The organism is Proteus genomosp. 4 str. ATCC 51469 (genome assembly GCF_003144375.1).
GTDB lineage: Bacteria > Pseudomonadota > Gammaproteobacteria > Enterobacterales > Enterobacteriaceae > Proteus.
The window spans coordinates 57,672-173,014 of record NZ_PENV01000005.1 but is presented as its reverse complement, the minus strand read 5'-3'; the positions used below and the strand labels follow the sequence as shown (position 1 = coordinate 173,014).

Annotated in this window: 101 protein-coding genes and 1 pseudogene; 67 read left to right on the top strand and 35 right to left on the bottom strand. The window is 36.8% G+C overall.

All coding sequences use genetic code 11. The features are described 5' to 3' along the window. Nucleotides 1-132 precede the first annotated feature (132 nt). Entirely contained in the window at nucleotides 133-1,464 is a 1,332-nt protein-coding gene (locus DK866_RS07760) for an amino acid permease (protein ID WP_088494419.1), read from the top strand. A gap of 64 nt (nucleotides 1,465-1,528) precedes the next feature. After that, a complete protein-coding gene (locus DK866_RS07755) occupies nucleotides 1,529-2,878 on the top strand; it encodes a serine dehydratase subunit alpha family protein (RefSeq protein ID WP_109408443.1) in 1,350 nt (449 codons plus the stop codon). A 104-nt stretch (nucleotides 2,879-2,982) separates the two neighbouring features. Here DK866_RS07755 and DK866_RS07750 read toward each other — a convergent pair whose 3' ends face one another. Genes DK866_RS07750 through dnaB form a run of 3 tightly spaced genes read right to left on the bottom strand, consistent with a single transcriptional unit; the run spans nucleotide 2,983 to nucleotide 6,774 of the window. Beyond that, on the bottom strand, nucleotides 2,983-4,179 hold the full coding sequence (locus tag DK866_RS07750; RefSeq protein WP_109408442.1) for an aromatic amino acid transaminase: 1,197 nt from the start codon (nucleotides 4,177-4,179) through the stop codon (nucleotides 2,983-2,985). 53 nt (nucleotides 4,180-4,232) lie between these two features. Continuing rightward, nucleotides 4,233-5,324 carry an alanine racemase gene (alr, locus tag DK866_RS07745; protein WP_109408441.1) on the bottom strand — a complete coding sequence of 364 codons (1,092 nt, stop codon included), beginning with the start codon at nucleotides 5,322-5,324 and terminating at the stop codon, nucleotides 4,233-4,235. Nucleotides 5,325-5,364: 40 nt separating this feature from the next. Next, nucleotides 5,365-6,774, bottom strand: coding sequence for a replicative DNA helicase (gene dnaB / locus DK866_RS07740; protein ID WP_036934568.1), 1,410 nt, complete (start codon nucleotides 6,772-6,774; stop codon nucleotides 5,365-5,367). A gap of 210 nt (nucleotides 6,775-6,984) precedes the next feature. Here dnaB and DK866_RS07735 point away from each other — a divergent pair, with 210 nt between their 5' ends. Continuing rightward, nucleotides 6,985-7,968, top strand: a complete 984-nt coding sequence (locus tag DK866_RS07735; protein ID WP_109408440.1) for a quinone oxidoreductase — start codon at nucleotides 6,985-6,987, stop codon at nucleotides 7,966-7,968. 67 nt (nucleotides 7,969-8,035) lie between these two features. Here the strand turns inward: DK866_RS07735 and dusA are convergent, their stop codons facing one another. Next, nucleotides 8,036-9,061 carry a tRNA dihydrouridine(20/20a) synthase DusA gene (dusA, locus tag DK866_RS07730; RefSeq protein ID WP_109408439.1) on the bottom strand — a complete coding sequence of 342 codons (1,026 nt, stop codon included), beginning with the start codon at nucleotides 9,059-9,061 and terminating at the stop codon, nucleotides 8,036-8,038. 579 nt (nucleotides 9,062-9,640) lie between these two features. Next, the gene (locus DK866_RS07720) at nucleotides 9,641-9,823 is read right to left on the bottom strand and encodes a hypothetical protein (protein WP_109408437.1); all 183 of its coding nucleotides are present in this window, start codon (nucleotides 9,821-9,823) and stop codon (nucleotides 9,641-9,643) included. A 291-nt stretch (nucleotides 9,824-10,114) separates the two neighbouring features. Here DK866_RS07720 and cbrC point away from each other — a divergent pair, with 291 nt between their 5' ends. From cbrC to DK866_RS07590, 26 genes are all read left to right on the top strand, one after another. Beyond that, the gene (cbrC, locus tag DK866_RS07715; protein ID WP_109408436.1) at nucleotides 10,115-10,705 is read left to right on the top strand and encodes a PF03691 family colicin E2 tolerance protein CbrC; all 591 of its coding nucleotides are present in this window, start codon (nucleotides 10,115-10,117) and stop codon (nucleotides 10,703-10,705) included. Between the two features lie 159 nt (nucleotides 10,706-10,864). Beyond that, nucleotides 10,865-12,151 (top strand): S8 family serine peptidase, encoded by a 1,287-nt coding sequence (locus tag DK866_RS07710; RefSeq protein WP_109408435.1) that lies wholly within the window; start codon nucleotides 10,865-10,867, stop codon nucleotides 12,149-12,151. A gap of 519 nt (nucleotides 12,152-12,670) precedes the next feature. After that, nucleotides 12,671-13,786: a spermidine/putrescine ABC transporter ATP-binding protein PotA gene (gene potA / locus DK866_RS07705; RefSeq protein WP_109408434.1), complete on the top strand. Its 1,116-nt coding sequence runs from the start codon at nucleotides 12,671-12,673 to the stop codon at nucleotides 13,784-13,786. Beyond that, nucleotides 13,770-14,630, top strand: coding sequence for a spermidine/putrescine ABC transporter permease PotB (gene potB / locus DK866_RS07700; protein WP_109408433.1), 861 nt, complete (start codon nucleotides 13,770-13,772; stop codon nucleotides 14,628-14,630). Before potA ends, potB begins: the two co-directional genes overlap by 17 nt. Continuing rightward, nucleotides 14,627-15,406, top strand: coding sequence for a spermidine/putrescine ABC transporter permease PotC (gene potC / locus DK866_RS07695; RefSeq protein ID WP_036934543.1), 780 nt, complete (start codon nucleotides 14,627-14,629; stop codon nucleotides 15,404-15,406). The genes potB and potC overlap by 4 nt, the downstream gene beginning before the upstream one ends. A gap of 114 nt (nucleotides 15,407-15,520) precedes the next feature. Further along, the gene (potD, locus tag DK866_RS07690) at nucleotides 15,521-16,564 is read left to right on the top strand and encodes a spermidine/putrescine ABC transporter substrate-binding protein PotD (RefSeq protein ID WP_075673054.1); all 1,044 of its coding nucleotides are present in this window, start codon (nucleotides 15,521-15,523) and stop codon (nucleotides 16,562-16,564) included. A 161-nt stretch (nucleotides 16,565-16,725) separates the two neighbouring features. Continuing rightward, nucleotides 16,726-17,640, top strand: coding sequence for an aromatic amino acid DMT transporter YddG (yddG, locus tag DK866_RS07685; RefSeq protein WP_109408432.1), 915 nt, complete (start codon nucleotides 16,726-16,728; stop codon nucleotides 17,638-17,640). A 229-nt stretch (nucleotides 17,641-17,869) separates the two neighbouring features. Then, nucleotides 17,870-19,144 (top strand): bifunctional O-acetylhomoserine aminocarboxypropyltransferase/cysteine synthase, encoded by a 1,275-nt coding sequence (locus DK866_RS07680; protein ID WP_109408466.1) that lies wholly within the window; start codon nucleotides 17,870-17,872, stop codon nucleotides 19,142-19,144. Between the two features lie 121 nt (nucleotides 19,145-19,265). Further along, a complete protein-coding gene (locus DK866_RS07675) occupies nucleotides 19,266-19,703 on the top strand; it encodes a hypothetical protein (RefSeq protein WP_109408431.1) in 438 nt (145 codons plus the stop codon). A gap of 354 nt (nucleotides 19,704-20,057) precedes the next feature. After that, the gene (locus DK866_RS07670) at nucleotides 20,058-20,645 is read left to right on the top strand and encodes a TetR/AcrR family transcriptional regulator (protein WP_088494441.1); all 588 of its coding nucleotides are present in this window, start codon (nucleotides 20,058-20,060) and stop codon (nucleotides 20,643-20,645) included. A 26-nt stretch (nucleotides 20,646-20,671) separates the two neighbouring features. Next, nucleotides 20,672-21,529, top strand: coding sequence for a transcriptional regulator (locus DK866_RS07665; protein WP_109408430.1), 858 nt, complete (start codon nucleotides 20,672-20,674; stop codon nucleotides 21,527-21,529). Beyond that, entirely contained in the window at nucleotides 21,529-22,047 is a 519-nt protein-coding gene (locus DK866_RS07660) for a FidL-like protein (protein ID WP_109408429.1), read from the top strand. The genes DK866_RS07665 and DK866_RS07660 overlap by 1 nt, the downstream gene beginning before the upstream one ends. 760 nt (nucleotides 22,048-22,807) lie before the next feature. Continuing rightward, nucleotides 22,808-23,086: a BMC domain-containing protein gene (locus DK866_RS07655; protein WP_004249182.1), complete on the top strand. Its 279-nt coding sequence runs from the start codon at nucleotides 22,808-22,810 to the stop codon at nucleotides 23,084-23,086. Between the two features lie 20 nt (nucleotides 23,087-23,106). Beyond that, entirely contained in the window at nucleotides 23,107-23,391 is a 285-nt protein-coding gene (locus tag DK866_RS07650) for a BMC domain-containing protein (RefSeq protein ID WP_006536329.1), read from the top strand. Nucleotides 23,392-23,405: 14 nt separating this feature from the next. After that, a complete protein-coding gene (locus tag DK866_RS07645; RefSeq protein WP_006536328.1) occupies nucleotides 23,406-23,684 on the top strand; it encodes a BMC domain-containing protein in 279 nt (92 codons plus the stop codon). 73 nt (nucleotides 23,685-23,757) lie between these two features. Continuing rightward, nucleotides 23,758-25,425 (top strand): acetaldehyde dehydrogenase (acetylating), encoded by a 1,668-nt coding sequence (locus tag DK866_RS07640; protein ID WP_109408428.1) that lies wholly within the window; start codon nucleotides 23,758-23,760, stop codon nucleotides 25,423-25,425. Nucleotides 25,426-25,451: 26 nt separating this feature from the next. Next, a complete protein-coding gene (locus tag DK866_RS07635; protein ID WP_036934514.1) occupies nucleotides 25,452-25,715 on the top strand; it encodes a EutN/CcmL family microcompartment protein in 264 nt (87 codons plus the stop codon). Between the two features lie 7 nt (nucleotides 25,716-25,722). Continuing rightward, nucleotides 25,723-26,871, top strand: coding sequence for a 1-propanol dehydrogenase PduQ (locus DK866_RS07630; protein ID WP_109408427.1), 1,149 nt, complete (start codon nucleotides 25,723-25,725; stop codon nucleotides 26,869-26,871). Between the two features lie 56 nt (nucleotides 26,872-26,927). Beyond that, nucleotides 26,928-30,356: a choline trimethylamine-lyase gene (gene cutC, locus DK866_RS07625; protein ID WP_109408426.1), complete on the top strand. Its 3,429-nt coding sequence runs from the start codon at nucleotides 26,928-26,930 to the stop codon at nucleotides 30,354-30,356. Between the two features lie 100 nt (nucleotides 30,357-30,456). Further along, nucleotides 30,457-31,407, top strand: coding sequence for a choline TMA-lyase-activating enzyme (gene cutD, locus DK866_RS07620; protein WP_109408425.1), 951 nt, complete (start codon nucleotides 30,457-30,459; stop codon nucleotides 31,405-31,407). A 13-nt stretch (nucleotides 31,408-31,420) separates the two neighbouring features. After that, on the top strand, nucleotides 31,421-31,912 hold the full coding sequence (locus DK866_RS07615; protein ID WP_109408424.1) for a BMC domain-containing protein: 492 nt from the start codon (nucleotides 31,421-31,423) through the stop codon (nucleotides 31,910-31,912). Then, nucleotides 31,912-32,556 carry a phosphate propanoyltransferase gene (locus DK866_RS07610; RefSeq protein WP_109408423.1) on the top strand — a complete coding sequence of 215 codons (645 nt, stop codon included), beginning with the start codon at nucleotides 31,912-31,914 and terminating at the stop codon, nucleotides 32,554-32,556. Before DK866_RS07615 ends, DK866_RS07610 begins: the two co-directional genes overlap by 1 nt. Before the next feature lie 17 nt (nucleotides 32,557-32,573). Next, entirely contained in the window at nucleotides 32,574-33,272 is a 699-nt protein-coding gene (locus DK866_RS07605; RefSeq protein WP_109408422.1) for a hypothetical protein, read from the top strand. Nucleotides 33,273-33,307: 35 nt separating this feature from the next. Continuing rightward, entirely contained in the window at nucleotides 33,308-33,724 is a 417-nt protein-coding gene (locus tag DK866_RS07600; RefSeq protein WP_109408421.1) for a DMT family transporter, read from the top strand. An 83-nt stretch (nucleotides 33,725-33,807) separates the two neighbouring features. Continuing rightward, the gene (locus DK866_RS07595) at nucleotides 33,808-34,134 is read left to right on the top strand and encodes a DMT family transporter (protein ID WP_109408420.1); all 327 of its coding nucleotides are present in this window, start codon (nucleotides 33,808-33,810) and stop codon (nucleotides 34,132-34,134) included. Nucleotides 34,135-34,337: 203 nt separating this feature from the next. Continuing rightward, entirely contained in the window at nucleotides 34,338-35,627 is a 1,290-nt protein-coding gene (locus DK866_RS07590; RefSeq protein WP_109408419.1) for a protein-tyrosine phosphatase family protein, read from the top strand. A gap of 69 nt (nucleotides 35,628-35,696) precedes the next feature. On the opposite strand, the gene DK866_RS07585 is transcribed toward DK866_RS07590, so the two are convergent. From DK866_RS07585 to DK866_RS07575, 3 genes are read right to left on the bottom strand one after another with little or no spacing between them, the layout of a single operon-like run. Then, on the bottom strand, nucleotides 35,697-38,774 hold the full coding sequence (locus DK866_RS07585; protein WP_109408418.1) for a MexW/MexI family multidrug efflux RND transporter permease subunit: 3,078 nt from the start codon (nucleotides 38,772-38,774) through the stop codon (nucleotides 35,697-35,699). Nucleotides 38,775-38,786: 12 nt separating this feature from the next. After that, nucleotides 38,787-39,893 (bottom strand): efflux RND transporter periplasmic adaptor subunit, encoded by a 1,107-nt coding sequence (locus tag DK866_RS07580; protein WP_109408417.1) that lies wholly within the window; start codon nucleotides 39,891-39,893, stop codon nucleotides 38,787-38,789. Between the two features lie 45 nt (nucleotides 39,894-39,938). Further along, nucleotides 39,939-40,361 (bottom strand): DoxX family protein, encoded by a 423-nt coding sequence (locus DK866_RS07575; protein ID WP_109408416.1) that lies wholly within the window; start codon nucleotides 40,359-40,361, stop codon nucleotides 39,939-39,941. Nucleotides 40,362-40,472: 111 nt separating this feature from the next. Between DK866_RS07575 and soxR the strand changes: the two genes are divergently transcribed. After that, nucleotides 40,473-40,922 carry a redox-sensitive transcriptional activator SoxR gene (gene soxR, locus DK866_RS07570; protein ID WP_088494455.1) on the top strand — a complete coding sequence of 150 codons (450 nt, stop codon included), beginning with the start codon at nucleotides 40,473-40,475 and terminating at the stop codon, nucleotides 40,920-40,922. Here the strand turns inward: soxR and DK866_RS07565 are convergent, their stop codons facing one another. The 7 genes from DK866_RS07565 to DK866_RS07535 are packed head-to-tail and all read right to left on the bottom strand — an operon-like array spanning nucleotide 40,923 to nucleotide 45,020. Continuing rightward, nucleotides 40,923-41,360, bottom strand: a complete 438-nt coding sequence (locus DK866_RS07565; RefSeq protein ID WP_109408415.1) for a hypothetical protein — start codon at nucleotides 41,358-41,360, stop codon at nucleotides 40,923-40,925. After that, entirely contained in the window at nucleotides 41,350-42,021 is a 672-nt protein-coding gene (locus DK866_RS07560) for a type III secretion protein (RefSeq protein ID WP_162556991.1), read from the bottom strand. The genes DK866_RS07565 and DK866_RS07560 overlap by 11 nt, the downstream gene beginning before the upstream one ends. Beyond that, on the bottom strand, nucleotides 42,002-42,559 hold the full coding sequence (locus tag DK866_RS07555) for a type III secretion protein (RefSeq protein ID WP_109408413.1): 558 nt from the start codon (nucleotides 42,557-42,559) through the stop codon (nucleotides 42,002-42,004). The genes DK866_RS07560 and DK866_RS07555 overlap by 20 nt, the downstream gene beginning before the upstream one ends. After that, nucleotides 42,537-43,310 (bottom strand): type III secretion system inner membrane ring lipoprotein SctJ, encoded by a 774-nt coding sequence (sctJ, locus tag DK866_RS07550; RefSeq protein WP_109408412.1) that lies wholly within the window; start codon nucleotides 43,308-43,310, stop codon nucleotides 42,537-42,539. Before sctJ ends, DK866_RS07555 begins: the two co-directional genes overlap by 23 nt. Before the next feature lie 2 nt (nucleotides 43,311-43,312). After that, nucleotides 43,313-43,600, bottom strand: coding sequence for a type III secretion system inner rod subunit SctI (gene sctI / locus DK866_RS07545; protein ID WP_109408411.1), 288 nt, complete (start codon nucleotides 43,598-43,600; stop codon nucleotides 43,313-43,315). Nucleotides 43,601-43,621: 21 nt separating this feature from the next. Next, entirely contained in the window at nucleotides 43,622-43,888 is a 267-nt protein-coding gene (sctF, locus tag DK866_RS07540; protein ID WP_109408410.1) for a type III secretion system needle filament subunit SctF, read from the bottom strand. 49 nt (nucleotides 43,889-43,937) lie between these two features. Beyond that, the gene (locus DK866_RS07535; protein ID WP_109408409.1) at nucleotides 43,938-45,020 is read right to left on the bottom strand and encodes a hypothetical protein; all 1,083 of its coding nucleotides are present in this window, start codon (nucleotides 45,018-45,020) and stop codon (nucleotides 43,938-43,940) included. Nucleotides 45,021-45,299: 279 nt separating this feature from the next. Between DK866_RS07535 and DK866_RS07530 the strand changes: the two genes are divergently transcribed. The 17 genes and pseudogenes from DK866_RS07530 (at nucleotide 45,300) to DK866_RS07455 (ending at nucleotide 62,335) form a co-directional block, all read left to right on the top strand. Next, nucleotides 45,300-46,055: a helix-turn-helix domain-containing protein gene (locus DK866_RS07530; protein WP_109408408.1), complete on the top strand. Its 756-nt coding sequence runs from the start codon at nucleotides 45,300-45,302 to the stop codon at nucleotides 46,053-46,055. Next, nucleotides 46,039-47,757: a type III secretion system outer membrane ring subunit SctC gene (gene sctC / locus DK866_RS07525; RefSeq protein ID WP_109408407.1), complete on the top strand. Its 1,719-nt coding sequence runs from the start codon at nucleotides 46,039-46,041 to the stop codon at nucleotides 47,755-47,757. Before DK866_RS07530 ends, sctC begins: the two co-directional genes overlap by 17 nt. 4 nt (nucleotides 47,758-47,761) lie before the next feature. Next, nucleotides 47,762-48,508, top strand: a pseudogene (sctW, locus tag DK866_RS20115) (type III secretion system gatekeeper subunit SctW); the annotation flags it as partial. A gap of 363 nt (nucleotides 48,509-48,871) precedes the next feature. Next, nucleotides 48,872-50,965: an EscV/YscV/HrcV family type III secretion system export apparatus protein gene (locus tag DK866_RS07520; RefSeq protein WP_167395479.1), complete on the top strand. Its 2,094-nt coding sequence runs from the start codon at nucleotides 48,872-48,874 to the stop codon at nucleotides 50,963-50,965. Nucleotides 50,966-50,974: 9 nt separating this feature from the next. Beyond that, complete coding sequence (locus DK866_RS07515) at nucleotides 50,975-51,388, top strand: type III secretion protein (RefSeq protein WP_109408405.1); 414 nt, start codon at nucleotides 50,975-50,977, stop codon at nucleotides 51,386-51,388. Nucleotides 51,389-51,390: 2 nt separating this feature from the next. Then, nucleotides 51,391-52,692: a type III secretion system ATPase SctN gene (gene sctN, locus DK866_RS07510; protein ID WP_109408404.1), complete on the top strand. Its 1,302-nt coding sequence runs from the start codon at nucleotides 51,391-51,393 to the stop codon at nucleotides 52,690-52,692. Continuing rightward, nucleotides 52,676-53,137, top strand: a complete 462-nt coding sequence (locus DK866_RS07505) for a type III secretion protein (RefSeq protein ID WP_109408403.1) — start codon at nucleotides 52,676-52,678, stop codon at nucleotides 53,135-53,137. The genes sctN and DK866_RS07505 overlap by 17 nt, the downstream gene beginning before the upstream one ends. Then, nucleotides 53,118-53,993 (top strand): hypothetical protein, encoded by an 876-nt coding sequence (locus DK866_RS07500; RefSeq protein WP_109408402.1) that lies wholly within the window; start codon nucleotides 53,118-53,120, stop codon nucleotides 53,991-53,993. The genes DK866_RS07505 and DK866_RS07500 overlap by 20 nt, the downstream gene beginning before the upstream one ends. Further along, nucleotides 53,990-54,919, top strand: coding sequence for a FliM/FliN family flagellar motor switch protein (locus DK866_RS07495; protein ID WP_109408401.1), 930 nt, complete (start codon nucleotides 53,990-53,992; stop codon nucleotides 54,917-54,919). Before DK866_RS07500 ends, DK866_RS07495 begins: the two co-directional genes overlap by 4 nt. Nucleotides 54,920-54,922: 3 nt before the next feature. Next, nucleotides 54,923-55,582, top strand: a complete 660-nt coding sequence (locus tag DK866_RS07490; protein WP_109408400.1) for an EscR/YscR/HrcR family type III secretion system export apparatus protein — start codon at nucleotides 54,923-54,925, stop codon at nucleotides 55,580-55,582. Continuing rightward, the gene (sctS, locus tag DK866_RS07485; RefSeq protein ID WP_109408399.1) at nucleotides 55,582-55,836 is read left to right on the top strand and encodes a type III secretion system export apparatus subunit SctS; all 255 of its coding nucleotides are present in this window, start codon (nucleotides 55,582-55,584) and stop codon (nucleotides 55,834-55,836) included. The genes DK866_RS07490 and sctS overlap by 1 nt, the downstream gene beginning before the upstream one ends. A gap of 3 nt (nucleotides 55,837-55,839) precedes the next feature. Next, nucleotides 55,840-56,613 (top strand): type III secretion system export apparatus subunit SctT, encoded by a 774-nt coding sequence (sctT, locus tag DK866_RS07480; protein ID WP_109408398.1) that lies wholly within the window; start codon nucleotides 55,840-55,842, stop codon nucleotides 56,611-56,613. Continuing rightward, complete coding sequence (locus DK866_RS07475; RefSeq protein WP_109408397.1) at nucleotides 56,606-57,661, top strand: EscU/YscU/HrcU family type III secretion system export apparatus switch protein; 1,056 nt, start codon at nucleotides 56,606-56,608, stop codon at nucleotides 57,659-57,661. Before sctT ends, DK866_RS07475 begins: the two co-directional genes overlap by 8 nt. A 134-nt stretch (nucleotides 57,662-57,795) precedes the next feature. Beyond that, nucleotides 57,796-58,311, top strand: a complete 516-nt coding sequence (locus tag DK866_RS07470) for a SycD/LcrH family type III secretion system chaperone (RefSeq protein WP_109408396.1) — start codon at nucleotides 57,796-57,798, stop codon at nucleotides 58,309-58,311. Beyond that, nucleotides 58,304-60,409 carry a type III secretion system translocon subunit SctE gene (sctE, locus tag DK866_RS07465; RefSeq protein WP_162556990.1) on the top strand — a complete coding sequence of 702 codons (2,106 nt, stop codon included), beginning with the start codon at nucleotides 58,304-58,306 and terminating at the stop codon, nucleotides 60,407-60,409. Before DK866_RS07470 ends, sctE begins: the two co-directional genes overlap by 8 nt. A gap of 16 nt (nucleotides 60,410-60,425) precedes the next feature. After that, nucleotides 60,426-61,274: a type III secretion protein gene (locus DK866_RS07460; protein WP_109408394.1), complete on the top strand. Its 849-nt coding sequence runs from the start codon at nucleotides 60,426-60,428 to the stop codon at nucleotides 61,272-61,274. Between the two features lie 2 nt (nucleotides 61,275-61,276). Further along, nucleotides 61,277-62,335 (top strand): IpaD/SipD/SspD family type III secretion system needle tip protein, encoded by a 1,059-nt coding sequence (locus tag DK866_RS07455; protein WP_109408393.1) that lies wholly within the window; start codon nucleotides 61,277-61,279, stop codon nucleotides 62,333-62,335. 102 nt (nucleotides 62,336-62,437) lie between these two features. On the opposite strand, the gene DK866_RS07450 is transcribed toward DK866_RS07455, so the two are convergent. The 6 genes from DK866_RS07450 to DK866_RS07425 all read right to left on the bottom strand — a co-directional run bounded on the left by DK866_RS07450 (nucleotide 62,438) and on the right by DK866_RS07425 (nucleotide 69,132). After that, the gene (locus DK866_RS07450) at nucleotides 62,438-64,384 is read right to left on the bottom strand and encodes a TonB-dependent receptor plug domain-containing protein (protein WP_109408465.1); all 1,947 of its coding nucleotides are present in this window, start codon (nucleotides 64,382-64,384) and stop codon (nucleotides 62,438-62,440) included. A gap of 268 nt (nucleotides 64,385-64,652) precedes the next feature. Beyond that, nucleotides 64,653-65,507: a ModD protein gene (modD, locus tag DK866_RS07445; protein WP_109408392.1), complete on the bottom strand. Its 855-nt coding sequence runs from the start codon at nucleotides 65,505-65,507 to the stop codon at nucleotides 64,653-64,655. Beyond that, on the bottom strand, nucleotides 65,504-66,328 hold the full coding sequence (locus DK866_RS07440; RefSeq protein WP_109408391.1) for a class I SAM-dependent methyltransferase: 825 nt from the start codon (nucleotides 66,326-66,328) through the stop codon (nucleotides 65,504-65,506). The genes modD and DK866_RS07440 overlap by 4 nt, the downstream gene beginning before the upstream one ends. Next, nucleotides 66,315-67,109, bottom strand: coding sequence for an ABC transporter ATP-binding protein (locus DK866_RS07435; protein WP_109408390.1), 795 nt, complete (start codon nucleotides 67,107-67,109; stop codon nucleotides 66,315-66,317). The genes DK866_RS07440 and DK866_RS07435 overlap by 14 nt, the downstream gene beginning before the upstream one ends. Continuing rightward, nucleotides 67,109-68,104 (bottom strand): FecCD family ABC transporter permease, encoded by a 996-nt coding sequence (locus tag DK866_RS07430; RefSeq protein WP_109408389.1) that lies wholly within the window; start codon nucleotides 68,102-68,104, stop codon nucleotides 67,109-67,111. The genes DK866_RS07435 and DK866_RS07430 overlap by 1 nt, the downstream gene beginning before the upstream one ends. Further along, a complete protein-coding gene (locus DK866_RS07425) occupies nucleotides 68,101-69,132 on the bottom strand; it encodes an iron ABC transporter substrate-binding protein (protein ID WP_109408388.1) in 1,032 nt (343 codons plus the stop codon). The genes DK866_RS07430 and DK866_RS07425 overlap by 4 nt, the downstream gene beginning before the upstream one ends. Before the next feature lie 231 nt (nucleotides 69,133-69,363). Between DK866_RS07425 and gntR the strand changes: the two genes are divergently transcribed. The 4 genes from gntR to DK866_RS07405 all read left to right on the top strand — a co-directional run bounded on the left by gntR (nucleotide 69,364) and on the right by DK866_RS07405 (nucleotide 73,628). Further along, a complete protein-coding gene (gene gntR / locus DK866_RS07420) occupies nucleotides 69,364-70,359 on the top strand; it encodes a gluconate operon transcriptional repressor GntR (protein ID WP_109408387.1) in 996 nt (331 codons plus the stop codon). A gap of 289 nt (nucleotides 70,360-70,648) precedes the next feature. Then, nucleotides 70,649-71,203 (top strand): gluconokinase, encoded by a 555-nt coding sequence (gntK, locus tag DK866_RS07415; RefSeq protein ID WP_109408386.1) that lies wholly within the window; start codon nucleotides 70,649-70,651, stop codon nucleotides 71,201-71,203. Then, nucleotides 71,200-72,537, top strand: coding sequence for a gluconate transporter (gene gntU, locus DK866_RS07410; RefSeq protein ID WP_072069100.1), 1,338 nt, complete (start codon nucleotides 71,200-71,202; stop codon nucleotides 72,535-72,537). The genes gntK and gntU overlap by 4 nt, the downstream gene beginning before the upstream one ends. Nucleotides 72,538-72,689: 152 nt before the next feature. Beyond that, entirely contained in the window at nucleotides 72,690-73,628 is a 939-nt protein-coding gene (locus DK866_RS07405; protein WP_109408385.1) for a methyl-accepting chemotaxis protein, read from the top strand. A 66-nt stretch (nucleotides 73,629-73,694) separates the two neighbouring features. On the opposite strand, the gene DK866_RS07400 is transcribed toward DK866_RS07405, so the two are convergent. The 7 genes from DK866_RS07400 to DK866_RS07370 all read right to left on the bottom strand — a co-directional run bounded on the left by DK866_RS07400 (nucleotide 73,695) and on the right by DK866_RS07370 (nucleotide 82,025). Further along, nucleotides 73,695-74,927 (bottom strand): SGNH/GDSL hydrolase family protein, encoded by a 1,233-nt coding sequence (locus tag DK866_RS07400; protein WP_109408384.1) that lies wholly within the window; start codon nucleotides 74,925-74,927, stop codon nucleotides 73,695-73,697. Further along, nucleotides 74,902-76,104, bottom strand: a complete 1,203-nt coding sequence (locus DK866_RS07395) for an SGNH/GDSL hydrolase family protein (RefSeq protein ID WP_109408383.1) — start codon at nucleotides 76,102-76,104, stop codon at nucleotides 74,902-74,904. The genes DK866_RS07400 and DK866_RS07395 overlap by 26 nt, the downstream gene beginning before the upstream one ends. Continuing rightward, nucleotides 76,091-77,509, bottom strand: a complete 1,419-nt coding sequence (locus tag DK866_RS07390) for an MBOAT family O-acyltransferase (protein ID WP_109408382.1) — start codon at nucleotides 77,507-77,509, stop codon at nucleotides 76,091-76,093. The genes DK866_RS07395 and DK866_RS07390 overlap by 14 nt, the downstream gene beginning before the upstream one ends. A gap of 163 nt (nucleotides 77,510-77,672) precedes the next feature. After that, complete coding sequence (locus DK866_RS07385) at nucleotides 77,673-78,467, bottom strand: protein bax (RefSeq protein ID WP_109408381.1); 795 nt, start codon at nucleotides 78,465-78,467, stop codon at nucleotides 77,673-77,675. Nucleotides 78,468-78,742: 275 nt separating this feature from the next. Beyond that, on the bottom strand, nucleotides 78,743-79,897 hold the full coding sequence (locus DK866_RS07380; protein ID WP_109408380.1) for a DUF4056 domain-containing protein: 1,155 nt from the start codon (nucleotides 79,895-79,897) through the stop codon (nucleotides 78,743-78,745). Next, a complete protein-coding gene (locus DK866_RS07375) occupies nucleotides 79,897-81,039 on the bottom strand; it encodes a BamA/TamA family outer membrane protein (RefSeq protein WP_109408379.1) in 1,143 nt (380 codons plus the stop codon). Before DK866_RS07375 ends, DK866_RS07380 begins: the two co-directional genes overlap by 1 nt. Then, nucleotides 81,039-82,025, bottom strand: coding sequence for a hypothetical protein (locus tag DK866_RS07370; RefSeq protein WP_109408378.1), 987 nt, complete (start codon nucleotides 82,023-82,025; stop codon nucleotides 81,039-81,041). The genes DK866_RS07375 and DK866_RS07370 overlap by 1 nt, the downstream gene beginning before the upstream one ends. A gap of 356 nt (nucleotides 82,026-82,381) precedes the next feature. Between DK866_RS07370 and DK866_RS07365 the strand changes: the two genes are divergently transcribed. Further along, complete coding sequence (locus tag DK866_RS07365) at nucleotides 82,382-82,837, top strand: regulatory protein RecX (protein WP_109408377.1); 456 nt, start codon at nucleotides 82,382-82,384, stop codon at nucleotides 82,835-82,837. 4 nt (nucleotides 82,838-82,841) lie between these two features. Here the strand turns inward: DK866_RS07365 and DK866_RS07360 are convergent, their stop codons facing one another. Further along, the gene (locus tag DK866_RS07360; RefSeq protein WP_109408376.1) at nucleotides 82,842-83,714 is read right to left on the bottom strand and encodes a LysR family transcriptional regulator; all 873 of its coding nucleotides are present in this window, start codon (nucleotides 83,712-83,714) and stop codon (nucleotides 82,842-82,844) included. A gap of 418 nt (nucleotides 83,715-84,132) precedes the next feature. Here DK866_RS07360 and DK866_RS07355 point away from each other — a divergent pair, with 418 nt between their 5' ends. From DK866_RS07355 to caiF, 10 genes are all read left to right on the top strand, one after another. After that, nucleotides 84,133-90,993 carry a neuraminidase-like domain-containing protein gene (locus DK866_RS07355; protein ID WP_109408375.1) on the top strand — a complete coding sequence of 2,287 codons (6,861 nt, stop codon included), beginning with the start codon at nucleotides 84,133-84,135 and terminating at the stop codon, nucleotides 90,991-90,993. A 55-nt stretch (nucleotides 90,994-91,048) separates the two neighbouring features. Further along, complete coding sequence (locus tag DK866_RS07350) at nucleotides 91,049-95,374, top strand: SpvB/TcaC N-terminal domain-containing protein (RefSeq protein WP_109408374.1); 4,326 nt, start codon at nucleotides 91,049-91,051, stop codon at nucleotides 95,372-95,374. A gap of 69 nt (nucleotides 95,375-95,443) precedes the next feature. Further along, the gene (locus DK866_RS07345) at nucleotides 95,444-95,761 is read left to right on the top strand and encodes a phage holin family protein (protein WP_109408373.1); all 318 of its coding nucleotides are present in this window, start codon (nucleotides 95,444-95,446) and stop codon (nucleotides 95,759-95,761) included. Continuing rightward, a complete protein-coding gene (locus DK866_RS07340) occupies nucleotides 95,758-96,147 on the top strand; it encodes a M15 family metallopeptidase (protein WP_109408372.1) in 390 nt (129 codons plus the stop codon). Before DK866_RS07345 ends, DK866_RS07340 begins: the two co-directional genes overlap by 4 nt. Then, nucleotides 96,144-96,500, top strand: a complete 357-nt coding sequence (locus DK866_RS07335; RefSeq protein WP_109408371.1) for a DUF2570 family protein — start codon at nucleotides 96,144-96,146, stop codon at nucleotides 96,498-96,500. The genes DK866_RS07340 and DK866_RS07335 overlap by 4 nt, the downstream gene beginning before the upstream one ends. Further along, nucleotides 96,457-96,714: an Rz1-like lysis system protein LysC gene (lysC, locus tag DK866_RS07330; RefSeq protein ID WP_109408370.1), complete on the top strand. Its 258-nt coding sequence runs from the start codon at nucleotides 96,457-96,459 to the stop codon at nucleotides 96,712-96,714. The genes DK866_RS07335 and lysC overlap by 44 nt, the downstream gene beginning before the upstream one ends. 14 nt (nucleotides 96,715-96,728) lie before the next feature. Continuing rightward, the gene (locus DK866_RS07325) at nucleotides 96,729-99,551 is read left to right on the top strand and encodes an RHS repeat domain-containing protein (protein ID WP_109408369.1); all 2,823 of its coding nucleotides are present in this window, start codon (nucleotides 96,729-96,731) and stop codon (nucleotides 99,549-99,551) included. Nucleotides 99,552-100,011: 460 nt separating this feature from the next. After that, nucleotides 100,012-100,623, top strand: coding sequence for a lytic polysaccharide monooxygenase (locus DK866_RS07320; RefSeq protein ID WP_109408368.1), 612 nt, complete (start codon nucleotides 100,012-100,014; stop codon nucleotides 100,621-100,623). Between the two features lie 277 nt (nucleotides 100,624-100,900). Further along, on the top strand, nucleotides 100,901-101,563 hold the full coding sequence (gene fsa / locus DK866_RS07315) for a fructose-6-phosphate aldolase (protein WP_109408367.1): 663 nt from the start codon (nucleotides 100,901-100,903) through the stop codon (nucleotides 101,561-101,563). A gap of 573 nt (nucleotides 101,564-102,136) precedes the next feature. Beyond that, nucleotides 102,137-102,529: a carnitine metabolism transcriptional regulator CaiF gene (gene caiF, locus DK866_RS07310; RefSeq protein ID WP_109408366.1), complete on the top strand. Its 393-nt coding sequence runs from the start codon at nucleotides 102,137-102,139 to the stop codon at nucleotides 102,527-102,529. Between the two features lie 71 nt (nucleotides 102,530-102,600). On the opposite strand, the gene caiE is transcribed toward caiF, so the two are convergent. The 6 genes from caiE to caiT form a co-directional block, all read right to left on the bottom strand. Further along, nucleotides 102,601-103,194 (bottom strand): carnitine operon protein CaiE, encoded by a 594-nt coding sequence (gene caiE, locus DK866_RS07305; protein ID WP_109408365.1) that lies wholly within the window; start codon nucleotides 103,192-103,194, stop codon nucleotides 102,601-102,603. Between the two features lie 39 nt (nucleotides 103,195-103,233). Next, complete coding sequence (gene caiD / locus DK866_RS07300) at nucleotides 103,234-104,019, bottom strand: crotonobetainyl-CoA hydratase (RefSeq protein WP_109408364.1); 786 nt, start codon at nucleotides 104,017-104,019, stop codon at nucleotides 103,234-103,236. A gap of 76 nt (nucleotides 104,020-104,095) precedes the next feature. Further along, nucleotides 104,096-105,652: a crotonobetaine/carnitine-CoA ligase gene (caiC, locus tag DK866_RS07295; protein WP_109408363.1), complete on the bottom strand. Its 1,557-nt coding sequence runs from the start codon at nucleotides 105,650-105,652 to the stop codon at nucleotides 104,096-104,098. Between the two features lie 74 nt (nucleotides 105,653-105,726). Next, nucleotides 105,727-106,947 (bottom strand): L-carnitine CoA-transferase, encoded by a 1,221-nt coding sequence (caiB, locus tag DK866_RS07290; protein ID WP_109408362.1) that lies wholly within the window; start codon nucleotides 106,945-106,947, stop codon nucleotides 105,727-105,729. Nucleotides 106,948-107,014: 67 nt separating this feature from the next. Beyond that, entirely contained in the window at nucleotides 107,015-108,157 is a 1,143-nt protein-coding gene (gene caiA, locus DK866_RS07285) for a crotonobetainyl-CoA dehydrogenase (RefSeq protein ID WP_023582983.1), read from the bottom strand. Nucleotides 108,158-108,198: 41 nt separating this feature from the next. Then, a complete protein-coding gene (gene caiT, locus DK866_RS07280; protein WP_072069078.1) occupies nucleotides 108,199-109,713 on the bottom strand; it encodes an L-carnitine/gamma-butyrobetaine antiporter in 1,515 nt (504 codons plus the stop codon). Nucleotides 109,714-110,313: 600 nt separating this feature from the next. Between caiT and fixA the strand changes: the two genes are divergently transcribed. The 5 genes from fixA to DK866_RS07255 all read left to right on the top strand — a co-directional run bounded on the left by fixA (nucleotide 110,314) and on the right by DK866_RS07255 (nucleotide 115,078). Further along, nucleotides 110,314-111,087 (top strand): putative electron transfer flavoprotein FixA, encoded by a 774-nt coding sequence (gene fixA, locus DK866_RS07275; RefSeq protein WP_109408361.1) that lies wholly within the window; start codon nucleotides 110,314-110,316, stop codon nucleotides 111,085-111,087. Nucleotides 111,088-111,098: 11 nt separating this feature from the next. Continuing rightward, nucleotides 111,099-112,037, top strand: a complete 939-nt coding sequence (locus tag DK866_RS07270) for an FAD-binding protein (RefSeq protein WP_109408360.1) — start codon at nucleotides 111,099-111,101, stop codon at nucleotides 112,035-112,037. 56 nt (nucleotides 112,038-112,093) lie between these two features. Then, nucleotides 112,094-113,386 (top strand): FAD-dependent oxidoreductase FixC, encoded by a 1,293-nt coding sequence (fixC, locus tag DK866_RS07265; protein WP_109408359.1) that lies wholly within the window; start codon nucleotides 112,094-112,096, stop codon nucleotides 113,384-113,386. Continuing rightward, nucleotides 113,383-113,670: a ferredoxin-like protein FixX gene (fixX, locus tag DK866_RS07260; RefSeq protein ID WP_023582978.1), complete on the top strand. Its 288-nt coding sequence runs from the start codon at nucleotides 113,383-113,385 to the stop codon at nucleotides 113,668-113,670. Before fixC ends, fixX begins: the two co-directional genes overlap by 4 nt. A gap of 85 nt (nucleotides 113,671-113,755) precedes the next feature. Then, on the top strand, nucleotides 113,756-115,078 hold the full coding sequence (locus tag DK866_RS07255) for an MFS transporter (RefSeq protein ID WP_109408358.1): 1,323 nt from the start codon (nucleotides 113,756-113,758) through the stop codon (nucleotides 115,076-115,078). The last annotated feature ends 265 nt before the right edge of the window (nucleotides 115,079-115,343 follow it).

The following is a 115,343-nucleotide window of genomic DNA, read 5'->3' as shown; positions in this document are numbered from 1 at the left end:
TATCATTTACCCATAATAAATAACGCCTGCAAAGAATAAGGTTATTTTGATATCGCAACGTTAGATAGAGCTTTTTTACCCCCAAAATTCGTTTTGCTATTAACAATTACAATATAAAAAGTGAGTACTAATATGGAAACGGCTTCCTCAAAAACAGAGACCACAAGCTATCCCGCAACTAGTGCTGGCGCTCGCCGCGCAGGTATGACTGAACAAGAATGGCGTGCGGCTATTAAATTCGACGGCAATGATGTGGGCTGGGTTATCATGAGTATCGGTATGGCTATCGGTGCAGGTATTGTATTTTTACCTGTGCAGGTAGGCCTGATGGGATTATGGGTTTTCCTATTATCTTCGATCATTGGTTATCCAGCTATGTACCTTTTCCAACGCTTATTTATTAATACGTTGGCTGAATCTCCAGAGTGTAAAGACTATCCAAGCGTTATTACCGGCTATCTCGGTAAAAACTGGGGTATTTTATTAGGTGCACTCTACTTTGTGATGTTAGTTATTTGGATGTTTGTTTATTCAACAGCAATCACTAATGACAGTGCTTCTTACTTACAAACATTTGGTGTTACTGAAGGTTTGCTATCAGAAAATCCATTTTATGGTTTGATCCTGATTTGTGCCTTAGTCGCTATCTCTTCTCGTGGTGAACAATTACTGTTTAAAGTATCAAGCTTTATGGTACTGACTAAACTGTTTGTTGTTGCAGCGTTAGGGATCTCCATGATTGGTATGTGGCATCTTTATAATGTGGGCGCATTACCACCAGCGGGACGTTTAATTAAAGAAGCTATTATCACTTTACCTTTTACACTGACTTCAATTCTGTTTATCCAAACATTAAGCCCAATGGTTATCTCTTACCGTGGTCGTAATAAAAACCGTGAAGTTGCTCGTCATAAAGCGTTACGTGCAATGAACATCGCTTTCGGTGTGTTGTTCTGTACTGTTTTCTTCTATGCAATCTCATTCACATTAGCAATGGGTCATGATGAAGCGGTTAAAGCGTATGAGCAAAATATCTCTGCATTAGCGATTGCGGCGAAATTCTTCCCTGGTGGTTGGGTAACGGTTGTCAGCGTAATGCTGAACATCTTCGCCGTAATGACTGCATTCTTTGGTGTCTACTTAGGTTTCCGTGAAGCGACACAAGGGATTGTGATGAACATCCTGCAACGTTATATCCCAGCAGAGAAAATCAACCAAAAATGGGTACAAAACGGCATCATGATTTTCGCTGTGTTACTGGCATGGGGAGCCATTATCCTTAATGCGCCAGTATTGAGCTTTACGTCAATTTGTAGCCCAATCTTCGGTATGGTGGGTTGTCTTATCCCTGCATACTTAGTGTACAAAGTACCTATGTTACACAAATACAAAGGTGCGTCACTATACCTGATTATCTTTACCGGTTTACTGCTCGTTATCTCTCCGTTCTTGGCATTCTCATAGTCGCCAACTTCGGTTCTAGTTAGATGTTGTTGTAAAAAACTAAATTAATCCAAGGTGTTAGATTATGAGCAAGAACAAGAATTCTCATTTATGGTCACAGTTCGTTCGCCAGTTACGTGAAGGTGTTAAACCTGCAGTGGGTTGTACAGAGCCAATTTCATTAGCACTGGCAGCGGCAAAAGCAACCGCACTTTTAGGCGAGCCAGTTGTTCGTGTTGAGGCTTGGGTTTCACCAAACTTAATGAAAAATGGAATGGGCGTAACCGTACCTGGAACGGGAATGGCTGGGCTTCCTATTGCAGCCGCTCTGGGTGCTACGGGTGGCGATCCTGATGCAGGACTGGAAGTCTTGCTAAAGGCTTCCACGGAAGCAGTTGCTCAAGCTAAAACACTGGTTGCTGAAGGTAAAGTCACTGTTGGTGTGAAAGCACCATGTGAAGATGTTCTTTATTCTGAAGCAAAAGTGTATGGTCAATCTGGTTATGCCATTGTCAGTATTGCAAGAGAGCATACACATGTTGTTCGTTGTGAATGTAATGGTGACGTTGTTTTTGAGGAAGATAAAACAGCGTTTGCCAATAATTGTGAATGTACTGATGAAAAACCTTTTACTGATGTTTGTGCCGAAGATATCTATAACTTCGCACTTAATGTGCCTGTGAGTGAAATTGAGTTTATGCTCAATGCTGCCCATTTAAACGGTGCATTATCAGAAGAAGGGCTAAAAAACACCTATGGATTAGCAATTGGCCGTACATTAATTCTGCAACAAGAAAAAGGTTTGTTAGGTAAAGATTTACTTAATGAAATCATGATCAGAGCATCAGCTGCTTCTGATGCTCGCATGGGTGGTGCGGTATTACCTGCAATGAGTAACTCAGGCTCAGGTAATCAAGGGATCGCGGCAACATTACCTGTTATGGTTGTTGCTGAATTTATCCATGCTGATGATGAAACTTTATTGCGTGCGTTAGTTTTATCACACTTAATGGCGATTTATGTCCATAGCCATTTTCCACCGCTTTCTGCTCTTTGTGCTGCAACCACAGCTTCAATGGGGGCAGCGGCAGGAATGGCATGGTTACTGACTAAAGATTTCACCACCGTGAGTATGTCTATCAACAGTATGATTGGTGATATCAGTGGCATTATCTGTGATGGCGCATCAAATAGCTGTGCAATGAAAGTATCGAGTAGTGCTGCGAGTGCTTATAAAGCCGTATTAATGGCGATGCAAAATCAAAGTGTTGCGGGTACTGATGGTATTGTCAGTGATGATGTTGATAGCTCAATTGCAAACCTTTGTGCATTAGCCAGTCGCGCAATGCAATATACGGATATTCAAATTATTGAGATTATGGAAGAAAAAGCACGCCGTAATGCTGGGGAAAAGAAACTGGCTGTCAATATATAAAAGGTCAAAACCTAAAATGACAGTGAAAGTTATGATGCAGTAAAAAGAAATACCTGCTTATGAGAATAGGCAGGTATTTTTTATCGCAAAAGAGTGTGAGTAATTTAAATACTTACAGCCGCAAAAGCTTGGGCAATGCGCTGAACATTACCTGTATTGACACCAGCCATACAAACACGACCTGTACCAACAAGATAAATACCAAACTCTTCTCTTAATCTATCAACTTGTGCTTGTGTAAAACCGGTATAACTAAACATGCCACGTTGTGTTAATAAGTGATCAAAGTTCTTTTCAGGTAATGCTACTCTCAAGGCATTCACTAAAGTGACTCTCATCTCTTTAATACGATCACGCATATGTGCCACTTCTTTTTGCCATTGTGCTGTTAGCACTTGGTCTGAGAGCACTTTATTAACAATTTGTGCGCCGTAATTTGCTGGGCTTGAATAGATGCGACGTACACCTGCTTTTAGTTGACCTAACACATGTTCGCATTCAATGGCATTATTACAAACAATGGATAAACCGCCTGCACGCTCACCGTAGATCCCAAAGATTTTTGAAAACGAATTACTGATAAGTATCGGTAATCCTGCTTTTGCCATAGTACGAATAGCATAAGCATCATCATCTAAGTTTTCAGCAAATCCTTGATAAGCAATATCTAAAAATGGAATTGCTTGGCGAGATTTTAATACTTCGGTAACTTGATCCCATTGATCTTTAGTCAGATCAGAGCCTGTTGGGTTATGGCAACAAGGATGCATCAATACAATGCTTTTTTCAGGCAGTTTTTTAAAGCAATCTAATAGTGCTTCAAATTTTACGCCTTTGGTTTCAGGATCAAAGTAAGGGTAGTCATTCACTTTGAAACCGGAACCAGCAAAAATAGAACGATGATTATCCCAAGTTGGATCACTTATCCACACTTCTGATCCTGGGAAATAGCGATGCAGAAAATCAGCCCCCACTTTTAATGCACCTGATCCACCTAATGTTTGGATTGTGGCAATTTTCTTTTCTGCAATTAGAGGATTATCTGCACCGAAAAGGAGATCTTGAATTTCGCTACGATAAGGCGCTAGCCCTTCCATTGGTAAATAAAGTGTTGCTGTGGGTGTCATGGCATTGAGTTGCTGGCGTGCAACTGACACTGTTCCTAAAATAGGGGTTTTGCCTTCTTCATCATAATAAAGACCGATGCTTAAATTAATTTTATCCTGACGCGGGTCTTTGTTATAAACATCCATCAATGAGAGAATGGGATCTCCCGGAAACGCTTCAACCTGTTGAAACACGGCTTCTTCTCCAATCACTTTTAGTGTGTCATAGGGATACAATATCGTGTGTATTATTGTTCGTCTAGGTATTCCATGATGACGCGCGAGGTTAATTTTGTAATCAACTCATAGGCGCTAATACCACTATATTTGGCAATTTCTTCTACGGGTAGCACATCTCCCCATAAAATAGCTTCATCACCAACACTATCAATCAATTCAGTCCCCAAATCGACGCTGATCATATCCATCGAAACACGACCCACAATAGGCACTTTTCGACCATTAATCCACACAGGAGTACCTGACGGTGCACTGCGAGGATAGCCATCACCATAACCAATGGCGATAACGCCAAGATAAGTGTCTTTTTCACTTACCCATGTGCCACCATAACCAACTGGTTCACCCGCTTTATGTTTACGAACGGCGATCAGACTTGTTTTCAGTGTCATTGCCGGGGTTAAACCAAAGTCTTTGCCCGTTCTTTCATCACCAGTCGGAGAGATGCCATAAGTGATAATGCCAGGGCGAACCCATTGATAATGAACTTGAGGCCAAAATAAAATACCAGCAGAAGCTGCGATAGACTTATCACCGGCTTTATCTTGAATGAAATCTTGAAATAGTGAGATTTGTTTTTGTGTTGCTTCAGGAACATCAGGTTCATCAGCGCGACTAAAATGGCTCACAATATTGACAGGTTGTTGTACATTCTTGCAGGCAGAAAGTCGTAAATAAAAAGCCTGTGCATCTTCAGGGCGTATACCTAAACGGTGCATACCCGTATCGATTTTCATCCATACTTTTACGGGTTCATCTAAATTAGCTTGTTCTAAGGCTTCCAATTGCTCTTGGCTGTGAACAACGGTTTCAATATGGTTGACGACCAAAATAGGTAAATCAGCAATATCAAAAAAACCTTCTAATAAGAGGATGGGTTTTACAACTCCCCCACTTCGTAAGGTTAATGCCTCACCAATACGTGCAACACCAAAACAATCAGCATTATCCATTAAGGTATACGCTGTTTCTAATAACCCATGACCATAAGCGTTTGCTTTCACGACAGCTATCAGGTGGCTATGTGGGGCATAGTCTCTCACATGCTGAAAATTGTGACGCAGAGCGCGGCGATCTATCACTGCGGTTGCCGCTTTCATATTATTTCAATACTTCCTCTAATTAAATCAAGGTTAGTGATTATTCATCGTCGTAAGCAGGGCCAGCATAGTTATCAAAGCGCGACCATTGACCGTTAAAGGTAAGTCGGACTGTACCAATTGGACCATTACGTTGTTTACCGATGATAATTTCTGCAACACCTTTTAAATCACTACTTTCGTGATAAACCTCGTCACGATAAATAAACATGATAAGGTCAGCATCCTGCTCGATAGAGCCCGATTCACGTAAGTCGGAGTTAACAGGGCGCTTATCAGCACGTTGTTCCAAACTACGGTTTAACTGTGATAGTGCAACCACAGGAACTTGCAGTTCTTTAGCTAATGCTTTTAATGAACGCGAAATTTCAGCAATTTCTAATGTTCTGTTTTCAGATAATGAAGGTACTCTCATTAGCTGTAGGTAGTCAATCATGATAAGGCTTAAACCGCCATGTTCACGATAAATTCGACGAGCGCGAGAGCGCACTTCTGTTGGTGTTAAACCCGATGAGTCATCAATATACATATTACGTTTTTCAAGCAAGATACCCATGGTGCTTGAAATACGCGCCCAATCCTCATCATCAAGCTGGCCTGTACGAATTCTTGTCTGATCGACACGAGATAATGATGCCAACATACGCATCATAATTTGGTTACCAGGCATCTCTAAACTAAAGATAAGTACGGGTTTTTCTTCTGTCATTGCCGCATTTTCACATAAGTTCATGGCAAATGTGGTTTTACCCATAGAAGGACGTGCCGCGACAATAATTAAATCTGATTTTTGTAATCCTGCGGTTTTTTTATCAAGATCTTGATAACCACTTGAAACCCCAGTGACACCATCGTGAGGTTTCTGATAGAGCTGTTCTATTTTTTCAACAGTTTCTTCTAAAATTGCCTCTATTGCTTTCGGGCCTTCATCTTTGTTGGCACGAGTTTCAGCAATTTGGAACACTCTTGATTCAGCAAAATCGAGAAGATCTTCACTGGTGCGTCCTTGAGGATCAAAACCGGCATCCGCGATCTCGTTGGCAACTTTTATCATATCGCGAACAACCGCACGTTCTCGGACAATATCGGCATAAGCGTTGATGTTCGCCGCACTTGGCGTATTTTTAGAAAGTTCTGCTAAATAAGCAAAACCGCCAACACTGTCTAACTCGGCATTTTGCTCTAATGCTTCTGATAGTGTAATTAGGTCAATAGGTTTACCTAATTCCAGCAAGCGTTGCATTTGCGAGAAAATAGTACGATGAGGTCGGCTATAAAAATCTTCTGCGGTAACACGCTCAGAAACATTATCCCAACGTTCATTATCTATCATCAGACCGCCTAACACGGACTGTTCTGCTTCCAGCGAATGGGGAGGTAGCTTTAATCCCTCCATTTGTCGGTCTTTGATATCAGACATCAGTTTGTCAGTGGTCTTATTTCTGGCCATAAATCCTGCATAAAATCGAAAAAGTGTCAGTCAGTGTATGAGAGCGAGTTGATCTTCCCTGTTTATTTTTACAGCAAAAAAAGATCAATTCGTTCTAGTATACGCTAACCCAATTATCTGTGCCTTGTAGAAATAGCTATCCTTTGTCATTATCTCTAAAGGTCTTTTGCGCTCGTTTATTTAACCTCTCATCCTACAAAGGAGATAGTAATGGCTAAACGTATTCAATTTGCAACTCATGGTGATGCAGATGTTCTTGAGTTAGCAACATTTACACCTGCTCCTCTTGGTGATCACGAAGTTCAGGTTGCCAATAAGGCAATTGGTATTAACTATATTGATACTTATGTGCGTAGTGGGTTATATCCTGTAAGCCAATTTCCAAGCGGATTAGGCACTGAAGCTGCGGGCATTATTATCAAAACAGGCGCTAAAGTGACTTCACTAAAAGAAGGGGACCGAGTTGTGTACGCTCAATCTCCGCTAGGGGCTTATAGCGATACGCATAATGTACCAGAAAATAAAGTGGCGCGTCTGCCTGATAATATCTCATTTGAACAAGCCGCAGCTTCTTTTCTAAAAGGATTAACGGTTTATTATCTCTTCAATGAGACCTATAAATTACAAGCGGGTGAAACCTTTTTATTCCACGCAGCAGCAGGTGGCGTTGGTTTAATTGCAAGTCAATGGGCTAAAGCCATTGGTGCAAAAATGATAGGTACAGCAGGCAGTGATGCAAAGGTTGCTAGAGCAAAAGTTGCTGGTGCATGGGAAGTGATTAACTACCAAACAGAATCAATAGTTGAACGTGTATTAGCGTTGACTAATAATCGAAAAGTACCTGTTGTTTATGATTCTGTTGGTAAAGCAACTTGGTTAGACTCGTTAGACTGTTTGCAACATCGAGGTTTAATGGTGAGTTTTGGTAACGCATCAGGTGCAGTAACGGGTGTTGATTTAGGTATTCTGAATAAAAAAGGTTCTTTATATGTGACGCGCCCATCCATTTCGGGTTATATCACAACACGCGAAGAGCTAGATGCTGCAAGTGAAGCATTATTTGCATTAATTGGTAGCGGTAAAATTGATGTCAGTGTGCCAGATAATCAGAAATTTGCGTTAGCGGATGCAAAAGAAGCACATTGTTATCTTGAAAGCCGACAATCTCAAGGTTCAAGCCTACTTATTCCTTAATTATTGTTTGTAAGATTTAAAACCTGTTTGAAATCCATTAAACAGGTTTTAAATACTTATGTATCAATTATTTTTCAGTCACAAATTTAAGGGCATTTTCTAATACAGATAAATCAGCACCTTGCTTATGAGCATTTTCACTTAAATGACGACGCCATTGTCTAGCGCCTGGAATTCCTTGGAAAATACCCAACATATGACGAGTCACATGTCCTAAATAAGTACCTTGTGAGAGTTCTTTTTCAATATAAGGATACATTGCTTTTACGGCAGCAACTGCATCAGCAATAGGCAATTGATTATCAAAAAGTTCATGATCAACATGCGCTAAGATTGACGGGTTTTGATAAGCCTCACGACCAACCATAACACCATCCATATATTTTAAGTGTTCCTTCGCTTCTTCTAATGACTTAATGCCACCATTAATTGCCATGGTAAGATGCGAGAAATCACGTTTTAATTGATAAACACGGGGATAATCTAAAGGAGGAACTTCACGGTTTTCCTTTGGGCTTAAACCTGATAGCCATGCTTTACGCGCATGAATTATAAAAGTATCGCAATTATTATCGCGACTAACAGTATCAATAAAGTCACATAAAAATTCATAGCTATCTTGGTCGTCGATCCCGATACGTGTTTTTACTGTAACAGGAATATCAACGACATCGCGCATGGCTTTCACACAGTCAGAGACGAGTTGTGCATCTCCCATTAAACAAGCACCAAAGCGCCCATTTTGTACGCGATCTGAAGGACAACCCACATTTAAATTAATTTCATCATAGCCACGCTCTTGTGCCAATTTTGCACATTGCGCTAACGCTTGAGGATCGCTTCCACCTAACTGTAAAGAGACTGGATGTTCTTCTTCACTGTATTTTAGATAGTCACCTTTACCATGAATAATGGCACCTGTTGTGACCATTTCAGTATAGAGCAACGTATTTTTACTTAATTGACGAAAGAAATAACGACAATGACGATCAGTCCAGTCGAGCATCGGCGCAACAGAGAAGCGGTTAAGTGGGTAATTGCTTTGAGTTTTCTCTGTATTTGGTATTTTATTGTCTGGTGTGTTTTGATGCATTTTTAGCCGTTTTAATCTATTTTTTTAACAAGATAGGGTTAGAGCACATCATATTTGGGAGGCTCTATTATGAATTAGAGAGGATTTCTATTTAGTTAATCTTCTTTGAATTAGCTTAATTATATAAAGAAAGAAATAATTGTCTCTATCTTATTTAGCTATTCTTGGTTACCTTGCTGAATAAAATCATCAACCCTTTTACGTAACGCTTTCATTAAGTGAGAGTTATATTTCTCACCAGACTCATGAGAACCAAAAATATCATCATGACCAAGCATGAATCGCAGGGAAGCAATGCGAGAAATTTCTTTATTCTTATGATTGATTCTTTCTTCAAAAACTAACACAACTAAAGGATCATTATCGCCATCAATTAATCTGGCATGAAAAAGCCCCAGTTATAAAGGAATAGCTCCTTGACCTAAAGATGAATCTTTAACTCGCCCATATAGCCTATCTTCATCTTTTGTATAGATTTCAACATACCCTTGTTCTATCCATAACTGTATTAGATCAGTGAGTTCATCAGTATAATTTTCTGCGGTGTAGCCAAAATTATCACTGATATCTATAAATAACTCATGAATCTCTGCCTATGATATTTTTCGTTTCAAGACACTTTTGTCTATCTCGTGCATTTGCAAAGGCTCTTTTTATATTTTCTTTTATTTCAGCTTTGATTGGGCTATCAACAGGATGACCTTTGATTTCATTACCGGTCTCAATCAGCTGTAGGATGTTTTCTTCATTTGAAGTGCTCATATGTAAGCCCTTACTTATAGGAAAGAGTAGAAAACTATCAACTTTCTACCGAGATATTATAATTGGCTGTAAAGTAGAATGACAATTCGGGATAACCGTCAATAAAACAATAATACTTCATAGAAATATCATATAATATTAATTATATAAATCAAAAATATTATTTATAAAATAATTGAGTAATATTCTATAACGTATTATAAATAACAATATTATCAGTTAATTAGTTAGATAAAAAAGAATTTTACCAAATCGAAGATGAATAGCCAAAAAACAAAATAGGAAAACATAATGCCAATAGAAAAAAGAGCATTACCTTATTTCAAATATCATCCTGAACCGATAAAAACAGGTGCTTTTATTACAGATGATACCGTTATATGTGATTGTTGTGGAAAGGAAACAGATATCTATTATGGTAGCCCTTTCTACTCAGAAGGAGATATTGATGCACTATGCCCGTGGTGTATTGCTGATGGTTCTGCAAGTGAAAAGTTTGATGGTGAATTTCAAGATATTGCAAGCATTGAAGGCGGAAAAGTTCTCTATGACGAAGAAGGGGAGTATTGTGGTTCTACTTTACCTACTATAGATAAAAACAAACTCGATGAATTAACAAAACGAACGCCTGGTTATCATGGTTGGCAACAAGAATATTGGTTAGTACATTGCGATGAACCTTGTGCCTTTATTGATTATGTAGAATGGGACGATATCAAAGATAAATTAGAACAATTTGCTTCTTTAGAACAAGATATTCAAGACGTTGGTTTTGAACTTTCTGATTTATCAGAGCGTTTATGGGATGATGGTGGATGCCAAGGTTATTTATTTAAATGTTGTTGTTGTGAAAAGTTACGTCTACATATTGATTTTAGTTAATAAATATCATTCAAATAATATTAAGTCTATTTTTATTAGAAGATAGGCTTAATATTTTGTTATAAAACACTCTATTTATATTATCTCTATTAAAAATGGAAATAGTCACTGCTCAATATTTTACGCTATAAAGCAAAAGTAAAAAGAGGAGCATTGAATATGAACATTAAAAGAAAAATCCTTATAAAATTTAAAAATCCTGATTATGATAATAAAAATCTGTCATGTCCTACTTTCCATGAAAAGCATAGTTCTTTATTATCTGATATATCCTTGGTTCCTGTTATTTCTTCTATCCATCAATTACCTCCTAAAAATAATATTAATTCTATTTCAATAAGCTTTAATGACTTAAATAAATACTATTACATTAAATTACCAGATAATAATCAATATTCATTAGAGAATGTCATCAAAATATTAAAACAGCATCCTGATATTGAATATGTGCAATCTGTACCGATACAACCCATTGAACCTCCTAATATTACACCTGATTTTACTCAGTATCAGCAATATTTAGATGATCCAGAAAGAACAGCTAATATTAATAAGATTATAGGATTGGGGATTTTAGGTGCATGGAAACAAGAAGCATATGGTCAAGGTATACAAGTTGCCGATATTGAATGGGATTTCAATCTATCTCATCATGATTTATCAACTGATAATATTACACCATTACTCCCTTTTAATGAAAAAACGAGTCAGGCAGATCACGGTACTGCGGTTGCAGGATTAATAATGGGAAAAAAAGATGGTAAAGGGATCACCGGACTAGCGTATAAACTCGATATGTTTTATGCCATCTCTGAATTAACCTGTGGGCGCATTGATGCGATTGTTGCTAGTAAACGCATATTACATGCGGGCGATATCGTTTTATATGAAATGCAAACCATTTGTGAGCACCAAGCTTATGTCCCCGCTGACTATGAAATGCATATTTGGGAAGCGACACGCGCACTAACAGATGCAGGTATTATTGTGATTATGGCTGCTGGTAATGGTGGTGTTGATCTTGATTTACCTGCTTATGAAAGTTACCGCCAACGCCATGACAACAATTCAATACGTGTTGGCGCTGGTTCACCTTATACATTAAATCGCTTACCTTTTTCAACGCATGGTTCACCCATTCATGTACAAGCATGGGGTGAAGATGTTGCAACAGCAGGTTATGGTGATCTCTTTCGAAGTGATGATAATCATACTTATACCGCCAGTTTTAGTGGAACTTCGTCTGCCAGTGCATTGGTGGCGGGGGCTGCTGCCATGATCCAATCCTGGTATAAAGGCAATACAAATAGGGTGTTAACACCCGTACAAATGCGTGATTTATTAATTAGAACAGGTACTTTCCCACTATTAAAGGACAAGATTGGTCCATTACCCAATGTAAATAATGCAATTTTATACTTAAAAAAATTAATAAAATATCATTGAAAAAACAGTTATCGACAAAACACCTTCTACTGTTTGGGAGGTGTTTTCTAATAAATATCATAATGATTAATAAAACTTTTATTAGAATTACGTGGGTTTTAGAGCCGTTATCATGCTTTAGTTGTCGAAAAAAAGCATTGAACCAGTCAATATCCTTTTCTGTTTTTATAGAAAAATAGGCCAATTAGCTGACTTATAATAGAAAAATTATTTAATCATAAACTTAGTCGATTTATAATATTTATCTAGATAAGTAGCATTCTGATTTTATTAACTTTTTATTAGAAAACAAAAAAGCCTGATTTATGAGGAAAAACTTAAATATGAATAGTTTTTCACTGTTTATGCGCCTTTTTGCTTTCAATTTCGCGCCACTGCGTTTATCATTTTCCGCTTGTACTATACATACGGCGTCGCTGGTTTTGGGCTTCTGTGGAGCATAATGCTCCGGCAGCTCACACAGTCTTTTCCAGTGGCGGTTCTATCTGCATTATTCTTCGGGATAGAGTATTACCTTAAATGACTGAGAAAACATCTCTGACACCAGTTGTCGAATTAAAATCCTTAAGTAAAGGTTTCGACGGAAAACAAATTATTTCCCGCCTCGATCTCACTATCAACCATGGCGAGTTTTTAACCATCCTTGGTCCTTCGGGCTGTGGTAAGACGACGGTTTTGCGTTTAATTGCGGGTTTAGAAGACGTTGACGATGGGCAAATAATTCTTGATGGGCAAGATATTACGGATATCCCAGCGGAACAACGTTTTGTAAATACGGTTTTCCAAAGTTACGCACTTTTCCCTCATATGACTGTTTTTGAAAACGTCGCATTTGGTCTACGCATGCAAAAAACGCCTGCTGAAGAGATCAATGTTCGCGTTGAAGAAGCCTTGCGTATGGTGCAACTTGAAGATTTCGCCCAACGTCGTCCTGCACACCTTTCTGGTGGACAACAACAACGTGTTGCGATTGCGCGTGCTGTTGTGAATAAACCAAAGGTCTTATTGCTTGATGAATCATTATCTGCACTGGATTACAAATTACGTAAACAGATGCAAAATGAATTAAAAGCCTTACAACGTAAATTAGGAATAACCTTTATTTTCGTGACTCATGACCAAGAAGAGGCGCTGACTATGTCAGACCGGATCGTGGTGATGCGTGAAGGGCGTATTGAGCAAGATGGGACACCACGAGAAATTTATGAAGAGCCAACAAACCTGTTTGTTGCGCAATTTATAGGTGAAATTAATATCTTTGATGCGCGTGTTCTTCATCGTATTGATGAGGCGCGTATTCGTGCTGATGTTGAAGGTCATGAATGTGATATTTATACCTCATTGCCTGTAACTCAAAATCAGCAACTCAAAGTATTGCTTCGACCTGAAGATCTTCGTGTTGAAGAAATTCATGATCTTGAAAACCTTCCTGGTCTGATTGGTTATGTTCGTGAACGTAACTATAAAGGCATGACGCTAGATTCTGTTGTTGAAATGGAAAATGGCAAGGTAGTGATGGTCAGTGAGTTCTTTAATGAAGATGATCCAGATGTTGATCACTCGTTAGACCAAAAAATTGCAGTGACTTGGGTTGAAAGCTGGGAGGTCGTGCTGGCAGATGAAGAAAACACGTAAACTATTTCAAAACATCGTAATTACCGGTGTTGTGGGTTGGTTGATGGTGTTCGTCTTCTTGCCGAATATCATGATCATTGCGACCAGTTTTTTAACGCGTGATGATGCTAACCTTGTCGAGATGGTCTTTACACTCGATAACTACTATCGCTTATTTGATCCTATGTATGCAGAAGTATTATTGCATTCAATCAATATGGCGGTGGTAGCAACATTAGCTTGTTTATTATTAGGTTATCCTTTTGCTTATTTCCTTGCAAAAATGCCTAAGAAAATACAGCCATTAATGTTGTTTTTATTGATTGTACCTTTTTGGACAAACTCGCTTATTCGTATTTATGGATTAAAGATATTCCTAAGTACTAAAGGTTATTTTAACGAGTTTCTGTTGTGGATTGGGATTATTGATAAACCACTCAGGATTATTTATACCCCAGAGGCCGTTGTACTGGGACTGGTTTATATTTTATTACCTTTTATGGTACTACCGTTATATTCCAGCATTGAAAAGTTAGATAAACCTTGCTTAGAAGCAGCGCGCGATTTGGGTGCTAATAAATTTCAGACCTTTATCCGTATTATTATTCCATTAACGATGCCGGGCATTATTGCGGGTTGTTTGCTCGTAATGTTACCTGCCATGGGCTTATTCTTTGTTGCTGATTTAATGGGTGGGGCGAAGAATTTATTAATTGGTAACGTAATAAAAAGCCAATTCTTAAATATTCGTGATTGGCCTTTCGGTGCGGCAACTAGTATTTGCTTAACATTGGTGATGGGATTAATGCTGTTTGTGTATTACCGAGCCGTGAAGCTACTGCATAAGAAGGTAGAAATAGAATGATAGGACGGTTATTGCGTGGTGGATTTATGTCCATTATTTACGCGTATCTTTATATCCCGATTATCATTCTGATAGTTAACTCTTTTAACTCATCGCGTTTCGGGATTAATTGGAAAGGATTTACCACAGATTGGTACGCCATTCTATTTAATAATGACAGCCTGCTTCAAGCGGCTGGGCATTCATTAACGATGGCGGTCACTTCTGCAACATTTGCGACATTGATTGGCTCATTAGCGGCGGTTGCACTCTATCGCTACCGTTTTCGTGGCAAAAAATTTGTCGGTGGTATGTTGTTTGTTGTCATGATGTCACCTGATATTGTAATGGCAATTTCATTACTTGTGCTGTTTATGATCCTTGGTGTTTCATTGGGATTTTGGTCGCTTTTATTTTCACATATTACATTTTGCTTACCTTTTGTTGTAGTAACGGTGTACTCACGATTAAGTGGATTTGATGTGAAAATGTTGGAGGCTGCCAAAGATTTAGGCGCGGGTGAATTTACTATTTTACGTAAAATCATTATGCCATTAGCCATGCCAGCAGTGGCTTCAGGTTGGTTATTAAGCTTTACGTTATCCATGGATGACGTGGTGGTTTCTTCTTTTGTGACGGGACCAAGCTATGAGATTTTACCATTGAAAATATACTCAATGGTGAAAGTTGGGGTTTCACCTGAGGTGAATGCGCTTGCAACCATCCTTTTAGGTCTATCCTTAGTATTAGTGTTAATTAGTCAGTTGATCTTAAGAGACCGAACTGGCAAAGCATAATGACATGTATTAGTGCGAGTTTCTCGCACTTTTTGGGGTCTTGATGACCAATCTGTTGGAGGTAGGCTAGCTGCCTATTTGATATTAACGCATCAACCACTGAAGGAAACATAAATGAAAAAGTGGTCCTCTGTACTTGCTGCCAGCGTAATGGCATTAAGTATCGGCACAGCATCGGCTGATGATGGTAAGACATTATATTTCTACAACTGGACGGAGTATGTGCCGCCTGGTTTGCTCGAACAGTTTACGAAAGAAACTGGGATTAAGGTGATTTATTCCACCTATGAATCCAATGAGAGCATGTATACCAAGTTAAAGACCTATAAAGAAGGTGCTTATGATTTGGTGGTTCCTTCCACTTATTTTATTTCTAAAATGAGCCATGAAGGAATGCTGCAAAAAATCGACAAATCAAAATTAACGCATTTTGATAATCTCGATCCTAGCTTATTACATAAGTCATTCGACCCAGAAAATGATTATTCCATCCCTTATATTTGGGGTGCGACCGCTATTGGTATTAATAGTGATGAAGTTGATGTGAGTAGCATTACTTCATGGGCAGATTTATGGAAACCTGAATATAAAGATAGTTTGTTATTAACTGATGATGCTCGTGAAGTTTTCCAAATGGCATTATTAAAACTAGGTTATTCAGGCAACACGACCGATCCTAAAGAGATAGAAGAAGCCTACAAAGAGCTACAAAAGCTGATGCCAAATGTGTTGGCTTTCAACTCAGATAACCCAGCTAACCCTTATATGCAAGGGGAAGTTAATTTAGGGATGATTTGGAATGGCTCTGCATTTATTGCTCGTGATGCTGGCGCACCGATTGAAATGGTGTGGCCAAAAGAGGGTGGTATTTTCTGGATGGATAGCTTAGCTATTCCTGCTAATGCTAAGAATGTCGAAGGAGCTCATAAACTTATCGATTTCTTATTACGCCCAGAAATAGCAGCCAAAGTGGCGGAAAATATTGGTTATCCGACACCAAATCTAGCCGCACAAAAATTACTGCCAAATGTGATCACTAAAGATAATTCTCTTTATCCAACAGAAGAGATTATTAACAAAGGTGAATGGCAAAATGATGTTGGTGATGCAACCGTATTATACGAAAGCTATTACCAAAAATTAAAAGCTGGACGCTAATCGCGTTTGAGTATAGTTCTGAGCCACCTTTAAGGTGGCTTTTTTTATGGTGAAAAAAACGCATTTTTATTTAAGGATATAAGTTGAATTTATTTGTTGAAAGCGTAAAGGTAATTAACACTTTTTATTAGTGGGTTAATAAACTTAATTGAAGGCACAAAATGATATCTAGCGCATCAAAAGGGACGTTATATGGCATCGTTGCTATTTTTCTTTGGAGCACTATTGTTGGTTTAATTCGTAATATCAGTGAATATTTTGGCCCTGTTGGAGGTGCCGCACTGATTTATACCACAGGAACCGTGTTTCTTATTTTGATCTTAGGTGTACCTAAACTATCACTTTTTCCTAAACGTTATCTTTTTTGGGGAGCGCTATTATTTGTTACTTATGAAGTGTGTTTATCCTTGGCATTAGGATTTGCAACAGATAGAACACAAGCCATAGAGCTAGGAATGGTGAATTATTTATGGCCTAGTTTTACCTTAGCGCTTGCTGTCATAGTCAATAAACAGCGATTCTCTATTTTACTGATCGTAGGATTATTATGTTCATTTAGTGGATTAGTCTGGGTTGTTAGTGGGGATAATCCTCTAACTATCGAAGGCTTATGGAAAAATATCCAAAGCAATCCATTAAGCTATATATTGGCGTTTTCCGGTGCCATTTTATGGGCGTTTTATAGCAATTTAACTCGTCTTATTTCTGGTGGGAATAATGGTATTGTGCCTTTTTTCTTATTAACGTCACTTGCGTTATGGGGGCAATACCTATTTTCAACGCCAGTTGAATGGATTATTAATACAAAAAGCATCACGCTTTTATTAATCACAGGTGCAGCAATTGGGCTTGCTAATGCAGCATGGACAATCGGTATGATCAGAGGCAATGTGACTTTATTAGCTACACTTTCCTATTTTACCCCTGTTATTTCTACTGCATTTTCCTCAATATTATTGTCTACCGCACTTTCCTTCTCATTTTGGCAGGGTGTAATGATGGTAACTGGTGGCTCTTTAATTTGCTGGTTAGCGACTCGTCAAAAAAAGATAAAAGTACTCAAAACGATAAAATAGAGAGAAAAACAAGATCCTTAACTCAAATATCACAGTGAAAAGCGGCGTTTTGCATTATTGGCGGTATGGTACTTTGGGCGTATTAATCTAAGTTGAAATTTTTTCACTATACGACAGAGACGATATGCGCTTATTTATATGACTTATATACTAAGAATGCTTACTTTGATTTAAGTTATTTAAAATATAAGTAATACGATAAGAACAAATGCAACAAAAAGGGATTGCTATGAAACTTGAGACACTTTCTGTTCACGCCGGTTATTCACCTGATCCAACTACAAAAGCGGTAGCTGTACCTATTTACCAAACCACATCTTACGCATTTGATGATACACAGCATGGTGCGGATCTCTTCGACTTAAAAGTACCTGGTAATATTTATACCCGCATAATGAATCCAACCAACGACGTATTAGAAAAACGAGTTGCAGCATTAGAAGGCGGGATCGCAGCAGTGGCAGTAGCATCGGGTATGGCTGCTATTACTTACGCTATTCAAACCATTGCCCAAGTGGGTGACAATATTGTTTCTGTCGCTAAACTTTATGGTGGTACTTATAATTTAATGGCGCACACTTTCCCTCGTATTGGTATTGAAGCGCGCTTTGCTCCCCATGATGATATTGCTGCATTAGAAGCATTAATTGACGATAAAACAAAAGCGGTATTTTGTGAAACCATCACAAATCCAAGTGGAAATATTGTAGATATTCAAGCATTGGCTGATGTTGCTCACCGTCATGGTGTACCTTTAATCGTTGATAATACGGTTGCAACACCTTATTTGTGTCGTCCTTTTGAACATGGCGCAGATATTATTATTCACTCGTTAACTAAATATATTGGCGGTCACGGTAATTCAATTGGTGGTATTGTTGTTGACTCTGGTAAATTCCCTTGGGCAGAACACAAAACACGTTTTGAAATATTAAATACGCCAGATGTTTCTTATCACGGAGTAAATTATGTTGAGCATTTTGGTGCGGCTGCCTATATTGCTCGTTGTCGTGTTGCTCCTTTGCGTGGAACGGGGGCAGCACTATCCCCCTTTAATGCATTTTTGATCTTACAAGGCTTAGAAACGCTGGCACTGCGTATGGATCGTCATACTGAAAATGCGCAGAAAGTGGCAGAATATCTGCAAAATCATCCTCAAGTGGTATGGGTTAAATACGCAGGTTTAAGCAATCATCCTGAACATGATTTAGCGGTACGTTATATGACGGGTAAACCAGCAGGTATTCTCTCTTTTGGGATCAAAGGTGGTGCAGAAGCTGGCGCTAGATTTATTGATGCATTACAACTAATTGTTCGCCTTGTAAATATTGGTGATGCAAAATCATTAGCATGTCATCCAGCATCAACCACACATCGCCAATTAAACGATGAAGAATTAGAACGAGCAGGTGTTTCACGAGATTTGATTCGTTTATCCATTGGTATTGAACATATAGACGATATTCTTGCAGATTTAGAACAGGCATTAAAAGCCAGCATTTAATTGATTTTTATTAATAAGAAACCACTGTTAAATGACGGTGGTTTTTTTATATTTAAAATATAATGTTTATTAATAATACTCATTCTAAAAATTAACTTTATTAGTTCATAGGGAGTATTTAATGAGTATTATCGATTCTGTTAGAACGTCATTTTCACAAATAAAAGCAACAATAGATAATCTAGATTTAAAAAATAAAATTACGGATTTTTTTTATTACTTTAGTTCGAGTATAACAGGATTATTTAATAACAATGTTGAATACCGCTATCCTGTTGTAGTACGTCATATTTGTAATAGTATCTTTAATGATCCAAATTATTTAGAATATGAAATTCTAAGAGAAAGTTTTCTTAATGTTCAGAATGAAAAAAAATCAGCAACAGATAATAAATGTAACAAAGATGAACCTAAATATGAAGAGGTTAATAATAGTTTTATTGATAATGGCGTTAGAGACAAAAAAACAAGTGATACGACTACTCAGAGTGAAGAAAAGAAAGAGCATATTTATGCTAAAATAGATTTTAAAAGCAAAGGATCTTATTGGATAAAATAATTAATCAGACAATTGAAGAAATAAAAACTAATTTTTCTTCGATAAAATAGTTTCTTATTAAAATAAAGAAATTAATAAATATTGATTTCTTTATTTTTGTCTAAGCTATCATTTTTAATAAAAAACTAGATCCGCATTTGTTTTTTGATAAAAATCAAACTTATATTATTTTGTTTTTTTCAATTTATTATTTAGATCAATTTTATAAAATAATTTTAATTTTTTAAATCAATTTTAATTGAAAATAAAGGAATGTGAAGTCAACTGCATTATTTACATATAATAAGCTTCAGTCGAAATCAGATTGATTTTGATCAATAAGGAACATACCGACTGGTCGGTATTATCCTATGCATGAATACGACTGCACATCACCGAAAAAAAGACCCTATCCGAGTTCAAGAGCAATTATTGGAAGCGGCAAGTGTTATTGTGGCTAATGAGGGAATAGCCTCTCTTTCTTTAAATGCCGTAGCAAAAGAAGCGGGTGTAAGTAAAGGTGGGTTACTTCATCATTTCCCTGGGAAATTAGAATTAGTGCAGGCAGTGTTTAAGCGGTTATTAGGAATTATGGATAGCAGAATTGCAGTTATTATGGAAAATGATCCTATTGAAGCAGGGCGTTTTTCTCGCGCATATTTAACTTATATTTCTGATTTAAAACAGTCAGACGAAAGCCGTCAATTAGCCATACTGTCTTTAGCTATGCCAAACGAGCCTATTATGCGTAAATGCTGGCGAGATTGGATGCTAGACCATTTAGCCAAAGGCGATAAATTAGATAATAGTTATTTAGGTACTTTAATTCGTTATGCCGCAGATGGTCTTTGGTTATCTGAATTAACAGAAGGCCCTACTATCTCACAAGAGGAGCGTAGCGCATTAGTCGAAAGATTATCTGAAATGACATTTGACTATATGGCAAACACAGCAAATCAGTAATTTTAATCAGGATGAATGAGGGCACAATGAAATACAAAATAAATGCCTTAATTTATTACGACGCAACGGATGGCGCGATATCATTAGAAAAAGACAGTGTTGATACACATCTTTCTATTACCGCAAATGCGTTACTTTTTTATTTTATTCAGCACCCTGGAGTAGTTAATCGCGATGAAGTATTAAAACGTGTTTGGGATGATAATGGGTTAGTTTCATCAAACAGTAATTTAAACCAATATTTGAGTTTATTACGAAAGACATTTCGTCATTATGGTATTGAAAATATCATTGTTACCATTGCGAAAGGACGATTAGAGTTTAATCCAGATATTTCTGTTGAGTTAATTGATGACTCGACGCTATTGCCTTTAACTCAAATAAATGAAAAAGCGCTTTCTTTAGCTGAAGATGAAAATAAAACAGCAGAGGAAACAACGCCTTTATCTTCAGTAGCCGATCAAACACCATTAAATATAACACAAACAGAAGTAACACAAAAAAAACAAAAAACAGAAATTTGTTGGTATTTAGCTAGCATTGGTTTTTTATTCGGTGCGGTATTTCTTGCTGTGATCATCTTTTTTAACCAACATCAATCAAAGCCTATTTCACTAACACCATTAACACACAATGATTGTGAATTACTTTCTAATGAAGCGATGATTAATACTGCGGTAAGTGATAATTATGTTCGCAATTTTGATGCGGTAAGAAAGAAGCTTAATTTACAGTGTGTAAAAGGTGAGCGATTTGTTTTCTTTTATGGTGATAAATTACAAACAAATGGATTAGGGCGGGTATTTTTAGCACATTGTGCAAAGAACGAAGATAACCCATTTAGTTATTGCGATAATTACTTTTACTATTCTTGGAAATACTAATGAAAATCTCAGGGAAACTTTTATGTTTTTTATCGGCCCTGATTTTTATCTTGGTCGCCACTTATGCAGCAACAAGATTATTAACGATTAAAAATGAAGGTATCATGGTTTGCTCAACCAAAGGCATTATGCGTTTTGAAAATATGGAAGATGAAAATGTAAATGGTAATATTCATTTTTCATTTGGTGCCAATGGTAAAGGATCGATTGTTGTTGAAGGCTATACCACCTCAAAACCAGGATGGTTGTATTTACAACGTTATGTGAAATTTGATTATACGACCAAGCGTGTTTCACCGACAGAACGTCACTATTTTGTTAGCCAATGGGATGCTAGTGCATCATCAATTGATGAATCCCCAGATGTTATTTTTGATTATTTTATGCGCGAAATGTCAGATAGTCATGATGGGCTATTTATTAATGCACAAAAGCTTAATGAGAAAACCTTACTATTAAGTTCGCTTAATTCACCCCTCTATATTTGTACCTTAAAACCAGGTAGTAAATTTGATTAACTGATCCTAATTATCTGATCTTGTTTTTATTATAAGGTGGTACATCTGTTTCCACCTTTTCTGTATTCTAAGAGCTAATTTATTACGCTCCATTCTTTTTCGTATATTCACTGTTATTGTGTGATTACTTTCCCTCTTTTACCTTCCTTTGTTGTACAGACTGAAAACTTCCCTTAAACAAGCATAAATGCTCAGTCGTAGGTTTGTACTTTTCTAGTAAACGGTACTTTTCTGATTTTATTATTCGTGTAGGCCTTGTGTATAGGTATTAGATAAAACGTGATCCTTTCCACTTTTTTATAACTGTTGTAAGGGTTTAGATTAAATAAATACATTATCAATAAAAAAATAGCACGATTTGTATATAGACTTGATTTAGCCTTTTTCAATTATTGATCTTACGTTGAATTATCAGTGATATTCCGCACATCTTTCCCATCGATATGTACTGGCTTTTTGCACCTTTTAAACATCCTCCTAACAAAGTTTATTTGTCTGCTTTTTAATCTATTTTTTGTGGAAATTAATAAATTTATAACGATAAAAAAAGTAAATAAACAGCATGATTAAATAAATAGAGAGATAAAAAACACTAAATATCAGAGTTAAATTCTATATATATCACCACTGTGGATTTATATTTTGTTTTGTTTTTTGCGCGTTATAGTGATTTTGAAACCAAAGTCTGCGTTTAAAAAATCACCACGCAGACACAATGGGCAAACGTAAACCGTTAAACGGCTTCTCGGAGGAAATGAAAATGGGTGATGCATTAGGTCTGATTGAAACCAAAGGTCTGGTGGCATGTATTGAAGCCGCTGACGCTATGTGTAAAGCCGCGAACGTTGAACTTATTGGCTATGAAAATGTGGGTTCAGGTCTCGTGACTGCGATGGTGAAAGGCGACGTAGGCGCAGTGAAAGCTGCTGTGGATTCAGGTGTGGAGTCAGCACAACGCGTGGGTGAAGTTGTTACATCGCTCGTGATTGCTCGTCCTCACAATGACATCAACAAGATTGTTATCAAACACAAGGCATAGTTTTTGCCTTAGGAGAACGTATGGGTGATGCATTAGGACTTATTGAAACTCAAGGGCTGGTGGCTTGTATTGAAGCTGCAGACGCGATGTGTAAAGCAGCAAATGTTGAGTTAATCGGCTACGAAAATGTGGGTTCAGGCTTAGTGACTGCAATGGTGAAAGGTGATGTAGGTGCCGTTAAAGCCGCTGTGGAATCTGGCTTAGAAGCTGCTCAACGTGTTGGTACTGTTGTGACTTCATTAGTCATCGCTCGTCCACATAACGATATTCAAAAAATCGTTGCCCAGTACAAAGTGACTGAATAACGAAGGAAATAAATATGAAAGAAGCACTAGGTCTAGTTGAAACCAAAGGTCTTGTCGCTTGCATTGAAGCTGCTGATGCAATGTGCAAAGCAGCCAATGTTGAACTGATTGGTTATGAAAACGTCGGTTCAGGTTTAGTGACAGCAATGGTGAAAGGCGATGTCGGTGCAGTAAATGCAGCGGTTGAGTCAGGTGTTGAAGCGGCAAAACGTATCGGCACCGTGGTGACTTCTCGTGTTATTGCAAGACCGCATAACGATATCGAGAAAATCGCACAACAGCATAAAGCCTAATTATTCAGGCGTGCTGTAAAGCAAAGAAATAAGTTATTCAGCTAAATTTTTTAACTCCTGTATGGGGGAAGACATGGTTGCATTAGATAAAGATTTGCAATCCAGACAACTGGCTCGTGAGCTAGTTCGTAACGCGAAAAATGCACAACTTGTTTATGCTAAATTTTCGCAGGAAAAAATCGACAGCATTGTAAAACACATTGCGTTTGAAGCAGCTCGTCACGCAGAAGAGCTGGCAAAAATGGCAAACGAAGAGACAGGCTTTGGTAAGTGGGAAGACAAAGTTCTGAAAAATACCTTCGCGTCATTGCGTGTGTATGAACATATGAAAGACATGAAGACCGTTGGCATTATCAATGACGATAAAGTGAAAAAAGTCATGGATGTTGGCGTGCCTTTAGGTGTTATCACGGCGTTAGTGCCTTCAACTAACCCAACATCAACCATTATCTATAAAACCCTAATTGCACTGAAAGCGGGTAATGCGATTATTTTCTCTCCGCATCCAAATGCAAAACAGTGCAGTTTCCGTGCGTTAGAAATTGTTAAAAAAGCCGCTTTAGAAGCTGGAGCACCAGCAGGTATTGTTGATGGTGTGACATTACTGACGCTGGAAGCGACAAAAGAATTAATGCACAGCAAAGATGTGTCATTAATTTTAGCTACTGGTGGCGAAGGTATGGTGCGTGCTGCTTATGCATCAGGTACGCCAACCATCAGTGGTGGCCCAGGTAATGGCCCTGCCTTTATTGAACGCAGTGCAGATATCAAAAAAGCAGTGAGCGATATCATCACCAGTAAAACATTCGACAATGGAGTTATCTGTGCATCAGAGCAATCCATTATCGTTGAACGTTGCATTTATAACGAAGTTCACCGTGAGCTATTAGCACAAGGTGCTTACTTTATGAATGACGAAGAAGCAACCAAAGTGGCTTCAATGTTACTGCGTGCTAACGGCACAATTAATCCTGCTGTCGTGGGTAAAGATGCGATTTATTTAAGCCAGCGTGCAGGTTTTAGTGTGCCAGCAAATACGCGTGTATTAATCGCATTACAAGATACCGTTTCACCTAAAAATCCGTATTCACGCGAAAAATTATGCCCAATCTTAGGAATGTATATCGAAGAAGATTGGAAATCAGCGTGCGATCGCGTGGTGCAATTACTGACTAATGAAGGTTTAGGTCATACCTTAGTTATTCATACTAAAAATGAAGATGTTATTCGTCAGTTTTCTCTAGAAAAACCGGTTAACCGTATTCTGATTAATACCCCAGCGGCATTAGGTGGCATCGGTGCAACTACTAATATTACTCCAGCGTTAACCTTAGGCTGTGGGGCTGTAGGTGGCGGTTCTAGCTCTGACAATGTCGGCCCAATGAATTTACTGAATATTCGTAAAGTGGGTTATGGCGTGCGTACCGTCGAAGAGTTAAAACAACCTTGTCCTTTAGCACAAGAAGCTGCTCAACCTGCTGTTTCTGCTTGCTCTGTTTCCAGTGCAAATCACCAGACCAGCATTCTTGATGATGATCGTTTTCGTTCACCTTCTTTAACGCCTGTTCATGCTGAGTGTGCAACTGCACAACGTCAAACTGAAGGTGATGATCGCTTTGGTGCGTCTCCTTATGCAACAACGGTAAGTGCTTGCGCGCAACAAGTGATTGAACAAGGTGATATTACTGAAGAAAACGTGGAACGCATTATCAAGGAAGTTCTCGGACGTCTGAGTAAGTAACTCATTGATATAAGGCGATATAAACCATGATCCTCGCAAAGGTAATCGGACACGTAGTAGCGACACAAAAAAGCCCAGAACTTAAAGGCAGCAATTTATTAATGATTGCCACTTTAGATGATGAGCTTAAGCCACTGAAAAACAAAACTTATGTGGCAGTGGATAGTGTAGGTGCAGGTATCAACGATGTTGTGTTGGCTGAAGAATACTTTGCACTGAACAAAGAACGTTACAAAGCGATGTCAGTGGTTGCCATTGTTGAGAAGGTTTATCGGGACAGTAAGGAGTAATAACGACATGAGTGAGTTTCTGATAAAACCCAAAATTCAGTTTGGCACCAATGCACTGAATTTTCTCTCTGGGTTAACTGCCCGCCGCGCATTTGTGGTGACAGATAAAGCAATGGTGAAGTTTGGCTTTGCAAATAAAGTTACCGATAAATTATTGCAACGGGGTATCGAGTTCCAAGTTTACGATGATGTTGCGTCAGATCCTGATATTTCAGCCATTGTGAGTGGTATGAAAATCATGGATGCCCATTATCCAGATTTGGTTATCGCACTCGGTGGTGGGTCGGTGATTGATGTCGCGAAAGCCGTTATGTACTCCCTCTGGCATACCCGTAAAGAGAGCAACAGAACAAAACCACAATTTATTGCGATCCCAACCACCAGTGGTACAGGTTCGGAAGTGACCTCATTTTCAGTGATTAAGTCACGCAGTGAAAAATTGGTCTTGGTTGATGAGTTTATGTTGCCTGATGTCGCCATTCTCGATCCTGAGTTGGTGAAGTCTGTACCGCCAGCAATTACTGCTGATACGGGAATGGATGTGCTTTGCCATGCACTAGAAGCATATGTTTCTAAAGCTGCTTCTGATTTTTCTGATGCAATGGCAGAAAAAGCCGTCAAGTTAGTGTTTAGCCATCTTATTGATTGCCATCATCAAGGCGACAACTTACTTGCCCGTGAAAAAATGCATAACGCATCTTGCATTGCAGGAATGGCATTTACTAACGCCTCGCTGGGTATTACACACAGTCTTGCTCACGCATTAGGCGGTGTATTCCATGTTCCTCACGGTCGAGCAAATGCGTTATTGATGACGCATGTTATTGCTTTTAATGCGAATTTTCATGGTGATTGTAATAGCGAAGCAGCCAAACGTTACGCCTATCTTGCTCAAAGCCTAGGACTTCCGGCTAATACGGTAAGAGAAGGGGTCACCAGTTTAATCATCGCTATTAATGTATTGAAAGATGAAATGGGTATGCCGAAGAGTATTCGCGATACCGGTGTCAGTGAAGCGGACTTTTATGCCCGTTTAACGGAAATGGTCGGACAGGCTTTACGAGATAGCTGTACGCCGACAAATCCGCGTGACGTAAACACACACCAATTAGAAACATTGTATCGTCAGGCATTTGCCGGTGTATCACACAGTTAATGCTCAACCGAATTAATACCGATTAGGTCAAGTAAAGAACATCAGGAGAGCCTCACATGGCCAAATATTCTTTGACGCCACGCGTAAAAATGCTGGCAGAACGTTTAGTTTCACGTAATAGCTCCATTAGCACAGAGCGTGCAACCATTTTTGATTCATTAGACAACAGCATTGCAGGTGTGCCTCAAGCGATTAAACCTGCACAACGTTTTTATGAATTTATTCGTCATTTTCCAAGCTACATTGCACAAGATGAATTGATTATCGGCAGTCAATCATCAACACCACGTGGTGCGATTTTCCACACTGAAGAAGAAGTGCGTAGCGACTCTATCTACCGTTTCTTAAGTATTAACAATAGCGTTGCATCACCTGATTACATGCTGGTGGTAAACCAAGGTTTCTTAGCAATTAAAGCTCAGCTTGAAGACAGAATTAGAAGCATTGGCAGTGCCGTAAATCGTAGCAGTATGGATGAAGCTAATTACTGTAAATCAGCTATTTATGCATGTGATGCAGCACTATATTTTGCACAAATTCTATCTGCAAAAGCAGAGAATTTAGCTGCAATGGAAGGTAACCCATACCGTAAAGCAGAATTATTAGATAGCGCTGCGGTATTACGTAAAGTACCAGCAAAACCAGCAGAAACCTTTAAAGAAGCAGTTCAAGTTTTCTATTTACTGCAATTAGTCTTACATCTGGAAAATGGCAGTTATGCCATCAATCCAATGGGATTTGATAAAGCACTTTATCCATTCTATCAACGTGATCTCGACCAAGGTCGTTTAACACAAGCACAGGCTTATGAAATCGTTGAAAGTGTTTGGCTGAAATTAGCAGAACTTTCTGAAGTACGTGCGACCAAAGAAATTGATGGCTATCCAATGTTTGATGCCATGACTCAGGGTGTTGATATTAACGATCCACGAGTAAGCATCAACGAATTATCAGAAATGTTGCTATCAGCGCGCGCGAATTTGTCAACATTACACAGTTCACTGCAAGTGCGTTTATACAACGGCCGTATGAATTCACAGCCACAATATGCTGCACCCTCAGCAAGTGTTGTTGCACCAACGGCAGACGCGAGCGAATTCAAAGTGATGGAAGGTTTAACACCTCGCTTACAACGTTTACGTAACCGCTATTTAGAAGCACGTCCAAGCGTTTCTATCTACAGAGCATTAGCATTTACTGAGATTGCTCGTAATAATCCAGGTTTACCACCGATTTTACTACGTGCAAAAGCATTCCGTCGTGCTTGTGAAACCGCACCTATTTTAATTCAAGATGAAGAGCTAATTGTTGGGCACCCTTGTGGAAAACCGCGTGCTGGCGCTTTCTCTCCTGATATTGCATGGCGTTGGGTTCGTGATGAACTCGATACTATGAGCACGCGTCCACAAGATCCATTCCAAATTTCAGAAGAAGACAAAAAAGTTATTCGTGAAGAGATTGTTCCATTCTGGGAAGGGCGCTCTCTGGATGAGATCTGTGAAGCTCAATATCGCGAAGCAGGTGTGTGGGAATTTAGTGGTGAAACCTTTGTGAGTGATCTTTCTTATCACCAAATCAATGGTGGTGGCGATACTTGCCCAGGTTATGACGTTCTGTTATTCACCAAAGGTATGAACGGTATTAAAGCCGATGCGCAAGCTAAATTAGCTGAATTAAGCATGGAAAATCCAGCTGATATTGACCGTATCTACTTCTATAAAGCCTCTATTGAAAGCTGTGAAGGTGTGATTGCTTATGCTCATCGCATTGCAGAACATGCACGTGAATTAGCATCAAAAGAGAGCAATCCTCAACGTCGTGAAGAGCTACTGACGATTGCTCAAGTCAACGAAAATGTACCCGCAAATCCACCAAAAACACTGCAAGAAGCCTTGCAAAGTATTTGGACAGTCGAGTCATTGTTTGAAGTTGAAGAAAACCAAACGGGTCTTTCTTTAGGTCGCTTAGACCAATACTGCTTCCCAATGTACGAAAACGACATCAAATCAGGGCGTTTAACTCGTGAGCAAGCACTGGAAATGATGCAAGCCTTTATCATCAAATGTGCTGAATTAATGTGGATGTCGAGTGAGTTAGGTGCGAAATATTTTGCTGGTTATCAACCATTTATCAACTTAACCATCGGTGGACAAAAACGTACAGGTGGCGATGCGTGTAATGATTTAACGTACCTAATTATGGATGCTGTACGTTTTGTAAAAGTGTATCAACCATCATTAGCATGTCGTATTCATAACCAATCACCACAGCAATACATGGAAAAAATTGTTGATGTGGTTAAAGCCGGTATGGGCTTCCCTGCATGTCACTTCGATGATTCTCATATCAAGATGATGTTGCGTAAAGGCTTTGATTTTGAAGATGCTCGTGACTACTGCTTGATGGGGTGTGTTGAACCACAAAAATCAGGCCGTATTTATCAATGGACATCAACAGGTTATACCCAATGGCCTATCGCGATTGAGTTTGTATTAAACCGTGGTCGTATGGTGCTGTTTGATAGCTATCAAGGTCTAGATACAGGTGACTTACGTGACCTGCGTACTTATGAAGATTTCGATCGCGCTGTAAAAGAGCAAGTAGCGCATATCGTTCGTTTATCGGCAATTGGTACTGTGATCAGCCAACGTGTTCACCGTGATATTGCACCAAAACCATTAATGTCTTTACTGGTTGAAGGCTGTATGGAACAAGGTAAAGATGTGACCGCAGGTGGTGCAATGGTGAACCATGGTCCAGGTCTGATCTTCTCTGGTTTAGCGACTTATGTGGACTCAATGGCCGCTATTCGTAAATTAGTTTATGAAGATAAAAAATACACGTTAGAACAAATTCGTGACGGTCTATTGGCGAATTTTGAAGGCCAAGAAGAGTTATTACGTGATTGCTTGAACGCACCGAAATTTGGTAACGATGATGATGTTGTTGACCAATATGCGTTGGATATAACGGAATGGACTGAGCGTGAATGTCGTAAATATAAGATGCTCTACTCCACATTCAGTCATGGCACGTTGTCTATCTCTAACAATACGCCAATTGGTGAATTAACCGCAGCTACACCAAATGGTCGTTTGGCATGGAAACCATTATCAGATGGTATCAGCCCAACCCAAGGTGCTGATAAACATGGCCCAACAGCGATTATTAAATCAATCAGTAAAATGAATGTTGAAACCATGAATATCGGTATGGTTCATAACTTCAAATTCCTGAAAGGATTGTTAGATACCAATGAAGGTCGCCAAGGCTTAATTACCTTATTAAGAACGGCTTCCATTTTAGGTAATGGCCAGATGCAATTTAGCTATGTCGATAATGAAGTACTGAAAAAAGCGCAATTAGAGCCTGAAAAATACCGTGACTTAATTGTCCGTGTTGCTGGCTACAGTGCTTACTTCGTTGAATTATGTAAAGAAGTTCAGGATGAAATTATCAGTCGTACTGTGATTGAGAAGTTCTAATTACAGCCATAGGGATGGCGCAGGCTATCCCTTTTAATCGACAAGACAAGATTTAAATTTATCGAACAGGGATGTTTGATGCAGATTTGGAGGCGTAAAGATGGAGACGGCAGCAGAAATAAGAGGGCGGATATTTAATATCCAAAAATACTCTATTTATGATGGTGATGGTATTCGTACTCTCGTTTTCTTAAAAGGCTGTAATATCCGCTGCCCTTGGTGTTCCAATCCAGAAGGTCTCAGCAGTCAATTTCAAGTGATGTACTCTCACGACAAGTGTGTGGATTGCGGTAAATGCGTCGATGTTTGTCCTGCGGGTGTGCATTACATGACAACCAATGAAAATGGTAAGCAAGTTCACCGTGTTGATCGTGGCGTTGATTGCATCGGCTGCCGTAAATGTGAAGAGGTCTGTATTTCAGATGCTCTTGATATTATGGGAAAAGATGTTTCTGTTTCTGAACTAATGAAAATCATCATGCAAGATTATGACTTTTACATCTCTTCAGGGGGGGGTGTCACAATCGGTGGCGGTGAAATGAGTCTACAAACTGATTTCGCGGTTGCGCTTTTACGAGAATGTAAAAAGATGATGATCAATACCGCAGTGGAGACGCAAGCGACCACTAACGTGGCGAATTATGAAAAATTAGCGGAAGTTGTTGATCAATTTCTGATTGATATCAAACACATTGATACTACTCAGCATAAAGCGTTGTTTGGCGTTGGTAATGAAAATGTCCGCCGTAATTTAGAACGTTTAATGGATCTCGGTGCCAATGTGGTTATTCGTATGCCATTAGTTAGAGGTTATAACGACTCTTATGATGCAATTACAGGAGCAATTAATTACGCGATGGAGCTATCAAAACGCGGCAATATTCAGCGTATTGATATTCTTCCGTATCATCAATTTGGGCGTAATAAATACGAAAAATTGGAAATGATCTACCCAATAAAAACCGATCCTAGTTATACACCAGAAGAGTTAGACAGTTTAGAAGCCTTCTTTAAGAAATTTGATTTCGATATCCGTCTTGTCCGTCACTAAGTAGGAGAGAAAGATGAACAGTTTAGGTGTGATTGAAACACGAGGATTAACCGCAGCCATTCAAGCGGCAGATGCGGCTTGTAAAGCGGCAAACGTGGAAATTATAGGATACCGAAAAGTAGGATCTGGGTTGGTATCAATTTGTTTTCAAGGCGAGATCAGTGCAGTAAGAACTGCGATTGATCATGGTGTTGATGTGGTTAGCCAAAAAGAGCTGGTGATTGGTTCATTAGTTATTGCAAGGCCAGAACCAAGTGTTATCACCAAATTACTAACCATAAAAAGTAAGAAAAAAGCACCGGTTGTTACTGAAAAAAAGCCAGAAATTGCTCTTGAAACAGTCGTTGAAACCCCGGTTAAAAACGAAGTTGAGAAGCTAGAGGCCACAAAAGCCGTTGCAGATTTACAAGCTCAAAATATTGCCGCTGAAACTAAAGCTACGACAGATAAAGTACAAAGCAGTAAGAAAGAGATCAAACCAGAAGGCCGTAAAGGTAAAAAATAATGATTAATCAACAACTCATGGGAAAAATCCTCTCTCGTTTGCCTGCACATGGTGTGGTGTCGGGAGAGACTCAAGGAATGGCAATCCCTGTTGGTATTTCTAATCGACATGTGCATCTTTCACAACAAGATGTTGAAGCATTATTTGGCAATGGTTATCAACTCACTCCGTTTAAAGATCTTAAACAACCGGGTCAGTTTGCAGCAAAAGAGTGTGTGATTGTTGTGGGATCTAAAGGCTCGATCAGTAAAGTTCGTGTTTTAGGACCAGTTCGTCCGCAAAGCCAATTAGAAATTTCAAAAGCTGACTGTTTTGCATTAGGTATAAAAGCACCAGTACGTGAATCGGGTGATTTAGTTGGTTCTGGCAATGCTATTTTAATGGGGCCAGCGGGTCATGTTGAATTAAAAGAACAAGTCATTTGCGCACAACGCCATATTCATATGAGCGAAATTGACGCCAGAATGTTAAACGTCATCAATGGACAAAAGGTACATGTAAAAACAGAAGGTGAGCGTAGCCTGATTTTTGATGAAGTCGTTGTTCGTGTTAGTGAAAAGTTTACCCTTGAGTTTCATATAGATACTGATGAAGCTAATGCTGCTGGGCTTCGTAACAACGATAGCGTATTTATTGTCAGCTAAGACAATGAGGTGACGTAATGGACAATCAGTTAATTGAAAGGATTATTGCTGAAATAGAAAAAAGAATGAAAAAGTCGGTATTGTTAGCACTTACCCCTGCACCGGGATACCAAGATGAAATCTGTCAACGTATCAACACTTTTTCTGATATTCGATTTTCTCTTTTTGTCACAACACAGGCACAAGTCAGTCATGATTTGTCGAAATGGCGTCATCTAGGGGAAATACATAATGCGAGTGAGTTCGATTGCCAGCAGTTATCGACTTACCATGCACTGTTTGTTCCTTATTTTGATAAAAAGCTGGTGGGTGAAATTATTAACGGGTTATTTATAAGTGAAGAAGGAAAGCTAATTCATTCTGCACTTGCTCAAAATATTCCTGTCATTGCATTACCTTATTTTTGCCAACCAGAAAGTGAATTAAATGAGATTTTAGGTTTAAATAAAAATAAAGAGTACAACCTGCTTATTCAGGAAAATATTAATAGATTAAAGTTATTAGGTGTTTCTTTTTATTCCATCAATGAAATAGAAACTCACTTGATTGATAATAATCATAATAAAGAAACTGAATATTACCCTGAAATCAAAAAAGAAAATAATAATCGCTATATTACTTTAAATGAAGTAATGAATAAGCCTGGAGAATACTGTTTATCACAAGATAAATTGACAGATTCTGCTATTGAATATTTAAAAAGCTTAAAAAATTAATATTAAACTATATCTGATAACTCAGGAGTCTTATTATGTCACCAAAAGCTAAATCATGGCTTTGGATGCTGGCGGTTATTATTTCAGAAACCTCAGCAACCTCTACCTTAAAAATGTTTGATAATAGTGAAGGTACAACTAAAACATTATTATTAGGCTTAATTGTTGTTCTTTATGTTATTTGTTATTACTCATTATCGCGTGCAGTGAAAAATATTCCAGTTGGTTTAGCTTATGCAACATGGTCTGGTACAGGTATATTAGTGGTTTCTTCTTTAGGTATGTTGTTTTATGGTCAACATCCTGATACTGCGGCAATGATAGGTATGGCTGTTATTGCCAGTGGTATTGTGATTATGAATCTCTTCTCCAAAATGGGATCAGAAGAAGAGGAAGAAGAAACAACTGAAACTCCTAATATTAAACAGACTGCATCGCCAGTTAATAAATAAATCTATTTTTTAATAAATCTATTTTTTAATAAAACTATTTTTTGATAAATAAGTGTTTATTGAAATAAATAAGGATAACAATTATGTTTACCGGATTCTTATGGCTGGCGCTGTCTATCGGTTCTGAAATCACAGGCACGTCTATGATCAAAAAAACAAATGGCTTTAGTAAATTAGCGCCTTCTGTTTTAGTTATTGCTGCTTACTGTATTTGTTATTTTGCCTTGACACGTGCAATGGGATATATCCCTGTGGGTGTAGCGTATTCATTGTGGTGTGGTTTTGGTATTGTGGGTGTGACGTTAGTTGCGATGGTTTTATATAAACAAAAACCAGATTTACCAGCTATATTCTCGATGGCATTGATTATCTCTGGTGGGATAATTATGAATACATTTTCTACAATGTAAGCTAACTTTATCAATTAGATAGTGATTTTACCTTTTTAACTTAAATGCCGATATGTTATTAAACTGTATCGGCATTTTTATGTTTTTTGTATTTCTTAAAATGAACATTAGCTATAAAAAGATGTTTTTTTTATATTTAAAAATTTAAGTGAATATAACATTTGGAGGTTTTTATTTAAATGTAAATAATAAAAGGGTCAAATATGTTTTCAATCGTAAATTTTTTTAGCCGTCCAAATGTTGAGAAAATAAATAGAGATTTAGAAACGAAGTATGTTAAGAAAGAGAATGTTGCTCATAATAGTATTAGTCATATTAGGAACACCAACCAAAAGTTGCATACACCTAATTTAGCACCAAGAACGATGATAGGGGGATCTCCTAAATCAAATAACACTACTAAAATTCAACAAATATATAATCAACCAAGTAGTATTGATAATCTGCCTGCTTTACCGCCTAAGGGCGTTAAAGCGAATAATCCGCCAAACTTACCGCCTAGAGAATTAAGAAATACTACACAGGGTTTGAGTACACAAGTACCTATTCAGACAAAATCATTCAGTATCTTAAAACCTACAGCTTATATTTTTGATGAGAAAGGTAATCGTAACATAGCGAATTCTTCGGATTTTTTAACGGCTGTAAACAGTAAACTAAAAAGTGATGCCCCAGATATAATGAATATTTTAAATACGTGTAAGATATTATTTAATAATTTAATTTCAAATAATTATTTATCTTCTCGATATGAAAAAATAGATAATTCTAGGTTTGGGATGAATTTATGTAATGAAAATCTATTAAAATATAATAATGAAAAACTACCTGCTAATATAATTAGTGGCACTCAAGATAATTCTTTAAGGGTTGCTTCTCAATACCCTAAAAATGATGTAAAAAATATGGCTAATTATTTAAATTCTCTAATAGAAAATAAAATTGAGACTGTTTATATTCTTGCATCAGATGATGATATTAAAAATAAAATTAAAAATGTAAAATATTTCGAGAGTAACAGTAGTTATAATGATGTAAATGTAAAAAGTCAGACCTCTAAAGAGAATATAATCGTTAAAGATGAAGACTATATATTGAACTATACAATTTATCCTAAGATAGTAAACTCCTCGCAGGGAACTCAAAAAATCAATTTTGTTCATATTCCTAATTGGAAAGATCATACTGAAGTAGATGCAACTCAATTAGAAATGACACTTTCTTCTATAAAAAAAGAAATAAAGCCGTCTGCTAATTCAAATAGTTTAGTTCACTGTCTTGGTGGTATTGGAAGAACGATAGAAATGCTTCTCGTTGAAAGAATGATGAATATGTCACCTGATGAAAAAAACAAAACAAGTTTAGAAGAAATGGTGCATGAGATAAGAGAAAAAAGAACACCATTAGCACTATATGAAATTAGACAACTTGCAGAATTAACAGCATTTGCTTTAGCAAACGGTATTTCATTATTAAAAAATAACTCCCATTAATAAATAAAATCCCCATTGTATTCACAATGGGGATTGGTTTTACGATATTACTTTTTGTTATTTTTAGTTTTATTGCTCACTGACTTGCTGTAACTGCTTTTGACGCTCAGTTTGAGCGCTGATTTGATGGTTTCGAGCCAAGAAACTATACATCGTTGGTAACACAAACAGGGTAAACAGTGTGCCGACTAACATGCCTGACACAATAATCAGCCCTAATCCATAGCGACTATTCGCCCCAGCACCACTGGCAAATAAAAGAGGAATAAGCCCAATAACCATTGCTGCTGTGGTCATTAAGACAGGACGTAAGCGGATTTTTGCTGCTTCAATAATGGCATCCCGACGGTTTAGATTTTTATGAACTTGCAATTCATTAGCGAATTCCACCATTAAAATACCGTGCTTACTGATAAGCCCTATTAGTGTGACTAAACCAATTTGAGTGTAGATATTTAGCGTCACCATCCCTAAAGCGAGAGGGACTAATGCACCACAAATTGATAGCGGTACAGTAATTAAGATAATCAAAGGATCGACCAAGCTTTCATATTGTGCAGCTAACACTAAGTAAATAATGATAAGTGCGGCAATAAAGGCAAAGACTAATGTATTTCCTTCTTGGGTAAATTGGCGAGAGTCAGATTGCCAATCATGACTAAAACCTGCGGGTAATGAATCTGCCACTGTTTCAAGAAAAGCGACCGCTTGTCCCATCGTGACGCCGGGTGCAGGGATCGCTTGGAAAATAGCTGCGTTTTGTTGATTAAACTGTGTCAGTTTATTAGGTTCAACTTGAGTTGTAATATTTACAACAGTCGATAATGGAATTAACACATTATCTTGAGTACGAATATAGTGTCCGGCAAGAGCCGCAGGTGTTAAGCGTTGATGGCGTACACTTTGTGGGATCACATCATAAGAGCGACCATCCATACCAAAACGATTAATATAGTGTTCACCCACTAATAGTGAGAGTGATTCACCAATATCTTGCATACGAATGCCTAAACTATTGGCTTTAGCTCGATCTATGGCAACTTGAACAACGGGATTGTTGTAATCTAAATCGCTATCTACCACGATAAACAAACCGCTTTCTCTTGCTTGTTGTTTTATTTGTTCCATTGTTTCAAACAAAACGGGGTAACCTAATGGGCTACGTAGCACCATTTGTACAGGTAATCCACCCACTGAGCCAGGTAGAGAGGCTAATTGGAAAGCAAAAATACTGGTACCTTCCACATTGTTGACGCGATTTTGTAAATCAGCTTGGATTTGATCTGCGTTGCGATCACGTAAATCCCAGCCATCAAAGTTAATACCACCAAAGCTCGCTGATGGGCCATCAGTACCATTAATTATCCATGTGCTGTCAGTTTCAGGCAGACTCATATAAATTTCATCTAGTTTCTGATTAAAACGCTCAGCATAGGCAAGATTTGCATGTTGTGGCGCTTTTACAGCAGTTAAAACGCTCGCCTGATCTTCAGAAGGTGCCAGCTCTTGTTTTGTCTGGCTATATAAAAACGGTAAGCTGACGAACACAGCGATGGCAAAAACAACGGTTAACCAGCGATTAGCTAAAGAAAAATTAAGCACGTAACCATAATAATGAGCCAGTTTATCGAAAACAAACTCAGCCATTTTAGCCATTTTGCCTTCATTTTCTTTTGGTTTTAGCATTAATGAGCTCATCACGGGAGATAAAGTTAATGCCACAATACCGGATACAATCACACTACCTGCCAGCGTTATGGCAAATTCTTTAAATAATGCGCCTGTTAATCCAGCCATTAAACCAATCGGAGCATAAACAGCGGCTAAAGTGATTGTCATTGCAATAACAGGACCAGCAACTTCTCTCGCCCCCACTAAAGCGGCTTGAACAGGTGATAAACCCTCTTCAATATGGCGATGCACATTTTCAACAACGACTATTGCATCATCTACGACAAGTCCAATGGCTAAAACCATTGCTAGCAAGGTGAGCAAGTTAATACTAAAGCCAAAGGCAAGCATTAATCCAGCAGCACCTAGCATCGATAACGGAATGGCAAGTACAGGAATAAGAACAGAACGGAACGATCCCAAACAGAGATAAATAACCGCGATAACGATTAAAATCGCTTCAATTAAGGTTTGTACTACTTGATTAATAGAGGCTTTGATAAAACGTGAAGTTTCAAATGCCAGTTCTACATCGACGCTTGGCGGTAAGGTTTTTTGAATATCAACAAGATGCTCGCGAATGCCATCAACAATCACAAGTGGGTTACCTGTTGGAGTCGGGAATAAACCCAAAAATACCGCTTTTTTACCATTCATAATACCGCTAGTTTCAGTGGCCGCGGCACCTAGTTCGACAGTACCAATATCACGTAAGCGGACAAGATTATTACCATCATTAATGATAACCATGTCTTTAAATTCTTCGACATTAGTGAGATCGGTATTGACATAAACGTTGGCAATTACAAACTCGCCTTCTACTTTACCTGGTGCTGCTTGATAGTTATTACGGCGAACAGCCTCTGCTACATCACTCGCTGTTAAGTTACGGCCTGCTAATTTATCTGCATCTAACCATAAACGCATGGCCAATTGTTGACCACCAAATACTTGCACTTTAGCAACGCCATTAATGGATGAAAACATCGGCTCAACAACGCGAGAAAGGTAGTCTGTGAGTTCGGGAATAGAAAGCTGTTCACTTGAGAAACCCACATAAGCTACGGCTGTAGATTCTCCTGATGAAAGTTCGATCACTGGATCATAAGCTTGTTCTGGCAGCTTATAACGAACTTGATTTACCTTCGCCATTACTTGCGTCAAAGCTTGAGTTGGATCGCGGTTTAACTCCATTCTGACGGTAACTAAGCTTTTACCTTGTACTGAAGATGAAGAAATATAATCAACTCCCTCAACAGAGGAAACCGCTTGTGTAATTGGTTGGGTAACAAATCCCTGCATCAATTCAGACGAAGCACCAGGATAATCTGTTGCAATCGTAATTGTTGAGTTTTGTAACATAGGGTATTGGCGAACTGGCAGTTTACTGAACGCAAATGCGCCCAGTAACAGGATCAATGTGCTAACAACTAATGCCAAAACAGGTCGCCGAACAAAAATATCGGTAAACTTCATTATTAACTCCCGTTATGGTTTTGTTGTCGCTGATTGAGCGAGTGCTAATGTATCTTGCTCAATAGGTTCAATTGAGATGCCATCACTTAATTTAATTTGGCCAGATGAGACAATTTGATCACCAAGGGATAAGCCTTCTTTTATCTCAATCATGCCGTTGTAGCGCAATCCAACTTTCACAGAGACACGCTTAGCGATAAGGTTTTTTTGATTGTCAGATTGCGCTACAAACACGGTATCTCCATAGGCAGTATAAGTAACTGCCGTTTCTGGTACGGTTAATACCATAGGACTATCTGGAGAAGTAACTTGTACACGAGCAAACATGCCCGCTTTTAATTTGTTATCGGTATTAGGTAAAACAGCTTGTACTTGTACAGTACGAGATGGACCAATAAGAGGATCGACGGCATTAATAGAGCCTGTAAATACCATCTCTGGATAAGCATCGACCTCAATATTGATGGGCTGTTTTGCGGAAATTTTGGGAGCTGCTTGCTCATCAAGTGAGAAATTCAGTTTTAAATGACTCGCATCGACTAAAGATGCAACACGTTCACCCGCATTGAGATACTGTCCTTCATGAACAAGTTTTATTCCAACAATGCCATCAAAAGGTGCTTTTATTGCTTTCTGTGCAATTCGCGCTTTTACTTCACGAATGGATGCGACGATCATATCGCGCTCAGATAATGTACTGTCTAATTGCGCAGCGGCTGCGACATTTTTACTATAAAGCTGTTTTGTGCGGGAGTAGAGTTTATCCGCATTAGTTAATTGTGCTTGTAAACGCAATAATTCCGCTTGTTCAGGTTCATCATTTAATTTAGCTAAAACTTGACCGGCTTTAACCGTTTGTCCTGACTCAAAATTAATCACGGCAATACGGCCATTAGTTTCTGCGGCTAAGTAGACTTGGCGTGCCGCTTCTAGTTCTCCAACACCTTGCATATTGTTAGGTAATTTTGATGATTGTACGGTTGCTAATGCCACTTTAGTGGGTGGGTAAGCAAATTGCTGTGATGCATCTTCATCAGATGATGTTGTTGCATAAACCGCTGCACCTGCACTGAGTAAAAAAAGTGAAGCACATACAGTAAGAGTAAGTTTCTTATTCATATTATTGTTGATCTCATAGTGACTGTTTTTCTATTTTTTATGGTTTTATGCGTTAGCTTTTTTCCATAACGCTCTGAAATGACTAGCCATTGCTGTGGTCATTAATCCACCAATAACGGCTAGATGCTCTATTGCAAAAAACATCGACAGCATGGCTTTATCTCCCGTCATATCCCAAAAGGTATGAACAATCACAATAGTTAAAAATAAAAAGACAGCTAAAGCGCCAGCACCTAGCCATAGATAGCGATCGAAAAGCACTAAAAGTGAGCCACAAAATAAGATGATCGCAGTGGCAATATTAAAAAACCAATCAGGTTCCAATCCCGCAGCACGCATTTCCGCCAAACTATTCTCGTAATCAAAGACTTTGGCAAAGCCAGAAGAAAGAAATAAAACAAGAATAAGTAATCTAGCGATAAACCATAAAGAATGACTTTCGAGAATACGTGCAATTGAACTTGGCATTCATCTGACCTCAACAATCTTAAAAAAACAAAAGCCAGCATCCCACAGGCTTGACTTAATCTGAGGAGAGGACTATAAAACCTCAAGTTAAGTTGAGGTCAAGAGGAAAAGATGGAAAAAGAGAAAATAGATTTCAATAGAGCACTTACAGTAGGTGAAGTGGCAAAACGTAGTGGTGTTGCTATTTCAACGCTTCATTTTTATGAAGAAAAAGGGTTAATTGAAAGTTATCGAAGTGCAGGTAATCAGCGACGTTACCCACCGGTTGTATTGCGTTATGTAGCAATTATCAAGGCGGCTCAAAGTACGGGAATTCCGTTAAAAGAAATTCAAGAAATATTGGGAAAATATCCGCCAAATAGTAAATTAACAGCAGAACAATGGCACGAAATATCAACGGATTGGAAAGTGCGACTAGATGAACGCATTCGTCGTCTTAAACGATTACGTAACGGGCTTGACCACTGTATTGGCTGTGGTTGTCTATCATTGAGTGATTGTCCGTTGCGCAATCCTGATGATATTTTAGGTGAAAAGGGTGCGGGGCCTCAGATCCTATAATCAAAATGAAAACGATGTACTATCTGGTTTGAAAAATCCTTCATAAGTATCTTGGTTGTCTGTCATTCCCAATAATTCGAGGGTAATCTGATGATAAAAACCTTGATAAGAGAGAAATGAAACCAAGGCCTGATTAATTTCATCTTGGTTTTCTGTGTGTTCTAAAGCACTTTGTTGACGTGCATACATTAAGATGGCTCGTTGGCGATTTTCTTTAATTGTTTGGTTACCTCTATTTTTAACTTCATACTGTACTAAAAAATGAAGAATATCTTTTGCATTGTTAAGATTGAGATTTTGCAACCGTTGATAAAAATCTTGGTTAAGAAAGGCTTGTAAGGGGTCCTCTTTTTTTGTCATTAATGCTGATGATGGACTATGAGATGTCGCTTTTGCATTATTAATTTGATAAGCAACATATTGAGGATCAATTTTCATCGTGAGTACCTTCATCTACTGTGTTTTCATCAAACTCTTGTATATAAGCCAATAATCGCATTTTCACTTCTTGAGAAAACAGCATATGATTTTTCTCGCAATAGTATTGATGGAACTGTTTTTTCAGATCTTGAGTGAATAAAGGGGGATCAAAAAAAACAACGTGTGATCCTGAATTGATAGAAAGTGTAGATTCATTATGAAAGATCAATTCAACGTCTTGGCCATTAAGTAATTCTTCCACATAAGAACGCAGTGTTTTCGGGATCTCTAATATTAATTTAGTATCTGTTGGTACTGTGGTGATCAGATGTTTTGTTAGTTCTATTTGCATTTGTGGTGATTGAAAATAGTGGGCAATTTCTTGAACAATTAATTCTCTTTGTTGTATTTCATGACGACATAATTCGGTGTGATATTGTGTACATAGCGTCAGGATATCGCCTAATAATACCTGTAACCCTTCAGCGTAAGCCTGTTTTTTATTTTCAACAAATTGTAATTCTTGTTTTTTCTCAAGTTCAATCAGCCGTTTCTTCATCTTTTTATGTGTTATTTGCTCTATTCTATGAATATTGTCTAATTGTCGTAGATAGCGAGAACGGATAAGCACACCCTCACAGGTATAACTCAAAAGAGTTTCAGGCAGGGATCGCAACATAATTCAGTACCAAAAGGAAAATAGAATGTGATAAATGCAGTTTTGCAGGCAACGTAATTCGCTTTTTTTCTTTGGGAAAGCAGAGTACAAAGCGTTGTGCTAACGCATTGGATATCGAAGAAATAAAATCTAATAAGAGTTGATAGCCGATATATTGAGGCTCTCCGTGTGTGTCATCTATTTTTTCTTCAGCAAATAAAATCGGTTTTAGAGAAAGAAATGCACGTAATGTAGGGGATAATTGATAGTAATTATCAACCTGTAAAAGAGCTGATGATGAGAAAAGATATCCTAAAAAAAGCGCACATTGAGGCAAGTGTGACCATTGCGTAACCAGTTTGTTTGCTACAGGATCATTCTCAAGATCAAAATCGATTTCGGTTTTGAGATTGTATTGTTGAATAAGTTGACGGTTTGAAAGCTTTTGCCAAATGAGATCGTCATTGGGTGTTGCTAATTGATAATAATCTTGATGGATATATTGTAATGGTTCATACATCACGATAGATATCCGCTCAAATTGCTGAAGAGTGAGCATGGTTTTGCTTTTCCTCTCGCAATGTTGTTTTTTCTCGACGATGCTTTATTAGCAGTACAACGGAAATAATAATGATACTGATTGATATCAGCGCAATTAACCAGCCATATTGAAAGAAAATTGAATGATTTTCATCGGGAATAACTAAGTTGGGCTTCGTGAGTTTATTTATATTTCTTGAGTAAAGTAACACAGTAATATTATTTATGCTCATATCACTAAATGCGTTGTTAATAAAAGCACGGATATCTTCACTAAGTTGGTCACTATCCAATGTCTTTTCCTCATAAAAAATTAACACAGAGGCATGAGGAGCAGGAATTCCCCGTTCTGATAATGAAAGGGGATAACTGATATGAACCCTTGCATCAATAATATGGTCAATTGTGATTAAGGATTGTTCCAAGCGTTGCTCAAGTGCAGAAATCAGCCGTGCTTTTTCTGCCTGAGGTGAGGATACCAATGCATCAGAAGGAAATATTTGTGTCACTTCAATACGTGCATTGGTTGGTAGTTGATACTGTTCTAAAATTTGTACTGCAATGGCAAAATCTTCTTTTTTAACTGTAATATCGAATAAACCTTTACCCAGCGCGATTTGGGTTGTCTTAATGTGATGTTTTTGTAATACCGCCTGTACTTGTGTTGTTTGGCGTTGATTAAGACCCGTCAAAAGTGATTGGTCTTTACAACCCGAAAGCAATGGAAATAGACAAAATAATAGCGCGCATAATAAAGAATTAGCTCTCATTACTATTGTGCCTTTAATAATGTTTCGACAACATTTAATGATTTTCTGACCAATGTGCTGGCGAGATTCATCGTAATGGTGTAATCATTGAGCGTTGTTTGAAGTTGGGTATAACTTTGAACATCCATCAATTGACTGAGTGTAGAAAGTTTTTCTTGTATCTGTTGTTCATATCGCAAACTATCCGCAATACTTTTTGTCGTTATGGACGCCAATGTATTGTGGCTTAATTCATCAGATGTATCAGATAAAGTGGATAAATTAATAGATGTGATGGGCGTAATTGCCATACGTACTCCATAAATAAAAGGTTAGCGCATATTACCAATAATGCTCATGGCAAGATCTTTTACGACTTTAATAGATGTTGATTGAGCATTTCGCGTTATATTATATTCCGCAAGTTTGGCCTGATAATCTGCTAATGCCGCTGCATTAGACGTATCCATTTTTAATGCCTCTAAGGCTTTCTTTAAAGCCTCGCTTTGGTTTTTTACGGGGTTTTGAAAATAGTCATCAATATTTTGAATTGAGCTTGCATCTTCAGTATTCGCATTCCCTGTTGGGCTAGTTGACATAATATCGTTCTCTTAAAGTATTAAAGTGTCATTTTCAAAAGTGAGATTTTTATCCATTGGGAAAATAAAGATGTTTATTATCAATAAAGATATAGCCTTTACTTTCTTGTAGCATGGTTTTATTTTGTAATTCAGATTTACCTATATTCTCTTGGTAAAATATAAATTTTCTACCAAAAAAGGATGTTTGTTTTTTTATAAATTGATTTAGCGTTGATTTATCTTGATAAGATAAGTTGCTATTAAATATTAATACAAGCCTATTTTTATCTTTCTTTATTTCATAGTCGGATTTTTGAATAAAAGAAATTTTGTTGATTTCATTGATTAAATTATTCATGGAAATTGAAATGATCTCAGGGTAACAATTATCTGGAAATTGATGTTGAATGGCATTTATCTCCTTTTCTTTTTCAATTTCATTTTGATAGATAAATATTACTTTTGGTTTTTCTTTATCTGATAAAATCAAGTGATTGATTTTATGCTGTCTGGATATTAGTGAATTTTTAACTTTATTAATATCAACATAAATATATTCACCCTCTCTATTTTCTGTTTTTATCCATTCTGGTACTGAATCATCATAGAGGCAGAGATGATTGTTTTCTCCCTTGTAATTAAGAGGCGATAACTGAATCGGTATATCAACTGTTTCATCAATAAATTTATTATCTTTTAATAAGTAATATAAAATAAATAAAGTGAGTATTAAAGTAAAAATGAAAATAGAAACAGTAGAGTAAGTTTTTACTTTCATTTTATTTAAACTAAAATTCAATTCGTTAATGTTTATATTATCTGATTTGCTAATCAATAAGATTGGAATATCATTTAAATAAATGGGATTATCTAATGTTAATTTTTCTGTTTTTGTTTTTCCTAACTTATTGTTATTTATAATAAAAAAGTTATCATTATCATTTTTTTGATCAAGTTTAATATCAATATTTACATTTGAGAAATCATCATCAAAAGGAATGTATAAATTGATTTTATTTTTATGTTCACTATTTCTTCTATTTTCACCGTTATATAACAAAATGGAATAGTGATGAGATGAAAGTGATGTTTTTGTGCCTTTTAATGGCCCGTTTAAAATATAAAGATAATAAAAAATATAATTGCTCATAAATAACTTTGTTTATTAATATTTCACGTGAATAGGTTTGGATAATAATTTAATTAATCTTATTTATTTTTAAAATAAGGTTTATTATTTTACAGTTTAAGTGTTTTTTAATAAAAATATCTTGTAAAATTTAAACTAATCTGGATGATTGTACATATTTATCACTAATTATTAATGTTATTATATCTAAAGTGCTGTAAATCATAATGCATAAATAATATTTCGGTATTAATGTTATTACCGTTATTTTTGTTTTTTTATAATTTTTAAGGTTCTATTATGTTAATAAATGATATAAAGATAAATGGTGACAATGATATATTGATGGGTGATTCTTTATTCTATTGTATTCCTTTGAGTGATGATTCGCCGATAAAAATATATGAAAATAAAATCGTAAAGATAGTACAAGGTAAGGCATTTATTTATAATGCGAAAAATGAGAATATTGTTTTTCAATCTGAACCGCATACTTGGAAAATAGAAAAACGTTCTTTCTTTATATGTGCTCGATTATTGGCTTTTATTGATTATGCGCGTGATTTTTCAAAAATGACAGCTATTGGAACTGAATTTGATATTAATCAGAAGATTTTTCATATAGAAAATAGCGAAGGAACACTAGAGCATATTTTAATTAGTGAAGCATTAAAAGAGAATAGCCAATTAGAACCACTTTTTGTGACGATAAGACACAGTGAAAGCTATTGGCTTATTTTGCATCTTATTAGTTATTTAGATGAGAAAAAAAGTAACATTGCACAAATAGGGGAACGCTATGGCGTATCTGGTACGCATTTTAGGCGTTTATGCAAACGCTATTTGGGGAACTGCGGTAAAAGCCAATTACGTTCATGGCGTGCTGCTTCATCGATTTTAACAACGCTTTCAACGGATGAATCATTAACACAAATCGCCGTTGATAATGGATTTAGTTCTGCATCACATTTCTCTAATGAAATTAAAACATTATTTGGTATTACTCCAACGGAATTTCGCCGAATTGGTCGTTTTCTTTATGAATATAAAAAATAAAGTCTGTTTTATTATTGGGATACTTCTTTGTTGTAGTTTGCCTTTATCTGCCAAAGCAGAAGAAGAGCAAATTATTTATACACATCAAAGTAAAAAACCCGATATGTTTATTGCTGTTGATACCCGTATCGAGCAGTTTTTCTTTGTTTTATCAGATAAATTCAATAAACCCTTTATTTTAAGTCAGGCTGTTAAGAAAAAAAGGATCACCGGTAATTTTTCATTGGCTTCGCCTCAAGAGGCATTTGAGTCGATGGTTCGCCGTATGTCATTACTTTATTTTAATGATGGTGAAGCAATTTATGTGTATGACAATACTGAAATTGAGCAAGCATTATTTCAAGTAAGAAATATTAGTATTTATGAGCTCAAGGAATATCTGCAAGATGTTGGTTTGTACGACCCACGTTTTCCATTACGAGCAGGAAAAGATAAACGTACTTTTTATTTATCTGGGCCACCTATCTATCTTAAGTTAGCGAGAGCCGCTGCAGATTATCTTGATAATGTTGCGGCAGAAAAACAGCAACAAACAATGAATAATCAAGTTCCCACGGGGAGTTCTCGTTATGGAGAGGAATTTGTGCAGATATTTGCACTAAAAAATACCTTTGTTCAAGATCGTAGCTATTCATTACGTGATGAAAAAATTGTACTACCAGGTATTACGACAGTATTACAGCAGCTATTTCATTCCCAAACACAAGAAATGAATGGAGCGTCGCGAAATAGAGAGCAACAGAATACATATTCCGCATCTTTAAATACGAATAGTAGTAATGGCGAAAGTGAAGAGACGTCTTATTCGACAACACCTATTGTCACTCAAATGGGACAATATCATGTTGAGTTAGTACCGTTGCCAGCATCAAATAGCTTATTAGTTAAAACTAGTCGGGAAGGTTTAGCATTAGTCCATTCATTAATTACTCAGCTTGATAAGCCTAAAAGGCAAGTTGAGCTTTCACTATGGATCATAGATATTTCAAAAAGTAAGGCAGATAGCTTAGGGATTGATTGGAGTGCGCGTTTTGACTCCGGCAATCACGCCTTTTCATTTAATACATCAAGTTTAACGCCAGCATCGGGTTTTAGTTTTCTCAGTAAAATTAAAGCATTAAGTGATGATGGTGATGCAAAAATGGTATCAAGACCCATCTTGTTAACTCAGGAAAATACCCCTGCAATTTTTGATAATAATACGACTTTTTATACTCAAATTAAGGGGGAAAGGGTTGCAACATTAGAATCTACAACATTTGGCACAATGATGAGTGTATTGCCTCGTATTGGTAGCTCTAATAAAGAGATTGAAATGATCATCAACTTAGAAGATGGCGCAGAAAAAAAAGAAGATTCAAGTAAAGATAATGAACGTCTACCTACGATTAATCGTACTAATATTAGTACCGTAGCAAGAGTTTCAGAAGGTGGAAGTTTGCTTATTGGTGGATATACACGAGAAGATAATGTAAATGCGGAATCTAAAATTCCAGTCCTCAGTGCAATCCCATTATTGGGCAAACTATTTACATATAAATCAGATAACAATAAAAAGATGGTTCGTATTTTTATGTTACAGCCACGTTTATTGGGAAGCACTGACAGTGATATCTCACAATCATTAAGTGATGATCCTTTTCAACCGATGAATAAAAAAACGACACAGGCATTGCAACAACTTCAGAATTTTATGAGATAATGCCATGGTTACGCCAATTAAATCGACGATCCCAATTCAAATTGCAATAAAAGAAAATAAAGTTAATCATGAAAATAAAAGTGATAACGAATATAAGCAGCCTAAAATTTCAGAGAGACAGAACTATCAAAACCAATTGATGGAAATTGCTGATGATATGTCGATGGTTGCCTCGCAATTTTCACAACGTTATGGAAAAGGATTAGATAAAAAAGCAGAACGAGGAAATAATACTTTATATATTACAGAAGAAGGTGCAGATCAAAAATTAGATAAAGTATTAAAAATGTTTAAAAAATCAGATCAAAGCTTACAGGACTTATTGGCTTATTTACGACAGATGTTTCCTGACGATAGTGATTTGATTATGGTTTTACGGGAATTAATTAGAAAGAAAAAATTAGGTGCACAATTAGATGCTGAGATAGAAAATGAAATTGTGCGTATGCTTGAAGGAGAAAATGCAAAAAATATTCGTGCGGGGATTAATGTCGCTTTAAAAGCAAAAATATTTGGTAAATTATTATTACTTAATCCCTCTGTATTACGAGATCTTTATCGTAGCTATCTTGATTTAGATTTAGAGCCAATTTATTTCTTTCAGTTTTTAATAGAAGAATATGATATTGAACGATGTACGGCTATTTTTACCTTTTTGGCACAAAGTTTGTTATATGATATGCAATCTTTGATGCCGAGTTGCTCACAAAGTTCAGAGTTTGGTTTGCTGTTAGAAAGAGTCAATAAATTAAGAGCAATATATAGTTTTATTTTATTAGGAATGGATCTTTTTAAAGAAAAAGAGTTACAGCATATATTATCAGAAAAACAGCTTTATCAATTGTTCTATCATGGTATGACAATACCCGATGAAATGAATATCTATTTGTTGAGTTTATTATCCAAAGAATGCTCAAGTTTATTAATAACGGTAAAGATGCGATTTTTACAAATAATAAGAACACTATTTAATAGATATCCAGAATGCTTGTATTTATCTAATGAAAATAGAGCCTCTTGCCAAAAAATAATACAAACTATTATGGATAAGTATATTCATATGGAAAAATTCGAATTAAGAAAAAAAAATAGTTATTTTTTATGGATATTAATAATGATATATAAATTTCTTTTCTCGATAAGAAATCGTCCAGAACTTATTGTGTTGTCAGTGATAATTTTAGTTATTTTAATGTTAATTATGCCATTGCCTACCTATTTGGTTGATTTTCTTATAGGTCTTAATATCACGATTGCATTATTGATATTGATGAGTTCTTTTTATGTCACTCGAATATTAAACTTTATGACGTTTCCCGCATTACTTTTGATTACAACGTTGTTTCGTTTAGCTCTATCAATTAGTACTAGCCGACTTATCTTATTGGATGCCGATGCTGGAGAAATTATTACCTCTTTTGGTGAGTTCGTTATTGGAGAAAATTTAGTTGTTGGTTTTGTGGTCTTCTCTATCGTGACGGTAGTACAATTTCTTGTTATTACAAAAGGTTCTGAACGAGTTGCCGAAGTCGCTGCACGTTTTTCTCTTGATGGTATGCCGGGTAAACAAATGAGCATTGATGCGGATTTGAAATCAGGCATCATTAATAATGATGAAGTTAAAATTAGGCGGAAGGAATTAGGGCAAGAAAGTCAGCTTTATGGATCATTTGATGGTGCAATGAAATTTATTAAAGGCGATGCTATTGCAGGCATTGTGATTATTTTTGTTAATTTAATTGGTGGAATGTCTGTTGGTATGGCGCAAATGGGGATGTCACTTTCTCAAGCGTTGCAAACTTATACATTATTAACCATTGGTGATGGTTTAGTGGCACAAATTCCCGCTTTATTAATTTCAATTAGTGCCGGATTTATTGTGACACGAGTCGGAGATGAAAATAAAAACTTAGGCTCAAGTATTATGAATGAGTTGTTATCTCAAGACTTCGCACTCTTAATCACTGCATTGCTTGCTTTTGCTATTGGTTTTTTACCTGGCTTTCCAACGCCGGTCTTTATTATTTTATCTACGATTATTGGATGTTATTTTTTCAAAAAAAACATTTGGGATAAAAAAAAGAAAACTTCTGAGAATAGTGATGCTCCTCATCATGAAGAAGGTGATGAGAAAAAAGGTATTATGTCTAATCTTTTTTCTGGAAAAAAAGAACAAGAAGAAGAAAATCAATTAGCAACAGAAACAATTTCTTTATCGCAAGCAGAAACACAGCCACTAATCGTAACGCTTTCAGTGAAAAAGAAAAGTTATCTAACAAAAAAGGTCTTTGATAAATGGCTAAAGAAAGAATTTATATTACAATATGGGGTATTACTTCCCGATATCTTAATTTATTATTCAGATACTATTGATAAAGATAAAGTCATCATTTTAATTAATGAAGTTAAAGCGGATGAGTTTTATTGTTCTTTCCCTCTTATTAATATAGAAGCACCGACAGATGAATTCTTTTCTTTAGGGTTAAAATATATTGAGTTAGAATGTAAGGGAGTAAAAACTTATTGGACTGATGAAGATAATAAATCATTATTAATGAAACTTAATTTTGAACTTATAAGTTCAGAAGATTATTTTTATCAAAAATTTTCTAATTTAATTACAGCAAATATTGTGGAGTTTTTAGGTATACAAGAAACAAAAGATATACTAGATAAAGTAGAAGGAAAATCACCAGAATTAATGAAAGAATGCTATCGGCAAATTTCTATTCAAAGGATCAATGAGGTTTTACAGAGATTAGTGCAAGAAAAAATACCAATAAGAAATATTAAAACGATTATTGGTGGATTAGTACAATGGGGTGGAAAAGAAAAAGATCCTATTTTGCTCACTGAACATATTCGAACATTACTCTCTCGTTATATAAGTGGTTTTTTTTCTAAAAATAGTCAGCTCAATGTTGTTATATTATCTAATGAAATTGAAGTAATTATTCGTGATGGAATTAGGCAAACATCATCAGGGACATTTTTAAATTTAGAACCAGCGGAGCTTGATGTTATTTTAGAAAAAATAACCATTGCACTTGATGAAATAAAATATATTCAAAATTATGTTTTATTAACTGCAATTGATATAAGACGATTTGTAAGAAAATTACTAGAAACACAGTTCTCACAACTATCTGTTTTATCATACGATGAAATATCATCAGATATTGAAATAAATGTTTTACAAACTATTTAGAGGAATAATATGTCATTTGATCTTGCACAATTACTTATAGATGCTATGAACGTTATTGGTCGAACAGACCTTTTTTCTGGAGGGCATTCTATTGATAACCATTCAACTATTACGATTAGCTTAGGCGATATGCCTGATATTAATTTATTAATTGTTGATAATGTTCCTATGATTTGGTCGGTATTACGTGAATATGATGAAAATCAATTAAAACAAAATAGTTCAGAAATTATATTAAGCCATGTGAACTCAGAAACAGAAAGTTTTTATCCAGGCCAACCAGCGTTAGTTAAAGTTGAAAATGATTTAGAGCTACGCGCCTCTTTTATGCCAATAGCTTTGCAAAATGGCGAAACAATGGCAAAAGCGATAGATGAATTTTTTCAAGCCATGAATCGAATTAATCAGCAATTTATTAATTAGTTATGGCTAACGCGTTTTCTCCTTTTCGTTATGCAGCACACCCAATTCGGATACAAGGTAATATTCTTGAGGTGATGTTGCGTAATGTTTTTATTGGTGAAATTTGCCAAATTAGAAAAAGCATAGAAAATAGCATGCCAATTGGTGAAGCTATTGTTATTGGATTTCGCCACGGAATAACAATATTGAGTATGATGGGCAACTCTCAAGGCTATTCTTTGCAAATTATCGTAGAGCCAACAGGTGAGGCTTTCTCTGTTGCTCTAAATCATCGTGTATTAGGTAGCATGATTGATATTAAAGGGCATTGTTTATTACGATTTGACGGTAAAGACTTATCAGAAGATTTACCTTCTAAATTATACCCTGTTCATACGCAGCCTCCCGCATATCATGAACGATTACCTATCACAACATTATTTCAATCAGGAGTTCGTGCAATAGATGGATTATTAAGTTGTGGTTTAGGACAACGAATGGGAATATTTGCCAGTGCAGGAACAGGAAAAACAATGTTGCTGAATATGATTATTCGTTTTTCTCAAGCAGATGTATTTGTCATCGGATTAATTGGTGAACGAGGCCGAGAAGTTACCGAATTTGTCGAAGAGTTAAAACAAGATAGTCGGTGTAATAAGGTCGTATTGATTTGTTCAACCTCAGAAAAACCAGCGGTTGATCGTTGTAATGCGGCATTAGTGGCGACTACAGTTGCTGAATATTTTCGTGAACAAGGTAAACATGTTGTTTTATTTATTGATTCAATAACACGCTATTGCAGGGCGTTACGAGATGTCGCGTTAACAGCAGGCGAATTACCTGTCCGTAAAGGCTATCCCGCTTCAGTTTTTGATACATTGCCCGCCATTCTAGAAAGACCTGGTGTGACAAAACGAGGGTCTATTACTGCATTTTACACCGTCTTATTAGAAAGTGATGATGAACCTGATGCAATAGGTGAAGAGGTTCGCTCTATCGTTGATGGTCATATTTATCTTTCACGAAAAATAGCCGCATCAGGTCATTATCCTGCTATCGATATTTTAGCGAGTGTGAGTCGCCTTTTTCAGCAAATTACAGATGAACGACAACAACAGGCAGGATTAAAAATAAGACAAATTTTAATGCGATTGCAGGATATTAAATTGTTACAAGAATTTGGTGAATACCGTATTGGGGATAGTGCATTAAATGATGAAGCCGTGAATAAACAATCTAAAATTGAAAAATTTTTAATACAGTCATTTAAAGAAAAAGCAGAATTTCAACAAACATTAGAAAAATTGTATGAGATTGCCAATTAAACAACAAGCCATCATTGATTTATTAGTTAAGCGACAAAGAAAAATTGAAAAAAAACAGTATCAATATGAAAGACTATTAGTTGAGGCGGAAAACAAAAGACAAGAACAAAAGAAATTAATGGAATTATTGAAAAATGAAATACCTAATTATGAAAAAATAGGTATTTATTCCATTATTTCTTTTTATCATCAAAGAAGAAAGAAAGCGATTGTCTTATCTTCATTGAATTTATGTCAAACTCAGCTTAAAGAAATAATTATTCAACAAGAAAAATTGAAAGAAGAAAAAAAAGAACTTGAAAAAGAATATATTATAACAATAAAAAAACAGAAGAAAATGCAACGCTATTTTGATAGAAAGCAGAAAGAATTACAGGTATATCTAGAACGTTTAGAACAATATGATATACAGGAGATCGCTTTGTATGACAACGATATTATCTAATAATGTAAAAATAAACAACATAATTTCTAGTGATGAATGTGCTTTTGATGAAATGGTTTTATATCAATGTCAAAAATTTTTTCCTAAAGATAAACAGAAATTAGAAATGAGATTAGAAACATTTCTAAAATTAAATAAAGCTAATGTGTTTTTAAATGAAAAAAATAAGGATTTAGAAATATTATCAGATATTGAAGAGAGAGAAGATAGTGAAGGACTATTCCTGATGAATAGAAATATATTATTTTTTCTTTCCAATAAAATAGAAGAAAAAACATCTGATAAATCAATTATTAAAGAATTGATTATAAGAGCAAGTGAAATTAAAAAACAAAATCTTGAAGTAAAGAATATCATCATTAATGATGATTTTTTAAATAAAAAAAATAACATTAAAGATAATGTCAGTAAAAAAAATGAGATAAACGATGTATTTAATAGTGAAATAAATAATACACATAAAGTTGATACAGAAAATAACACTAATTCTGCACAATTATCTGAAAAAGTAGAATTTGTACAACAACCTCAAATAGAGGTCAAAACGGTGAATAAATCGCCACTTGAAGTGCCTTGTTGGCGAATATTACATACAAAACAATCCACCGAAAAAAATGATATTACTTATGTTTTTAAGCAGTGGGGAAACGAACATCATCAAATAAAAATTCTTTTTTTTATGAAACATCAGATGCAATTTATTGCCTCTACAGGACGTGTTTACCAAACTTCTCTGGATAATTTAAATCAATATCAAGGCAGAGCAATATTGTCGTTAGAAAATAGTTCAGAAAATGAATATGACTATATTACTTCAATTGATGCAGATCCTAAAAAGGAGGATGGTGATTTATGAATACATCATTATTAGCATGTATAAAAGATAATGATGATGATAACACCATGCGATGTTTTTCTGCCTCATTTCAATCATATTCAGTAGATAAAAGAGATTATTATTTTTCTATCTATGGGGAAAATTCACTTGGTTTCTTTAACGGATTAATGTCTGTTAATTGCGTTATGGATAGGCTTTATCCTGAAAAAAAGATTGATTGGGAATTGGTTCCTTCCTCTTATTTGTGCTCTCTTTTTATTCAAAATTATACTCAGATTTTACTTTCATTTTCATCAATACCTTTTTTATTGCGTGTAGAGGATATTTATTTAGGTCAATCAGTAAATGGCGCTTATCCCAAAATTAGCAGTGATCTTGGTGATGTTTTTATTCGTGAAATAAAAGGGCATTTCCAATGGATAGCGCTATCTAATAATAAGTTAGGAGTTATAGGCGATTTTTGTTTAGGAACGAGCCAGCTTTCTCTTTCATTATTAAAAAATATATTACTTGGTGATGTATTACTTATAGAAAAAATATCATCTAATTTATTTTTAGGTGAGAAAAAGTGGATTAAATTTGAGTGGAATGGGGAAAATAGTGTGCAACTATTAAATGAGAATGAATCAAAAGTATTAGACAGTAATGAACAAAACAAATCAGCACATGAAATAGAGAGTCAACCTTTTATTACTGATGAAGAGAAAAGATTAGCCCCCATCGGTAATATCCCTGTCACTGTTTCTTTTATTTTAGCCAGTAAAAAATTATTAATTGAAGAAATAGAAAATCTTAAACCAGGGCAACATATCATGCTGCCTGAAGAAGCACATCAACAAATTATTTTAAAAGTAAATGGCCTTTCTGTTGCTCAAGGAGAATTGATTAGGGTCGGTGATCGTTTAGCTGTTGAGATCCAACGTTCTTTTTCACATAACGAGTAAATAATGGAAAGCTCTACAACATTGATACTAACGCTTGCCTTGGCAACACTTGCGCCTTTTATTATTGCCGCAGGTACGTGTTATCTTAAATTTTCGATAGTGCTTGTTATGACGCGTAATGCTTTGGGTGTACAACAGGTACCTTCTAATATGGTTCTAAATGCAGTTGCGTTAATGATGGCATTATTTGTTATGACGCCAATGGCTAAAAATAGCTATCAATATCTTGTGAATAATCCTATTAATTTAGGAGAGCCAGGATCATTAGAACGTTTTTCTGATGAAGCATTAGGTGAATATAAGCATTATTTATACCGATATTCAGAACCAGAATTATTAGATTTCTTTGATAAAGCTCAAGGGTATCGACCAGACAGCATAGACGACGATGAACAAATTGAAAGCTCACTATTTTCTTTATTACCTGCTTATGCATTAAGCGAGATAAAATCGGCATTTATTATTGGATTTTATCTTTATCTACCTTTTATTGTGATTGATTTGATCGTTTCTTGTATTTTACTGGCATTAGGAATGATGATGATGAGCCCGATTACACTTTCTGTCCCTTTGAAGTTAATTTTATTTATTGCAATGGATGGTTGGACATTATTATCAAAGGGACTTATAAATCAATACCTTGATTTGATGGTGGTAAAATAATGGATATGGTTTATGCTGCTAATAAGGCAATCTATCTCATTATTTTATTATCAGCAGCACCTATTGCTGTTGCCACTTTTGTTGGATTAATTATTGGATTATTACAGACAATTACACAAATACAAGAACAAACATTACCTTTTGGAATTAAGTTAGTGTGTGTTTTTGTTTGTTTATTAATGACAATGGGATGGATGGGGGAAAAATTATTGGTCTACGCAAAAGAAATGTTAGCGATAGGATTTGCTGGATAAAATATGTTAATAATATTCGAATATTTTAAAGTTTATCTTATTGATATCTTTCTTCTTATGGCACGTTTACTTCCTGCATTTATGTTTATTCCTTTTTTAAATAGTAGAATTCTTAATAGCCAATTTTTAAAATATGTTATTATTTTCTATGTTGCATTGGGTATAAAAGTCAGTATTCCCATTTCAGATGATATTAGAGATAACGGGATTATTATTCTAATTAGTGAAATTATTATTGGCCTTTTTATCGGATTGTTACTTGCAACGCCATTTTGGATAGCCTCGGCATTTGGTGAATTTGTAGATAATCAACGAGGGGCTAGTATTGGTGATACTATTAATCCTACAACAGGTATTGAATCTTCAGAGTTTGCTTCGCTAACGGGATTATTTTGTGTTGCTTATTTTCTGCAGTTTGGTGGTTTAGTAACATTAATGACAGTCTTAAAAGATAGTTATAGTGTTTTTCCTGTTGGCTATTTTAATCAAAATATTGGCTATTCACTAATAGGAAAATGGTTGACCGATATAGTACGAGTGGCTATTGTTTTGGTTTCACCTGTATTAGTTTTGATGTTTCTTAGTGAAGTAGCATTAGGTGTTTATTCCCTTTTCTGTCCTCAGCTGAATGCATTTTCACTCTCTTTATGTATTAAGGGCATTATTGCTTTTTCTGCACTTCTGCTTTTTTTTACTTCAGCAATGACAAATGAATTATCGGGTTTTTTTAATTATCAGTATTTCCATACTCTCTTTATGAGTTTTTATTATGGCTGAAAAAACAGAAAAACCGACACAAAAGAAATTAGATGATTCAGCTAAAAAAGGGCAAACATTTAAAAATAAAGAATTAACTTCAGGTGTGGTTTATATTATTGGCATTATCTATCTTTTTCACCGAGTTAATTTTACAGAATTTGTTGAATTTTACCAATCTATTTTATTAAATCCAACACATATTAATTTAGAAAGTTATATTAAAATAATATCAAAGCTGTTTTTTAATATTATCATACCTGTATTGATTATTACTGCTTTCGTGGGTATTACTATTTCATTGTTTAAGTCTCGATTTAAAATAGCAACTGAAGCATTAAAAATAGATTTAAATCATATCAATCCGATCTCTGGTTTTAAGAAGATATTTAGTTTAAGAACAATAAAGGATTTCATAAAAACATTACTTTTTATTGTCGTTTTTTTAGTGGTTTGTTTTGTTTTTATGGTAATAAATAGCCAAGAGATATTTTTACTTTATCGTTCTAATTTAAATATTGTAGTAGAAAAATGGAGCTCTGTTGTTGTCGATTTTGTTTTTATTTTCTTTATTCTTTCATTACCACTTCTTACTTTAAATATTATTGCTGATTTCTTCCTTTTCATGAAAGATATGATGATGGAAAAACATGAAATAAAACAAGAAAATAAGAATATGGAAGGAGATCCTGAAATAAAATCAAAACGCAAATATTTACACCAAGAGTTACTTGATGAGCCAATGAAAAAAGTGATTAGAGATTCTTCTGCTGTAATTGTTAATCCTACTCATATTGCTGTGGGAATTTACTTTGATCCTGATAATAATATTATGCCATTAGTTTCGTTGAAGTGTGAAAATGCAAAAGCACTGGCTGTAAAAACATATGCGAAAAAAGTAGGCACACCAATAGTTCGATATCCAGAATTGGCTCGAAAGCTATATCATAAATATCATCTTTTTGATGTTATGATCGATACTGATCTTCTTGATATTATGGATCTCCTAATTTGGTTAAAAAGAGTTGAATTAGATGGTAGATTAAGAGAAGAAATGGACTATAGATAGAAAAATACATTTATCTTATTTAAATAAATAGTATTTATTTTTATAAATAATAACGTTTGTTTTATTAAAGCTATTTTATAACCATTATTTTATGATTTTGTTAATTATTCATCCTTGATGAAAGGATTAACATCATGTCACTATATGAAAAGATGTCAGAAAAAGAACTTGATCAATTAGCAAGTTACATTGTTTCCATTGTCCAAAATGGTAAAACTATTAAAGATGAAGGTACAATTCCAGAAGGATTTATGGAAGGAATTTATTCATTTGCTTACGATTTCTACCAAAAAGGAAAATTGGATGAAGCCGAAGCTATTTTCAAATTTTTATGTCTTTATGATTTTTATAATGTTGATTATATCATGGGGCTTGCTGCAGTTAAGCAATTAAAAAAACAGTATCAAGCTGCCATAGATCTTTATGCTTTAGCTTATTTAAATGCAAATAATGATTATAGGCCTATGTTTTATGCTGGGCAATGTAATTTATCTTTAGGCGAAAAAGAGAAAGCAAAATATTGTTTTCATCAAGTATCGTTAAATATAAAAGATCCTGTCATAAAAGAAAAAGCAGAGATTTATTTAACATCTTTAAAAGATATCCCTTTGATCGTCATTAATGAAAATAAAGGAGATGAAGATGAGTGATACTATTGTTAATGGTATAATATCTAATCGTTTAGTCTCATTAAAAATGGACGAAAAGGATCAGATTGTTGAGAATTTGACGAAAAAAGAAAATACAGTCAATGACAGTAACAAGAAAATTATTTCTTCATATTTTATAAAAAAAAATGAAAGCATTTCAGCACCTATATTAAGGCCACCTGAAGAGCAGGAAAATGTAAATTCTAATATAGATATAAAACCTGAAGTAGGTGATTTATCTCAAAATAAATCAAGAAGAATAGAAAGGAATGGTCAAGAGAAAAAAAAAGAAAATAATTATTTGGATTTACAATTAAAGTATCAAGGAATAATTAATGATGGTATTTTAAGCTCTATTAAAGACATAGATAAATTCGAAGATTTTTTACATCAGTTTGATTATTTAGAAAAGAAAACAGCAGGGTTGGTTGAGGATTATAAATCTATTTTAGGTGATGTAAAAAAATACCAAGATGCCAATGTTGATTATTGGATGGCAGTATATAACTCTATACAAGAAAAAGGGTTAAAAACAGAAAGTGAGGTATGCAAATATTTAAATAATAAAAATATTCCAAAAGAGATTGTTAATGATCTTATTCATAAAAAATTTAATAATAAATCTGAAATGGAAGATTATTTAATAGGAAAATATCCTGCTTTAAATCTTCCCAATGATATATCCAAAAATAAGCTATATGATCTTGATGATTTACATAGTGATATATTGGATTTTTTTAAGGAAATATCAAATATAGCTCCCCATGTCTCGATGAGTGATGAAAAATTAAAATCAATCTCAACAAATTTTAATCATCTTAAGAATATTATTGATAATAAGAGTGATGATCTTCTTACTAAGAAAATGCAAAGTGCAAAAAAGGCTTATATTGACCTGACTCTGACCCAGAGTCATATAGAACTTGAAATAGCCTCTCGCTCTTTATCAGGTTTGGCATTACTTACTTTTTTACTTGCTAAAGTTAGAGAGCTAACGATGAAAGTGATGCTACAACGTTCTGAAAATGAGCAAAAGCTTTTTGAAGAAATGCAAAAAGTAACAGAAAAATCATTGAGAGATAAGGCTGATGATCAAAAGGTAAAAATTAAAAAACAAGAAGAAATTCAATTTTGGGCAGGAATTAGTTTAAAGATTTTAGGTGGTCTTCTCGCTATTTTTGCCGGTATTGCGGCTGTTTTTACAGCTGGCGCCTCTTTAGCATTAATGGCCGTGGCCGTAACACTTTTAGTTGCAGATGTAGCATTAACAGTTGCTGATGAGATTTATCAGGCCATTCATGGTGAATCTTTTATGGATGAAATAATGGCACCTGTTTCAGAAGCCATTATGAAAGTGATTGATAAAATGGTTGATGCATTAATGGGTATGTTTGAAGTTTTTTTAGACACGCTTAAAGATTTAGGTCTTGTCGATAAAATTGATGATATTAAAAAAGAAATATATGACAAAATGAAAATGGCACTAAAAATTTTTATTACCATTATTTTATTTGTTGCTGCTATAGCATTAACATTTATTGCGGGGCCAGCAATTAATGGCATAACCAATGCAGCGAAAAAAATATTCAATGAGCAAATTAAACAGACTTTAAAAAAAGTATTAAATGATTGTCTTGAGAAAATGCTTGGTAATATGATTAAAGAAATTATTATGCAGGCAATGGAAGAAATATTGAAAGCAATAAATAAAGCGATTACAAAAATTACCGACAATGTATTGTTGCAAAAAATAACTACTATATTAAATAAAGTTAGCCATATGATAACAGAAGATATGTCAGAAAAAGCGGTCAATACAATTCATCGAATAGCTGTAAGTGCTAAATTATTAAATTCAGTTACATCCAATACTATTAATATTTATAGCAATATAATATCAGCCGATATTATGAGATCAGTTGCTGATAGTAAAAAGTTAAATGCAATTCTAGTTTTAATTCAGAAGTTTATGGATAAAATCATGGAAGAATATAGTGATAATATGGATACAATTACGGAAATATTAAAAAATATGAGTGATAGCTACTCTATAAGTAGTAAAGTTAAATCTAACATAGCGAAAAGAATTTCTGCTTAATAAAAAGGAATATAAAATGGATATGAAAATTGATAATCATAACTTTTTCAATACTCTTTTTAATAAAGATGTATCAAATGTTAGCAATGAAAATGAAATAGAGAATGTTGAAGGTCTAAAAACACCCAATAAAACATCTTCAGAACATCTCATCAGAATTAGCTTTAGCAAAGATAACATAAGAACAAATGAAAATAAGCCTTTATTAAAAGGGCCGGAATATAATCACAGTAAAATGAAATCATTTTTGGATGAATTGGAGTTATCAAAGTCTAATTTAAGAGAAAATACGATTATAAAAGTAGGTGAGTTTAATTTTTTATCAGATGATATGATGGATTTAATTAATCTTTTTATTAATTATTACAAAGCAATGATTGAAAAGTTCGAAAGATCTAGAGAGCTTGGAAATATGTTAATGAGTATAGAGATAATATTAGCCGATAGTTCAAAAAATATTTTAAATAAAAAAGCAGATATGGTTGTAGCAGCTTCAGTAACTGGTGCAGGGCTTTCATTAGGCTTAAATATTGGTGGTGCGTCTATGTCTATTTTTGGTATGGGAAAAGGATTAGTCGCTGGAAATACTAACCAGACAATATTAAAAGGAAATACGTTAACGAATATTGCACCTTCATTGAGTGGGATAGCGGAGCAACCTATGCAAGCTGAGGCAATCCGTATTGAAGCTGAAGTAAAAGGAAATGATGCTGCAACTTCCGTTGCAGGACAATTAGTTAACAATAATAATGAACTACAGCGAAATGAAGCTGATATTATCAAAGCACTTTTACAAGGTATCGAAACCATTATTCGTGCAACACAAGATGTCGCGTCTACAATAGGTTCAAATTTAAAAGGTTAATTATGATTAATAATTTGAGATCTTATCATTTACCTAATGAAGAGAATATTTATTCTCATTATTTAACTAAAAAAAAAGTGGATAAAGATCAACTTGATAATATAGTAAAAAATATTGAACGTAATGAGGATTATTTAGCGAACAAAAAATTAATCAAAGATTTTGATGTATCATTCGTTGATAATCCAAATTCAAAAAAAATTGCTTATAGTTTATCTAAATATGTTGAAAATCAAAAATATCATTCTAGTAGATTAGAAAGTAAAGGTATTTTATCATCTATATCTAAAATAGAAACAGCAGAAGACTTAGGTAATAATGATAAAGATAAATTTATTGATTCATTAAGTGATCTTTTTGATGATATTAAATCGACTATTAATACAGGTAAGGCAGATTATTTAGATGTATTAAAAGATCTTTTTTCGAATTATATGGATTTTGTGAGTGCAATAAGAACGTTATTATCTAAATTGAGTGAAGCGACTAAAGCCGCTAAAAAAGAAGGCCGTATTAACATTCATCTTGACGATTTCTATAATGAACTACAAGATTTAAAAAATAAGTATAGTGGTAAGCCACTATTAAGCCTAGATTTATTTTTTAAGAAAGATAAGGAAGGGCGTTACTATCGTGAAATAAAAGGAGAGAAAATTTTCTATAATAATAAAGATGATATTAACAGAGCAATGAAGGCCTTAGGAAATTTGTTGGATGGAATAAAAGGTGTGAAAGTGATTAAAGGTGATGGAGAAGGTAGTGACCATTATTTTGATCCTTATCTTGAGTTTTGGTTCAATGTACAAATTGATTTTACTGATCTTGAAAGCTTATTAAAATCTTTAAAAGATAAAGGATTAGGATCACAAGATATTTTACAGACAGAGTTTGATCTATTAAAAAAGATGTTAGATTCATTTGAGAAAAAACTAAATAACAATCTTGATGAGTTTTCTAAAAAATACAGCACTGCAAATAGTAATTATGATAATTTTGTTAAAATAGTTAGTAGTACAATGAATACATTACTAGAAATGGCAAAAGGATTTCTACGTTTCTAAGGTTATATTGAGTAATATTATGGAAGATAAGATTTTTTACGAATAAAAGAGAGCTGATATATGATAGATATCAGCTCTTTTTTTTATAAATAATAATTTAAATTAAAATTTATATTCAATACCTAACCAGTAATTACGGCCATCTTCCATATAACCTTGAGTATATTCATAAGACTTATCAAAAAGGTTATTTACAGAAGCATTAGCAGAAACTCCATACCCAAAATCATAATCTAAACGAAGGTCAGTTTTTGCATAACCTGCCAGTTTGTCATTTTCATCAATGCGGTTATAGGCCCAACTTTGTGCTTCTTCCATAATGGTAAAGCGAACCTGTTCAACAGGAATAAATGTCATCCACATATAGGCTTTATGTTTTGGTAAACCTTCAACATGTGCTACTTGTTTAGGATCGCTATGGATATAGCTATAATTTAAGCCTAGCTCTAACCAATCTGTCACATTACCTTTAGTACCTAAATCAAGCCCAACATAGTCAACACGCCCACTATTTTGGTTTTGGAAGAATGCGTTGCCACCACGATAAACGGTGTGTGCCATAATTGCATCACTGACACGGTTATAGTAAATGCTGGTTTGGTAACCCCATTTATCCGTAATATGTCCTTCATAAGTTAAGTCGAAAGATAATGCGCGTTCAGGATCTAAATCTGGATTGATGATCCCTTTAGAGCCATCTTTGGGTTTTTCACTTGTGTAACGTTCTTTTTGTGTAGGGAAGCGGCTACGATCAGACACAGAGAAACGTACAGCATCATCATTGGCTAATGAATATTTTGCCATCATTTCCCAGTTAAAGGCTGTTTGTTTGTTATCATCAGCGCCTTTGTCAGTCTCAACGCTATCTCGCCAGTCATAGCTAATTGCACCCACTAAATCGAGATCATTAGTGGCAGCCCATTGATATTCAGTTGCTAAAGACCATGTTCTGTCTTTATAACGCATCCAATCACCATTTTTCTCTTTTTGAGAACGGTGAACGTCATCTTTCCAGTGAGCAGCGAACGAGAGCAGATCATTTTCACGGGTATCGATACCTAATTGTAATGCGGCACCTGTACTGTAGTCGTCATAGTGACTGTAATCAGGTGTATCACCTTTTTTAGGGTACATATAAAGGGTATTTTCAAATTTATCGTGATAAGCACGGCTTTGTAATTTGATACCATCAGTAATTTGAGTAATACCGCTATAGTAATAGCTTTCTTTGTTGTAATCCGGCCATGCCCAATATTTAAATTTACCTTTACCTAATGTTGATGGCGGGCTGTTTTTTTCACCGTCTTGTTTTACATAAGTTAGGGTATATTCGTCAGACGCACGTGGTGTCCAACCCACTTTGATCATGCCACGTTTATCATCTGTTGCTGAATTATCACGACGTCCATGAGTACCCGCAGCTGCATTATTTTCATCAGCACCAGGAATTGGAGTAAAACGTTGTTTTAATTGGCTACCACTGATTTGAATAAAGCCTAAATCATTACGCGCACCTAAGCGTGCACTCATATTGTGTGCATAATCAGCACCACGAGCAAAACCTTGAGAATAAGCAATGCTTCCTTCTAATGGCTTTTTCGGCGTCGCAGTAGTGATATTAATTGCACCACCCATTAAGTTAGGGCCTTGCAGTAATGAGGTATAGCCTTTGTTGACTTCAATGCTTGCCAGATCGTTTGTGGTAAAACGAGCCAAGTCTAAGTTGCCATCATAAGGAACATAAGTCGGGATACCATCAAAGAATACAGGCACTTGACGGCTATCAAAACCACGTACTTTAATGGTGTACTCATTACGGTTACCCGATTTTTGCATTACAACACCAGGTAATGTTGCAATGGCTTGCGCCGCATTGACCTTATTTTGTTCAAGCATTTGTTCTTGCGTTAATATATCTGGGTTTGCTGCAATTGGGCTACTCCATACGGTTAATAAATCGGGAGTAGATTGTCCATAATTGGTGTCAGCAAGAGCAATACTGGGTAATAGAGCAAGAGATAAACAGCAGCATAGAGGTTTTAATTTCATCATTCCAATCTCAGTTCACAATCTATATATAATTTTTTATATAACGATATGCGTAAAAATAAATGAACAAAAAGAGCACTGACATCTGTTAGCGCTCGGTTTTTTATAAAATAAAGCAACAAATTCATATAAAAGAAGCTCAGCAAAGATGTTCCTCTATGCCATTACAACCATTTCCTTGTTATAACTTCTTTTACATTCAGTAGATGTTGTCTTTATTTATTATTGATTAAATATGTAAATACTCACTTACTTATAAGTTGTTATTTTAATTTAATCTTTTGGGGTAAAGACGAACTTTAATATCCGTCGGTGGTGCATAATAAGGCGCAGATGTCACCAGTAAATTGATGCCTGTCTGTGCATATTTTTCAATTGTGTTTAAGTTAATACCACCTGCCAAGGAAAGATGGCAATGAGGTGCAATGTGAGGTACTTCTTGTTGTAGCTGTGCGATATCTTCAATAGAGAACTTATCGAGCTGTAAAATATCAGGTTGTGCTTTTAACGCTTCTCTTGCTTGTTCAATATCATCAGCTTCTACAACAATGCATTTTTCAGGTGCAGCTTGGCGTAACTGTTTAACATGTAGTGCCCAATTATCTGGCTCTGATAAAAATCGACGATGGTTAGCAAAGAGCAAAATAGTTTCGGAGCAACCTTGGCGATGAATGACACCACCGCCCGCTAGTACAGCTTGGGTCGCCAGTAATTTAGTATTAGGGATATTTTTACGTGTACACGCAATTTGCCCTTTAGGTTGATAGCGGTGATAAATATCTAGCATTCTTGCCATATAATCACTCACGCCACAACTCCACTCAAGGACGTTTTGTACCACTTTCCAGCCTTGATGTAGTGCATCAGCACGGCCTTCTGCCGTGATTAAGCAATCACCTGCATTAGCAAAATCGCCATCTTGTTGATGTGCGATTGCTATTAATCCTAATTTTTCCAATAAGCGACAACCTAAAGTGATCCCACTGACGCAACCCGCTTCACGGCGTGTAAAGGTCATGGTGCCTAGTTGATCACCAATATTCAGCGCTCGGCTGGTGAGGTCGCCATATTGGATATCTTCCATCAACAAATTATCAAGAAAGGCATCAGGATAATAAATCATAGGTTCAGCTCACTTTCAGGAACGACATCCCAAGAAACCATTGCCCAATCACGAGTTGGCGAAATCAGTGAAACACCTTTTTCAATACTTTCATGATAGTAATTTGTTAGGCGTACAATTTCGTCTTCGCTTAAAGGCCCTACAGAGAAGTTAATACCCTCAATAAATTGCTCAAGGCTATTGAAATTACTTTGGCAATTACGGCTACGAATGTAATCCACTTTAGGGTGAATACCCATTTGGTTTAGCATATTCACAGCATAAATGTACGTTGGAAGCGTAGGAACCTCACGACCTAGTAAGCGAATAATGCGTTGGTCAACAAAGGTTGGCGAAACAGTGTGAGTGGTATAAACACGTAATTTAGCTTGGTGATTTAGTTTTAACAGCGCGGCTTGTAAATCCATGACCAATGTTGAACGTGAAGCGACAGCAATATCACAACGAGGAAGCTCATCCCAGCTATCTTCCCATGAACACGTTATAAATTCTGCGTGGTTGATGCCTGCTTGTTCGGCTCTGCGTTTAGCGACTGCTAACATCCCTGTACTGTAATCGATACCAATCGTTTTTTTGAATTTATCTGCAACATGAATACTGATAGAGCCAGGGCCACAACCTACATCTAATAGGGTTTCAGCACCGGTAAAATCCATCATTTCACGAAATTTTATTAAATAGGGATCGTTAGGATTGGCACAGGTTTCTGCCATTTTTTCAGCACGTTTATCCCAGTGTTCCGGCTCTTTTTTGGTTCTTTCTGCCTGTACCATATGGTTTTTATAAAGTTCAGCAAAATCTGTGGTTTCAATTGTGTTCATATTCTTGCCTATGGTCATTTTTATTATCAGAGTAGGCGTGAAAATGCGCCTGAATATCTGTTGGTTGTACACCATAAAGGTGCGCTAAATTATCGGGTGTCAGCAAAATGTCAGGTCTATCTTGCAAAACGGGCACATGAGGTGTCAGCAAAATGACATCATCTGCCAAAGAAGCGGCATGTTGAGGGTGATGTGTAGACATAAAAACACTGATCCCTAATGCTTTTAATGCTTTAACTTGGGTAAGCAGTTTGATTTGATTACCAAAATCAAGGCTTGCTGCGGGTTCATCCATAATCAACAATTTGGGTTGTTGCACTAAAGCGCGTGCAATTAATACCATCTGTTTTTCACCGCCACTTAAGGTATCAAAAGTTCGGTGAGCAAGATGAGAAAGCGAGAGCATTTCTAAGGTTTCCATTGCCATCGTTTTATCTTGTGAGCTAGGCATCGAAAAAAAGGAGAGATGCGCACCTCGTCCCATTACAACCATATCAATAACATTGAAAGAAAAGGGGATATGTGTTGCTTGAGGTACATATGCCACGACTTTGGCAAGTTCTGTTGGTGACCACTCACTTAGTGTTTTACCCGCAATATTAATCTCACCGTCAATACAAGGTATCAGACCCAATAGCGTTCGCATTAGCGTCGTTTTACCACAACCATTAGCGCCTAATAAGCAAATTATTTGCCCTTGTTCGATATGAAAGGAGAGATCTTTAATTAAGGGTTTACCTTTGTAACCAATAGAGAGTCGATTGGCGTTAGCAATAATCATCAGCCCTTCCTCGTTCTTAGTAACAACATTAAGAAGAATGGCGCACCAATGGCAGAGGTTAAAATACCTAATGGAAGTTCAATATTGGCGATTGTGCGGGCTAATGTGTCAGTGATTAATAATATAATAGCGCCAACAAGTAAGGAAACAGGGAGTTGCTGGCTAAAGTTAGCACCCACTAACAATCTTGCAATATGAGGCACAATTAAACCTAACCAACCAATAATACCCGCAATAGAAACTGCACTTGCAGTTATTAATGTCGCAGACAAAATAAAGACAAGTCGTGTGACATCGACATTTAAACCTAATGCTCGGGCTTCTTCATCAGATAAACTGAGTATATTCATACGCCAGCGCAGTAAAATTAACGGAATAAAGCCCACTAACATTAAAGGTGCGACAGAAAGTAAATCAGAAGCGGTAATAGTCGAAAGACCACCTAAGAGCCAAAAGGTAATTGAAGGTAATTGAGTATAAGGATCAGCGAGGATCTTCATTAATGAGATTGCGGAGCCACATAATGCACTGATAGCAATACCGACTAATACAAGCGAAAGTACCGGGTCATGTTGTTTCGCAAGTCTCGCAATAAAGTAGACTAGAGCAACCGTTGCTAAACCGCCCGCAAAAGCGAAAAGTTGAATCGACAACATGGATTGCCCAAGAAAAATACCTAAAACCGCACCAACGCCAGCGCCGGACGAAACACCAAGAATATCAGGTGATACTAAAGGGTTACGAAACATACCTTGATAAGCCGCACCAGCGATCGCCAATCCTCCACCAATTAAGATTGCCGCCAGAACGCGAGGAAACCTTATTTGCCAAAAGACAGTTTCAGTTCGACTGTATTCCACATTGCCAGTTAATTTATTACTCACTAGAGTCCACAGCTCATTGGTAGTAAGTGAATACTTACCACTTGTGATCGCAATTAACGCGACAATGGAAAATAACGCAAAAAGAAGCGTAATGCGTGCCGATTGACTCATGAATACCCCAGTAATTGCTGACATTGTTCAGCACTTAATTGCGTATGGTAAAAATGAGCAAAATAATTTTGCAGATCGTAAGCTACTTGTTTTTCGATTCGAGGATCGAAATGGCTCTGTAGGCGACGTATTCCCATTAAACGATTGATACCTGGAGGGCCATCTAACCAACCAAATGGTAAACCTTTAAATAGTAATACTTTGTTGTTTTTAACGGCTTGGATGCTTTTCCATACAGAGTCTTGCATTATTTGCTGATAGGCATTTTCATCTTGTGTGATGATAATTTCAGGGTCCCACATTAATAGTTGTTCTGGTGATACATCCGTTAACCCAGTAAAATCAGGAACATCGACGACGTTTTCAAAACCTAATGCCTCAATGGCTTCTGTATGAATTGAGTGCCTTGCGCCCGTTTGTAATCCTTTTGCACCACGAGCAAGATAAAAACGCGGGTGCGCTTTTTGTTCAGAAGCAAATAGGGCTGCATCACTAAGGTATTGCTCTGCTATTAGCGCTAATGTTTCTGCTCTTTCTGTAACCCCTAATAAAGCACCTGTTTGACGCAATTGGGCAGGACTATCTTTTAATGTGCCATCAATTAACACATAAGGCACACCCGTTTGATCGGAAACGCGTTTCGCTAATGAGCGATAGGTTTCATCTACATTTCCACTATCAATAATGATATCTGGCTCTAGCGTTAGTAAGGCTTCTAAAGAGAGGGTACTTCCTCGTCCTGACAAACGCCCTAAACGAGGTAATTTACGTAAATCCTCTGAAAATAAAGGGCTTTTCTCTAAGTTAAGGGATGAAAAACCTAATAGTTTTTCAGGGGCTAATGCGAGCAATAATTGATCGGTCGGAGGCCCAGCACTGATCACGCGATGGATTGCTGTTGATGCAGGAATATGACCAAATTGTGCTGCAATACGCGAGGTTATTGCGGCTCTTACCGAATGTGGGAGTGCAGATAATGTCGCAATTGTTGTGAGATAAGTTAGAAATTGTCGTCTGTGGATCGCCATAAGTTCACACTGTTTATTGTTTTATATTGGTATCGTTGTTTCATTTATTATACAGCGAAGAATACTATATTTCCTTTGGCTTAAGTCAAGGGATAGTCAGTCAAAATCAAATCTGAGCACACATCTGAAAAACTTTATTCGAAATAGTGTATAACGTAAGGCTATAATCAGCGTTCTTGGAAAAATAAAGCGCGTATTAATACGAATGTTTTTGGATAGTTGCGATATAAAATGAAGAAAAAACGCCCCTCATTACAGGATGTAGCTTCACGTGTTGGTGTCACCAAAATGACGGTTAGTCGTTTTTTGCGTAACCCAGAACAGGTCTCTGAAGCTTTACGAGAAAAAATTGCGCGCGAGTTAGATAGTCTTAATTATATTCCTAATCGCGCCCCTGATATTTTATCTAATTCTACCAGTCATGCGATTGGGGTATTGCTACCTTCTTTAACTAACCAAGTTTTTGCTGAAGTTATTCGTGGTATTGAATCAGTGACCGATAAATACGGTTATCAAACTATGTTAGCGCACTACGGATATCGTGCTGAAAAAGAAGAAGAACGCCTACTTTCATTGCTCTCTTATAATATTGATGGGCTTATTCTTGCAGAAAGAACACACACGCCAAAAACAATAAAAATGCTAGAAACAGCAGGTATTCCTGTGGTGGAAATCATGGATAGCGTTTCACCTTGTTTTGACTCTGCCGTGGGATTAGACAACATTGATGCATCACAACAGATGGTCAGTGAAATGATCAAGCGCGGTTGTAAGCGTGTTATTTATCTTGGTGCAAGACAGGATGAGCGTACTCTAATGCGTTTAAACGGGTACGAGAAAGCGATGCAAAATGCAGGCTTACCGACAGGCAGTGTAATGACACCGAAAAGTTCGTCGTATTCTTTAGGTGCTGAATTATTACATGCAGCACGTAAACAATATCCTGATTTAGACGGGCTTTATTGTACCAATGATGATATCGCTATTGGTGCTGTTTTTGAGTGCCAGCGCTTAGGTATTTCAGTACCTAATGATATCGCCATCTCTGGTTTTCATGGACATGACGTAGGGCAAGTAATGACTCCTCGTCTGGCGAGTATCTTTACTCCGCGTGATGAAATGGGACAACAAGCGGCAGATTTATTACTTAAGCGTATGAAAGGCAAAATTGCTCGAGGACAAGTTATTGATGTTGGTTTTCGCATTATTACAGGTGAAAGCATATAATAATTTAACTTATTGATAATATTTAGATTTATCATTTAATAACCCTATTGTTATGAAATAATTAACAGTAGGGTTTTTTATTGAGCCTTAAATAAATATCGAGTTGCTTCTCCAATATTTTGTTGTCAGTTTGTAGATCATCTTACTTTCATTTGAGAGTCGCCTCACATTTTCACTTCTTAGTTGATTTTCGTTGTTGTATTTACCTTACCACTTCGGATATGTTACCCGTAACAGTTACGGGTAACATTACAAAAAAGACTTAATATCTGCCTTAAAGGAGCATTCTATGAACGATACCCAATCCCTACACCATGTTTTCATCTTAATGGGGGTATCAGGCAGTGGTAAATCTGCGGTCGCAAGTGGTGTGGCACAACGTACAGGTGCCGCATTTTTAGACGGTGATTTCCTACACCCTCGCTCAAATATTACAAAAATGGCATCAGGCCATGCTTTAAATGATGAAGATCGCAAACCTTGGTTACAAGCACTCAATGATGCTGCTTTTGCGATGCAAAGAACTAATAGCGTATCGCTAATTGTCTGTTCTGCATTGAAAAAACAGTATCGTGATATGTTAAGAGACGGCAATCAATGCCTGCACTTTTTATATTTAAAAGGTGACTATGAGCTGATTGAAAGCCGCTTAAAAGCACGTAAAGGGCACTTCTTTAAACCTCAAATGTTAGTGACTCAATTTGAAACCTTAGAAGAGCCAACCAACGCTGAAAATGATGTGTATGAAATTGATATTTCAATGCCACTTGATGATGTAATTGAAAGTGTAATCAATAAAATAAATTCAGTGACACAAGGGGCTTTTGAAGGGGAAACAGTATGAGTACATTAACGCTTGTGCTAACTGCGGTTGGCTCGGTTCTATTATTACTCTTTTTCGTTATGTATGCGCGTTTGCATGCATTTATTGCATTGATGATTGTTGCTATCGGCGCAGGTATTTTCTCTGGAATGCCACTTGAAAAAATCACGCAAACTATGCAAAACGGAATGGGCGGAACATTAGGTTTCCTTTCTATCGTGGTCGCACTGGGTGCAATGTTCGGTAAAGTGCTACACGAAACTGGGGCATTAGACCAAATCGCAGTTCGATTATTAAAATATTTTGGTGAGAAACGAGCTAACTACGCATTGGGTATTGCTGGCTTAATTTGTGCATTGCCCCTGTTTTTTGATGTTGCCGTTGTCTTATTAATTGGTGTTGTCTTTGCTGTTGCTCGTCGTACTGGTGGCAATGTGGTGAAAATGGCGATCCCTCTATTTGCGGGTGTTGCAGGTGCTGCCGCCTTCTTATTACCAGGGCCAACACCAATGTTATTAGCTGACCAAATGAATGCAGATTTTGGTTGGATGATCTTAATTGGTCTGTGTGCGGCTATTCCGGGCATGTTACTCGCTGGCCCTATCTTCGGTAACTTTATTAGCCGTTACGTTACCTTAGAATTACCAAAAGATTTAACTGAACCAAGTTTAGGTCAAAACAAAATGCCTTCTTTTGGTTTTAGCCTTGCTCTTGTGTTATTGCCTTTAGTGTTAGTGGGATGCAAAACCATTGGTGCACGTTTCGTTGAGGAAGGTTCTCAACTATATAATATTCTTGAATTCGTTGGTCATCCATTTATTGCAATTCTTGTGGCTTGTTTAGTGGCTATTTACGGTCTTGCGATCCGTCGTGGTATGAGCAAAGAAAAAGTAATGGAAATTTGTTCTGCAGCAATCCAACCTGCGGGGATCATCTTACTAGTTACTGGCGCGGGTGGTGTCTTTAAACAAGTGCTAGTGGATTCGGGGGTTGGTCCGGCGTTAGGGAATGCTTTAATTGGCGCAGGTATGCCAATTGCAGTGGCGTGTTTTATTCTTGCTGGTGCTGTGCGTGTTATTCAAGGCTCTGCAACGGTTGCTTGTTTAACCGCAGTTGGTTTAGTTTTACCCGTTATCAATGAGTTGGGTTACAGTGGCGCTCAAATGGCGGCATTATCAGTGTGTATCGCTGGTGGCTCTATTATTCTTAGCCACGTTAATGACTCAGGTTTCTGGTTATTTGGTAAATTTACTGGTGCGACAGAAGCACAAACCTTAAAAACATGGTCTTTAATGGAGACTATTCTTGGCACAACAGGTGCAGTTATAGGCATGATCTTCTTCGCTTTTCTTTAATATCTAATCTTTATTTTCACATTATTTAGCGCGTCTTTTGACGCGCTTTTTTTTCATTACAATAAATGACTATCAAATGTGACAGAAAATACCAAATTTCTCATTAACCTATAGGCTTCTTTATTCGGTGGGCACACTAGGGTTGTCATATTATGGTTGACTATAATTCGCTTTTTATTAAACACACTGATTGCAATATTCACACAATCACGCTTATTCGAAATTCCATCTTAGTATCCAGCAATAAGCTACAAGATAAGCTTAATTTGCTTGAGGAAATGGAACATCTCTTTAGTGAAATGTTAGATAATTCCCAGTCATTAGCTCAATTTTTAAATGAAATTGATGCGCATTTTACACATAGTAGAGAAGAGATAGACAATTTTTCAGGCTGGTTAAAAAAAATCAAAGATAGCGCCTGCAATATTGATAGACTTTCAAATCAGGCTAATATTTTATCAATAAATTCAGCGATTGAAGCTGGTCATATCGGCCGTGAAGGTGCTGGTTTTGCCGTATTAGCTCAAGAGATGAAAAAGTTATCCTTAGAAATTCAGCAACAAGCCTCTTCTATTGCCACCATTAATAATAATTTAGGTGCTCGCTTTACTCTTATTAAAGAAGTCACAGAAAAAAACCGAGAGCATGTACAACAAGTTAAACAATTGGTTGTAGAAGGCCACCAGAACTTGGTGTCATTATCAGAACAAGCGGGTGACCTAAAACATCTTTTTACGTTTATTGCGATGGAGCAGTTTTTTAATACCATCAAACTGGATCATGTTTTATGGAAAGAAGCTATCTATATTCACTTACTTAATAATGATGATGAAAACAGTGTTAATCAGCATACAGAGTGCCGATTAGGAAAATGGTATTATCAAGGAGATGGTCGGAAATTCGCAAATACTGAGGCTTTTCGTCGCCTAGAAGAACCCCATAAGTTAGTGCATGAATGTGGTCGTTTAGCGCTGAGCGCCAATATAGAGGGCAATCAAGAGGCGGTAACTCGGTATATCGAACATATGGAACAAGCCAGTGTTGATGTTATCAAGTATGTGGATGCTTTATTACATCTCATTGATGAGTGATTAATCCACTCAATAAGAAAAGTAAAAAGGAGCAATAAGCTCCTTTTGGTATCTTGAAAGACTGAATTAGCTTTTGTTCATTAAGGTATTCAATTGACTATACAGTGTATTAGCACTGCTCTCATACCCTTCACGAGAAAGATGCACACCATCAGGCCTTGCTAAATCATACAACGCCCAAGCTTTTATCGAGCATTCTCCCCCCATATAGTCACGCCAATCCCAAAATAGTGTTTTCTCTTGTTGAGCCACTTCTTTTTGTATCCTGACAATATCGCTGAGCCATTGAGGCTGTTGTGAACGGCAGTCAGGAGCTTCTTTATTTTTAACTGAATCAGACGGCCCAATTAATAAGATAGCGCTATTCGGTGCTTGTTGGCGAATTTGACGAATTTTATCTGTCAGTTGTTGGCGATAGGCATTCAAATCGAAGGTATCATTAAAGGCTTCATTGGTACCATAAGCTAAAATGACCATATCGGGATTTAGCTGGCCCAATGTTTCTGTCCATTGCGTACCCCATCTATCCATCATATTGATTGTGGCACCATTAATACCTAATGAGGAGAGCATGACACCAGGTTGTTGGTTGGTGATCAGCCAACCCCCTAATTTAACTGGCTGGCTTTTACTAACCGTTATACTGACTGGAAAAGTTATCGTTGTTGGATTTGAAAACTGCCATTTACCTTGTGTTTGCGATAATGAAAGGACTTTGCTTGTCGATGACTGTACATTTACTTGTGCTGTAGTTGGCGTTTTATAGAGCGCCTGTAACTGATAACGTTGTTGAGTTACTGGGTTTTCAGATAACTGTAATTTAGCCCATTTAGCTTGTGGTTCACTAATAAACCCACCTAATGGGAAATCAGGATCGCTATCTTTTCTGCTTGAAAGCAGTGTCCATGCTTTTTTATCACTTTGGTATTGTACGTTTGCAATACGTTGCCCTGCGATATTAGTCGGAGGAATAAAACCAATACCGCCATTACCGTAATCGGCTTGAAAACGTTCACGCAACTTACCACTGAAAAAATCAGCCGCAGTATGAGAATCCCCTAACTGAACAATGTGCACTGTTTGACGGCCTTGTTGTAACTTTTTAACAAAGCTTGAAAAGTGAGGATCGTGGTAGTTGTAGAGCTGTCTTGAACCATCAGCCGGTAATACTGTGGGGGTAGGTAACTTCACTGTTTTTTCAGTGTCTTGGTTACAAGCAACTAAGAGTGAAACCAAAGCCAGTATAATTGAGCTACTGACTAAAGTTTTACGCTCAAGGATGTGCGTTAATTGTTTCATTTACAATAACCGTGTTTTTATCTTTTACATCATCGACTGCATTATCTTCTTTTGTTTCTTCTTGAAGATGAATACGTGAAAATACCTGTTGAGCAATAATTTGCTGACCTTTTAAGCTAAAATGAATACCATCACCAGCTCTTAACTTAACACGGCTGCTACCATCACCCATATAATCAGAATAAATATCTTTCTCATATTTAAACATATCATTGACGGAAAGGTAAATTTCACCCATTTTCTCAGCTTCTTCTCGGTAAAGTTTATCAAGGTATGCCATACCTTCAGATAACTTCTGCTTGCGCATATTGGGTGGCCCAACCCAAATAACCGTGACATTATTCTGTCTGGCGTTTTCTATAATACCTGCAATGCGCGCTCGATAAGTTGCTTCCCATGCTTCACTAGCAAATTTTAAGTAACGCCCACCACCATCAGGTGGCATATCCCAAGGATCGTTAGGGCCTAAAAAGACCACTAGTAATTTAATGCTGTCATCACTGGCTAAACGTGTGGCGATAGTTTGTGGCCAATTGAAAAAGCGCGGATAAGCAAGCCCTGTACTTTGTTTACTTAAATCAATACTGCTGATGTTGTAATCCGTTTGCAGTTGACGTTTAAGTAACGGTGCGACACCTTGCATCATTGAATCACCTGCAAATAGGACTTTATCTTTTGGTGATAAGATAATTTCTGTTTTTTGAACGATAGGTTTTAAGGCTTCTAATGCCGCATCAGAGACGTCAGTAACAGAATGGTAAGGTAATCCTCCCATTGTTTGCTTACGCTCTAATAATTGCGGAAAGCGTTGCGTTAGTTGAGATGCAGGTCGCGTATATCCATTAAAGAAGTGCAAGCCAACGGCAAAACCTTCAGGAAGTTGCTCTGGTGTGGAGGTTTGTACAATAGGTTTTGCCTGATTATCAGGATGGTGAACCTGTAGATAATCGCCATAGCTTGCTATTGCAACAAATACACCATCACGCAGTTGTCCCCCCACTTCCCAAGCGTAATAATGAGAAAGCCCCGACCAAGGTGCAGGACGATGATATTGTTGTTGCCAAAAGCGCTCTAGTGATGTTTGGTTTAGCCAAATCAGCAAAAGGGTACTCAACAGCACCATTAAGGTAACTTTTGCTGTCTTTTTTAGGTTTGAGCAGAAATCAAAAGCTGGCATAAATAAATCCTGGCACCCCATCTGGAGACAACATAAAAATAATTGTGAGGATCAACGCAAGTGGTAGAGGATAAACATACCACGGCACTCTTTTCTCAAGACGAGCCACTATATCTCTTAAGGTCACAAAGCAAGGATAAAGCAAGAACAGTCCCCAGAACATAAAGAGCGTTAAACCTTCAGCTTGTAATGATGCCCAAGCGCCTGTACTAAAGAGTTGTTGTATTAACACAAACGCATCACCTACGGTTTGACTGCGGAAAAATATCCACGCAAAGCAAACAAAGTGGAAAGTGATTATCCATGACAACAACATATTTAATGACGATAACGCGCTCGGTGGGGCATTTTTCTTCACAGGAAAGAGGCGGTGTTTAATATTTAATAGCACCACACCAATCCCATGAATAGCACCCCAAATAATGAAGGTCATGGCAGCGCCGTGCCATAATCCAGAAATCACCATCGCGGCAAAGGCATTAAAGTTCTGCCTAATCACGCCTTTACGATTACCCCCTAAAGGAATATAGACGTAATCACGAATAAAGGTAGATAAACTGATGTGCCAGCGACGCCAGAAATCGGCTAAGTTTATCGCTAAATAAGGGGCATTAAAGTTACGAGGCACGACAAAGCCCAGTAATAACGCAATACCCGTGACAAGATTGGTGTAACCTGAGAAATTGAAATAGATATGCCATGCGTAGGCATAAACTGCCGTCAGCACTTGTCCGCTTTGCGCTAAATCGGGTGCATTAAAGACCGGATCAACATAGTTTGTTGAAAACCAACCACTCAACCAAAAGAGTTTTGCGATAGCCAACACAATCAGCATGATCGCCCCTTTGTAATCAATGATTTTTCGGGTTGGAGCCTGAATTTGCGGAAGAAATTCTTTAGCACGATTAATTGGGCCAGCTACGATGCTTGGGAAAAAGCATAGATAAAGCACCACATCCAAAAACGGCGCTTTGGGGATCTCTTTTCGACAAACAGAAACCACATAACTGACCGAGTGGAATATATAGAATGAAAGCCCTAATGGCGCAAGTAATTCAATCAGCGGTAACTCAATGCTGAGTCCCCATTGTTGGAATGCTTGTGTCAGCGTTTCTTGGAAAAATGAGTAATATTTAAAGGCAGTAAAGTAGACACACACCAATAACCCTAATAGCCAATATATGACTTTAGAAGAGGTGTACTTGGTTAATATATTTGCTAGTAAATAAATAAACAGTGTATAGCTTAATAAGATAATCGCAGGGCGATAATCTACATTAAAGAGAAAAGCATAACTAACTGTAATCAGTAGAATATTTTGGATCTTAACGTGCTTTTGGAAGAGCCAGTATAGAATAAAAAAGCTAACAAAGGCTCCGAGAAACTCGAATGAAAAAAAATTCATAAATGGCTCTAAGGGTGTGATTTAAAAGTCATACCAAACGTGTTACCCCATATATTATGAATTCTAAGCTGGCTTTCAATCAAAAGATTATCTTGTGATAAATAAAAGCCACTTTTCTCTAGAAAGAAAAGTGGCTTTTTGCCAGATGAAAGCCTGTTAAGGCTTAACTATCTTGTTTCGACTGCAACTGAACTTGAGTGATCAGTTTTTTATTTGAGTCGAACATTTCGGTCAGATAATCGTTATAACTTGAACCCAATTCTGAGTAACCTTTCAAGTCAGTGATTAACTGGCGAGAGTCGAGTTGTTGCTGCGTCATTCTTTGCTGTGCTCTTGAGGAGCGCAATGAATTATAGGCGCGGTGCGTATTGAGATTACGCATATAAGCAATCACTGAGCCTTCAATATCAGGGTAGGCTGCATAGCCTTTGGTTTTCCCTGGAACGTTATTGCAAGACTGACTCCCACATCGCATACCGAATAGATTGTTATTTTGTTGTGCCAACTTTGATGTTCCCCAGCCAGATTCTGTAGCGGCTTGCGTTGCGACAAAGTGTGTCGGAATAATATCAACGCGAGTCAGTAACGAATCCCAATTTACTTTTTTAGGGCTGGTACATGTGACGCCATAGTATTGACAGATTTCACGCAGTTTTTTTAAATCTGCGCTGCCCCAGTGCTGGGCTTTACGTTGAGCAGTTAACCACTCACGATCTCTCATTATCTTATTATTAACATTGTCAATAATAGGAACTATGACATTTAAAAACGCTTTCTTACGCTGTGTTCCCGAAGGGTATCTTTTCAAATCTGGCAACGGTGTTGACGTGCTTTTAAAAGAATACGCCTGCAGTATCTGGGAACTGCTGGTACTGGTTGAAGCAAAACTTACACCAGTAAATAGTAGTGAAATCAAGAAAGCGAAGACGGCACTTGTCCTCATCAATTGAGAGGGCATTGCTTCTCCTCGTTTAACTGGATAAAAATCGAACGAATACTAGCAAATTACTTTTTTCATAGCTACAAAATATCACCTCACATTAGGATAACTACGAGTGATTTGTTAAATAAATGTATAAGGTTTACTGGAAGGCCACGTTTTATAATCGCTTTTCTTCTTTAACAAAAAATGCTTTTTTGATGTAAGCTTAAATTTATCTTATGTAAAAAGCCATGACTTAACCCAAATTTAGTAAAAATAAGGGTTTTTAATGTGTTAATTTTGTTTATTATTTAGTCAGTTTTTGTTGTTTTTGGTCTAATTTTATTATCAATTTCACGCGCTTTTTCTGTTAAATCAGTAAAATCCGCCTCATGCCAATAGGTTTTTGGATGAGGTAAATCTGCCATTTTCGTTGTCGGCCAAAGCTGAAATTCTGCTAATTGTTCTAAAACGTAACCAGAATAAGCACTAGGTAATGTGAGGTAATGTGGAGACGCTGTTTCCTCAAAAGGTAACACCGGATACCGCTTATCCGAGATGTGATAATCACGCATTAAAACTAAAAATTTGTCAGGAACACGTTGTTGACTATCCCACCATTGTCCATCAATCACATCAAACCACTGCTGTGTTAATTGACGAGGTTGAGCTTCTAATTGGTAGAGTGCGGAAGGAATAATGCCCTGCATCGATTGATTATATTGCTCAAGGCTGGTGGCATGACCCTTTAAAATAAGTGTAAGAGAAAGCCTTGCTCCAATTAAATTGGAATAGAGATCTTCAGGTGAAAATGCAGAGATACCTTCAGAGAATCCCGGCACAGAACGAAAACCATACCATTGTGCAATTTCATGCCATACCGCAAGGCGATAACCGAGGTGTGCAGCAAGATAAGCACTTAAGGTATAGCGTTCTGTTTCATCTTTAGGTGGGGTAAAAGCATTAAAGTGTATTTTACGTTGTGCCAGTTCATTGCTTAGCGTTAGCGTCCACTCTTGACCTAACTTTGGATAGATATGGCTAAAGAGGTAGTAAGTGTAATCTGCGGTATCACGAATATGGGCGATATCAAGGAATCCTCCTTTATGAGAGTAAATTAAACCTGATTTTTCACTTCCTAAACCTAATACGGCCGCTGCACCCAGCCAAAAGCTATCGTTATAACGATGGTTACCTAGTGTCGAAGCTTCAGCTACATTATCAATACGATAAAAAGGAACGGGTATTTCAAACGCTTTGACTTTTAAGTTATAACCAAAAGCACAACAAGGCCTTAAGCCATTAGGTGCTGTTAGCGGTTCAGGTATTTGCCAAAGCTGTGTTGCTTCTTCATGGGTAACACTATCAAGATTGGCATGCAGAGATTTTACAGGGGTGACTTGAGTGCAACCTGCAATAAATAAGAAGAAGACAATGGTGTTGATAAAAAGAAACCGCTTAAACATCAAAATGCTTCACCTACTTGAAAATAGAATCCTGTACTTTCTTTACCTATGCCAAAATCGAGACGTACATTCATACGTGGTTTAAATTCAAAACGATAACCCACACCAACACTAGGTAGCCAATGGCTTTTGCCTAAATCACGTGCTTGGTCGCTTAACGTACCACCGCCCATCCAAAGAGCAATGCCATGTCGCCAATTGAGCTTTTGACGGTACTCTACTTGGGTTGAAAAGACATGATTATCTTGATATCGCCCTTCATAATAGCCTCGCATTTGGTGCCCATTGCTCAATTTAGACAATTGGCTCCAAGGCACATCACCCGATGTGAAACGGGCATAATTATCAAATGCCAATACCGCAGTATCACTTAAGGGATAATAGTAGTTATATTGTATCTGTGTCGCATTAAAGCGGTTATTACTGCCAGTATCCGATGAATAATGGGTATAACTGATATCAAAAGCCTGCCCTCGATAAGCGTTTGGTAAAAAATCGCGACTATCGTAAGTAAAGCGAGCAGTTATTCCTGAGCTAGTTGAACGCAAAGGTAAATCACGTGCATTCATATAGGCTTTAAAGGGATTATCAGGGGCAGCAGCTTGTAGATTAGAATAATCCCACCCTAATCCTATATAAGTGTTTTTGGTAATTTGACGCAGTAACGTGGGCGTTAGACGCAATTCTTGAGAGCGAAATTCGCCGAAATGATCTTTTACACGTCCTTCGTGATAACCCTCTCCCCAATAATTGGTAGGAACATTATTTAATGTTCCTGTGAGATAAAAGCGCCACGTATCATCCATTAGGTAAGTGTAGTTGCTAAAGGTCATACCAAAAGCACCGGTTGATGAGCCAAAACCGCTTAACGAGAGAGACGAGATTTTACTATCAGGACGACTATCCGCTTGATAAAGACCAACAAGCGCAATGCCTACACCCAATTCTAGCTCTGGCGTATAAAATGGGCCCGGTAATACACCCCAGTCGATAGTTTTACTGCGATCGAAGTTATTTTCTCCCCCTAATTCAACTAGCCATTGGTCTATTTGTTGTCTATCGGGGAAGAGTTGTGCTTGTGCTGTATGCGAAATAAATAGGCTGGCAAATGCCAGCCCAAAAATAAAAGGGTATTTAACCATTAAAAACGGAACTCACCTGAAACAAAGAAGCTATTACGATTATTAAAACCAAGCTCAGTGATCACATTAAAATTACGAGTCACTTCTAAACGAGCACCCACAGTTTGGTTCCATTTATGAGCAAGATGTTGTTCAACGTCAAATTTCATTCCGTCAAAACCAAACATACCCATTAAATCAGTAAATTCATCAGGCATATTGAGTTTACTAACATCACCTTTAAAGCGTTGGGTAATATCTTGATACATCGCACCAGTCCAGACTTGCAGTTTAGTATTACCTTGACCCGCAATTAATGGCTCAAAAACAAATTCATAACCCACACGAGGTGAAATCACTAATGCTTTAATATCACCGTCTAAGATATCTAGATTTGTTTTGGTATAGTTTAAGTCAAAAGTACCAAAGAATTGGTTATAACCACCCGCTAAAGTAAAACCGGCACCATAAGTATTACCTTTAAAATCTAAGGTAAAAGGCGTATTTTCATAATTAGGTGTGCCTGCTATATAAACAGCATTAATGTTAGTTTTGGATTTACCTTTAGTTCTACCATAGAGTCCATAAACATTTAAAAATGGAAATACCCAGCTATCGAGTTTTAACATATGAGTTTCACTTTTTTCTCGAGTGTGACCAGCATCAACTTTAATAATCCCGAGCAATTGGTTTTTTAAAGGATCATCTATATGAAACCCAATCTTATCCACAATAATATCTTGGCGTAGATTCATATAGCTATAGCTGGCACCAAAAGGCTCTGCAATATCATAACCGCGGGCACGGGCTTCATCGCCCCAAATTGGTAAAACACGAGATTGGCTTGCTGGGGTACGGGTATCTAATGAACCTTCATTATTTAAAGCAGTACCACCGGATTGGCTAACACTTAAAGAAAGCAGTGGGCGATCGCTATCCGCGTAAGAAAAGCCAGTCGCAAGAAGAGAGGCGGTTAATACCACCTTATTTAAATTGGAAAAGTTCATACATAACCCACAAAAAATTAAAAAAGTAAGTAGTAAAAGAGTAGCCGGAAATTTTAATCTTTTTCTAATTGGTGGTCACCAGCTATAAGTGCGATATATAGTAATAGATGCTTATATTTTGCGTTTTTAAAGGATTATTAAGGGTTTATTAAATAAAAAACCCTATTTTTTCTAAGCTAACCTTAATAAAAGTAGTCGATTTCAATTATAAAAGAGAATGATAATTCTTCTTTTAATTATTACTAATATATTAATTTCCCTATTATTGATGAAATTAACAGCAAAATAAGCTATTTCGGTGATAACGCGTTATGATAATGGTCGTTTTATATGGACTTTTTTAATAAAGGAACGTTATGACCTATCAAGAGCTTTATCAATACGCAATTTTTATGCTGTCTCGTCGTGATTACAGTACAAGAGAACTACAACGTCGAATCGAACGTCGAATTCGCGAAACTGAGAAGGATTCACCGACTGCCCCTGAATGTTTGCCTCAAGTAATCGAACGCTTACTTGAAAGTCAGTACCTTGATGACAATCGAACTATTTATAGTTTTTTTCGTAGTTATTTAAATAAATCCTATGGGCCGTTACGTATTCGCCAAGAATTACGCCTAAAAGGATTTCCCAGCGAAATTATTGAACGTGTATTAGAAGAAACAGACACTGATTGGTACGCACTTTGCCAAGAGGTCAAAGAGAAAAAATTTGGTACAGACAATCCTAAGGACTATAAAGAGAAAGCGAAACAAATCCGTTATCTGCAATATCGCGGCTTTACCTCTGATTATATCAATGCGCTGTTTTAATTGATTAGCGTAGTGTCATTGCGATATCAGCTAATTTTTTATCATTATTCTTTTTAAAATAGACTTTTTGATGTAAGAAAATATCAAAAGGAAATGGTGAGCGAATAAATTGCACCTCATCATTTGTGATCGTTGAAATATAATGAATATTTTCAGGCATAAAGCAATAACCAGCTCCTTCATCAATACATTGCAATACATCAGCCATTTCTGTTAAACCTAAAGTATGATATTGGTAACCTTGTTTTTTTAATCTATCTAAGATTGTTGAAAATATCGGGTTATGCAAAGAACTGTTCCTTTGTATTAACGTTTCTTTAGCAAAGAATGTTTTGGTATCTGAATATTTTTCAAAGAGTTTTTTATTTACTAATAAGCCGACTTTTTGTGTGCATAAATTAATCGCATTAATGTTTTTATGAGAATAGTCAAATTCAAGAGAGGAAATAACAAGATCAAACTCTTTATCAAAAAGTTCTTCATTAATATCATCAATATAACCATCTTCTAAAGACAACTTGTATTGATCATTTTTTTGTCTTATTTCCAATAGTTTTGTTTTCAAATCAGGATAATAAAGCCCATCTAACTTAATTGAAAGCAATGTCTTATCTTCATTTAAATCGAAGATCTGAGTTTCAATTTTTCTAATTTTTTTATAATAGGGATATAGTCGTTCATACAGTGTTTTTCCTGCCGGAGTAAGTTCCATTCCATTTTTTGAGCGTTTAATCAATGACTTACCTATTTGGTTTTCAAGTTCATTAATACCATGACGTAACGCAGATGGGGTGATATTAATTTTTTCTGCTGCTTTTACTAGACTTTGGTAAGTCGCGACAGCAAAGAATTGATTTATTTTTCGTGAGAAAAACATGCAGGTGTTCTCCACAGAGACATATTAATTGAAATTAATAATCTGCTTGAATGAGATTTTTACATTGATATTTGTCAATAATATTTTTAGAGCGACTAAAAGTGAAAAATTATCGAGGATAAATTAAAAAAATAACATTGGCGACTAAAATTTATAATAAGTAATAGTGTTTTTTATAAATAACAAAATCAAATGATTGATTTTTTATTGTTACTATATTTTATTTATTACTTATGTCTACTTTCTTGATGTGTTTTTTTATTAAAGATCGCAATCAACCTATAAAGCATAAAAAAACTCAATATCACATTATAAAAAACTCAATTTTCATTTTTGGCTTTCTTGATATTTTAATTATCGAGATGAAAAGAAGGTTTAATTATCTCTATTTTAATTAACTTATATTAGGAAATATTTAATGAAAAACATTAATACGCTTTTAACAAAAATGAAATCTTCCACTTCAGAAACAATTACATTAAAGGAATTAGCACCATTATCACTGCATGAAATACGTGTATTAAGTGATGAAAAATTAACGTGGGATGAAGCAAAAACATTATATACACAGGCACAAAAAGCCGAAAAAGTTAATAAGCTTAATGAAGCTCATTATTTAGCACGTAATAATCCTCAAGTACAAAATGCGGTCGCGTTAGGTATTCAACCACAATCAGCACAAAGTCGTGCGTTAGGTGATTGGGTTCCTGAAAGGGGAAAGATATTTGCTGATGGCAAATCTGTGGCCTCTATGTTTTCACCAGCAAGTTATTTAACAGAACTTTATCGTGAAGCAAAAGCATTACATGCTGAAAGTTCAATTTATCATCTTGATAAACGCCGCCCTGATTTAGCACAACTAGTGCTTTCTCAAGAAAACATGGATAAAGAAGTTTCCACACTTTCTTTATCTAATCAAATTCTAACTACCACGTTACAAAATAAATTAGGCAGTAATAAAGATCTATATCGTGAATTAGCCACAAACCGTTTAACCGGTAGTACTCCTTATCACCAACCTTATGAAATTATTCGCCAAGCTATTATGCTTCAAGATAAAAATCTTGAAGGTTTAATGTCAGCAACAGATGTGACTAAGACCTTAGATTCAGCACTATTAGCTTCTATTCAAGCAGATATTTCTCCTGAACTTTATAATATTTTAGTGGAAGATGTAAATACAAATACAGATGAATTATTTAAGAAAAACTTTGGTAATATTAATCGAATATTATTAAGTGGCTCTCGTTTTATCGCTGACTATTATAACATTGAGATTAAAGAGGCCAGATTTGTTTTAAATATGTTTAATAAAAAAGAATCACTGACTAATAAAGAGCTATTGAATTTAAATAAAATTATTAGATTGTATAAAGCTACAGGAATGTCGCTATTAGCAGTGATTACAGCGATCCAGTCTAAAAGTACTGAATTAAACATAAATAAAGAAACATTAAGTAGTATTTTCCATTTGCAAGTAATTATCAATAATTACCCGATAACCATAGAACAAGCGATTGTGCTTAATGGTGGATTAATTTCTAAAACATCTTTAGATAATACTTTATCTCAATTTGATCAATTATTTAATAGCCCACCACTTAATGATATTCTTTTTGTTGATGATAACCATTCCCTTAATTTGGAAAATGCAACAGCAGATACCGATATTATTCGTTTAAATACGTTAAAACGCGCTTTTAATGTCAATGATATTGAGCTGGTTATGTTATGGAAATTAGCAGCGGGTAATAGTAATTTCTCTTGTTCACTATCAAATATTTCCTTACTGTACCGCACGAGTTTATTAGCACAGATTTATGGTTTATCAATTAATGAATTAGTATTACTTATTAATATTTTACCATCACCTTTTAATCAAAATATTGTGACAAATAAAACTTCTGATGATATGGGTAATTTAATTCACGCTATTAATAATGTGCTAAAATTCGCTAAAAAAGGGAAATGGACGATAAGTGAATTATTTTTAATTTGTTCACAAAAATATGAATCTGAATTTGGTTCTGAACTTGAAGTATTAATTAATACTTTAAGAGTAATGTTAAAAAATACACCAAATAATTATGATGAACAATTCTCAGCTGTTGCATCATTTATTGCCGCTGAAATGAGTATTGACTCTATTGAAAAAGCGAACTGGATATTACGATGGGTTGATCTAGAATCGGGAAATAAATATCTAAAAGAGATATTGCCAATAATTATTAAAGATACTTTAACTCAACAAGATAAAATAAATATTGCCGTGTTCTTTAATCGGCTTAAAAAAGCCACATTGGTTTCAAATAAGATAGGGTTAAATAAGTATATATTAGAAATTATCAGTGTCAATTTGGCATCTTTTTATCCTAATGAAAATAGTATTTTAACCATTGATAAAATAAAACATATCACTCAATTTCATCACTTTATTTCACAATGTGGCGATAGAGCAAATGAGTTTTTAACTGAACTTAAAAATCAGTCATTAACTACTGAAAAAATGGCATTAATTTTAAATATTGATGAAAAAACCATTAGCCAAGCTTTAGCATTAACACCAAAAAAAGAACTAACAGATTTTCAAAATATTACTATTTTAATTCAATATGTTGAACTATCTAAAACACTCAGTATTTCTCCCAAAGATTTTAAATTATTGGTCGATTTAAAATATACGGAAAATAATGATGTAGCAGGTACTTATAATAATTGGAGTAAGTTAAGCCAAGTTATGCAGGCGGGTTTAAATAATGAAAAAACGGCACAGCTTGTTCAAGTTATGGACGAGAAAAAAGCGACCGTATTAACCCACTATTATATCAATCAAAGTAGTAATCTATCTTTAACTAGTCGTGATGATGTTTATCACCACTTGTTAATTGATAATCAAATTTCTGCTGAAATTATGACAACACCGATTGCACAAGCGATTGCCAATATTCAATTTTATATTAACAATTGTTTATCAGGTGATGAAAAAGAAGTTGATAAAAATGTAAAAGGTCGCACCTTCTTTGCACAGTGGGATGAGTTTAATAAACGTTATAGTACCTGGGCTGGCGTTTCTAAATTAGTCTATTATCCAGAAAACTATGTTGACCCGACTATGCGTATTGGGCAAACCAAAATGATGGATACCCTATTACAGTCTATTAGTCAAAATAGTGTTAACAGTGATATGGTCGAAGATGCCTTTAAAACTTATTTAACCTCATTTGAGCAAATTGCTAATTTAGAAGTATTAAGCGGTTATCATGATAGCGTGACATTGGATGACGGTATTACCTATTTTATTGGGCGTAATCCTGCTGATCAAATGAGCTATTATTGGCGTAGTGCTGATCATAGTAAAATTAAAAACAATAAAATGGCGGCTAATGCATGGACAGAGTGGACTAAAATTGAAAATGGTTTAAATCCTTACAATAGTTTAATTCGTCCTGTTATTTTTAATAGCCGTTTATATATTGCTTGGATTGAACGGTTTGAAACTGCTAAAAATGAAACGGCAGAAAAGATTGAAAAGGAAATTAAATATAGCTTAAAACTATCTCATATTCGTTATGATGGTTCTTGGAGTTCGCCTGTTAATTATGAAATATTGGATGCTTTAGAGCAATTTGATAAGCTCAATTTTTATCTAAGTTATAGTGATGAGTTTGATAAACTTATGATTATATTTTATCAAATGTCAGGTGAATATTCAGATGAAAAAGATGAGTTTAAAATTTACTATATTGATAATGAATTGAGTTTTTCTAAAGGGAATTCAAATGAAATCGAAAATATTTATATTAATGCAAAAAATGAGTTTGATATATTAGGTGATTCAAAAGAAAGTAGTGTTAAAGTTATAAATAATCATTTTATCAAAAGAGATAAGACGAATTATAGTATTTCACGTGAACCTACTTCTAATATGACAGTTAAAGACTCTGAATTAGCATCATTACAAGGTAGTTTAATTAATAATGCTAAAATTAAATTAAATAATAATGGCGCGATATGTTTATTTTCTGCTGCTATTAAATGTGAAATTAAAAAAACCATTGAAGCTAATGAGTATGTAAAAGAGCATGTGAAAAAAATACTGTCGTATAATAAAAATGATAATTATACATTTGAAGATATTTATTATGCTAGGGTTGACTTAGGTAAAACTAAAAGTGGGGATTGGGAAAATAGACGTGATGAGGAGACGGATTTTGCTTGTTATTATATTTTTGATTTTAAATCACGGAATGTTTATGCTTATATTGTTAATAAGAATGATGAATCTGAACTGGCTTTAGACCTCCATCGTCAAGTTATTAAATCTGAAATTGGAATAGCTGCTATCATAAATCCCCTTGATCATAATATGTTCTTTGATCTGATAAAAGGATACACTGAGGAAAGTGGATATTTCTCTACAAATATGGATGATAACCTTTATGATTTAATAAAACAAAAGAGCTTTAATGTTATTCTTTTATTTGATATGGATGATTTTATTTATGGTATCTATGGTAAAGACATGTTAGATGGATTGCCAATTAAAAATTTTGATCCAGTCTATGACAATACCGCAGATAAGATTAGTGATATTACAATCGAAATAAAATCCACGGAAAACAGTAAAGAATACAATATTGATAGTTGGAGTAATCATAGTCAATTTAATGAAGGTATAAATAGTTTCAATAATGTAGATGACATACTTAGTTTAGATATTCCAGCTAGTGAATTTAACAGAAATGAAAAAACAACGATAACGGTAAATGTTAAGGTTAAAAATAAACAATCGGATGTGTTATCCGAAAAGGCTTTTTCATTTGAAGCTAAGAGAACTATCGTTGCAGATACAGGAAGTGTTATTAAAGTAGAAACAAATTCAGCAATGGCTCAGTATATGTCAATGAGTATTACAAATAAGCCTATGTTGGTGCGTTTAAATACTTTATTTGCCCGCCAATTGGTTAAACGTGCCAATAAAGGTATTAATACTATTTTAACCTTAGATACTCAGCGTTTGCCTGAACCTGCATTAGAGGGTAATACGGATGATACCATGGACTTTAATGGCGCCAATGCGCTCTATTTCTGGGAGCTGTTCTATTACACTCCAATGATGATCGCCAATGTAATGCTTGAAGGGCAAAATTACGATGAAGCAGGTCGTTGGTTGCGTTATGTCTTTAGCCCTAATGGTTATATTGAGAATGGTATTCATATTGATCGGGCGTGGAATTCACACCCTCTTTTAACGGATACGGCTTGGGATAAAGATCAACTCGATTCAACTGACCCTGATGCTGTGGCGCAAACGGACCCTATGCACTACAAGTTAGCGACCTTTATGAAGTGCCTCGATATTCTCATGGATCGTGGTGACAGTGCTTATCGTATATTAGAGCGCGAAACCTTAAATGAAGCCAAAATGTGGTATATGCAAGCGCTGAAATTGTTGGGTGATGAAACCGAATTATTAGGTGATAACGTGTGGTTATCCCCTAAATTAACAGAGGCAGCCACAAAAACGAAACAACCAACACGTGTAATCAAGGAAGAAAGCGCAGAAAGGATATCACCGCGTACTGCTAATTCATTAACTGCACTCTTTTTACCACAAATTAATGAGAAGTTAGCACAGTATCGCGATACGTTAAAAACACGTCTGTTTAATTTACGTCATAATTTATCGATTGATGGGCAACCTCTGTCGTTAGCGATTTACTCTACACCGACAGATCCAAAAGCATTACAAAATGCCGCCGTGAATCAATCTCAAGGTGGCAGTGCCTTACCTAATGCAGTGATGCCAACACATCGTTTCCCTGTGATTTTAAATAGTGCAAAATCCTTGGTTAATCAGTTAATGCAGTTTGGTAGTTCATTGTCTAGCATTACAGAACGTCAAGATGCCCAAGCGTTGTCAGAATTACTTACTACGCAAGGTAGTGAAATTATTCTGCAAAATATGAAGTATCAAACAAAGAGTATTGAGGAGTTTGCTCTTAATAAGAAAGCGTTAGAAGCGTTACGTGTTGGGGCACAAAATCGCGTTGATCACTATGGCAAGTTGTATGATGAAAATATTAGTACATCAGAACAACAAGCGATGGATCTTCGTTTAGCGTCTTCTGTTTTGAATACGTCTAGCCAAGTGTTGAATATGGCGGGTGCGGTTGCGGATATGGTGCCTAACATTTACGGTATGGCTGTAGGTGGCTCACGCTTTGGTGGCGTCTTTAATGCTACCGCGATCGGTTTGCAATTGGCAGGTTCTGCAACCAATATTGCATCAGATAGATTAAGTCAATCTGAGACTTATCGTCGTCGTCGTGAAGAGTGGGAATTATCTCGTAATAATGCAAAAGCTGAGTTGGAGCAAATTGATGCGCAACTTGAAGCCTTAAAAGTACGTAAAGAAGCTGCAAGTTTACAACTTGATAGCTTGAAGTTGCAACAACAGCAAACACAAGAGCACTTAACATTCTTACAAAATAAGTTTACCAATAAAGCCTTGTATAACTGGTTACGTGGTAAATTAATGGCGATTTATAAGCCTTTCTACGACTTAACCATTTCGCGCTGTCGTATGGCGGAATTGGCTTATCAGTACGATTTAGGTGAAACTCAAACCTTTATTCGCCCAGGTGCATGGCAAGGTAATTACTCTGGTTTGATGGCAGGTGAAAGCTTAATGCATAACCTGACTCAGATGGAAAACAGTTATCTTGAAAAAGATAAACGCGCATTAGAAATTACCAAAATTGTTTCGTTGAGCGATGTATATCAAGGGTTAAGCACTAAGCCGTTTGGTTTTGAGCAAGTAACTGATGTGATTAATCAATCAAAAACACAGTTAGGTACAGCAGAAAATGGTATTACGCTGAAAAATGGCCAATTACAAGCCACGATTAAGCTCTCTGATTTAGCTATCGACAAAGATTATCCTGCTGATTTAGGTCAATTACGTCGAGTTAAACAAATTAGTGTGACATTACCTGCATTAACAGGTGCTTATCAGAATATAAGAGCAGTGCTGAATTATGGCGGTAGTGCGGTGAAACCAAGAGGTTGTAATGCAATCGCGATTTCTCATGGTATGAATGACAGTGGTCAATTCCAATTGAACTTCAATGATGATCGTTATCTGCCTTTTGAAGGTTTACCTGTGAATGATAGCAGTACACTGACTTTAAGCTTCCCTGATGCAACAAGTAAGCAAAAAGAGATGTTACTGACATTAAACGACATCATTCTCCATATTAATTACACCATTCGTTAATTATCTAAATCTTAATTAATTACAGGCTCTTTAGGGAGCCTGTCAGGAGTTCTATATGCAAAATTCAGAGAAATTGACCTTTGATGCGCCGAATTTACCAAAAGGTGGCGGTGCAGTCACTGGATTAACGGGCAATATGGGCGCTGTTGGCCCTGATGGTGCAGCGACTTTTAACTTGCCATTACCAATTAGTCAAGGTCGTGGTTATGCCCCTTCTTTAGGCTTAACGTATCAAAATCAAGCGGGTAATGGTGCATTTGGTTTTGGCTGGTTTGTCGGTGCAATGTCTATTCGTCGTCGTACTTCAAAAGGTGTGCCATTGTATTCTCAACAAGATGAGTTTATTGGGCCTGAAGGTGAAGTGATAGTGCCTATTTTGAATAAAAAGGGCGACATTGAAACCACTCAGCGTAATACATTATTAGGTGTAAAACTTGCACATCAATACCAAGTCACAACTTATCGTTCTCGTATTGAAAAAAGCTTTAGTCGTTTTGAGTATTGGTCATTAAATAAGGCTAATGCTTCTGCTAATACACCAAAACAATTTTGGGTGATGTTGAGTGCAAATGGTGAGGTTCACTTATTTGGCTATGAAATCACGGCACAGATCGTGGATAACCAAAACAGCGAACGTATTGCGCAATGGGATCTCAATGCTTCGGTTTCAGCGATGGGTGAGCAAATTGAATATCACTATCGCGCTGAAGATGAACAAGGTTGTGATAAACAAGAAATTCAATCACATACCAATGCAAATACCCAGCACTATTTAGAGAAAGTGTATTACGGCAACCCTGTGGGAGAGCGTGCTTTTTCATGTACGAAAACGGATAACACCTTACCGAAAAATGCCTTGTTTACTTTGGTCTTTGATTACGGTGAGCGTGATAGCGCATTAGCCACCTATCCACAATGGCAAAGTAATTCCGCATGGGCACTGCGTAAAGACTGTTTCTCGCTGTTCCATTACGGTTTTGAAGTTCGTACTCGCCGTTTATGTCGCCAAGTACTGATGTATCACCGTCTTGAAAGTTTAGAAAAACAAACAATATTGGCAGAAACCCCTGAATTAGTCGCTCGATTAACGCTCACTTATGATGAGTCAGCATCGGGTTCGGTGTTAGTTTCAGCACAAAAATCGGCATTTAACGATAATAAAGATACACAGTCGTTAGTGACATTGCCTCCTGTAAAATTTGATTGGCAACAGGTCGGTGCGACTAAACAAGCGCAGTGGCAATCATTGGATGAGCTTGCTTCTTTTACACCACAACAGCCTTATCAATATGTTGATTTATTGGGAGAAGGGCTGGCTGGTGTGTTGTATCAAGACAGTGGTGCTTGGTGGTATCGTGCACCAATTAGAAAAGAAGATAAGCAAAATCCTAATGCTATAACATGGGATAACGCTAAAAAACTCCCTGTTATTCCATCGTTACGTGGTTCAGCAACGCTGACAGATATTACGGGTGACGGCAAATTAGAATGGTTAGTTACACAAGGTAATGTAAACGGTTATTACACTCAAAATGAGACTAAAGCAGAGAATTGGCTTAATTTTGTGCCACTTGATGTTATACCTGTGGAATATTTTCATCCTAGAGCTGAAATCACCTCATTAACAGGTAGTGGTTTTGCTGATCTCGCCTTAATTGGTCCTCGTAGTATCCGCCTTTATGCGGGTTCTGCTCAAGGCTGGAAAGAAAGTAAAGAGGTGATACAGACCGAAGGTGTGACTTTGCCGATTAAGAATATTAATCGTCGTGCTTTAGTGGCATTTAGTGATGTGTTGGGTTCTGGGCAACAACATCTAATTAAAGTGGATTATCAAGGGGTAACCTGCTGGGTTCATCTTGGTGAAGGTAAATTTAGTAAACCAATGACTATTTCAGGGTTTACTGCTGATCGCCTTAAATTTAACCCTAATCAACTCTATTTAGCGGATTTAGATGGCAGTGGTACAACTGACATCATTTATGCCCAATCTACTCATTTAGAAGTTTATTTTAACCAAAGTGGTAATCAATTTGTACGTGGTGATGATATCCCATTACCTAAAGATATGCGTTTTGATAATCAGTGCCAATTGCAAGTCGCTGATGTGCAAGGTTTAGGTGTTGCGAGTCTTTTACTGACAAAATATTATCCGATACCGCAACATTGGGTGCTTTCCCTACAAAATAATAAGCCATGGTTATTAACCTCTATTAATAACAATATGGGGTTGATCCAAAACTTGTATTACCGCAGTTCTGTCCAATATTGGTTGGACGAAAAATCAACTCGACAACAACAAAAGAAAGGTAATGTAGTCAGTTATTTACCTTTCCCACTGCATACACTTTGGAAAATTGACACGATTGATGAAATTACACAAAGTCAGTTAACACAGACTTTTAATTATCGTCATGGCGTCTGGGATGGTAAAGAAAAAGAGTTCCGTGGTTTTGGCTGTGTTGAAGCTACAAATGCTGAGTCTTTTAAAAGTGAAGAAAATACAACGGATAAAACACCAAGTGCGTTAACCCGTCAATGGTTCTCAACGGGTAAATCCATCGTTGATGCTCAGCTTTATAACGAGTTTTGGCAAGGCGACAGTGTGGCATTTCCTTATTTTTCACCGCGTTTTACACAAGGCGAAGGAAGTGCTGAAAAGATCTGCGATAACACAGTGCGTCAAAAACAAGGCTATTGGCTTGAGCGTGGGCTACAGGGGCAACTACTCAGGAAAGAGATCTATGGGTTAGACAATACCGTTGTCTCCAATGTGCCTTATGTTGTCACAGAACAACGACCTCAAGTACGTCTAATTGAAATGCAAGGGGGCTCACCTGTGGTGATGCCATCTGTGGTAGAAAGTCGTCAATATCACTATGAGCGTATTGCTGCAGATCCTATTTGTCATCAACAAATCATCTTAGAACAAGATAGTTATGGCTTTGTTTCTAAAACTGTTTCTATTGATTATCCAAGACAAGTTAAAGGCACGAAAAACCCTTATCAGCATTATGAGAGCTTGCCAGAGACATTATGGTCATCCAGTTATGATGAGCAACAACATACACTGCGTTTAAGTTTATCACGTCAAACTTGTCACCATATAAATCACCCTGAAAAACAGGTTTATCAGCTAGGTGTTATAGCAACAAATCGTCAAGATATTTGGGCATATGGAGCAGAAAAACAGCCTAAAGATGGTTTAAATATCGAAGCACTATTAGCCGCCAATAATTTACTTACACAGAAGTCACTATTTGTTGGGCAACAACAGCTTGCTTATATGGGTGTTAATGGAAACGCCACATTGCTAGAACCTGATTTTCCTGCTCGTTTAGCTTATAGCGAAAGTGCGGAATTAGATGAGGAAACTGCAACAGCGATTTCCCAACCTTATCCTAATTTAAAACTGAACGATGTGATGATAAATGCGGGTTATCAGCAAAAAGAATTTTTATTTGCGGATGAAGCAGAAAAAGATAAAAAACTGTGGGTGAAATCGTTATTAGGTATCAAAACTTATGGTTCATTAGCGCAATTCTATAAACCACTTGTGTACAAGAAAACAGCCCTCTCTTGTGATTACACTTTGTTATGGGATAAGCAATTCTGTGTTTTGATGGGGAAAGGCTCCCCCTTAAATACGCAAGATTTTCATCTTACTTATGATTGGCGTTTTTTATCACCGAACTCTATTACTGATGAAAACAAAAATATTCATCAGGTGAGCTTTGATGGTTTTGGCCGAGTGACGACAACACGTTTTTCAGGTACCGAAAATGGTCGGCAAAGTGGCTATAGTGATAAAACGTTTGTCATGCCCACAACGATTAATGGGGCTTTAGCACTAACATCAACACTGCCTATTGCCACTGGTTTTGTGTATGTGACAGACAGTTGGATGTCCACATCTTCAAAATTACCTCCTCATGCACTGCAAATCATGACCGACCGTTATGACAGCGACTCACAACAGCAAATTCGTCAACAAATTGCTTTTAGTGATGGCTTTGGCCGCTTATTGCAAACTTCCGTGAGAGTTGAAGCTGGAAACGCTTTCTTGCGCAGTGAAAAAGGGGAATTAGCGGTTGATAGCACACAGCAGGTACAGCAAAAAAGTACCACAACACGTTGGGCAATCTCAGGTGAAACAGAATATGACAATAAAGGAAATGTAAAGCGTGTTTATCAGCCTTATTTTCTTAATGATTGGCGTTATATCACCAACCGTTCTGCACAACCGAATCGGTTTGCAGATTCCCATTACTACGATGCATTAAGTCGCTTATATCGAGTGAATACGGCAAAAAACTATCAACGTAATACGATAGTAACACCTTGGTTTGTGGTCAAGGAAGATGAAAATGACACTCTAATATAAGTTATTTACGGCCTATCACGCGGGTTAATTGGCGATGTCGCTTAATCCGCTTTATTTAGGAATTTTATTATGCTAGTTGCGATCCCATCAGAAAGCGATGCACTGGCTTGGATGATTATCGGTGGATTTTCAGCCTGGGGAGGTATCGTGAGGTATTTAATGGAAATTAGGCAAAAACAAATTAAGTGGTCTTGGTGTGGTGTCACCAGCCAAATTGTGATCTCTGTTTTTACAGGATTATTAGGAGGGTTATTAAGTTTTGAAAGCGGTGCAAGCCGTTATATGTCTTATATGATTGCAGGGCTTTTTGGCTCAATGGGTAGCACAACTTTAATTTGGTTGTGGAACCGTATTTTTGGTGTGAATAACCTTAAGGAGCCTAAATGAGCATATATACATTGAGCCAGCGTAGCCAAAAAAACCTAGAAGGAGTGGATCAGGATTTAGTCCGAGTGGTTAATTTGGCACTGACATTTAGTGAATATGATTTTGTCGTTATTGAAGGGGTACGTTCATTAGCTCGACAAAAAGAGCTAATGAAGGAAGGTAAAAGTAAAACACTCAATAGTCGTCATTTAACAGGTCATGCCGTTGATATTGTGCCTTTAGTGAATGGTGTGATCCCTTGGCAAGATTGGTCAGCATTCGAGTCGGTATCAAAAGCGATGAAAAAAGCCGCTTATCAATTGCATGTTCGAATTAATTGGGGAGGGGATTGGGTTTCATTTCGCGATGGTCCTCATTACGAGCTTTGTAGAGAGACAAATCCATGAATATAGATACTTTTTTACGTTTTGGAGTTAAAGGTGGTGTGGCAATAATTATTGTTATCACATTACTGGTTATTCGTTATCAATATAACCAAATAAATCAACTTTCTGAACAAAATAGCCAGCTTGAATATCAACAACGCATATTGCAATCACAATTAGTGCAATGGTACGAACAATCGGAAAAAGTCTCTGAAACACTTATGCATCAACAAAAGGAGCAACAATCTTTAGAGGAAGAAAATCATGTTATACGCCAAGAGTTACGGCAAATTTTGGCTCAAACGCCTTGTGCTAATGAGCCTGTTCCTGATGCTGTTATCCAGTTGCAGCAAAACTCCTTCAATCATCGTTAAAGCGCCAGATAAATTTGTTCCTACGCATTTGTTACAACCGTGCTCTGCACCATTTTTTAATGTGCAAGTGTGGGGGGATTATCCTGATTATGTGGCACGTTTAATATTGGTTTTAGAAAAATGCAATACCGATAAAAAAGCTGTTGCCGAAATATTAGCCTTAAAAAATCAGCGTAATAGCAATGAATTGGAACATAAAAAGAAAATTAATTAAGGAATTATAAAACTATGTCAAATCAACAATTATATACACGAACTCCAACTGTGGTGGTTCATGATAATCGCGGATCAATAATTCGTGAAATTAACTATTGTCGCCATCCCAACACAATAAATAAAACAGATGAACGTATTACTCGTCATCACTATCACTCTCGTGGTTATTTAGAACACAGTATTGATGCAAGATTGTATGAAGCTCAGCAATCTGATCCAACAATTCAACCCAATATTCAGCAAACAATCAGTTTAGGTGGTGCATTATCACTTTCACAAGGTATTGATAATGGTATTCGCTTTAGTCTCAATGACATTGAAGGCACTGTGTCACAGCAAATTAATGCAAAAGGTAGTGTGATTACGTATGAATATAGTAAACCTGAATTTGTACGTAATTTAGAAAAAGTTAAAGAAGGAAGTAAAGTAAAGCAACTGTTGAAATGGGGAGATAGTGATGAAATATCAGTGAATAATAATAGTGTTGGAAAATGTATTACTCATTATGACACCGCAGGTAAAAAAGAATTTATAACGTTTTCTTTATTAGGGAAAAATACGTATTTCATAAGATTATTCCACTTTGGTAATGACATCCATTGGGAGGAAGGTAGTTACGATATGAATCAAGTGGAGCATGCGGAAAATTATAAAACCATGTTCACTTATGATGCCACTGGGGCCGTATTAAAAGAAACAGATGCTAAAGGCCATCAACGTCGAATGCTTTATGATATTGCTGGTTTTGTTAAACAATCTTGGGTGACGCTAAAAGGAAAATCAGAACAAGTGATTTTGCGTTCACTCACCTATTCTGCTGCAGGGCAAAAATTACGTGAAGAGCACGGTAATGGATTAGTGACCATTTATGAATATGAAGCAGAAACTCAGCGACTATTGCATGTTAAAACAGAGCGTCCTCAAGGCCATGCATTAGGTGCAAAAATCATGCAAGATCTACGTTATGAGTATGATCCTGTGGGTAATATTATTTGTCTTAAAAATGATGCAGAAGCGACTCGCTACTGGCGTAATCAGAAAGTGGTGCCTGAAAATCGTTATGTGTATGACTCTCTGTACCAATTAGCCAGTGCGACAGGCCGAGAGTCTGCAAATCAGCAAACACCTGCTTCTACGCAATTACAGCAAATTACAACGCTCGTGAAAGATGCACAAAGCTATACTAATTATACTCGCTCATATACCTATGATAATGCGGGTAATTTAACGCAAATTCGCCATAATTCACCTATTGCACAGCAAAGCTTTACTCAAGATATCGTTGTTTCAAATAAAACCAATCGTGCTTTATTGAAATCTCAATGTGCAGATCCACAACAAGTGGATAGTTATTTTGATGAGAGTGGTAATTTAACCAAATTACTTAATGGTGATGCACTACTTTGGAATAAATTAAATGAATTAGAAGCAACAAATAAAAAAATAGAAAGTGGATCAATTTATGAAGGTGAGACTTATCAATATGATAGTGAAGGTCAACGAGCCACTAAGCTAAGAGGTCGTAAACAAGGTTCGTCTGATAAGTTGGAGAAAGTGTTCACTCATTACTTATCTAATATTGATGTTTGGGAGTTTGGTGAATATCCAACAAGAGAAAAATATAATATCGTCCATGTACAGGCAGGCACCAGTGCAAAAGTCCGAGCATTATGTTGGGAAATGGGTACACCTAATGGGATTGAAAATAACTCACTGCGTTATAGCTATGATGACGGCATTGGCAATAGCGGATTAGAAACGGATGGTAAAGGGCAATTAGTCAGTTATGAGGAGTATTATCCTTATGGAGGCACTGCAATTTGGTCCAGCGAAAATGCGGTAGAAGCTGACTACAAAATGGTCCGTTATTCAGGGCAAGAAAAAGACTCTACTGGAATGTATTACTACGGTTACCGTTATTATCAACCGTGGATTGGTCGTTGGTTAAGTGCTGATCCCGCTGGTACGATAGATGGGCTGAATTTATATCGTATGGTACGTAATAACCCTGTGACTTTGCATGATCCTGATGGGCGAATGCCAATTCCACCAGCACCGCCTATGGTACCACCAGCACCGCCTATGATGGGGGGAGCTCCATTGCCGCCACCAGTACCTGGTGGTATGCAGGCAATATCAAAACCACGGAAAACTTGGGGTGATCCATTAAAGAATGCTAATAGTACGGCATTATCGGATCATCAAGGAGGAAATTATCCATACTATACGGGATTTTTTAGAACTTTATATGTCTCTAAAATTAAACATTATAACGATATTTCTAATATAAAAATGTTTGTTGATGAATGGCAAGGTATTAATGAAAAATCTCAACGTCAATTAATAAAGGAAAATATTAATGAACAGAAAGTATTATATCTACAAAATAAATTAAATAAAATGGAAGAAGAATGGCCTAAATATGTTAAGACTCATGAGAAAACAACATATCGAGGTGATGGATTATCGATTAGTGAAACTTACCCGTGGTTTAAGGATTTTGTAGATGAAGTTAAAAACAAGGAAAAAGCAGTATTAAAGCAAGTAAATATTCCTGTTTCTGCTGTTTCTATAATGTCTACGGCAACTACACCGAAGTCAGGTTATGTTTCTAACGCAAATGTTATGTGGCATTTTAATCTTGAACCCGAAAATCTAGGTGTTTCTATGCCTGTCTATAAAGGTGAGGATGAAGTGACATTCCCTGTTTATAACAAGATGAAAATTACTTCATTGCAATATTTACCAGAAGGAAGTTCTTATATGAATAATCCAGAGAAGTTTGGTTCGTCTCATCGCTATATTATTAATGCAAATATGCTTCCAAGAGGCTAATCTACAATAGTGCATTTTAAAATTTGTCAGGGCAATATGTATATATTGCTCTGGCAGTTTTTAACGCTATCTTAATGAAGATGTTTTTCTACTAAACTCCTTTCTTATAATGCTACTTTTCTATGTATAATCGTTAATTTAAATGTGATTTTTTCTCAAAAAAATACGTTTTAAAAATTATTTCAATAATGAAGTTTGATAAATTTTAATAGTCAGATACAGTTGAATACTTATTTTTTATATTTTATTTTAATATCTTGTTTTTTTGTTTCAATAATAAATTGTACATTTAATAAATATTAAATGGCTGTTTTAATTCCGTTTTAATATTAAATTAAATAGCGACGTTGCTCACAAATATAAATAAATGAATATTTAATTATATTCTTTTGACTAATATATAATGTGATTAACAAAATCATTATACTTTAAAAACTTTAATAATTATTGAGGGTTAATTATGAGAAAAAATAAACTTATGGTATTTACTGCAACATTATTACTATCATCAGCGAGTTTTATTTCAACCGCGTCAGCAGATGTGACATTAAAACATGGATATATTGATGTACCTCCTAGTAGAGCTTTCCTTTGTTCATCAACAGGAGGAAATTTAAATAAAAATTGTGGACCAATACAGTATGAACCTCAATCAATTGAGGGGTTTAAAGGATTTCCTAAAGATGGGCCTGCTGATGGTCAAATTGCCAGTGGTGGGAAAGATGCTTTTTCTGCTTTAAATGCACAAAGTGCTGATCGTTGGCATAAAGTGGCAATGAAAAGTGGAGAAAATATGTTTAAATGGACATTAACGGCTAAACATAGCACTGAATCATGGCGGTTTTTTATTACGAAACCAGGGTGGGATGTAAATAAACCACTGACCCGTGCTGATTTTGATTTAACACCATTCTGCCAACAAGATGATAATGGCAAAATACCAACAGAAACCGTAGAGATAAATTGTAATGTACCAGAGCGTTCAGGTTATCAAATTATTTTAGGTGTTTGGGATATTGCGGATACAGGTAATGCCTTTTATCAAGTTATTGATGCTGAATTTAAAAAATAGTCAAATCAAATAAAATTATTTTTTAATATCAATAATGATATTGTATATATATTATTCCATCTTAAATATAATCCAGTCTTGAATATTAAATTTAGATTGGTAATTATTTAGTTGTTAAATGAAAATAATAGCTATTTATTATTGAAATTAAATCAATAGCGCCTTTGTGTGGGCGCTATTTTCATTGGTTCGACTAGAAATCCATCGCGCACAATGCTACTTTCTACGTTATACCTATAATTATTTAGCTTAAAAACCACATCATTGAGGCGCGATTATGGAAATCTATTTAGATACAGCGGATATCGAAGAAGTCAGAAAACTCTCTCAAGTTCTTCCTATTGCAGGTGTCACTACCAATCCGTCTATTATTGCTAAATCGGCACAAGATATTGAAACGCTGTTACCTGAATTAAAAGCAGCAATGGGGGGCAAAGGTCGGGTATTTGCACAGGTTATTGCCAGTGATGTCGATACCATGATTGAAGAAGCATTACGTATTGGCAATATCGCGGATAATACCGTGATTAAAATCCCAGTTACTGAAGCGGGACTTGTCGCCATTAAACAATTGAAACAAAAAAATATGCTGGTATTAGGTACCGCGATTTACAGTGTCTCACAAGGATTAATGGCAGCTTTAGCAGGGGCGGATTATATTGCACCTTATGTTCACCGAATGGATAGACAAGGCTCTGATGGGGTAAGAGTGGTAAAAGAGTTACAAACGCTGATTACCATGCATAATTTACCGACGAAAATCTTAGCTGCGAGCTTTAAAACCCCCCGTCAGGTTGTTGATTGTTTATTAGCTGGGGCTTCTTCGGTGACATTACCGATTGAACTTGCTTACTCAATTATTCGCTCACCGGTTGTAGATGATGCAGTAAATAGATTTGCAGATGATTGGCAAGGCGCATTTGAACGTCGTTTTTTATAATCAAATTAATAATATGAGACTAAGTGCTATAGCGTTATATAGCACTTAATTTATCAGTTTTGGGATATTTAAGATATTAATCTTCACTTTTACTAATGTATTAATAACTAGATTATGATGGCTTAAAATAAAAGAATATTGATTTACATCTAATAATAAGCCACCTTTCTGGCAATCTAAATTTAGATCTATTACTATAATCTTAGTCTATAAATGGATTATTAATATAATCTATCTATTTTTTATTTTTTTGTGAAAAATAGTTTATTTATCAATGAATTGTTATTTTTTCTCTAAAAGCTATTTTATATTTTAATATTTAATTAATTTTTTGTTTTTACTCGGTTTAATTGTTATTGCTTTGGCTTTAATAATAAAATAACAAATTGTGACAAGTGTGTTAATTAAAGAGTTTGGTTGTTAAAAATAAACTAAATATTATATTGATGGGGTTGTTAACTTACCAGATTAACAGGGAAAACCGATACTCCGCGGTGCAATGATAATTAACATATACAGTTATTATCTTTATTTAGCGATAAATAAAACTTTATTTGTGATACTGGAGTAAATATGTGCGAAGAATACATGAATAAGCCACTTTATCTATCAATTGCTGACTGGGTTCAAGCGCAAGAACGTTGGGTAAGTGCGAAAGAAATTGCAACAAAATTCGATATTCCTCAATGTAATGCGATTAATATCGTTTCTTATATTCTTTCTGATGTAAAAGAAATTGAATGTGAAACGAAAAGTGTCCCTAATCAGCTTGAAGGCAGGGGATGCCAATGCCAACGAATGATCAAAGTGAGTCATATCGATCCTCAACTTTATTCACGCTTAAAAGGCCATGTTCAAGGTAAAAGTAGTCAAAGTTCTCCTGAGAAATTAGCATCCATGATCCCTCATGGGTTAAACCATGAACAAAAATGGCAATGGATGTTATCAAAATCACAACGACGATAACGTGACTGATTAAGTCGTAGGTTAAAAAAAGAACAATGACGACAGGCGCGTATAACGCCTGTCGCTGTTTGTTACTGACCTTTCGGTTTCACTTCGGTTGTGCCTCGTAAACGTGGACGATTAGGCTCAGGTGCCGTTAAAGGTGTTGTTTCGACTAAGCTTTGGCGACAACGAACGGCCAAATCTTGATATTCGCGTGTGTTCATACGCTTCCATTCCATGTCATTATCAGTAATATTCCGTACATGTTTTGCAGGGCTACCAATCAGCATTTGCCGAGGTTGTCCTTGAAAGCCTGCTTTCACAAAGCTCATTGCTGCTACAATGCTTTCTTCACCAATCACTGCACCGTCCATAATCACACTGTTCATGCCGACTAAACTGTCACGTCCAATAATACAACTATGAAGAATAGCACCGTGTCCAATATGTCCATTTTCTCTAACAATGGTATCCATATCGGTGTAACCGTGCATGATACAACCGTCTTGAAGGTTGGCGCCTGCTTCAACAATTAATCGTCCATAATCTCCTCTTAATGAGGCTAAAGGGCCGATATAAACTCCAGCACCTATAATTACATCACCAATTAATACCGCAGATGGGTGAATATAGGCGGTTGGGTGTACCACAGGGACAAGGCCTTCAAACGCGTAGATACTCATCTGTTTTCCTCTTTGTTGTATTATCGAAACACTAAATAATTATCGACCTTTCCATTCAGGTGCTCGTTTCTCAGCAAAGGCAAGTGGCCCTTCTGTGGCATCTTCTGAATGGAGAACACTTGGATAATGTTTTAATACACCACTGCGCATTAATTTATAGCCTTCTTCAATAGAAAGTTCGCTTGTGGCACGATAAATCTCTTTTAATGCTGCAACAGCCAGTGGGGCACTATTGGCGATTTGATCTGCGAGTTCACGAGCGCTATCCATTAATTCAGCAGAACTAACAACACGGTTTGCAATGCCCCAACGCAATGCTTCGTCCGCATTCATACGACGGCCTGTCATTAGCATTTCATTGACGATAGCCGGAGGTAAACGTTTAGGTAAACGCAATACGCCACCACTATCTGGCACAATGCCTAGTTGTGCTTCAGGTAACGCAAAAGAAGCGTTGTCTGAGCACACTATCATGTCAGCAGCGAGTGCTAATTCAAATCCACCACCAAAAGCATAGCCGTTAACGGCGGCAATAACAGGTTTATCTAGATTGAAAAGCTCGGTTAAACCAGCAAAACCGCCTGCACCGAAATCAGCATCAGGGGCTTCACCTTCAGCCGCTGCTTTTAAATCCCATCCTGCCGAGAAAAAGCGTTCGCCTGCACCTGTAATAATCGCGACACGTAGGTTGGGATCATCACGAAAACGTAAGAAAACTTCGCCCATTTCATGACTGGTTTTCGCATCAATAGCATTGGCTTTTGGCCTATCTAATACAATTTCAAGTACTGAACCACGTGTTGTTAGGTGTAATGACTGGCTCATGTTGTATTCCTTTTCATCATCAAAAATAAGCATTTATGATTGAGGTTATTAAGTTGTGGTTGAACCTACCTATGCCTTATTTCAAATGCTTTTTAATCACTTTTCCGGAGCAATTACGTGGTAAGCCCTCTCTAAATTCAACTGCGCTGGGAACTTTAAACTTCGCCATATTTTGCTCACAGAAATGGAAGAATTCTTCTTCACTCAAGGTTTCATTTTCAACCAGTACCACAAAGGCTTTAATTGCTTCATCACGAATGTTGTCAGGCACTCCAATTACGGCGACATCTTGAATTTTAGGATGTGAAGAAATGATATTTTCAATCTCAACGCAAGAGACATTCTCGCCACCACGTTTGATCATATTGCAACTGCGATCAACGAAATAGAAAAAGCCTTCATCGTCACGATAACCATAATCACCAGTATGTAACCAACCTTCTGGCTCTAGCGCTTTTGCTGTGGCATCGGGTCGGTTGTAATACTCTTTGAATAAGGTTTTTCCAGGCTCGCCTTTTACGCAGATTTCACCCACAACGCCATCAGGCACTTCGTGGTTTTGTTTGTCTCTGATTTGAGCTTGATAACAAAAACCCGGTCTGCCAATTGATGGCCAACGGCGTTTATCTCCGGGTCTATCACCAATTAAACCAACGATAGTTTCTGTCATGCCATAAGAGGTGAGCAATCGCACGTTAAAGCGCTCAATAAAAGCGTCTTTTTCTTCATCTGCGAGATTGAGGTAGAACATTACTTCGCGTAATTTGTGTTGCTTTTCTTCGGATGAAACTGGTTGTGCCATTAAGGTTCTCATCATCATGGGAATGCATTCCGTCACTGTCGCTTGATACTTAAGGATTTGTTTCCAAAAAGCTCTAGCACTGTATTTTTCGAGTAGGACAAATGTCGCACCTACAGAAAATGCCGCGAGAGATGCGGTGCATTGGCAATCAATATGAAAGGCAGGCATAACAGTGAGATAAACATCGTCTTCACGTAATGCGTTTTGCCATGATGAGTAATAACCCGCAAAGCGTAAGTTATAGTGTGTGATAACAACGCCTTTAGGTTGAGAGGTTGTACCCGAGGTAAAAAGGATCTCAGCTGTATCATCTACACTTAATGGGGTGTGATGATTAAGAGTAACAGGATGCTTGGCTTTCTCTTTTAGAAAATCAATAACCCCTTTCTCAGTAGGAAGACTGTTTTCTGTTATTAAAAACAACTGAGTTAAAGGATTTTGTTCATCCTGTAACATAGGTTGGTAAATAGGATAGAAATTATCGTGTGTTACTACGTAATGGGCTTGGCAGTGATTGATTATCCATGCGCTCTCTTCATGCATAAAGCGCGCATTTATGGGTACCATGACAGCGCCAATTTTTGCTAGCCCAAACCAGCAAAAGAAAAACTCAGGGCAGTTATCAAGATGCAAGGCAACATGGTCGCCTTTTTTTATGCCACCAGCATGGAAAAGATTTGCGGTTCGGTTGATCTCTTCATTTAATTCACTGTAGCTAAATTGTCTCTCTTGTCCTTGTGCGGATACGAAAATTAGCGCTGTTTTTTTGCCAAAAACCTCGGCTAAATCATCCCACATTTGACGTAAGTTTTGTTTGCCAATCACATCCATTAAACTGTTACCCTATTCTTTTGCCGTGAGTTCAGATGCACTTTCTACCTTTGTGCTATCTGAATTCAACGGTATTACTTTTCGATTTTAGCCAGTCCCTTATCGACTAGCCCCCTGATTTGTTCGTCGCTATAACCGATATTTTTCAAAATTGCGTCAGTGTCCATGCCGTGAGATGGCATTCCACGCCAGATCTTTCCGGGGTTATTTTTAAATTTCGGCATCACATTTGGCCCTTTGCAGGTTTCGCCATTCATGGTTTGCCATTCGGTGATCGATTCACGTGCGATATATTGCGGATTGTCTTCAAGCTCAGGAATAGTCAGCACTTTGGCACTGGCAATATTGAGCTCTGAAAGTCGTTTAAGAACCTCAGTGATCGGTTGTTTTGCTAACCATTCATCTAACTTGTCTTCAAATAATTGGCCATGAGGGCAGTTAATACGGTGAATAAGTTGAGTACCTTCTGGCACTTCAGGTGTACCAAGCAGATGAGCAAGGCCGATATCTTTGAAAATTTCTTCAATTTGAGTGATACCGACAACTTCCATCACGATATAACCATCTTGGCAACGGTAAAGTCCACAGCCAGCGTAGTACGGATCTTTCCCTTTGGTCATTCGAGGGCAGATTTCACCACCATTGAAATAATCCATCATGAAGTATTGCCCCATACGCAACATCACTTCATACATTGCAATATCAATACTTTCGCCTTTGCCTGTTTGTTGGACTTTATACAGTGCCGCTAACGCGGAAGTGGTTGCTGTCATCCCTGAGAAATAGTCTGCGGTATAAGGGAAGGCTGGCATTGGCTGATCTTTGTCACCGTTTTGAATAAGGTAACCACTAAAGGCCTGAGCGATGGTGTTATAAGCGGGTAGGTTGGTATATTGCGGATCACCGTATTGGCCAAAACCCGATAAATGCGCAATAACTAATTTAGGATTATGCTCCCACAATACTTCATCCGTAATACCGCGACGTGCAAAGGCTGGGCCTTTACTCGCTTCGATAAAGATGTCGGTTGTTTCCATTAATTTTAGGAACGCATCACGACCTTCGTCTTTAAAGATATTTAACGATAGTGCATGAAGATTACGGCGAGAAAGTTGAGGGTAGTGAGGTTGAACGCGAATGGTGTCAGCCCATGCAACGTTTTCAATCCAAATCACTTCAGCACCCCATTCTGCAAACATTTGTCCTGCAAATGGCCCTGCAATTTCAATTCCTGAAAACACAACACGAACCCCTGAAAGTGGGCCGAATTGTGGCATTGGTAAATGTTCTGTCATAGCGTCACCTCGTAAGTGGTTTAGTGAAAACTCTCTCACCTAATGATGAGAGAGTTTTCGTGATTAATTAGCGGTACTGTTTAAGCACTGAACGTCCTAGTGTCAGGATCTGCATTTCGTCAGAGCCACCAGAGACACGGTCAACACGAAGATCACGCCAGAAACGAGAAATACGGTGCTCGCCAGCAATACCAACACCACCAAGCACTTGCATTGCACTATCAACTACTTCAAATGCCGCATTTGCACAGAAGTATTTACACATAGCTGCATCACCAGAAGTGATTAAGTTGTTGTCACTCTTCCATGCAGTTTCATATAACATGTTGCGCATTGAATTGAGTTTGATCGCCATATGAGCGAATTTTTCTTGAATAAGTTGGAAACGGCCGATAGCTTCGCCAAATTGCACACGTTGGTTGGCATAACGAGCCGCATCTTCGAATGCACACATTGCGGTACCGTAGTTAGTGAGGGCCACTAAGAAACGTTCGTGATCGAACTCTTCTTTCACACGGTTAAAGCCGTTGCCTTCACGGCCAAACATGTCTTTTTCTTCAAGTTCAACGTTATCGAAAGTGATTTCACAGCAGCTATCCATGCGTAAACCCAGTTTTTCTAACTTGTTGACTTTGATGCCTGGTTTACTCATATCCACAAACCATTCAGTAAAGATTGGTTTATCTGGAGATGCTGAGTCACGGCTCATCACAACAACATAAGGGGTATAGGCACTACTGGTGATAAAGCATTTACTACCGTTAAGGTAAACTTTGCCATCTTTACGGGTATAAGTGGTTTGTAAGCTACCAACGTCGGAGCCTGCACCCGGTTCAGTGATAGCAGAATTCCACATTTGTTTACCTGTACCACGGAACGCCATGATTTTATCAATTTGCTCTTGAGTCCCTTCACGCAATACAGTGTTAAAGCCACCAGGTAATTGATAAAGCACGTAAGTTGGCGCACCTAAACGACCTAATTCCATCCAGATGGCAGCAACAGTAACAAAACCTGCATTTAAGCCGCCATGCTCTTCAGGGATAAGCAGATTGTCAATTTCCATATCCGCTAAGGCTTTGACAAAACGTTCTGGGTATTTGCTTTCGCGATCACATTGTGCGAAATAAGCTTCCCAGTTTTCACTGGCCATTAATTCGCGGACACCGTCAACAAACAGTTCCTGCTCATCATTCAATCTAAAATCCATGTTAATAACCTCTTAATATGTCATTCTTTGCGTATAGCGGATCAGTCTTTCCAATGTACTTTGGCATCTTTAATAAAGGACAAGGTGACCATGATATTGACGAAAAATAGTGGGCATCCTCCGGCGATAATGGCGGTTTGAATAGGTTTTAAACCCCCAAGTGCTAATAGGATGATGCCAATAACGCCGACCAGCACAGACCAGCCGATACGCACTAATAAAGGTGGCTCAGAGCCTTCTTTCATAGAGCGACAAGTGGACATTGCTAGTGTGTAAGAACAGGCGTTAATTAAGGTGACAGTGGCAATAAAGCAGAGGATAAAGAAGCCCCACATTGTCGCTGTACTAAGCGGTAATGCTGCCCATGTTTCAATAATGGCGCGTGGAACACCATATTGTTCAATCAGTTGTGGAATGTTGAGAATATTTTGGTCAATCAGTTGTAAGGTGTTACCACCAAGAATTGTCCAAATTAACCAAGTTCCTGCGGTTAAGCCTGAAACCATTCCTAAACACAGCTCGCGAACAGTACGGCCTTTAGAGATACGAGCTAAGAAGATACTCATTTGGATGGCGTAAATAACCCACCATGCCCAATAGAAGACCGTCCAGCCTTGAGGGAATCCACCTTTACCGATTGGATCTGTATAGAACAGCATACGAGGCATATACATCATCAATGTACCGACAGAATCGGTAAAATAATTGACGATAAAGCTAGCTCCACCAACGATAAATACCCAACCTAACATTAAGAAACTCAGGTAAGTTCGAATATCACTGGCGATCTTCACCCCTTTTTGCAGACCAAATGCCACGCAAATTGCGTTTAATAAGATCCAGCAAGAGATAATGATGGCATCTAATTGCAGAGTATGAGGAATACCAAATAAGTATTGAATACATTCAGTGACTAACGGTGTTGCTAAACCAAGGCTAGTCCCCATTGCCAGAATTAAAGCAACAAGATAGAAGTTATCAATAATCGTCCCAACAATCCCATTAACGTGTTTTTCACCAATTAATGGCGTTAAGGTGCTACTTGGGCGGATAACTTCCATTTTGCGAACAAAGAAGAAATAAGCGAACGCAACAGAAAGGAAGCTGTAAGTTGCCCAAGGTAGAGGACCCCAGTGGAACAAGCTGTAAGCAAGGCCAATTTCTTTAGCTTGAGTCGAATAACCTTCCATTCCAAAAGGCGGGCTTGAAATGTAGTAGTATATTTCAATCGAACCCCAGAAAAGGACGGCGGCTGATGTACAAGACGCAAACATCATAAAGATCCAGCTTGCGGTACTAAACTCAGGTTTGTCTTCCCCAAGACGTTTATTGGCATAACGACCGAAGACTAACCAAAACCAACCTCCGAACATGATAACCATGTACCATTCAAAGGCCCAACCCCAGACATTGGTAACATAGCTGAATACGGCATTAATCACTTCATTTGAAGCATCAAGATCACGTACCGTTAACCAACATAAAATACCAACAATGATCAATGGCGGAAAAAAAACCTTCGGTTCTATTCCTGCCTTTTTATTATCTTTGCTCATAGGTAAATTTTCCAAATATATTTAGCGCAGAAGTTTAAGTAGTGTTAATTCCTAATAACTAATAAAACAATTAAGTTTATTTATGAATATTTTGTCTATTGGTGATTCATCATAATAGAAAAATAAAGTCATTGGCTAATCTACAAATCCATTAATGATGAAGAATGATGGATATTATAAGAAATCTATTCTGTTATTCACTTCACACTATTCTTTTTGTCGATTTTATGTTACGTTTTATAACGTTTTATTTTCATTATAACTTATTGATAATTATTGATATTGCATTGTATGTGATCGGCTTGTTATATTCCGTCTTTCAATATTGTTGATCTGAGTGGCAATATTGAATGTTAAATACCATTATATTTATTATGTTCAATATTGTTGATCGAAGTAGCAATATTGAAAGTTGAACACTTTAATTAAAACTAATTTCAATATTGGTGATGTATTTAGCAATATTGAACGCTATATCTTCTTTATTTAATAATGTTCAATATTGGTGACCTAGGTTTAATTTTTTAATCACTTAATTATGTTAATTCTATATTACATTGCCAGAGTAAATGACATTATTTATTAATTTCAGGAGATGTAATGAATATTATTACATGTTACAAAAGTGTTCCCGATGAGCAGGATATTACGGTAAATAGCGCAGATAGTTCGCTAGATTTTTCTCGCGCTAATACCAAAATCAGCCAATATGATTTAAATGCGATTGAAGCCGCTAATCAGCTTAAGACGCAACTTGATGGTATTCAAATCACGGCAATGAGTGTTGGTGGTAAAGCACTGACAAATGCGAAAGCACGTAAAGACGTTCTTTCTCGTGGTGCTGACGATTTAGTTGTTGTGGTTGATGACCAATTTGAAGCCTCTTTACCCTATCAAACGGCGGTTGCGCTGGCGGCGGCAGCCACTAAAAAAGGTTATGACTTAATTCTTTGTGGTGATGGCTCTGCAGATCTCAGCTCACAACAAGTTAGCTTGCTGGTGGGGGAAATTTTAAATATCCCTTCAATCAATGGTATTAATAACATTGTTTCGCTCTCTAATGATTCAATTACGGTTGAACGTGAATTAGAAAATGAAATTGAAACACTGACCATTCCATTACCTGCTGTAATTGCGGTGTCTACTGACATTAATACACCTCAAATTCCTTCGATGAAAGCCATTCTTGGCGCTGCCAAAAAACCTGTTCAGCAATGGAGTGTTGCCGATCTTGGTCTGGATGTGATTACTGCGCGTTCAGAGCAAAAAGTTGCGGCACCAAAACAGAAAGTGCGTCAACGCATCATTATTGAAGGTGATGGTGACGATCAGATTGCTGAGTTGGCAGAACATTTACGTAAAATTCTTAAGTAATAGGGGGAGTTATGAGCCAGTTTTCAACTGTTTGGGTATTTAGTGATGCACTTTCCCGTTTACCAGAGTTAGTGGGTGGCGCTTCTTCATTAGGACAATCTATCAATGTATTTACATTGAATGATGAACAAAGCGTGGCTGCTTTTAAATTAGGTGCAACAGAGGTTTTCCAATTAGAAGGTAAACCTGACGATCGCATTATTGAAGACTATGCACAAAGCATGGTTGAAATCATCAAACAAAAAGGTGATGCAGGTTTAGTGCTATTACCTAATACACGTCGTGGCAAATTACTCGCTGCACGCTTAGGTCATCGTTTAGCAGCGGTTGTTTCTAATGATGCACAATCTTTAAAAGCAGATGGTGATGCATTAGTAACAAAACACATGGTTTACGGTGGTCTTGCCTTTGGTGATGAAACTCTGAAAACCCCTTATTGCGTAGTGACTGCAAGTGTCGGTGCTTTTGATGTTGCACCAGAAACAAGTGCGACAGGTAATGCACAAAAAGTGGCATGGATTGCTCCATCTCAAACTATCGTTCGTAATTCAGTTCAACCGCGTGCAATCAATGCCGTCGATTTAGATAAAGCGCGCTTTGTTGTCAGTGTAGGTCGCGGTATTGGTAGCAAAGAAAATATCGTCATTGCAGAAGAATTAGCGAAAGCTATTGGTGCTGAAATCGCGTGTTCTCGTCCTGTTGCTGAAAATGAAAAATGGATGGAACACGAGCGCTATGTCGGTATTTCTAACCTGATGCTAAAACCTGAACTTTATCTAGCTGCCGGTATTTCAGGACAAATTCAACATATGGTCGGCGCTAATGGCGCACAAACTATTGTTGCTATTAATAAAGACAAAAATGCACCTATCTTCCAATTTGCTGACTACGGCATTGTCGGTGATTTAATGAAGATTTTGCCTGCATTAACTCGTCAATTATCTAACTGATTTATTTAAGCAGAGAAGGTGACTTCTCTGCGTTTATCGCAAATTCTGGAGATGTTATGTCCGATTCCGAAGATATTTTCGATGCCATTATTGTTGGCGCAGGATTAGCAGGATCTGTGGCTGCACTTGTTTTGGCAAGGGAAGGCGCACAAGTATTGCTAATAGAAAGAGGTAACTACGCTGGCGGGAAAAATGTAACCGGTGGTCGTATGTATGCACATACTCTTGAACGCATCATTCCTGAGTTTGCGCAAGAAGCACCTGTTGAACGCGTTATTACTCACGAAAAATTGTCGTTTATGACTGAAGCCGGTGCAATGACAATTGATTACCAAAATGCCGAAGGGAATAACCCAAAAACGGCTTCTTGGTCTGTATTACGTGGTGAGTTTGATCAATGGCTAATGGAACAAGCCGAAAATGCCGGTGCGCAATGTATTACAGGTATTCGCGTTGATAAGCTCGTCGAACGTGATGGCAAGATTGTTGGTGTGGAAGCTGATGGTGATGTGTTAGAAGCTAAAGCCGTTATTTTAGCTGATGGTGTGAATTCTATCTTAGCTGAACAGTTAGGGATGACAAAACGTGTTGCCGCTGAAAATGTAGCCGTAGGTGTAAAAGAGATCATCGAATTGCCTGAAAGTGTGATTAAAGATCGCTTTAACCTAAAAGATAACGAAGGCGCGGCTTGGTTATTTGCAGGATCACCTACCGATGGATTAATGGGCGGTGGTTTTTTATATACCAATAAAACCACGCTCTCTTTAGGTCTTGTTTGTGGGTTGCACCATATTAAAGATGCGAAAAAATCAGTACCACAAATGCTGGAAGATTTTAAACAGCATCCCGTTGTTGCTCCGCTAATTGAGGGCGGAAAGATGGTGGAATACGGTGCGCATGTCGTTCCAGAAGCGGGCTTAAGAATGCAAAACGAATTAGTACGCGATGGCGTATTAATTGCTGGTGATGCAGCAGGGATGTGTATGAACCTTGGCTTTACTATCCGAGGAATGGATTTAGCGATGGCATCTGGTGAAGCGGCTGCAAAAACGGTGCTTTCTGCTATGGCAAAAAATGATTTTAGTAAACAATCACTTAATGAATATCTCAAACATTTAGAAGATGGCCCGTTGCGCGATATGAAAGCGTATCAGCGTATGCCTGATCTACTTGATAATCCTCGTATGTTCACTGCTTATCCTGAAATGGTCGTTGGTATCGCGAAAGATCTCTTTACCGTTACGGGTGAAGCGCCCGTACCAATGCGTAAAACCATGATGCGTCATACCAAAAAAGTCGGTTGGATGAATCTGATCAAAGATGGGATCAAAGGAGTAAAAGCAATATGAGTTCTCCCGTAAATGTCGATGTCAAATTAGGCATCAATAAATTTAATGTCGATGAAGAAAATCCACATATCGTCGTTAAAGAGCAACCTGATATGCAGGTATTGGAAACCTTAGTCAAAGCTTGTCCTGCAGGTCTATATAAAAAACAAGAAGATGGCACTATCAGTTTTGATTATGCAGGGTGCTTAGAGTGTGGAACGTGTCGAATTCTTGGTTTAGATAGTGCGCTTGAAAAATGGGAATACCCACGCGGAACTTTTGGCGTGGAATATCGTTACGGATGATGTATCGCTACTTTTCTCCCAGTGCTATCTCCGGCCTGGGAGCTTTTCTTTTTTATTTTATTTAGAAAAATACCAGGATGCAGTCATGCAACCCAGAAACTTTGATGATATTCGTTTTACCTCTGTACATCGTCGGGTGATGTTATGGGGGAGTGGCGGCCCTTTTCTTGACGGCTATGTGTTAGTGATTATCGGTGTGGCATTAGAGCAACTCACGCCGTTATTACAGCTTGATGCACAGTGGATAGGCCTGTTGGGTGCGGCAACATTAGCAGGGCTTTTTATTGGCACATCACTTTTTGGTTATATTTGTGACAAAGTGGGTCGTCGCAAAATGTTCCTTGTGGATATTGTGGCTATTGGGCTTATTTCGATTGCAACGATGTTTGTGTCAACACCAGTGGGTCTATTGGTGATGCGATTCCTTATTGGAATTGTGATTGGTGCTGATTACCCCATTGCGACGTCAATGATCACGGAGTTTTCCAATAAAAAACAACGTGCTTTTGCTGTCGGTTTTATTGCCGCAATGTGGTATATCGGGGCAACATGTGCCAACTTAGTCGGTTATCTTTTATATGATGTTGCAGATGGCTGGCGCTGGATGTTGGGTAGTGCTTTTATTCCTTGCGTCATTATTTTAATTGGTCGCTTTGATTTACCTGAATCCCCGCTTTGGCTAATACGCAAAGGGCGTATTCAAGAATGTAATGAAATGATGATAAAGCTTTTTGGTGAACCTGTTGTTTTTGAAGCTGAAAATGCCAAAACAACGCGTTTTATCGAGCTATTTAATAAACGTCATTTTTCTTTCGTGCTTTTTGTTGCGGTCATTTGGACTTGCCAAGTTATTCCGATGTTTGCCATTTATACCTTTGGGCCTCAGATTGTGGGTTTATTAGGATGGGATGCGGGAAGGAGTGCGGCACTGGGTAATGTAGTGATTAGCCTATTCTTCATGTTTGGATGTATTCCTGCTATGTTTTGGTTAAATCAAACAGGGCGACGTCCGTTATTGATTGGTAGTTTTGCCATGATGACATTAGCATTATTAGTGCTAGGGGTTTTCCCAGATTTACCTATCTTATTTGTTATCTTAGCCTTTGCGACTTATGCCTTCTTTTCTGGTGGCCCCGGAATTTTACAATGGCTTTATCCTAATGAATTATTCCCAACCGATATTCGAGCATCGGCAGTTGGTGTCATTATGTCAATAAGCCGTATTGGTACGGTTATTTCAACTTGTGCGCTTCCAGCCTTTATCGCCACTTACGGGATTAATACGACGATGTTAGTGGGGGCTGCAATTTCTTTATTCGGCATGATAGTTTCTGTGTTGTTTGCGCCAGAAACCAAAGGATTAACACTTAATCAGACTTCAACCATGCCAATGAGGCGAGGTAAATAACATTTTTAATTGATAAGCAAGAAAATAAGTTAAGTAATTTAAAACGTTTTTTATTTAGATGTTATAAATTTTAATCATTATTGTATTTATTTTTATATTATTTTAATTTAAATTATCACACCAATGATTATTGATAAGATTTATTTATACCTTAAAGAGAGATGAGATTATTTATATTAAAGAGAGAGTGATTTTATTTTTATTATTTAAATAAAATGACTCTCCTTTTTATTTTTAAAAATAACACCTTTATAACGCCTTGGTT

Coding starts and splice junctions, on each gene's coding strand:
- DK866_RS07760 (WP_088494419.1), top strand. CDS start 133: ATGGAAACGGCTTCCTCAAAAACAGAGACCACAAGCTATCCCGCAACT.
- DK866_RS07755 (WP_109408443.1), top strand. CDS start 1,529: ATGAGCAAGAACAAGAATTCTCATTTATGGTCACAGTTCGTTCGCCAG.
- alr (WP_109408441.1), bottom strand. CDS start 5,324: ATGAAAGCGGCAACCGCAGTGATAGATCGCCGCGCTCTGCGTCACAAT.
- dnaB (WP_036934568.1), bottom strand. CDS start 6,774: ATGGCCAGAAATAAGACCACTGACAAACTGATGTCTGATATCAAAGAC.
- DK866_RS07735 (WP_109408440.1), top strand. CDS start 6,985: ATGGCTAAACGTATTCAATTTGCAACTCATGGTGATGCAGATGTTCTT.
- dusA (WP_109408439.1), bottom strand. CDS start 9,061: ATGCATCAAAACACACCAGACAATAAAATACCAAATACAGAGAAAACT.
- DK866_RS07720 (WP_109408437.1), bottom strand. CDS start 9,823: ATGAGCACTTCAAATGAAGAAAACATCCTACAGCTGATTGAGACCGGT.
- cbrC (WP_109408436.1), top strand. CDS start 10,115: ATGCCAATAGAAAAAAGAGCATTACCTTATTTCAAATATCATCCTGAA.
- DK866_RS07710 (WP_109408435.1), top strand. CDS start 10,865: ATGAACATTAAAAGAAAAATCCTTATAAAATTTAAAAATCCTGATTAT.
- potA (WP_109408434.1), top strand. CDS start 12,671: ATGACTGAGAAAACATCTCTGACACCAGTTGTCGAATTAAAATCCTTA.
- potB (WP_109408433.1), top strand. CDS start 13,770: ATGAAGAAAACACGTAAACTATTTCAAAACATCGTAATTACCGGTGTT.
- potC (WP_036934543.1), top strand. CDS start 14,627: ATGATAGGACGGTTATTGCGTGGTGGATTTATGTCCATTATTTACGCG.
- potD (WP_075673054.1), top strand. CDS start 15,521: ATGAAAAAGTGGTCCTCTGTACTTGCTGCCAGCGTAATGGCATTAAGT.
- yddG (WP_109408432.1), top strand. CDS start 16,726: ATGATATCTAGCGCATCAAAAGGGACGTTATATGGCATCGTTGCTATT.
- DK866_RS07680 (WP_109408466.1), top strand. CDS start 17,870: ATGAAACTTGAGACACTTTCTGTTCACGCCGGTTATTCACCTGATCCA.
- DK866_RS07675 (WP_109408431.1), top strand. CDS start 19,266: ATGAGTATTATCGATTCTGTTAGAACGTCATTTTCACAAATAAAAGCA.
- DK866_RS07670 (WP_088494441.1), top strand. CDS start 20,058: ATGAATACGACTGCACATCACCGAAAAAAAGACCCTATCCGAGTTCAA.
- DK866_RS07665 (WP_109408430.1), top strand. CDS start 20,672: ATGAAATACAAAATAAATGCCTTAATTTATTACGACGCAACGGATGGC.
- DK866_RS07660 (WP_109408429.1), top strand. CDS start 21,529: ATGAAAATCTCAGGGAAACTTTTATGTTTTTTATCGGCCCTGATTTTT.
- DK866_RS07655 (WP_004249182.1), top strand. CDS start 22,808: ATGGGTGATGCATTAGGTCTGATTGAAACCAAAGGTCTGGTGGCATGT.
- DK866_RS07650 (WP_006536329.1), top strand. CDS start 23,107: ATGGGTGATGCATTAGGACTTATTGAAACTCAAGGGCTGGTGGCTTGT.
- DK866_RS07645 (WP_006536328.1), top strand. CDS start 23,406: ATGAAAGAAGCACTAGGTCTAGTTGAAACCAAAGGTCTTGTCGCTTGC.
- DK866_RS07640 (WP_109408428.1), top strand. CDS start 23,758: ATGGTTGCATTAGATAAAGATTTGCAATCCAGACAACTGGCTCGTGAG.
- DK866_RS07635 (WP_036934514.1), top strand. CDS start 25,452: ATGATCCTCGCAAAGGTAATCGGACACGTAGTAGCGACACAAAAAAGC.
- DK866_RS07630 (WP_109408427.1), top strand. CDS start 25,723: ATGAGTGAGTTTCTGATAAAACCCAAAATTCAGTTTGGCACCAATGCA.
- cutC (WP_109408426.1), top strand. CDS start 26,928: ATGGCCAAATATTCTTTGACGCCACGCGTAAAAATGCTGGCAGAACGT.
- cutD (WP_109408425.1), top strand. CDS start 30,457: ATGGAGACGGCAGCAGAAATAAGAGGGCGGATATTTAATATCCAAAAA.
- DK866_RS07615 (WP_109408424.1), top strand. CDS start 31,421: ATGAACAGTTTAGGTGTGATTGAAACACGAGGATTAACCGCAGCCATT.
- DK866_RS07610 (WP_109408423.1), top strand. CDS start 31,912: ATGATTAATCAACAACTCATGGGAAAAATCCTCTCTCGTTTGCCTGCA.
- DK866_RS07605 (WP_109408422.1), top strand. CDS start 32,574: ATGGACAATCAGTTAATTGAAAGGATTATTGCTGAAATAGAAAAAAGA.
- DK866_RS07600 (WP_109408421.1), top strand. CDS start 33,308: ATGTCACCAAAAGCTAAATCATGGCTTTGGATGCTGGCGGTTATTATT.
- DK866_RS07595 (WP_109408420.1), top strand. CDS start 33,808: ATGTTTACCGGATTCTTATGGCTGGCGCTGTCTATCGGTTCTGAAATC.
- DK866_RS07590 (WP_109408419.1), top strand. CDS start 34,338: ATGTTTTCAATCGTAAATTTTTTTAGCCGTCCAAATGTTGAGAAAATA.
- DK866_RS07585 (WP_109408418.1), bottom strand. CDS start 38,774: ATGAAGTTTACCGATATTTTTGTTCGGCGACCTGTTTTGGCATTAGTT.
- DK866_RS07580 (WP_109408417.1), bottom strand. CDS start 39,893: ATGAATAAGAAACTTACTCTTACTGTATGTGCTTCACTTTTTTTACTC.
- DK866_RS07575 (WP_109408416.1), bottom strand. CDS start 40,361: ATGCCAAGTTCAATTGCACGTATTCTCGAAAGTCATTCTTTATGGTTT.
- soxR (WP_088494455.1), top strand. CDS start 40,473: ATGGAAAAAGAGAAAATAGATTTCAATAGAGCACTTACAGTAGGTGAA.
- DK866_RS07565 (WP_109408415.1), bottom strand. CDS start 41,360: ATGAAAATTGATCCTCAATATGTTGCTTATCAAATTAATAATGCAAAA.
- DK866_RS07560 (WP_162556991.1), bottom strand. CDS start 42,021: ATGTTGCGATCCCTGCCTGAAACTCTTTTGAGTTATACCTGTGAGGGT.
- DK866_RS07555 (WP_109408413.1), bottom strand. CDS start 42,559: ATGCTCACTCTTCAGCAATTTGAGCGGATATCTATCGTGATGTATGAA.
- sctJ (WP_109408412.1), bottom strand. CDS start 43,310: ATGAGAGCTAATTCTTTATTATGCGCGCTATTATTTTGTCTATTTCCA.
- sctI (WP_109408411.1), bottom strand. CDS start 43,600: ATGGCAATTACGCCCATCACATCTATTAATTTATCCACTTTATCTGAT.
- sctF (WP_109408410.1), bottom strand. CDS start 43,888: ATGTCAACTAGCCCAACAGGGAATGCGAATACTGAAGATGCAAGCTCA.
- DK866_RS07535 (WP_109408409.1), bottom strand. CDS start 45,020: ATGAGCAATTATATTTTTTATTATCTTTATATTTTAAACGGGCCATTA.
- DK866_RS07530 (WP_109408408.1), top strand. CDS start 45,300: ATGTTAATAAATGATATAAAGATAAATGGTGACAATGATATATTGATG.
- sctC (WP_109408407.1), top strand. CDS start 46,039: ATGAATATAAAAAATAAAGTCTGTTTTATTATTGGGATACTTCTTTGT.
- DK866_RS07520 (WP_167395479.1), top strand. CDS start 48,872: ATGATATATAAATTTCTTTTCTCGATAAGAAATCGTCCAGAACTTATT.
- DK866_RS07515 (WP_109408405.1), top strand. CDS start 50,975: ATGTCATTTGATCTTGCACAATTACTTATAGATGCTATGAACGTTATT.
- sctN (WP_109408404.1), top strand. CDS start 51,391: ATGGCTAACGCGTTTTCTCCTTTTCGTTATGCAGCACACCCAATTCGG.
- DK866_RS07505 (WP_109408403.1), top strand. CDS start 52,676: ATGAGATTGCCAATTAAACAACAAGCCATCATTGATTTATTAGTTAAG.
- DK866_RS07500 (WP_109408402.1), top strand. CDS start 53,118: ATGACAACGATATTATCTAATAATGTAAAAATAAACAACATAATTTCT.
- DK866_RS07495 (WP_109408401.1), top strand. CDS start 53,990: ATGAATACATCATTATTAGCATGTATAAAAGATAATGATGATGATAAC.
- DK866_RS07490 (WP_109408400.1), top strand. CDS start 54,923: ATGGAAAGCTCTACAACATTGATACTAACGCTTGCCTTGGCAACACTT.
- sctS (WP_109408399.1), top strand. CDS start 55,582: ATGGATATGGTTTATGCTGCTAATAAGGCAATCTATCTCATTATTTTA.
- sctT (WP_109408398.1), top strand. CDS start 55,840: ATGTTAATAATATTCGAATATTTTAAAGTTTATCTTATTGATATCTTT.
- DK866_RS07475 (WP_109408397.1), top strand. CDS start 56,606: ATGGCTGAAAAAACAGAAAAACCGACACAAAAGAAATTAGATGATTCA.
- DK866_RS07470 (WP_109408396.1), top strand. CDS start 57,796: ATGTCACTATATGAAAAGATGTCAGAAAAAGAACTTGATCAATTAGCA.
- sctE (WP_162556990.1), top strand. CDS start 58,304: ATGAGTGATACTATTGTTAATGGTATAATATCTAATCGTTTAGTCTCA.
- DK866_RS07460 (WP_109408394.1), top strand. CDS start 60,426: ATGGATATGAAAATTGATAATCATAACTTTTTCAATACTCTTTTTAAT.
- DK866_RS07455 (WP_109408393.1), top strand. CDS start 61,277: ATGATTAATAATTTGAGATCTTATCATTTACCTAATGAAGAGAATATT.
- DK866_RS07450 (WP_109408465.1), bottom strand. CDS start 64,384: ATGAAATTAAAACCTCTATGCTGCTGTTTATCTCTTGCTCTATTACCC.
- modD (WP_109408392.1), bottom strand. CDS start 65,507: ATGATTTATTATCCTGATGCCTTTCTTGATAATTTGTTGATGGAAGAT.
- DK866_RS07440 (WP_109408391.1), bottom strand. CDS start 66,328: ATGAACACAATTGAAACCACAGATTTTGCTGAACTTTATAAAAACCAT.
- DK866_RS07435 (WP_109408390.1), bottom strand. CDS start 67,109: ATGATTATTGCTAACGCCAATCGACTCTCTATTGGTTACAAAGGTAAA.
- DK866_RS07430 (WP_109408389.1), bottom strand. CDS start 68,104: ATGAGTCAATCGGCACGCATTACGCTTCTTTTTGCGTTATTTTCCATT.
- DK866_RS07425 (WP_109408388.1), bottom strand. CDS start 69,132: ATGGCGATCCACAGACGACAATTTCTAACTTATCTCACAACAATTGCG.
- gntR (WP_109408387.1), top strand. CDS start 69,364: ATGAAGAAAAAACGCCCCTCATTACAGGATGTAGCTTCACGTGTTGGT.
- gntK (WP_109408386.1), top strand. CDS start 70,649: ATGAACGATACCCAATCCCTACACCATGTTTTCATCTTAATGGGGGTA.
- gntU (WP_072069100.1), top strand. CDS start 71,200: ATGAGTACATTAACGCTTGTGCTAACTGCGGTTGGCTCGGTTCTATTA.
- DK866_RS07405 (WP_109408385.1), top strand. CDS start 72,690: ATGGTTGACTATAATTCGCTTTTTATTAAACACACTGATTGCAATATT.
- DK866_RS07400 (WP_109408384.1), bottom strand. CDS start 74,927: ATGAAACAATTAACGCACATCCTTGAGCGTAAAACTTTAGTCAGTAGC.
- DK866_RS07395 (WP_109408383.1), bottom strand. CDS start 76,104: ATGCCAGCTTTTGATTTCTGCTCAAACCTAAAAAAGACAGCAAAAGTT.
- DK866_RS07390 (WP_109408382.1), bottom strand. CDS start 77,509: ATGAATTTTTTTTCATTCGAGTTTCTCGGAGCCTTTGTTAGCTTTTTT.
- DK866_RS07385 (WP_109408381.1), bottom strand. CDS start 78,467: ATGCCCTCTCAATTGATGAGGACAAGTGCCGTCTTCGCTTTCTTGATT.
- DK866_RS07380 (WP_109408380.1), bottom strand. CDS start 79,897: ATGTTTAAGCGGTTTCTTTTTATCAACACCATTGTCTTCTTCTTATTT.
- DK866_RS07375 (WP_109408379.1), bottom strand. CDS start 81,039: ATGGTTAAATACCCTTTTATTTTTGGGCTGGCATTTGCCAGCCTATTT.
- DK866_RS07370 (WP_109408378.1), bottom strand. CDS start 82,025: ATGAACTTTTCCAATTTAAATAAGGTGGTATTAACCGCCTCTCTTCTT.
- DK866_RS07365 (WP_109408377.1), top strand. CDS start 82,382: ATGACCTATCAAGAGCTTTATCAATACGCAATTTTTATGCTGTCTCGT.
- DK866_RS07360 (WP_109408376.1), bottom strand. CDS start 83,714: ATGTTTTTCTCACGAAAAATAAATCAATTCTTTGCTGTCGCGACTTAC.
- DK866_RS07355 (WP_109408375.1), top strand. CDS start 84,133: ATGAAAAACATTAATACGCTTTTAACAAAAATGAAATCTTCCACTTCA.
- DK866_RS07350 (WP_109408374.1), top strand. CDS start 91,049: ATGCAAAATTCAGAGAAATTGACCTTTGATGCGCCGAATTTACCAAAA.
- DK866_RS07345 (WP_109408373.1), top strand. CDS start 95,444: ATGCTAGTTGCGATCCCATCAGAAAGCGATGCACTGGCTTGGATGATT.
- DK866_RS07340 (WP_109408372.1), top strand. CDS start 95,758: ATGAGCATATATACATTGAGCCAGCGTAGCCAAAAAAACCTAGAAGGA.
- DK866_RS07335 (WP_109408371.1), top strand. CDS start 96,144: ATGAATATAGATACTTTTTTACGTTTTGGAGTTAAAGGTGGTGTGGCA.
- lysC (WP_109408370.1), top strand. CDS start 96,457: ATGCTGTTATCCAGTTGCAGCAAAACTCCTTCAATCATCGTTAAAGCG.
- DK866_RS07325 (WP_109408369.1), top strand. CDS start 96,729: ATGTCAAATCAACAATTATATACACGAACTCCAACTGTGGTGGTTCAT.
- DK866_RS07320 (WP_109408368.1), top strand. CDS start 100,012: ATGAGAAAAAATAAACTTATGGTATTTACTGCAACATTATTACTATCA.
- fsa (WP_109408367.1), top strand. CDS start 100,901: ATGGAAATCTATTTAGATACAGCGGATATCGAAGAAGTCAGAAAACTC.
- caiF (WP_109408366.1), top strand. CDS start 102,137: ATGTGCGAAGAATACATGAATAAGCCACTTTATCTATCAATTGCTGAC.
- caiE (WP_109408365.1), bottom strand. CDS start 103,194: ATGAGTATCTACGCGTTTGAAGGCCTTGTCCCTGTGGTACACCCAACC.
- caiD (WP_109408364.1), bottom strand. CDS start 104,019: ATGAGCCAGTCATTACACCTAACAACACGTGGTTCAGTACTTGAAATT.
- caiC (WP_109408363.1), bottom strand. CDS start 105,652: ATGGATGTGATTGGCAAACAAAACTTACGTCAAATGTGGGATGATTTA.
- caiB (WP_109408362.1), bottom strand. CDS start 106,947: ATGACAGAACATTTACCAATGCCACAATTCGGCCCACTTTCAGGGGTT.
- caiA (WP_023582983.1), bottom strand. CDS start 108,157: ATGGATTTTAGATTGAATGATGAGCAGGAACTGTTTGTTGACGGTGTC.
- caiT (WP_072069078.1), bottom strand. CDS start 109,713: ATGAGCAAAGATAATAAAAAGGCAGGAATAGAACCGAAGGTTTTTTTT.
- fixA (WP_109408361.1), top strand. CDS start 110,314: ATGAATATTATTACATGTTACAAAAGTGTTCCCGATGAGCAGGATATT.
- DK866_RS07270 (WP_109408360.1), top strand. CDS start 111,099: ATGAGCCAGTTTTCAACTGTTTGGGTATTTAGTGATGCACTTTCCCGT.
- fixC (WP_109408359.1), top strand. CDS start 112,094: ATGTCCGATTCCGAAGATATTTTCGATGCCATTATTGTTGGCGCAGGA.
- fixX (WP_023582978.1), top strand. CDS start 113,383: ATGAGTTCTCCCGTAAATGTCGATGTCAAATTAGGCATCAATAAATTT.
- DK866_RS07255 (WP_109408358.1), top strand. CDS start 113,756: ATGCAACCCAGAAACTTTGATGATATTCGTTTTACCTCTGTACATCGT.